The organism is Pedobacter psychrophilus, from assembly GCF_001652725.1.
GTDB classification, from domain to species: Bacteria; Bacteroidota; Bacteroidia; order Sphingobacteriales; family Sphingobacteriaceae; genus Pseudopedobacter; species Pseudopedobacter psychrophilus.
Genome location: NZ_LWHJ01000027.1, coordinates 115,343 through 230,685, shown reverse-complemented (window position 1 = coordinate 230,685; position 115,343 = coordinate 115,343). Strand labels below are relative to the sequence as shown.

Annotated in this window: 109 protein-coding genes, 1 tRNA gene, 2 other RNA genes, 2 pseudogenes and 1 riboswitch (2 of these 115 running past the window's edge); of the genes and pseudogenes, 63 read left to right on the top strand and 51 right to left on the bottom strand. The window is 31.1% G+C overall.

Annotated elements, in window-relative coordinates:
* Positions 1–2,897 carry the 3' portion of an exodeoxyribonuclease V subunit gamma gene (recC, locus tag A5893_RS09525; protein WP_068822334.1) on the top strand. The gene continues 313 nt to the left of window position 1, outside the view, so 2,897 of the gene's 3,210 nt are visible here — the last part of the coding sequence; its start codon lies off the left edge, out of view; the stop codon is at positions 2,895–2,897.
* Positions 2,890–6,291 carry an exodeoxyribonuclease V subunit beta gene (gene recB / locus A5893_RS09520; protein ID WP_068822333.1) on the top strand — a complete coding sequence of 1,134 codons (3,402 nt, stop codon included), beginning with the start codon at positions 2,890–2,892 and terminating at the stop codon, positions 6,289–6,291. Before recC ends, recB begins: the two co-directional genes overlap by 8 nt.
* Before the next feature lie 57 nt (positions 6,292–6,348).
* Here recB and A5893_RS17695 read toward each other — a convergent pair whose 3' ends face one another.
* The 6 genes from A5893_RS17695 to A5893_RS09495 form a co-directional block, all read right to left on the bottom strand.
* Positions 6,349–6,498, bottom strand: coding sequence for a lmo0937 family membrane protein (locus A5893_RS17695; RefSeq protein ID WP_157687534.1), 150 nt, complete (start codon positions 6,496–6,498; stop codon positions 6,349–6,351).
* A gap of 177 nt (positions 6,499–6,675) precedes the next feature.
* Positions 6,676–6,897, bottom strand: coding sequence for a DUF2795 domain-containing protein (locus A5893_RS09515; RefSeq protein WP_017258669.1), 222 nt, complete (start codon positions 6,895–6,897; stop codon positions 6,676–6,678).
* Positions 6,898–6,973: 76 nt separating this feature from the next.
* Positions 6,974–7,522 carry a cob(I)yrinic acid a,c-diamide adenosyltransferase gene (locus A5893_RS09510; protein ID WP_068822332.1) on the bottom strand — a complete coding sequence of 183 codons (549 nt, stop codon included), beginning with the start codon at positions 7,520–7,522 and terminating at the stop codon, positions 6,974–6,976.
* 113 nt (positions 7,523–7,635) lie between these two features.
* Positions 7,636–8,358 (bottom strand): ABC transporter ATP-binding protein, encoded by a 723-nt coding sequence (locus A5893_RS09505; RefSeq protein ID WP_068822331.1) that lies wholly within the window; start codon positions 8,356–8,358, stop codon positions 7,636–7,638.
* Between the two features lie 314 nt (positions 8,359–8,672).
* Positions 8,673–8,963: an Asp-tRNA(Asn)/Glu-tRNA(Gln) amidotransferase subunit GatC gene (gatC, locus tag A5893_RS09500; protein WP_068822330.1), complete on the bottom strand. Its 291-nt coding sequence runs from the start codon at positions 8,961–8,963 to the stop codon at positions 8,673–8,675.
* A gap of 112 nt (positions 8,964–9,075) precedes the next feature.
* A complete protein-coding gene (locus A5893_RS09495) occupies positions 9,076–9,813 on the bottom strand; it encodes a lysophospholipid acyltransferase family protein (RefSeq protein ID WP_068822329.1) in 738 nt (245 codons plus the stop codon).
* A 41-nt stretch (positions 9,814–9,854) separates the two neighbouring features.
* Between A5893_RS09495 and trpS the strand changes: the two genes are divergently transcribed.
* The 6 genes from trpS (at position 9,855) to A5893_RS09465 (ending at position 14,277) form a co-directional block, all read left to right on the top strand.
* Positions 9,855–10,850, top strand: coding sequence for a tryptophan--tRNA ligase (gene trpS, locus A5893_RS09490; RefSeq protein WP_068822328.1), 996 nt, complete (start codon positions 9,855–9,857; stop codon positions 10,848–10,850).
* A 79-nt stretch (positions 10,851–10,929) separates the two neighbouring features.
* Positions 10,930–11,544, top strand: coding sequence for a deoxynucleoside kinase (locus A5893_RS09485; RefSeq protein WP_068822327.1), 615 nt, complete (start codon positions 10,930–10,932; stop codon positions 11,542–11,544).
* A 9-nt stretch (positions 11,545–11,553) separates the two neighbouring features.
* Positions 11,554–12,294 (top strand): 3-deoxy-manno-octulosonate cytidylyltransferase, encoded by a 741-nt coding sequence (kdsB, locus tag A5893_RS09480; RefSeq protein ID WP_068822326.1) that lies wholly within the window; start codon positions 11,554–11,556, stop codon positions 12,292–12,294.
* A 233-nt stretch (positions 12,295–12,527) separates the two neighbouring features.
* A complete protein-coding gene (locus tag A5893_RS09475; protein ID WP_068822325.1) occupies positions 12,528–13,439 on the top strand; it encodes a DnaJ C-terminal domain-containing protein in 912 nt (303 codons plus the stop codon).
* On the top strand, positions 13,436–13,732 hold the full coding sequence (locus A5893_RS09470; RefSeq protein ID WP_082911388.1) for a chaperone modulator CbpM: 297 nt from the start codon (positions 13,436–13,438) through the stop codon (positions 13,730–13,732). Before A5893_RS09475 ends, A5893_RS09470 begins: the two co-directional genes overlap by 4 nt.
* A gap of 74 nt (positions 13,733–13,806) precedes the next feature.
* Positions 13,807–14,277 (top strand): SRPBCC family protein, encoded by a 471-nt coding sequence (locus A5893_RS09465; protein WP_068822323.1) that lies wholly within the window; start codon positions 13,807–13,809, stop codon positions 14,275–14,277.
* A 129-nt stretch (positions 14,278–14,406) separates the two neighbouring features.
* On the opposite strand, the gene A5893_RS09460 is transcribed toward A5893_RS09465, so the two are convergent.
* On the bottom strand, positions 14,407–16,185 hold the full coding sequence (locus A5893_RS09460; protein ID WP_068822322.1) for a hypothetical protein: 1,779 nt from the start codon (positions 16,183–16,185) through the stop codon (positions 14,407–14,409).
* Between the two features lie 363 nt (positions 16,186–16,548).
* Positions 16,549–17,505: a TIGR01212 family radical SAM protein gene (locus tag A5893_RS09455; RefSeq protein WP_068822321.1), complete on the bottom strand. Its 957-nt coding sequence runs from the start codon at positions 17,503–17,505 to the stop codon at positions 16,549–16,551.
* Positions 17,506–17,563: 58 nt separating this feature from the next.
* Here A5893_RS09455 and corA point away from each other — a divergent pair, with 58 nt between their 5' ends.
* Positions 17,564–18,517 carry a magnesium/cobalt transporter CorA gene (gene corA / locus A5893_RS09450; RefSeq protein WP_068822320.1) on the top strand — a complete coding sequence of 318 codons (954 nt, stop codon included), beginning with the start codon at positions 17,564–17,566 and terminating at the stop codon, positions 18,515–18,517.
* Here the strand turns inward: corA and A5893_RS09445 are convergent, their stop codons facing one another.
* A complete protein-coding gene (locus A5893_RS09445) occupies positions 18,518–19,051 on the bottom strand; it encodes a hypothetical protein (RefSeq protein WP_068822319.1) in 534 nt (177 codons plus the stop codon).
* Positions 19,052–19,146: 95 nt separating this feature from the next.
* The gene (locus tag A5893_RS09440; RefSeq protein WP_157687533.1) at positions 19,147–20,136 is read right to left on the bottom strand and encodes an endonuclease/exonuclease/phosphatase family protein; all 990 of its coding nucleotides are present in this window, start codon (positions 20,134–20,136) and stop codon (positions 19,147–19,149) included.
* Positions 20,137–20,316: 180 nt separating this feature from the next.
* Here A5893_RS09440 and A5893_RS09435 point away from each other — a divergent pair, with 180 nt between their 5' ends.
* From A5893_RS09435 to A5893_RS09385, 11 genes are all read left to right on the top strand, one after another.
* Complete coding sequence (locus A5893_RS09435) at positions 20,317–22,053, top strand: phospho-sugar mutase (RefSeq protein ID WP_068822317.1); 1,737 nt, start codon at positions 20,317–20,319, stop codon at positions 22,051–22,053.
* 125 nt (positions 22,054–22,178) lie between these two features.
* Positions 22,179–22,421, top strand: a complete 243-nt coding sequence (locus tag A5893_RS09430) for a hypothetical protein (RefSeq protein ID WP_068822316.1) — start codon at positions 22,179–22,181, stop codon at positions 22,419–22,421.
* Positions 22,411–22,713 (top strand): type II toxin-antitoxin system RelE/ParE family toxin, encoded by a 303-nt coding sequence (locus A5893_RS09425; protein ID WP_068822315.1) that lies wholly within the window; start codon positions 22,411–22,413, stop codon positions 22,711–22,713. Before A5893_RS09430 ends, A5893_RS09425 begins: the two co-directional genes overlap by 11 nt.
* A gap of 1 nt (position 22,714) precedes the next feature.
* Complete coding sequence (locus A5893_RS09420; RefSeq protein WP_068822314.1) at positions 22,715–23,173, top strand: DinB family protein; 459 nt, start codon at positions 22,715–22,717, stop codon at positions 23,171–23,173.
* 46 nt (positions 23,174–23,219) lie between these two features.
* Positions 23,220–23,597 carry a hypothetical protein gene (locus A5893_RS09415; protein WP_082911387.1) on the top strand — a complete coding sequence of 126 codons (378 nt, stop codon included), beginning with the start codon at positions 23,220–23,222 and terminating at the stop codon, positions 23,595–23,597.
* A 63-nt stretch (positions 23,598–23,660) separates the two neighbouring features.
* Positions 23,661–24,419: an MbnP family protein gene (locus A5893_RS09410; protein WP_068822313.1), complete on the top strand. Its 759-nt coding sequence runs from the start codon at positions 23,661–23,663 to the stop codon at positions 24,417–24,419.
* A 231-nt stretch (positions 24,420–24,650) separates the two neighbouring features.
* Positions 24,651–25,664: a cytochrome-c peroxidase gene (locus tag A5893_RS09405; RefSeq protein ID WP_068822312.1), complete on the top strand. Its 1,014-nt coding sequence runs from the start codon at positions 24,651–24,653 to the stop codon at positions 25,662–25,664.
* A 19-nt stretch (positions 25,665–25,683) separates the two neighbouring features.
* Positions 25,684–26,631 (top strand): hypothetical protein, encoded by a 948-nt coding sequence (locus tag A5893_RS09400; protein WP_157687532.1) that lies wholly within the window; start codon positions 25,684–25,686, stop codon positions 26,629–26,631.
* On the top strand, positions 26,618–27,073 hold the full coding sequence (locus A5893_RS09395; RefSeq protein ID WP_068822310.1) for a hypothetical protein: 456 nt from the start codon (positions 26,618–26,620) through the stop codon (positions 27,071–27,073). The genes A5893_RS09400 and A5893_RS09395 overlap by 14 nt, the downstream gene beginning before the upstream one ends.
* 2 nt (positions 27,074–27,075) lie before the next feature.
* Positions 27,076–27,723 carry an SCO family protein gene (locus A5893_RS09390; RefSeq protein ID WP_068822309.1) on the top strand — a complete coding sequence of 216 codons (648 nt, stop codon included), beginning with the start codon at positions 27,076–27,078 and terminating at the stop codon, positions 27,721–27,723.
* Between the two features lies 1 nt (position 27,724).
* Positions 27,725–28,174 carry a c-type cytochrome gene (locus A5893_RS09385; RefSeq protein ID WP_068822308.1) on the top strand — a complete coding sequence of 150 codons (450 nt, stop codon included), beginning with the start codon at positions 27,725–27,727 and terminating at the stop codon, positions 28,172–28,174.
* Positions 28,175–28,214: 40 nt separating this feature from the next.
* Here the strand turns inward: A5893_RS09385 and A5893_RS09380 are convergent, their stop codons facing one another.
* From A5893_RS09380 to mqnE, 3 genes are read right to left on the bottom strand one after another with little or no spacing between them, the layout of a single operon-like run.
* Complete coding sequence (locus A5893_RS09380) at positions 28,215–28,955, bottom strand: menaquinone biosynthetic enzyme MqnA/MqnD family protein (protein WP_068822307.1); 741 nt, start codon at positions 28,953–28,955, stop codon at positions 28,215–28,217.
* Positions 28,952–29,578: a histidine phosphatase family protein gene (locus tag A5893_RS09375; protein WP_082911385.1), complete on the bottom strand. Its 627-nt coding sequence runs from the start codon at positions 29,576–29,578 to the stop codon at positions 28,952–28,954. Before A5893_RS09375 ends, A5893_RS09380 begins: the two co-directional genes overlap by 4 nt.
* 4 nt (positions 29,579–29,582) lie before the next feature.
* A complete protein-coding gene (mqnE, locus tag A5893_RS09370) occupies positions 29,583–30,776 on the bottom strand; it encodes an aminofutalosine synthase MqnE (RefSeq protein ID WP_068822306.1) in 1,194 nt (397 codons plus the stop codon).
* A 110-nt stretch (positions 30,777–30,886) separates the two neighbouring features.
* Between mqnE and A5893_RS09365 the strand changes: the two genes are divergently transcribed.
* The 3 genes from A5893_RS09365 (at position 30,887) to A5893_RS09355 (ending at position 34,614) form a co-directional block, all read left to right on the top strand.
* The gene (locus tag A5893_RS09365; RefSeq protein WP_068822305.1) at positions 30,887–31,999 is read left to right on the top strand and encodes a trans-sulfuration enzyme family protein; all 1,113 of its coding nucleotides are present in this window, start codon (positions 30,887–30,889) and stop codon (positions 31,997–31,999) included.
* A 23-nt stretch (positions 32,000–32,022) separates the two neighbouring features.
* Entirely contained in the window at positions 32,023–32,883 is an 861-nt protein-coding gene (locus A5893_RS09360) for a hypothetical protein (protein ID WP_068822304.1), read from the top strand.
* A 146-nt stretch (positions 32,884–33,029) separates the two neighbouring features.
* Positions 33,030–33,132: riboswitch (SAM riboswitch) on the top strand.
* Positions 33,133–33,420: 288 nt separating this feature from the next.
* A complete protein-coding gene (locus A5893_RS09355) occupies positions 33,421–34,614 on the top strand; it encodes a homoserine dehydrogenase (RefSeq protein WP_068822303.1) in 1,194 nt (397 codons plus the stop codon).
* A gap of 119 nt (positions 34,615–34,733) precedes the next feature.
* On the opposite strand, the gene A5893_RS09350 is transcribed toward A5893_RS09355, so the two are convergent.
* The 3 genes from A5893_RS09350 to A5893_RS09340 are packed head-to-tail and all read right to left on the bottom strand — an operon-like array spanning position 34,734 to position 40,474.
* Positions 34,734–37,907: an efflux RND transporter permease subunit gene (locus tag A5893_RS09350; RefSeq protein ID WP_068822302.1), complete on the bottom strand. Its 3,174-nt coding sequence runs from the start codon at positions 37,905–37,907 to the stop codon at positions 34,734–34,736.
* Between the two features lie 60 nt (positions 37,908–37,967).
* Entirely contained in the window at positions 37,968–39,113 is a 1,146-nt protein-coding gene (locus A5893_RS09345; protein WP_068822301.1) for an efflux RND transporter periplasmic adaptor subunit, read from the bottom strand.
* Between the two features lie 20 nt (positions 39,114–39,133).
* Complete coding sequence (locus A5893_RS09340; protein ID WP_068822300.1) at positions 39,134–40,474, bottom strand: TolC family protein; 1,341 nt, start codon at positions 40,472–40,474, stop codon at positions 39,134–39,136.
* 283 nt (positions 40,475–40,757) lie between these two features.
* On the opposite strand from A5893_RS09340, the gene A5893_RS09335 reads away from it, so the two are divergent.
* Both A5893_RS09335 and A5893_RS09330 read left to right on the top strand, forming a co-directional pair.
* Positions 40,758–41,462, top strand: coding sequence for a 3'-5' exonuclease (locus A5893_RS09335; protein WP_068822299.1), 705 nt, complete (start codon positions 40,758–40,760; stop codon positions 41,460–41,462).
* Positions 41,462–43,186, top strand: a complete 1,725-nt coding sequence (locus A5893_RS09330; RefSeq protein WP_068822298.1) for an ABC transporter ATP-binding protein — start codon at positions 41,462–41,464, stop codon at positions 43,184–43,186. Before A5893_RS09335 ends, A5893_RS09330 begins: the two co-directional genes overlap by 1 nt.
* A gap of 141 nt (positions 43,187–43,327) precedes the next feature.
* Here the strand turns inward: A5893_RS09330 and A5893_RS09325 are convergent, their stop codons facing one another.
* The 6 genes from A5893_RS09325 to A5893_RS09300 all read right to left on the bottom strand — a co-directional run bounded on the left by A5893_RS09325 (position 43,328) and on the right by A5893_RS09300 (position 48,401).
* Positions 43,328–44,917 carry a S41 family peptidase gene (locus A5893_RS09325; RefSeq protein WP_068822297.1) on the bottom strand — a complete coding sequence of 530 codons (1,590 nt, stop codon included), beginning with the start codon at positions 44,915–44,917 and terminating at the stop codon, positions 43,328–43,330.
* A 64-nt stretch (positions 44,918–44,981) separates the two neighbouring features.
* Complete coding sequence (locus A5893_RS09320; RefSeq protein WP_068822296.1) at positions 44,982–45,587, bottom strand: HAD hydrolase-like protein; 606 nt, start codon at positions 45,585–45,587, stop codon at positions 44,982–44,984.
* Entirely contained in the window at positions 45,581–46,288 is a 708-nt protein-coding gene (locus A5893_RS09315; protein ID WP_068822295.1) for a hypothetical protein, read from the bottom strand. Before A5893_RS09315 ends, A5893_RS09320 begins: the two co-directional genes overlap by 7 nt.
* Positions 46,289–46,290: 2 nt before the next feature.
* Positions 46,291–46,941: an ABC transporter ATP-binding protein gene (locus tag A5893_RS09310; protein WP_068822294.1), complete on the bottom strand. Its 651-nt coding sequence runs from the start codon at positions 46,939–46,941 to the stop codon at positions 46,291–46,293.
* Positions 46,942–46,967: 26 nt separating this feature from the next.
* Entirely contained in the window at positions 46,968–47,633 is a 666-nt protein-coding gene (gene rpiA / locus A5893_RS09305; RefSeq protein ID WP_068822293.1) for a ribose-5-phosphate isomerase RpiA, read from the bottom strand.
* Between the two features lie 75 nt (positions 47,634–47,708).
* Positions 47,709–48,401: an SIR2 family NAD-dependent protein deacylase gene (locus A5893_RS09300; protein WP_068822292.1), complete on the bottom strand. Its 693-nt coding sequence runs from the start codon at positions 48,399–48,401 to the stop codon at positions 47,709–47,711.
* 232 nt (positions 48,402–48,633) lie between these two features.
* Between A5893_RS09300 and A5893_RS09295 the strand changes: the two genes are divergently transcribed.
* Positions 48,634–49,683, top strand: coding sequence for an NAD(P)-dependent alcohol dehydrogenase (locus A5893_RS09295; RefSeq protein ID WP_068822291.1), 1,050 nt, complete (start codon positions 48,634–48,636; stop codon positions 49,681–49,683).
* A 67-nt stretch (positions 49,684–49,750) separates the two neighbouring features.
* On the opposite strand, the gene A5893_RS09290 is transcribed toward A5893_RS09295, so the two are convergent.
* Complete coding sequence (locus tag A5893_RS09290) at positions 49,751–50,845, bottom strand: S1C family serine protease (RefSeq protein ID WP_068822290.1); 1,095 nt, start codon at positions 50,843–50,845, stop codon at positions 49,751–49,753.
* Positions 50,842–51,417 carry an RNA polymerase sigma factor gene (locus A5893_RS09285; protein WP_068822289.1) on the bottom strand — a complete coding sequence of 192 codons (576 nt, stop codon included), beginning with the start codon at positions 51,415–51,417 and terminating at the stop codon, positions 50,842–50,844. Before A5893_RS09285 ends, A5893_RS09290 begins: the two co-directional genes overlap by 4 nt.
* A 207-nt stretch (positions 51,418–51,624) precedes the next feature.
* Between A5893_RS09285 and A5893_RS09280 the strand changes: the two genes are divergently transcribed.
* Both A5893_RS09280 and smc read left to right on the top strand, forming a co-directional pair.
* A complete protein-coding gene (locus tag A5893_RS09280) occupies positions 51,625–51,819 on the top strand; it encodes a hypothetical protein (protein WP_068822288.1) in 195 nt (64 codons plus the stop codon).
* A gap of 169 nt (positions 51,820–51,988) precedes the next feature.
* Complete coding sequence (smc, locus tag A5893_RS09275; protein ID WP_068822287.1) at positions 51,989–55,522, top strand: chromosome segregation protein SMC; 3,534 nt, start codon at positions 51,989–51,991, stop codon at positions 55,520–55,522.
* 96 nt (positions 55,523–55,618) lie between these two features.
* On the opposite strand, the gene fbaA is transcribed toward smc, so the two are convergent.
* Positions 55,619–56,698, bottom strand: a complete 1,080-nt coding sequence (fbaA, locus tag A5893_RS09270; RefSeq protein ID WP_068822286.1) for a class II fructose-bisphosphate aldolase — start codon at positions 56,696–56,698, stop codon at positions 55,619–55,621.
* Positions 56,699–56,837: 139 nt separating this feature from the next.
* On the opposite strand from fbaA, the gene accD reads away from it, so the two are divergent.
* The 12 genes and pseudogenes from accD (at position 56,838) to hisIE (ending at position 66,296) form a co-directional block, all read left to right on the top strand.
* A complete protein-coding gene (gene accD / locus A5893_RS09265) occupies positions 56,838–57,683 on the top strand; it encodes an acetyl-CoA carboxylase, carboxyltransferase subunit beta (RefSeq protein WP_068822285.1) in 846 nt (281 codons plus the stop codon).
* Positions 57,684–58,026: 343 nt separating this feature from the next.
* Positions 58,027–58,878, top strand: a complete 852-nt coding sequence (hisG, locus tag A5893_RS09260; protein ID WP_068822284.1) for an ATP phosphoribosyltransferase — start codon at positions 58,027–58,029, stop codon at positions 58,876–58,878.
* Between the two features lie 86 nt (positions 58,879–58,964).
* The gene (hisD, locus tag A5893_RS09255) at positions 58,965–60,260 is read left to right on the top strand and encodes a histidinol dehydrogenase (protein WP_068822283.1); all 1,296 of its coding nucleotides are present in this window, start codon (positions 58,965–58,967) and stop codon (positions 60,258–60,260) included.
* Positions 60,261–60,340: 80 nt separating this feature from the next.
* Positions 60,341–61,393: a histidinol-phosphate transaminase gene (hisC, locus tag A5893_RS09250; RefSeq protein WP_068822282.1), complete on the top strand. Its 1,053-nt coding sequence runs from the start codon at positions 60,341–60,343 to the stop codon at positions 61,391–61,393.
* On the top strand, positions 61,386–62,522 hold the full coding sequence (gene hisB / locus A5893_RS09245) for a bifunctional histidinol-phosphatase/imidazoleglycerol-phosphate dehydratase HisB (protein ID WP_068822281.1): 1,137 nt from the start codon (positions 61,386–61,388) through the stop codon (positions 62,520–62,522). The genes hisC and hisB overlap by 8 nt, the downstream gene beginning before the upstream one ends.
* An 82-nt stretch (positions 62,523–62,604) precedes the next feature.
* Positions 62,605–63,201 carry an imidazole glycerol phosphate synthase subunit HisH gene (hisH, locus tag A5893_RS09240; RefSeq protein WP_068822280.1) on the top strand — a complete coding sequence of 199 codons (597 nt, stop codon included), beginning with the start codon at positions 62,605–62,607 and terminating at the stop codon, positions 63,199–63,201.
* 1 nt (position 63,202) lies between these two features.
* Complete coding sequence (locus A5893_RS09235) at positions 63,203–63,952, top strand: 1-(5-phosphoribosyl)-5-[(5-phosphoribosylamino)methylideneamino]imidazole-4-carboxamide isomerase (RefSeq protein ID WP_068822279.1); 750 nt, start codon at positions 63,203–63,205, stop codon at positions 63,950–63,952.
* 61 nt (positions 63,953–64,013) lie between these two features.
* Positions 64,014–64,361 (top strand): annotated as a pseudogene (locus A5893_RS18070) (endonuclease domain-containing protein); the annotation flags it as partial.
* 9 nt (positions 64,362–64,370) lie between these two features.
* Positions 64,371–65,153, top strand: a complete 783-nt coding sequence (gene hisF, locus A5893_RS09230; protein WP_068822550.1) for an imidazole glycerol phosphate synthase subunit HisF — start codon at positions 64,371–64,373, stop codon at positions 65,151–65,153.
* 15 nt (positions 65,154–65,168) lie between these two features.
* A complete protein-coding gene (locus A5893_RS09225; protein WP_068822278.1) occupies positions 65,169–65,414 on the top strand; it encodes a hypothetical protein in 246 nt (81 codons plus the stop codon).
* A complete protein-coding gene (locus tag A5893_RS09220) occupies positions 65,407–65,712 on the top strand; it encodes a type II toxin-antitoxin system RelE/ParE family toxin (RefSeq protein WP_068822277.1) in 306 nt (101 codons plus the stop codon). The genes A5893_RS09225 and A5893_RS09220 overlap by 8 nt, the downstream gene beginning before the upstream one ends.
* On the top strand, positions 65,709–66,296 hold the full coding sequence (gene hisIE, locus A5893_RS09215; RefSeq protein ID WP_068822276.1) for a bifunctional phosphoribosyl-AMP cyclohydrolase/phosphoribosyl-ATP diphosphatase HisIE: 588 nt from the start codon (positions 65,709–65,711) through the stop codon (positions 66,294–66,296). The genes A5893_RS09220 and hisIE overlap by 4 nt, the downstream gene beginning before the upstream one ends.
* A 166-nt stretch (positions 66,297–66,462) precedes the next feature.
* On the opposite strand, the gene A5893_RS09210 is transcribed toward hisIE, so the two are convergent.
* From A5893_RS09210 to A5893_RS09200, 3 genes are all read right to left on the bottom strand, one after another.
* Positions 66,463–67,470: an NAD(P)H-dependent glycerol-3-phosphate dehydrogenase gene (locus A5893_RS09210; RefSeq protein WP_068822275.1), complete on the bottom strand. Its 1,008-nt coding sequence runs from the start codon at positions 67,468–67,470 to the stop codon at positions 66,463–66,465.
* 111 nt (positions 67,471–67,581) lie between these two features.
* Positions 67,582–68,931 (bottom strand): efflux RND transporter periplasmic adaptor subunit, encoded by a 1,350-nt coding sequence (locus A5893_RS09205; RefSeq protein WP_068822274.1) that lies wholly within the window; start codon positions 68,929–68,931, stop codon positions 67,582–67,584.
* A gap of 30 nt (positions 68,932–68,961) precedes the next feature.
* Positions 68,962–70,299 (bottom strand): TolC family protein, encoded by a 1,338-nt coding sequence (locus tag A5893_RS09200; RefSeq protein WP_068822273.1) that lies wholly within the window; start codon positions 70,297–70,299, stop codon positions 68,962–68,964.
* A 56-nt stretch (positions 70,300–70,355) separates the two neighbouring features.
* Here A5893_RS09200 and A5893_RS09195 point away from each other — a divergent pair, with 56 nt between their 5' ends.
* The gene (locus A5893_RS09195) at positions 70,356–71,030 is read left to right on the top strand and encodes a polysaccharide deacetylase family protein (protein ID WP_068822272.1); all 675 of its coding nucleotides are present in this window, start codon (positions 70,356–70,358) and stop codon (positions 71,028–71,030) included.
* A 90-nt stretch (positions 71,031–71,120) separates the two neighbouring features.
* On the opposite strand, the gene A5893_RS09190 is transcribed toward A5893_RS09195, so the two are convergent.
* From A5893_RS09190 to A5893_RS09170, 5 genes are all read right to left on the bottom strand, one after another.
* A complete protein-coding gene (locus tag A5893_RS09190) occupies positions 71,121–71,342 on the bottom strand; it encodes a hypothetical protein (protein ID WP_068822271.1) in 222 nt (73 codons plus the stop codon).
* 151 nt (positions 71,343–71,493) lie between these two features.
* Positions 71,494–72,153, bottom strand: a complete 660-nt coding sequence (gene fsa / locus A5893_RS09185) for a fructose-6-phosphate aldolase (RefSeq protein WP_068822270.1) — start codon at positions 72,151–72,153, stop codon at positions 71,494–71,496.
* A gap of 234 nt (positions 72,154–72,387) precedes the next feature.
* Positions 72,388–72,481, bottom strand: an RNA gene (ffs, locus tag A5893_RS09180) — signal recognition particle sRNA small type.
* Positions 72,482–72,565: 84 nt separating this feature from the next.
* Complete coding sequence (locus A5893_RS09175; RefSeq protein WP_068822269.1) at positions 72,566–73,798, bottom strand: DEAD/DEAH box helicase; 1,233 nt, start codon at positions 73,796–73,798, stop codon at positions 72,566–72,568.
* Between the two features lie 117 nt (positions 73,799–73,915).
* Positions 73,916–74,107, bottom strand: coding sequence for a hypothetical protein (locus A5893_RS09170; RefSeq protein WP_068822268.1), 192 nt, complete (start codon positions 74,105–74,107; stop codon positions 73,916–73,918).
* Positions 74,108–74,220: 113 nt separating this feature from the next.
* Between A5893_RS09170 and A5893_RS09165 the strand changes: the two genes are divergently transcribed.
* The 5 genes from A5893_RS09165 (at position 74,221) to A5893_RS09145 (ending at position 78,025) form a co-directional block, all read left to right on the top strand.
* Complete coding sequence (locus tag A5893_RS09165) at positions 74,221–75,123, top strand: ABC transporter ATP-binding protein (RefSeq protein WP_068822267.1); 903 nt, start codon at positions 74,221–74,223, stop codon at positions 75,121–75,123.
* Positions 75,124–75,130: 7 nt separating this feature from the next.
* Positions 75,131–76,450 (top strand): ABC transporter permease, encoded by a 1,320-nt coding sequence (locus A5893_RS09160; RefSeq protein WP_068822266.1) that lies wholly within the window; start codon positions 75,131–75,133, stop codon positions 76,448–76,450.
* Between the two features lie 67 nt (positions 76,451–76,517).
* Positions 76,518–76,772, top strand: a complete 255-nt coding sequence (locus A5893_RS09155) for a type II toxin-antitoxin system ParD family antitoxin (protein WP_068822549.1) — start codon at positions 76,518–76,520, stop codon at positions 76,770–76,772.
* Positions 76,762–77,061 (top strand): type II toxin-antitoxin system RelE/ParE family toxin, encoded by a 300-nt coding sequence (locus A5893_RS09150; protein WP_068822265.1) that lies wholly within the window; start codon positions 76,762–76,764, stop codon positions 77,059–77,061. Before A5893_RS09155 ends, A5893_RS09150 begins: the two co-directional genes overlap by 11 nt.
* A gap of 37 nt (positions 77,062–77,098) precedes the next feature.
* Positions 77,099–78,025, top strand: a complete 927-nt coding sequence (locus A5893_RS09145; RefSeq protein ID WP_068822264.1) for a Ppx/GppA phosphatase family protein — start codon at positions 77,099–77,101, stop codon at positions 78,023–78,025.
* 63 nt (positions 78,026–78,088) lie between these two features.
* Here the strand turns inward: A5893_RS09145 and A5893_RS09140 are convergent, their stop codons facing one another.
* The 3 genes from A5893_RS09140 to A5893_RS09130 form a co-directional block, all read right to left on the bottom strand.
* The gene (locus A5893_RS09140) at positions 78,089–78,259 is read right to left on the bottom strand and encodes a spore protein (protein WP_068822263.1); all 171 of its coding nucleotides are present in this window, start codon (positions 78,257–78,259) and stop codon (positions 78,089–78,091) included.
* 30 nt (positions 78,260–78,289) lie between these two features.
* Positions 78,290–78,360: transfer RNA gene (locus A5893_RS09135), tRNA-Cys, on the bottom strand.
* A gap of 50 nt (positions 78,361–78,410) precedes the next feature.
* Positions 78,411–79,157, bottom strand: a complete 747-nt coding sequence (locus A5893_RS09130; protein WP_068822262.1) for a TrmH family RNA methyltransferase — start codon at positions 79,155–79,157, stop codon at positions 78,411–78,413.
* Here A5893_RS09130 and tamL point away from each other — a divergent pair.
* From tamL to A5893_RS09100, 6 genes and pseudogenes are all read left to right on the top strand, one after another.
* On the top strand, positions 79,148–81,484 hold the full coding sequence (tamL, locus tag A5893_RS09125; RefSeq protein ID WP_068822261.1) for a translocation and assembly module lipoprotein TamL: 2,337 nt from the start codon (positions 79,148–79,150) through the stop codon (positions 81,482–81,484). The genes A5893_RS09130 and tamL overlap by 10 nt on opposite strands.
* A 187-nt stretch (positions 81,485–81,671) precedes the next feature.
* Positions 81,672–82,588 (top strand): annotated as a pseudogene (locus A5893_RS18300) (sterol desaturase family protein).
* A gap of 107 nt (positions 82,589–82,695) precedes the next feature.
* The gene (locus A5893_RS09115) at positions 82,696–83,121 is read left to right on the top strand and encodes a YMGG-like glycine zipper-containing protein (RefSeq protein ID WP_068822260.1); all 426 of its coding nucleotides are present in this window, start codon (positions 82,696–82,698) and stop codon (positions 83,119–83,121) included.
* A 136-nt stretch (positions 83,122–83,257) separates the two neighbouring features.
* A complete protein-coding gene (locus tag A5893_RS09110; RefSeq protein WP_068822259.1) occupies positions 83,258–84,223 on the top strand; it encodes a M23 family metallopeptidase in 966 nt (321 codons plus the stop codon).
* A 6-nt stretch (positions 84,224–84,229) separates the two neighbouring features.
* Positions 84,230–84,565: a MerR family transcriptional regulator gene (locus A5893_RS09105; RefSeq protein ID WP_068822258.1), complete on the top strand. Its 336-nt coding sequence runs from the start codon at positions 84,230–84,232 to the stop codon at positions 84,563–84,565.
* A 15-nt stretch (positions 84,566–84,580) separates the two neighbouring features.
* Positions 84,581–85,495 carry a diacylglycerol/lipid kinase family protein gene (locus tag A5893_RS09100; protein ID WP_068822257.1) on the top strand — a complete coding sequence of 305 codons (915 nt, stop codon included), beginning with the start codon at positions 84,581–84,583 and terminating at the stop codon, positions 85,493–85,495.
* Here A5893_RS09100 and A5893_RS09095 read toward each other — a convergent pair.
* Positions 85,469–86,515 carry a metallophosphoesterase gene (locus A5893_RS09095; RefSeq protein WP_232456835.1) on the bottom strand — a complete coding sequence of 349 codons (1,047 nt, stop codon included), beginning with the start codon at positions 86,513–86,515 and terminating at the stop codon, positions 85,469–85,471. The genes A5893_RS09100 and A5893_RS09095 overlap by 27 nt on opposite strands.
* A 78-nt stretch (positions 86,516–86,593) precedes the next feature.
* On the opposite strand from A5893_RS09095, the gene A5893_RS09090 reads away from it, so the two are divergent.
* From A5893_RS09090 to A5893_RS09065, 6 genes are all read left to right on the top strand, one after another.
* Complete coding sequence (locus A5893_RS09090; RefSeq protein ID WP_068822256.1) at positions 86,594–87,394, top strand: PorV/PorQ family protein; 801 nt, start codon at positions 86,594–86,596, stop codon at positions 87,392–87,394.
* A complete protein-coding gene (locus tag A5893_RS09085; RefSeq protein WP_068822255.1) occupies positions 87,384–89,441 on the top strand; it encodes a helix-hairpin-helix domain-containing protein in 2,058 nt (685 codons plus the stop codon). Before A5893_RS09090 ends, A5893_RS09085 begins: the two co-directional genes overlap by 11 nt.
* A gap of 1 nt (position 89,442) precedes the next feature.
* Positions 89,443–91,509, top strand: coding sequence for a ComEC/Rec2 family competence protein (locus A5893_RS09080; protein ID WP_068822254.1), 2,067 nt, complete (start codon positions 89,443–89,445; stop codon positions 91,507–91,509).
* A 4-nt stretch (positions 91,510–91,513) separates the two neighbouring features.
* A complete protein-coding gene (locus A5893_RS09075; RefSeq protein ID WP_068822253.1) occupies positions 91,514–92,284 on the top strand; it encodes an enoyl-CoA hydratase/isomerase family protein in 771 nt (256 codons plus the stop codon).
* A gap of 66 nt (positions 92,285–92,350) precedes the next feature.
* Positions 92,351–93,031 carry a DUF4412 domain-containing protein gene (locus A5893_RS09070; RefSeq protein ID WP_068822252.1) on the top strand — a complete coding sequence of 227 codons (681 nt, stop codon included), beginning with the start codon at positions 92,351–92,353 and terminating at the stop codon, positions 93,029–93,031.
* A 59-nt stretch (positions 93,032–93,090) separates the two neighbouring features.
* Positions 93,091–94,959, top strand: a complete 1,869-nt coding sequence (locus A5893_RS09065; protein WP_068822251.1) for an LTA synthase family protein — start codon at positions 93,091–93,093, stop codon at positions 94,957–94,959.
* 7 nt (positions 94,960–94,966) lie between these two features.
* Here A5893_RS09065 and A5893_RS09060 read toward each other — a convergent pair whose 3' ends face one another.
* The 6 genes from A5893_RS09060 to A5893_RS09035 all read right to left on the bottom strand — a co-directional run bounded on the left by A5893_RS09060 (position 94,967) and on the right by A5893_RS09035 (position 101,922).
* The gene (locus tag A5893_RS09060; RefSeq protein WP_068822250.1) at positions 94,967–95,581 is read right to left on the bottom strand and encodes a hypothetical protein; all 615 of its coding nucleotides are present in this window, start codon (positions 95,579–95,581) and stop codon (positions 94,967–94,969) included.
* A gap of 6 nt (positions 95,582–95,587) precedes the next feature.
* Entirely contained in the window at positions 95,588–97,903 is a 2,316-nt protein-coding gene (locus tag A5893_RS09055) for a family 20 glycosylhydrolase (RefSeq protein ID WP_068822249.1), read from the bottom strand.
* A 237-nt stretch (positions 97,904–98,140) separates the two neighbouring features.
* Entirely contained in the window at positions 98,141–98,740 is a 600-nt protein-coding gene (locus A5893_RS09050; RefSeq protein ID WP_068822248.1) for a hypothetical protein, read from the bottom strand.
* A gap of 119 nt (positions 98,741–98,859) precedes the next feature.
* Positions 98,860–99,256, bottom strand: a transfer-messenger RNA (tmRNA) gene (gene ssrA, locus A5893_RS09045).
* Between the two features lie 86 nt (positions 99,257–99,342).
* Positions 99,343–100,545: a pyridoxal phosphate-dependent aminotransferase gene (locus A5893_RS09040; RefSeq protein WP_068822247.1), complete on the bottom strand. Its 1,203-nt coding sequence runs from the start codon at positions 100,543–100,545 to the stop codon at positions 99,343–99,345.
* Positions 100,546–100,743: 198 nt separating this feature from the next.
* The gene (locus A5893_RS09035; protein WP_068822246.1) at positions 100,744–101,922 is read right to left on the bottom strand and encodes an AIR synthase related protein; all 1,179 of its coding nucleotides are present in this window, start codon (positions 101,920–101,922) and stop codon (positions 100,744–100,746) included.
* Positions 101,923–102,216: 294 nt separating this feature from the next.
* Here A5893_RS09035 and A5893_RS09030 point away from each other — a divergent pair, with 294 nt between their 5' ends.
* The gene (locus tag A5893_RS09030; protein ID WP_068822245.1) at positions 102,217–102,894 is read left to right on the top strand and encodes a pseudouridine synthase; all 678 of its coding nucleotides are present in this window, start codon (positions 102,217–102,219) and stop codon (positions 102,892–102,894) included.
* A gap of 279 nt (positions 102,895–103,173) precedes the next feature.
* Here the strand turns inward: A5893_RS09030 and A5893_RS09025 are convergent, their stop codons facing one another.
* The 4 genes from A5893_RS09025 to A5893_RS09010 all read right to left on the bottom strand — a co-directional run bounded on the left by A5893_RS09025 (position 103,174) and on the right by A5893_RS09010 (position 107,515).
* The gene (locus tag A5893_RS09025; RefSeq protein WP_068822244.1) at positions 103,174–104,460 is read right to left on the bottom strand and encodes a citrate synthase; all 1,287 of its coding nucleotides are present in this window, start codon (positions 104,458–104,460) and stop codon (positions 103,174–103,176) included.
* Between the two features lie 154 nt (positions 104,461–104,614).
* Complete coding sequence (locus A5893_RS09020) at positions 104,615–105,406, bottom strand: polysaccharide deacetylase family protein (RefSeq protein WP_068822243.1); 792 nt, start codon at positions 105,404–105,406, stop codon at positions 104,615–104,617.
* A gap of 1 nt (position 105,407) precedes the next feature.
* Positions 105,408–106,334, bottom strand: coding sequence for a glycosyltransferase family 2 protein (locus A5893_RS09015; RefSeq protein WP_068822242.1), 927 nt, complete (start codon positions 106,332–106,334; stop codon positions 105,408–105,410).
* Complete coding sequence (locus A5893_RS09010) at positions 106,331–107,515, bottom strand: glycosyltransferase family 87 protein (RefSeq protein ID WP_068822241.1); 1,185 nt, start codon at positions 107,513–107,515, stop codon at positions 106,331–106,333. Before A5893_RS09010 ends, A5893_RS09015 begins: the two co-directional genes overlap by 4 nt.
* Before the next feature lie 207 nt (positions 107,516–107,722).
* Here A5893_RS09010 and A5893_RS09005 point away from each other — a divergent pair, with 207 nt between their 5' ends.
* Positions 107,723–109,201, top strand: a complete 1,479-nt coding sequence (locus A5893_RS09005) for a sensor histidine kinase (RefSeq protein ID WP_068822240.1) — start codon at positions 107,723–107,725, stop codon at positions 109,199–109,201.
* 3 nt (positions 109,202–109,204) lie between these two features.
* Here the strand turns inward: A5893_RS09005 and A5893_RS09000 are convergent, their stop codons facing one another.
* Positions 109,205–110,080, bottom strand: a complete 876-nt coding sequence (locus A5893_RS09000; RefSeq protein ID WP_068822239.1) for an AraC family transcriptional regulator — start codon at positions 110,078–110,080, stop codon at positions 109,205–109,207.
* 141 nt (positions 110,081–110,221) lie between these two features.
* Here A5893_RS09000 and galK point away from each other — a divergent pair, with 141 nt between their 5' ends.
* On the top strand, positions 110,222–111,379 hold the full coding sequence (gene galK, locus A5893_RS08995) for a galactokinase (RefSeq protein ID WP_068822238.1): 1,158 nt from the start codon (positions 110,222–110,224) through the stop codon (positions 111,377–111,379).
* 2 nt (positions 111,380–111,381) lie between these two features.
* The gene (locus tag A5893_RS08990) at positions 111,382–112,425 is read left to right on the top strand and encodes a UDP-glucose--hexose-1-phosphate uridylyltransferase (protein ID WP_068822237.1); all 1,044 of its coding nucleotides are present in this window, start codon (positions 111,382–111,384) and stop codon (positions 112,423–112,425) included.
* Between the two features lie 46 nt (positions 112,426–112,471).
* On the opposite strand, the gene A5893_RS08985 is transcribed toward A5893_RS08990, so the two are convergent.
* From A5893_RS08985 to A5893_RS08975, 3 genes are read right to left on the bottom strand one after another with little or no spacing between them, the layout of a single operon-like run.
* Positions 112,472–112,930, bottom strand: a complete 459-nt coding sequence (locus A5893_RS08985; protein WP_068822236.1) for a DinB family protein — start codon at positions 112,928–112,930, stop codon at positions 112,472–112,474.
* A 1-nt stretch (position 112,931) separates the two neighbouring features.
* Entirely contained in the window at positions 112,932–113,309 is a 378-nt protein-coding gene (locus tag A5893_RS08980; RefSeq protein ID WP_068822235.1) for a diacylglycerol kinase family protein, read from the bottom strand.
* A gap of 17 nt (positions 113,310–113,326) precedes the next feature.
* Positions 113,327–114,895, bottom strand: a complete 1,569-nt coding sequence (locus A5893_RS08975) for a Rieske 2Fe-2S domain-containing protein (protein ID WP_068822234.1) — start codon at positions 114,893–114,895, stop codon at positions 113,327–113,329.
* A gap of 88 nt (positions 114,896–114,983) precedes the next feature.
* On the opposite strand from A5893_RS08975, the gene A5893_RS08970 reads away from it, so the two are divergent.
* Positions 114,984–115,343: the start of an alpha/beta fold hydrolase gene (locus A5893_RS08970; RefSeq protein ID WP_068822233.1), read on the top strand. It continues 405 nt past the right edge of the window; the window shows 360 of its 765 coding nt (coding positions 1–360); it begins with the start codon at positions 114,984–114,986; the stop codon falls past the right edge of the window.

Here is a 115,343-nt window from a genome sequence, read left to right as displayed (position 1 = left end):
AATTTAAAAATATCTCTCAATATTATGATGAAGAGAATTTAGATAAAGATTTAAAAAGGCTTGCCCTAGCGCAAAAAATAGCCGATTTATTTGACCAATATCAGATTTACCGACCAGAAATGATAAAGCTTTGGAATCAATCTACTGTTGCAGATATTGGTTTTGATGAATGGCAAAAATATATTTGGATAAAAGCCAAAGAACTCGCTGAAAAGAAATTCCCTGATAAAACCTACATGAGCGATTATATTTTAGAAGCGCTAAAAACGCCTCAAAATGTAAATCGTTTAACCCAAAAAATGCCTGATATTTATTTATTCGGACTTTCAGTTTTAACGGATTTTCATATCCAACTTTTTCATGTACTTGGACAGCATATTAACTTTTTTTATTATTTGCTAAATCCCGCTCCAGAGCAATATTGGATAGAGGATATCAGTAAAAAAAGGGCGATTCGTTTGCAGGATAAATATCAGGATGAAGATTATTATCAAAGCGAAGGAAACACTTTATTAACCAATTGGGGAAAGGTTATACAAAGTACTTTTTTCTTATTATTTAAAAATGAGGAAATGTTAAATGCTTATGAAGTAATTGAAAATCAAATATTTGAAAACAAATCTTTACTGCATATCATTCAAAATGAGATCTATGAAAATTTAGATGATCAGGATAGAAAACCATTAAATGAAGCATTAATTAATGATGGTTCTATCAGCATTAACTCTTGTTTTACGCCAGCCAGAGAGGTGGAAGCACTTTATAATTATTTGGTTTCTTTGGTTGATAAAGGAGATAAAAAGCTTTCGCCGAGGGATATTGTGGTGATGGTGAGTGATATTGATACTTATGCGTCTTACATCAAAGCGGTTTTTAAAAATGCGCCTTATAAATTTAATTTTAGCATAGCCGATGAAAGTTTTACATCAAATGATACCATCGTTGCTGCTCTAATTGGTTTGATGGAATTGAATAGCCACAATTTAACTGCAGAAAATGTTCTGCAATTGTTAGATTTTGGATACATCCGTAAAAGGTTTGGAATTACTGATTTAACGCTGATCAGAAAAATAGTAAATCAAGCTAATATCCGTTTTGGGATTGAAGGAAGTTTAGAAGATGAGAGTGTTTATGTAAGCTGGAAATATGGTTTAGAACGTATCATTTTTGGGATTTGCATCAGCGGAAGCGAAGAATATGAAACCGAAAACCATACTCTTTTTCCTTTAGATATGGTGGAAGGCTCAGCCGCAGAAGAAATCATTCGTTTTGTACATTTTGCGGAGGTTTTGATTGCTTCCATCCAACAAAGAGAAAGAAACAGAAATCTAACGGATTGGGTAAAATATGTAGAAAATATCTTGACTAACCTCATTTTTGATACCGTTGATAATGTGGATGAAGATTATAACCTGCTTATTAAACAATTAGAAAAGTATAATTCTTTAAATGAGCTGTTAATCGAGCCGCTAAGTTTTCAGTTATTTAACTATAACTTATTGCAATCGCTTTCAGCAAGTACAAAAACTGGGTCTTTTGCGGGTGGCGGAATCACTTTTTGTTCTTTAATCCCAATGCGAAGTATCCCGTTTAAAGTGGTGGCTTTGTTGGGTTTAAATTACGATAAATTCCCCCGTAAAGAGCATCCTGTAGATTTTGATCTCATAAAACAGCATCCAAAATTGGGGGATAGAAATGTAAAAGACAATGATAAACACTTGTTTTTAGAGACCATTTTATCGGCACAAGAAAAACTTTACCTCAGTTATATTGGTCAAAATGATAAAGACAATACCAGCATTCCACCTTCTGCTTTAATTGATGAATTGTTAGATTATCTTCAAAATAAATACGAGAATGATGATTTAGCCAGCCAGATGATTATTAAGCATCCTTTACACAATTTTAGCGATAAAAATAATGAACTAAACAGGTTAAATTATCTAATTCATGTGCCGTTAAAAGATTATGATTTCTTCCAAAAACAAGCAAAAACTAAGGACTTAGAACTGACAGAAATAAACATAAATTCATTTATTAATTTCTTTAAAAACCCATTTAAAGCTTATTATCAAAAGGTTTTAAATATTTATTATGAGGATGAAGATTTACTTTTAGGAGATACCGAGGCTTTTGAATTAGACAGTTTGCAGCAATGGAATTTAAAGCAAAATTTATTACTGGCTAAAGCCGATGATTTGCCAATTTTAAAAAACAGACTTTTAAAAACCGGAGGTTTGCCATTGAAAAATATGGCGGATTTAGTAATCAAAGATTTAGATGAGAAGGTGAGAATTGTTAGAGAATTATTAAACCAAACTATAAATAACGAAGATGAAAAATCTTTGCCTATAAATGTAGAATTAAGGAACGGAAGCATTTTATCCGGCAATATTTCTGGAGTTTATGGCGATAAATTGATATTCATTTCCTGGTCTAAAAAAGAAAATAAAGGTTTACTAGAAGCTTACATTATTTATTTAGCTGCCCAAGCTTCTGGCTTGAATCTCAGCCTCTATTTTATTAGTGCAAATAACGAGAAAGCTTATAAAAGTCAGCAACTTAACTCGGCGGAAGCCAAAGAAAAATTAAATGAAATGTTTAAGCTTTATCATCGAGGTTTAAATGATATTTTATGCTTTTACCCAAGTTTTGAGGTTAAAATAAAAGACATTCCATACAATTATAATTATCAAAAATTTAAGAAAGCGGTTAATGATAAATTGAATAGCTATTTATTTCCATCAACGGATAAATACATCATGAATAAATATAACGATGGTTATTTTGATAGCTTTCCTTATGATGAAACGAATGAAATTTATCAAGAATTTGTGAAGAATAACGAGATTTTACTTTCTCCCATAGTTTCACTTTTACCCGATTATTATGCCTGAGAACTTATTTACAAGACAATTTAAAGATTTTGATGCAAGTAAAGTTGCATTAAAAGGAAGCAATTTAATTGAAGCAAGTGCAGGAACCGGTAAAACTTATTCGATTGCTATTTTAGTTTTAAGGATGGTTATTGAACAAAAAATACCTATCCAAAATATTTTGATGGTTACTTTTACTAAAGCTGCCGTTGCCGAATTAGAAGAACGTGTTAGGAAATTTATGAGATTGGCAAATAAGGTTGCCAAAGGCGAGGAAATCTCTGATAAAACCATTACCGAAATAGTTAAAAAAGCTGATTCAAGTGAAGTTTTAAAATCTTTGGAAAGAGCTATTCTTTTTTTAGATGAAACCTCAATTTTAACTATTCACAGCTTTTGTCAGCAAACATTAAATCAATTTGCTTTTGAAACCCAACAACTTTTTGGTGTCGATTTATTGCCTGATGCGCAAAACATAATGACAGATGAAGTCAATAAATTTTGGAGGAAATATATCACTAATATTCCTTTAGATTTACTTGCTTTACTGATTCAAAATGGCTTTTCAAGAGCTAAGATTTCAAGCATTGTAAAAGAACATTTATCGGGTAAAAAATATCTCTTTTTTGATGAAGGCAAATCTAATTCCTGTTTAAGTGAAGATCAGTATCAATCTTATTTAGAACTCATTAACCAAACACAATTGAATTATCAATTCACTTATGATGAATTAATAATTTATGTTTCAAATCATGTTGATGAATTAAAAGAAGCGTCAGAAAAAAACAGTTATGCAAGAAAAGGTTTGCTCCCATTTTTAAATAATACTGAAAACTTTATTCAACAAATAACTGCCAAAAAATCTGCCGCTTACGTTCAAAAAGTTTATCCAGAAATTTTAGAAAAAATTGAGGAATTAGTTTCGTTTGAGGAACAACAAAAAGAGATCATTTCAAATTTAATCAACGATTTATATTGTCATTCAATCCAGGAAATTGGCAACGGTATCAATTTTTATAAAACCAGGTACAATCAAATCAATTACGATGACTTAATTACAAAACTGCATAAAGCTTTACATAAAGAAAATAGCGAAAAGCTGATAAAACGTTTGCAAGAGAAATATCAAGCCGTATTTATTGATGAATTTCAGGACACAGACAAACTACAATATGAAATTTTTGACAAGGCTTTCGCCGATAATTGTACACTTTTTTACATAGGCGATCCCAAACAATCTATCTATGCCTGGCGTAAAGCCGATATTTTCACTTATTTCAAGGCTAAAAACTCCGTTAATGAACTTTACGGAATGAATCAAAACTATCGCTCTTCAGAAAGTTTTATCAACGCCATGAATGTGTTTTTTAAACCAACTGAAGATTTTGACACTTTTCATTTTAAAGGAGAACCTAACTCAATAGATTATCTTCCAGTAAATTCTCCTTCAAATAATAGCAAAGGGAATCTGCTATTTCATGATGAAGTTGCAGTACCAATCAGTATTACCCAAGCTAGTAATGGAGATGACCTAAACATGCTAGTGGTTGCACAAATTATTGATTTACTTAACAAAGATTCTAAATATCTGATTGATGTAAATGGTAAATCTGAAAAAGTTAAGCCTCAGGATATTGGCATATTGATTCGTACCAAAAAGCAAGGTCAAAAAATTAAACAGGCATTGTCAAAATATGGAATTCCTTCCATTACTATTGATGATGCTCGGGTTTTACAATCGGAGGAAGCAAATTATGTGCTTTACTTGATGCAGGCATTTTTAAACATTAGCATTTCGGCAATTAATAAAGCATTATTATCTCCATTTACAGGTTTTAAAGAAGAACAAATCCTTCATTTTAATGATGAGTTGATTGTAGAGCAGTTTAAAAAATATAAAGAAACTTGGGATAAAAACGGAATTTATACAGCTATAAACGAATGGATTACAGACTTTAACATCATCAATAATTTAAAAAATAATACCGATGGAGAGCGTATAATTACCAATCTGTACCAACTGATAGAGTTGCTCCATAAAAATCAGAGCAGAAAAAACCTTAATCATTTAGAGCTGATAAGTTGGTTAAAAAGAGGCATTGAAGGAATGGAAACCGAGGGCGATGAATATCAACAACGAATAGAAAGTGATGAAGACGCAATAAAAATAATCACTATACATTCTAGTAAAGGATTAGAATATAAAATCGTTTTTGCACCATATTTAGATTTAGTTGATGACGGAAAACACATTGAAAACTCGAGTTTTAGAGATGCAATAACTGGCAATTATCTTTCTGCAGAGAAAGCGCAGTTAAACGAAGAGCAATTATTAGAATGGAAAAAACAAAATGAGCAAGAAAACCGAAGATTAATTTATGTAGCTATTACAAGAGCTGTTTATAAATGTTTTATTTATAAAAACGATGCAAGTTTCTATAACCACTCTTCTCTTTCCACTTTTTTAAATGCTATTAAACTTAATCCAAATGAATTAATTGAAATCGGTAACAATATAAAATTGGATGAAGAATATAAATATTCCTCAAATAACAAGTCTAAAAAACATACACAAATTCCTGAGGTAAACTTTAGCTTAAGCGAAGAAAATTGGCGAAGAATGAGCTATACTATGCTTCGAGCTGAACATCCCTCACAAATAAAACCAAAAACTCAGGAAGCTGAAAATGATTATGATAACTTTATTTTCTCAACTTTAAGAAAAGGAGCTAAAACTGGAAACATGCTCCATTATATTTTGGAGAATATTTCCTTTAACGATGAAAGCCGATGGAGCATAGAAATTAAAAACGCCATTGATAGATTTTTACCAAATCAACATGAGGTTTATGGACCTATGCTTTATCAAATGCTTCAAAATATTTTAAATGCACCAATCTCAATTGATGGAAAAACATTTTCTTTATCAAACGTAAATCCTTATAAATGCATTAACGAATTTGAGTTCGATTTTAATGTCCAAAATTTTCAACCGCAAAATTTATCGGCTTTAGCCATAGAAAACCAAGAAATTGATGTTAGGATTTATAGCGAATTGGAAGGAATGATGAATGGTAAAATTGATTTATTTTTTGAACACGAGAATAAATTTTATGTTTTAGATTGGAAATCTAATTATTTGGGAGATAGTTTAGAAGATTACACCTCAGAAAAATTAAATGAGGCCATGAACCAAAATAATTATCATCTTCAATATTTAATTTATACCATGGCTGCTAAAAAATATATTAAAAGCAGACAGTCCAATTTTTATTATGATAAAGATTTTGGTGGCGTAATCTATTTATTTTTAAGAGGAATGAGATCAAACGCTGAAACAGGGATTTTTACACACAAACCAGAATGGAAAACGATTGCTAAAATGGGATTGCTGTTGGAAGGTGAATTTGCATAAAACAAAAAATCCCATGATTGTTATAAACCATGGGATCTAATAGATATTAAAAAGAGCTTACGCCCCTCTTATCACTCTTAACAATACTGCTATAATAGCAATTACTAAAAGGATGTGGATCAAACCTCCACCGAATGGTGATACGAATGCGCCAAAAATCCAGACTATAATTAAGATTACTGCAATTAGATAAAGTAAATTTCCCATGATGTTTGTATTTTTTAAGATTTAACAATTATTTGATATTGCTTAATCTAAAACTACACCAAAAATAATTTTTATTTAAAAAACATCCTTAAACTATGATTTAAGCAACCTTTTGTTTTTTTATATTGTATATTAAATTAGACAAAAAAAAGACCCGATATAAATTCGGGTCTTTTTTTAATATTCATCTTCATTAAAGAAGAAGTCATCCTTAGTAGGATAATCTGGCCAAATCTCCTCTATATTTTCATATGGCTCGCCATCATCTTCTAACGCTTGTAAGTTTTCTATAACTTCAACAGGAGCGCCAGAGCGAATTCCGTAATCAATCAATTCATCTTTGGTAGCTGGCCAAGGAGCATCTTCTAAATGAGATGCCAATTCTAACGTCCAATACATAATCTTAGAACTTTAATTTTTATATTTTGCAAAAGTATATTAATATTTAAACTTTACTAATAAAGTTTTCAACAATTTAAACCCTTGGAATCCATTTATTTTCCTCGTTTTTATTAATTAGAATTACTTTCCTGCTTAAGGTAAAAAGATAATCAGAAAGTCGGTTTAAATAAATAACTACATTTTCATCCATCGGACTTTCTTCCATTAAATGTACTGTATTTCGTTCTGCTCTTCTACAAACACACCTTGCAATATGGCAAAACGAAGCAATTTGGTTTCCACCTGGCAATACAAAATGCTTAAGAGGAGGCAAAAACTCATTCATTTTATCCATCTCTTTCTCTAAAAGCATAACATCCTCATCATGTAAATCGGGTATTTTAATTCTAGAATTTTCTTTATCTGTTGCCAAAACAGAACCTATGGTAAACAAACGATCCTGAATTTCCTTTAAGATTAATTTGTCACTATCCGGAATCTCCTGATCTTTAATTAATCCAATGTAAGAATTCAATTCATCTACAGTTCCATAAGCCTCAATTCTTAATGCATATTTAGGAACTCTTGTCCCTCCAATTAAAGAAGTCTGACCTTTATCTCCAGTTTTGGTATATATTTTCATCTATAATTTAATGTAAGCAATCAAGAAAAAATCTGTGAAATCCTTTAATCTGTGAAATCACAAAAAACCAATCTGTGAAATCACGAAAAACCAATCTATGAAATCAAATAAATTTACATGGCAGCCAACTTAGAAGAAACCGTTTTAATATCTTTATTCAGGTAATCTTCTTCAATCAATCCATCACGCATTCTCACAATTCTATGGGCATGTTGAGCAATGTCCTCTTCATGGGTAACAATAATAATCGTATTTCCTTTAGAATGTATTTCTTCAATTAACCCCATAATTTCAATGGAAGTTTTTGTATCCAAGTTTCCTGTAGGCTCATCGGCTAAAATAATAGATGGGTTATTGATTAAAGCTCTTGCAACTGCAACTCTTTGTCGTTGTCCACCAGAAAGTTCGTTTGGTTTGTGGTGAACCCTATTACCAAGACCTACATTTTCTAAAGCCTGAATAGATCTTATATCTCTATCCTTTTTCTTTATTCCTGCATAAATCAACGGTAAAGCCACATTATCTTGTGCAGATGATCTTGGCAATAAGTTAAAGGTTTGAAATACGAATCCAATTTCTTTGTTTCTCACTGTTGCCAATTCACTATCCGTCATTTGACTAACATTTATTCCGTTTAATATATATTCTCCTTTTGTTGGCGTATCCAAACAACCTAAAAGGTTCATTAAAGTAGATTTACCAGAACCAGAAGGTCCCATTAATGCAACAAATTCTCCTTTATTTATAGTTAGCGAAACAGATTTTAAGGCATGAATGGTTTCTGCACCTATCACATATTTTCTTCCTAAATCATTAATGGTAATTAGTGGTTGCATCTTTTTTTTATTTGTAAGACAATAGTTGGAGTGTTTTGTTACAATATTTTATGTTTCTGTCAGAAATTGTCTGTATCATTTGAGAAACATAATTTTAGTTTTTAGAATAAATTTAAATATTTTTTGAAAAGCGATATTTATTTGGGCGTTTTTACACGCTATACACTATATCTTTTTTTGCATTTGCGTAATGGAAAGAAGCAAAAAAAGGATGCCGTTTCTATCGTTAACGCAAAAAAATCAAAAAAAAAATTTGAATTTATTTTACAAAATTTTTTGAATTTTTACTTTGAACTTTTTACTTTTCTTAAAGCTTATTTCTGTATCACCTTAGAAACCTTAAAATATTCTTCAGATTTTAAAGGCGCATTTGATAAAGCTTCTTCTCTAGTCATTTCTTGTATAACTTCATCTTTACGTAAAACATTTACTGCATCGTTCATGTAAATTAAAGGTTCAACTCCTTCAGTATCTAATTCATTCAACTTTGCCATAAATGTTAAAATCTCACTTAATTCTGCAATAGAACGTTCTTTTTCTGTTTCTGTTAATTCTAAACGAGCCAAATGGGCAATCTTATCAACCGTTTCTTTATCAATATGCATTTTTAAAGTTTAAAGTATTAAGTAAAAAGTTTAAAGCTTTACTGTTTTAAAAGGATAAACAATTTAAAATCGTAAAAAAAACCGACAAAGTAACCAAAATCTAACTAGTTAATTATATAAAATAATAATCAATTTTAGAATTTATTATATCGTAAACCAATTTTTTCAAAACCTCATCATCTTTTACATCCATTCCAGTAGTTTCTATTGGCTTATGAATACAAATATGCGAAACTCCTGGTTTGCATCCATATTTAATTCCATCATCCCACCATAATCTCCAATTATTTTTAATAGTTACTGGTATAATTGGAATTTGATGTTCAATTGCTAATCTAAAAGGACCATTTTTAAACTCGTGTAAAATAGGCGGATACTCTACTCCTATCTTTCCTTCAGGGAAGATAACCGGCGACATTCCCAGTTTAATTCTTTCAGAAGTTTTTTTGAATGCCCTAAAAGCAGAAATATTACTATCTCTATTTAATGGAATATCAATCGTTTTAAAAAACAGTTTAGTTGCAGCATTATTCAATAATTCTTCCTTTCCTAAAAAAAAGAAATTATTTTTTAGGGCAATGCTCATGCTGTAAACATCCAAATTTGAAGAATGATTAGGACAAAATATATAAGTCTTATTCCAATCAATTGGCTCTTCATATTCTATTTTGTAAAAGAAACCACTTAAAGTAGAAGGAAATAAAGTATATATTTTCCTTATTTTATTAAGAATTGGATATCTGCTTGGTTTTCTAGAAAAATAATATACAAAAGGATAGGTTAAAACATAAATCAGTCCCACCATTGCAAAATGCCAATATCTTAAACCTTGCCTTAAAATTGCTTTCATCTTCAATCAAAAATAGAAATTTTCTGTACTTTCGCCACATTATGGAAACTGTTGTTAGCGGAATTAGGAGTACCGGAAAATTACACTTAGGAAATTACTATGGGGCAGTAAGCAATTTTGTAAAAATGCAAAATGAATACAACTGCTTTTTTTTTATAGCAGATTATCATTCATTAACTACGCATCCAACTCCTCAAGATTTACATGGAAACATCAAACAGGTTTTAGTAGAGTATTTGGCAGCGGGTTTAGACCCAGAAAAAACCACATTATACATTCAATCTGATGTACCAGAAATTGCAGAACTTTATTTATATATGAATATGAATGCCTACGTTGGCGAATTAGAACGTAGCGCATCTTTTAAAGATAAAATCAGGTCGAACCCTGATAATGTGAATGCAGGTTTATTAACTTACCCAGTATTAATGGCTGCGGATATTTTAATCCATCAAGCTACAAAAGTGCCCGTTGGGAAAGATCAAGAGCAACACTTAGAGATGAGCCGTACATTTGGCAATCGTTTTAATCATCTATATAAAACCGATTATTTTAAAGAACCTTTTGCGTTTAATTATGCTAACGAATTGATTAAAATTCCTGGTTTGGATGGTAAAGGTAAAATGGGAAAATCTGAAGGTGAGATGAACGCCGTTTACCTATCCGATTCGCCTGAAATCATCAGAAAAAAAGTAATGAGAGCAGTTACTGATGCTGGACCCACTAAAGACAATCAAACCAAACCTCAAGAAATTCAAAATCTATTTGATTTGATGAAAGTTGTTTCTTCTACAGATACATTAATACATTTTGATGAGCTTTACAATAAATGCCAAATTAGATATGGCGATTTTAAGAAAGCTTTGGCAGAGGATATGATTATTGCCACACAACCTATTAGAGAAAAGATAGAGGATATATCAAAGGATAGTAAATTGTTAAGACAGGTAGCAAAACACGGCGCAATAAAAGCGAGGGAGAGCGCATCAAAAACAATTAAAGAAGTTAGAGAAATAATTGGCTTTAAATCTTTTTAATAATTAGATTTAAAAAATCACAAAGTTTTTATTTTACCCTTAAAAACTTTATACTCATTACTTATTACTTTTAAAGATTATGCATATAGCAATTGTAGGAAATATAGGAGCCGGAAAAACAACACTTACCGAATTATTAGCTAAGAATTATGGATGGGAAGCCATGTATGAATCTGTTGACCAAAATCCTTATTTAGAAGATTTTTACAGCGATATGAAAAGATGGAGCTTTAATCTCCAAATTTATTTTTTAAACAGTCGCTTTCAGCAAATAAGAGAAATACAAAGCGGTGAAAAAGACATTATCCAAGATCGTACAATTTATGAAGATGCACATATTTTTGCAGAAAATCTTCATGAAATGGGATTGATGACCACCCGTGACCACGATAACTACAGAGCAATTTTTGAAAATATCACTTCTTATATCAATCCACCACACTTACTGATTTATTTAAAGGCATCCGTTCCTACTTTGGTAGAGAATATCCAACGCAGAGGTAGAGAATATGAAGCCGGAATCAGGATTGATTACCTCCAAAAATTAAACGAAAAATATACCAAATGGATTAAAGGATATAAGGAAGGAAAGCTGCTAATTTTAGATAAGGACAAATTAGATTTCGCCAATAATCCTGAAGATTTAGGTTTTGTTATCGATAGTATCGAAAGAGAAATAAACGGATTGTTTTAAAATAAAAGAATGAAAATACTGGGAATTATCCCTGCAAGATATGATTCTACCCGCTTTCCTGGCAAACCCTTAATTGATCTTGCTGGAAAAAGCATGGTACAAAGGGTTTACGAGCAAGCAAAAAAAGCTTCTTCTTTAGCAGATGTTGTAGTAGCTACAGATGATGAACGAATTTATAATGCCGTAAAAGCATTTAAGGGAAATGTAATCATGACTTCCCCAAACCACAGAAGTGGCACCGACCGTTGCGCTGAGGTTTGTAAAAAAATGATTGGTTTTGATGCCATTATTAATATACAAGGCGATGAACCTCTAATTGATCCGAAGCAAATTAACCTTTTGGCCAATTGTTTTAACGATATTTCTACCGAGTTGGCAACTTTGGTAAAGAAAATCGAATCTAATAAAGAACTATTTAATCAGAATACCCCAAAAGTAATTATCAATAAAAATTCTGAAGCTATTTATTTTAGTCGTCAGGTAATTCCTTTTATCAAAAACGTAGCAGCAGAAGAATTTTTAAATACTCATGTTTTTTATAAGCATATTGGTATTTATGGCTATAGAACCACCACTTTAGGTATTGTCTCAAAATTAAAATTAGGAAATCTAGAACTTTCTGAGCAGTTAGAACAATTGCGTTGGATTGAAAATGGTTATAAAATTAAAGTTGCAATTACTAAAAACGAAAGCTTAGCTATTGATGTTCCTGAAGATGTAGCGAAGGTTTTAGAAAGTTTGAGAAAGTAATTTTTTTGATTTAAGGATGGAAGTTTCATCCTTTTTTAGTTTGGGCAAAAGTGATTCCAAAAAAAGATATATCCGTCAACGGTCGGATTTTTAAAATGAATTATTATTATTTTGATTTTAACTAACTAACAAGCTATTTTTTTTATCAACTAATTAATAATCATACAACTTATTGGTATAATAATGGCTTGATTATAAGATCGAACCATTTCAAATTAACTCTTCACAAATAAATGGAATTCATAGACTATTATAAAATTTTAGGAATCGATAAATCAGCTACCGAAGCAGATATTAAAAAGGCTTATCGTAAAATGGCTCGCAAGTTTCATCCAGATGTAAACCCAAATGATAAGCAAGCTGAAGTTAAGTTTAAAGAGGTTAACGAGGCTAATGAAGTTTTAAGCAATCCAGAAAATCGAAAGAAATATGATAAGTACGGTAAAGATTGGAAACATGCAGATCAATATGATCAACAAAGTAGACAACAAAACTACGGTGGAAGTAGAAACCAACAACAGAATCCGTTTGGGCAAAGCTATCAAGGTGGCGGAAATGAAGATTCAGATTTTTCTGATTTCTTCGGTTCTATGTTTGGTGGCGGTGGTAGAAGAGGTAATCAATCGAAATTTAGAGGTCAGGATTTTAACGCAGAATTAAAATTAAACCTTTCTGAAGTTTACAAAACCGACAAACGTACCTTAACTGTAAATAGAAAAAACATCAGGCTTACGATACCAGCTGGAGTTACAGATGGTCAAGAAATAAAAATAAAAGGTTACGGTGCTGATGGCGTGAATGGTGGCCCCAAAGGTGATTTAAACATCAAGTTTAATATTACAAATGATACTTTGTTTGTAAGAGACGGTAAAAACCTTTACAAAACAATAGATATTGATTTATATACCGCATTATTAGGTGGCGATATAACAATTGACACTATGAGTGGACAAGTTAAATTGAAGGTTGCGCCAGAAACACAAAACGGAGTAAAAGTCAAATTAAAAGGAAAAGGATTTCCAGTCTATAAAAAAGATGATGAGTTTGGCGATTTATATCTTACCTATCAAATCGTATTACCAAAAGATTTAACTGATCAAGAAAAAGATTTATTTGTACAACTTTCTAAACTTAGAACATCATGACAAAAGAAAACTTTATCCCAGTAGCTACTTTGTGCACCTATTATAAAGTAGAAATGTCTTTGATTCAAGATTTAGATGATAATGGATTGATAAAAATTATCCAAATTGAAGAGGCTCCATTTATACATGAAGACTTGATTTCACCTTTAGAAAAAATGCTTCGTTTACATCAGGATTTAAACATTAACGCCGCTGGCATTGATACTATTTTTCATCTTCTAAACAGATTTGAAGATATGCAGAAGGAAATGAAAACTTTGAAAAGTAGATTAAGAATTTATGAGCATGAATAAAAAAAGCATTTTTACAAACGTCAATGAATTGAATGATGTTTTAAACAATAGTATCTTTCTAATGTTAAGTGAATATGAAAACCTACACTTTACACTACACCCAAAAAATTCCTATCTCTTTAGAAAAAGCCTGGGATTTTTTCTCTTCACCATTAAATTTATCTAAGATTACCCCAAAAAGTATGTCGTTTGTGGTGACTTCAGATTATACAGCACAAACAAAAATGTATGAAGGAATGATCATTACCTATAAAGTTTCACCTTTATTAGGGATTAAGATGGATTGGATGACCGAGATAACTACCGTTAAGGACAGAAAATATTTTATTGATGAACAGCGTTTTGGTCCTTTTAAATTTTGGCACCACGAACACCATTTTGAAGAAATTGATGGAGGTGTTTTAATGACTGATAAATTAACATATGGAATTCCGTTTGGGATTATTGGCCAATTAGCAAATTCAATTATCGTTGCAAAACAAACCCAGGAAATTTTTGATTACAGGGTAAAAGCTGTGGATGAAATGTTTGGCGTTTATAAATAAGTCAGATTATTAGTTCGATAGTCTTAATTTATATTATAGTTCATTAGTGATTTACCAATGAACTTTTTCTACTATAGATTGATTAGATTCTCCTTAAATAATTCTGACTAAAAAAAATTTAACCATAAATTACTTACCAATATTCCAAATTTTATCGTATCCCAATGCTATCTCTTTAGAACGAAGATTTTTAATTCCTTCTATTAAACCTGCTATCATTTCATCTGTAGAACAAGCTTGTGCCAAAGCATTTGGGTTTGTCTTAACCAAATCACCATTAAAAGAATTGCCAGTTGTTTTAACAATATAACCGCCAGCATAAGTTCCTTGCTTATTATTATTGGTTTCATCTCTCCCTATAATATTTATTGAAAGTGATGGAATCAAAATTACCTTTCCCTCACTATTACCAGCAACTTGAAAACTAAGATGCATATTTACTAATCCATCCACATCGGTTTCTTTCATTAAATTTCCCATAATATTGTCTGTAGTGTAGTTTTCACTAATACTTCCTACAATTTCACCTATAGATTTAGGAGTGGTACGTTGAGTACCTTTGTAATTTGTATTTATAAAGCTAGATGTATTACTAGAAGCTGCTGGAAATAAAGTAGCATAATTTGGATTACTAGTCATTTTTTCGACTGGCACAAAATCTATCTTATATTCTGCTTTCATGAATTTAACTAATCCATTATAAACCCTATCCATCACCGTTTGCCATTGAGTATTTGTTAGCTGTGGGAATTGATAGGTTGTTGTTGTGGTTGTTATTGTTCTGGTTTTAACGTATCCATATCTTGCATTAGATTCATAGCCTTCTTTCTCAGATGTTGAAACGTCTTTCTTGTAAGTACTGCCTTGTAAGGTAAACGATGTTAATCCAAATTTTGACCCACTTGAAAAAGGAATGCCGTTATTTGCATTTGGCTTATAAAAACTATAACCAATTCCGTTTGTGAATTTTTCACTTACTTTAATTGATGCATATACGCTCTCTTCTTGTTTACCTTTAACAACGACAGGTATAGATGCATAAGACACCGCTGTGATTTCTGCAGTTTTTAATTTTCCTAATTTTTGAGAAGAATCTAATTTATCTCTTTCTGTTTTGAACTCTCGTTCAATAATCAAAAAATTTTCACCTTTATTAAAATTACCTACACCTTTTACACTTCCAGAAATTTCTGGATTACTTAATGACTCTTTTGGAATAGTGACTGTAACTTCTCCATCTTTACCAGCATCAAAACTAGCAAAGTGGTTTAATGCTCTAGCTCCTACTACATCTGTTATTAATGAAACTCTGATTTTGGAGCCCGCGGAACCTGGCGGATTTTTGTAGGTTAACTTTATATCTTCTGCTAAATCTAAAATCGGTAATGATTTATCTCCATTAACAGAAACGATCTCTACATGATTTATTGGTTTTAAAGCAAAGTTTGCTTCATCACCAGAAACAGTTTTAATATTTATAGTTTTTGGTGTAGTAAAAGCATATGGAAAAGAAGTAAGATAAGAGCCTAAGCCTACGTACTTCATCTCTTTACCATCACAAGTTACAGTACCATCAATTTCTAATAATCCTAATCCCTCAGCTTTAAAAAAAGTTACAGAAACCATATAATCTCCTTCTATTGTTCCATCTGGATAATATTTTGATTCTGATGTTTTAATTTCTGGCGGATATATTCCAGAAACGATATTAAATTTTGCAATTGCAACATTTAATTCTTTGGCCTTACCCGTCATTAAATTGCCTGCTAAATTTCCTAGTTTTTCGCCAATTCTTAATTCGGGCATTTTAAGTTTAAACTTTTTCTTTTCTTTATCAGGTTCCTTTTCTTGTGCAAAAGCAAAACCTAAATGAAATACAGCGATTAAAATAAATGCAATTTTTTTCATGATTTGTATAGTTTGTGGTAAACTGCTATACAAATTTGCGATTAATACATTTTTTTTATGTAAGTGTTTTTACTGATTTTTAATCGTGGTGGAATATTTTTTTTGATGTATAGGAATAGAAAAATTTAGTTTAACACAAAATGATAAATTCAATTCTCAAAAAATCCAGTTCTAAATTAATTTACGCTACTTCAATGGCAGAACTATCAATTTGCGCATTTTCAATAATATGCTTTACGTTATGTTGACGTTAAGAGATACTTCACAATTAGGTGGCAATAGCTTAATCCAGACTTTGCTTGTGCGACCTCTCGTTCCTCGAGGTGATGAAATGCCGTAATTTAATGAAATTGCCTTTTGAAACTAATGAACTAATAAACTTTTATATAAACTCCCTTGCACAATACCTTTTCTTTCAATTTCATTATCTATAAAAGTTTGTATTTCAGATTTTCTTAAACCCCATTTTGGTGCGATTAGCATTTCTAAATCAGAAATTCCAAAAAGACGTTGAATAACTACATCAGGCCGAACTAAAGGTAAAAGCTCGCAAAGAAAATCGGCGTATTCTTGTAAAGAGAACAATTTGAAAGGTTCTTTTTTATATTTAACGCCCATTATAGAACCTTCTACAATGTGTAAATGATGAAATTTTACAAAGCTGATTTGAGGAAAACGGTTAATTTCATCGGCGTAAGCCAACATCATTTCTTTTGTTTCTCCGGGCAAACCAAAAATTGTATGTACACAAATATCTAGTTTAGAATTTGTTAACAAACCCATTACATCAACAAATTCATCATGAGAACAACCTCTATTGATTTGAGAAAGCGTTTGGTTATAAATAGATTCCATGCCCATTTCTAAATCTACATCTACCCTATCCGTATAACTTTCTAATAAAGCTATTTTTTCTGCATCAATACAATCTGGTCTGGTGCCCACAGATAAGCCAACAACATTAGTCATATCAACACTTAAAGCTTCATCATACATCATTTTTAAATAATGAGCTGGCGCATAAGTATTGGTATTTGGTTGAAAATAGATAATGAATTTTTCTGCTTTGTAATGTTTCCAAGCCCTTTCCATCCCAAATTCTATTTGTTCTTTCATAGAATTCATGGTGCGTGAAGTTGGTGTAAAAGAATCTACATTACAATATGTGCAGCCGCCATAGCCTTTAGAGCCATCACGATTTGGGCAAGTAAAGCCGCCATCTACAATAACTTTGTATACTCTTTTAACTTTATACTTGTTTTTTAAGTAGGCACTATAATAATTATAATTCTTTTCGCCGAAGGCTAATGCTTTTTCCAATGTCAAATGATATTTTTGCAAAGATACGAATTGATAATCAATCTAAAATTGAGGTGAGATGCTGAGAATTTATTACAAGAAAAATACCCGATTAGCCAAAGAATCTGATGTAGAGATTTTGAAAGAAATACCTATTGAGGACATGGTTTGGATTGATTTACAAAATCCTACCGTTGAGGAAAAATCAACTATAGAAAGTTATTTTGATATAAAATATTCATCTGAAGAAGAATCGCAAGAGATTGAAAGTTCATCACGCTTTAGCGAAATGGATAATGAGATCATCATTAATTCTAACTTTTTATCCGTTAAAGAAAATACATTTGACTATTATCCTGTTTCTATCATTTTAGAAAAAGGAATTATGTTCTCATACCGGGACGCTGACTTAAAAACTTTTGAAGAAGCTGTTAAAAAAATAAAAGCCAATCCAACTTTATACATAAATGGATATCAAATACTATCTACCATTTTAGAAACCTGTATTGATCAGGATGCAGATTTAATTGAAAACATTGCTAAAGAAATTGCAGAGTTAAATAAGAGTTTAAGAACAACAAAGGAGCGAGTAGATGAAGATGATTTATTAAAGATTTCTTCTCTTCAAAATGACAACATGATGTTACGTGAAAACATCATTGATAAACAAAGGTTATTATCTTCTTTAATAAAATCATCGGTTTTTCCTCCTAAATATATGAGTGTTTTAAAAATCATGATAAAAGATATCAGCTCACTTTTAGAACATAATAAATTTGCTTTTGAAAGGCTAGAGTATTTGCAGGATACTTTTTTAGGTTTAATAAATATAGATCAAAATAGGATTATAAAAATTTTTACAGTAGCTACCGTGGCTTTTATGCCTCCAACATTAATTGCAAGTATTTACGGGATGAATTTTAGAGAAATGCCAGAGTTAGAATGGAGATATGGTTATTTAATTGCGATTTTATTGATGATTTTATCTTCTTTAGGAACCCTGGTTTATTTTAAGAAGAAAAATTGGCTATAGCTAAAATATATTTTTTACCCCATCAAAAACCGACTCGAAAAACGTGGGGATTGACAAACCTTTACTGTAATAAAAATATCCTAGAATTAACAAGATGAAAATTACAAAACCTATTAGTTTTCTAAACATATAACCTATCAAGACCAAACCTAAAGGCACTGCAAGCAATAAATACCAACTAATTTTAATTGGATTTAAATCATTGTTTTTTTTGTAAATGAAGTATAGGTTGGAATGGCTGCCGCTATCGTTTAAATGTTTAAAAAATACAAAAGCCGATTTTTCAATTTGCAGCGGACAAACTGCGACTCCATCGTGAAAGTTTAATTCTTGTTTAAAACCATTAACAGAAAAATTAAAAACTCCATTAATTCTCTCCAGTGGGATTTCTAAAGAATCAGTAGCTATTATGGCTAACTTTTCATTTTTTAAGAGATTTTCCTTTACAATAAAATAATCGATATTCTGGTTTTGAGCATTAGCTAAACTCAAAATGCCAATTAGAAAGAAAATGATTAAAAATGATCTTTTCATTAAAATGAGTTTAATGTTTACAAGATGAGAAAATATATGCTCAGTCTTATATTATAAATTTTTAGGATAAAGGATTTTAAGTTATTCTGGAAGTTTTATACTTCCTGGTTTGCTTTCTCTACAGCTTCCTTTACATTTTCAGTATCAATTTCTCTTTTCTGTTGTGTTTTTAAACTTGGCATGTAAACTAAATGAGTAAAAATTGGATAATGATCAGAACCATTAAATTTCAGTCTTTTCATTTTGATAAACCCAAAATGAGGCGAACAAAAAATATAATCTAACGGAAACTTAATAAACCAATGATGAGCAGAAAAAGTGCTATAAAATCCCCTTCCCTTTCTCACATCCAATAAACCACTGGTTTTTGTAAATAATGATGTGGTATCACTCCAGGCAACATCATTTAAATCGCCCATTACAATATTTGCTAATCCATTATCTTTTACATCTAAAGCTACTTTTGCTAATTCTTTATCTTTAGCAGTAGAATACAAATTTTCGCCTGGTACTGGCGGTTCAGGATGCAATCCCCAAAGTTTAATTTCGTAATTATCAACTAAAAAAAGTTTGCAGCTTATAGAAGGAATTTCATCTTTAACTAAATAATGGATTTGCTCTTCTTTAATCTTTAACTTACTATAAAATAGCATTCCATAAGTATTTTCTTTAGGTACTTCAATAAAAAACGGATAATCTTTTTTTAGATATTCCATTTGTAACTTCCATTTTTGGTCTGTTTCTAAAAGTAGAATTACATCTGGATTATATTGTTTCAATTGAACTTTTAATCTCTCATACTGAGTATTATGTTGCAGTACATTTGCATTTACAAACTTTATTTCTCTATCTGGATTTATAGATTTTATACTTTTTACTTCCTTTTTAAAAAAGATAGTGTAGGGAATTATTTTTATACATAAATATATTAAACATATGATATTAAGAATTAAAGCAGTATAATCTATTTCATGAAAATAAAAGTAACTGATAACCCAAAGAAATATGATGATTATAGAAACTATAAAATTTTGGAAACGGGAGTATTCTAGTGAACGAAAAATCCAAAAATCACTTTTCACCATCGGCAAAAATACAAATAGGACACTTAGGTAGGATAAAAACTGTAGCACAAAAAACATAAATATTTAATTATTGCATCAAAAGTAATATTATATCTAATTTAAAAAATAAATCAATTATGCTTTTTATTTCTGTAGTTATGTATAAGTACTAACTTTGAATTAAACAATTATCCTAAAAATATGCAAGAATTAGATCAATCCATCCAAGATAAAATAAATAGCTGGTTAACTGGAAATTATGATAACGCTACTAAAGCCGAAATCCAAAAACTAGTTGATGATAAAAATTTAACAGAATTAACCGATGCTTTTTATAAAGATTTAGAGTTTGGAACTGGTGGTTTAAGAGGGATTATGGGCGCAGGTTCTAACCGTGTTAACAAATATACAATTGGTGCCGCAACACAAGGTCTTGCGAATTTTTTGCTGAAAAAATATCCCAACGAAAAAATAAAAGTTGCTATCGCACACGATAGCAGAAATAATTCTGATGTATTAGGAAAAGTTACAGCCGATGTTTTTTCTGCTAATGATATTCATGTTTATTTTTTCAAAGAGTTACGCCCTACTCCTGAACTTTCATTTGCAGTGCGTGAATTGAGTTGTAAAAGTGGAGTGATGCTAACAGCTTCTCATAATCCAAAAGAATACAACGGTTACAAAGCTTATGGAGCGGATGGTGGACAATTTGTTGCTCCTGATGATAAGGACGTAATGGATGAAGTCAGTAAAATTTCTTCAGTTGACGATATTAAATTTGAAGGGAAACCAGAAAACATTTCATACCTGGGCGAAGAAATTGATAATGATTATTTACAAAAAATCACCTCACTTTCGGTTTCACCGGAAGCCATAAAACGTCAAAAAGATTTAAAGATAGTTTACTCACCAATTCACGGGACAGGAATTACATTAGTGCCAAAAGCGCTAAAAATGTTTGGTTTTGAGAACGTGATTTTGGTAGATGAACAAACTACACCGGATGGAAATTTCCCAACCGTTGTTTATCCAAATCCAGAAGAAAAAGAAGCTTTAACGCTTGCGCTGAAAAAAGCAAAAGAAACCGATGCAGATTTAGTTTTGGCTACAGACCCTGATGCCGACCGAGTAGGAATAGCAGTTAAAAACCACAAAGGCGAGTTTGAATTACTTAATGGAAACCAAACAGGTTCTTTGCTTATCAACTATATGTTAGAAGCTTGGGAAAAGGAAGGTAAACTTACTGGTAAAGAATATGTTATAAAGACCATTGTTACTACTTATTTAATTGATAAAATAGCTAAAAGTAAAAATGTAAAATGTTATAATACTCTTACTGGCTTCAAATTTATTGGACAAGTAATGGAAGAAAAGCTGGGAAAAGAAACTTTTATTGCAGGCGGAGAAGAAAGTTATGGATATTTAGTTGGTGAGTTTGTACGTGATAAAGATGCGGTAGTTTCGGCAGCCTTTATTGCAGAAATGACTGCTTTTTATAAAGATAAAGGATCAAGTCTTTACGATGCCATGATTGATATGTATGTGAAATATGGTTTCTATAAAGAAAAATTGGTTTCAATCACTAAAAAGGGAAAAGCTGGTGCAGAAGAAATTGTAGCAATGATGGATAGGTTTAGAGAAAATCCTCCAAAAAGCCTTGGAGGTTTTAAAGTTGTGACTTTAAAAGATTATACTTTGCAAAAAGAAACAGATTTAGATTCTAAATCTACAACGACTTTAGATTTTCCAAAATCAGATGTTTTGCAGTTTATAACTGAGGATGGTTGTATCGTATCTGCTCGTCCAAGTGGTACAGAGCCAAAAATCAAGTTTTATTGCAGTGTAAATGCACCTTTAGCTAATAAAGAAGAATTTGATAAAGTAAATGCAGAGTTAGAAAGCAAGGTAGATGAAATAATGAAGGATTTGGATGTTTAGTGTTTAAAATTTTAACTATTCAGGAGTTAAGAAGAGATTAGGTCGAAACTTAAATCTTCTTAATTCCTTATTATTTTTCAATCAAATATCAATTATCTTCTTAAAATATTTATTTAAATTTGATCATGACAACCTTAACAGTAGAAATTGATAAAGAAAAAGACCTTCCGGCTTTAAAGGCTCTATTTAAAAGATTAGGTTTGAACTTTAAAGTTTTGGATAACGAATGGGGTAATTTAAATGATAAAGAAATTGAAGGTATAAAATCAGGTATTTTAGATATAGAAGAAGGAAGAATTCTTACTTATGAAGATGTCATGAAAGGAATTAATTTAAAACTTGACAACTTTAAAAATAATGGCAGATAAAAAATCTGTTGTTTGGTCTTCAAGAGCAAATTTAGAATATACTAACTTAATTGACTATTTGTTAAATAATTGGGGTCTAATTCTTACTAAAGAAGTTATATCCAAGATAAATGATTCAATTGATAGAATTACAACATCTTCAGAACAATTTCCTATCGTCTCTCAAACAAAACCAATTCGAAAATGTGTAATATCTAAACAAACTTCCATTTTCTTTATCTCTAGTTTAGAGAAAATTTTTATTATTTCTTTGTTCGATAATCGTCAAAATCCAGATAAAATATTTACGTAGAATGAAATCTCACTTTATCGACTTATTTAATTACGATTATTGGGCAAATTGCCTCATTCAACAAAGTATTGACGAAAAACCAATCCTTAATCCTAAAATCGAAAATCTTTTTTCTCATTTATTAAGTGCACAAAAAATCTGGTTAAACCGATGCATTAATAAGTTTGAAAAAATTGAATTATGGGAAACTAAAAGTCAATTGAAAGATATGATGGACAAAAACCATCAAGATTGGATAAAATTTTTGAACGAAATAAAAGAAGAGGATTTGGAAAAGTTAATTCATTACCAAAATACAAAGGGGAAAACATTCCAACTAGCATTAAATAATATTTTAACCCATTTAATAAATCACAATACTTATCATAGAGGACAAATTGTACAGTTACTTAAAAGTGACAGAGAGAATTTACCAGCAACAGATTATTTTCTTTGGGTCATAAAAAACGCTGATAATTAACCAATAAAATTGTGAGTATAAACATTAGCACTTACATTTGCAGCAAATGATAAAAAAGGTTTCCTGCATTTTACTCATTCTTCTTATCAGTCTATCTAGTTTTACTAGGCTGTTTTACTTTGCAGGTTACGAGCTAAATAAAGATTACATTGCTAAAAATCTGTGTATCAATAAGGATAAGCCCGAAATGCAATGTAACGGGAAATGTTTTTTGACTCGTAAAATTGCCGAAGCCGAAAAACAACAACAATCTCAAGAACGTAAAACCCAAAAAGACCTTACCCAGCAAATCATGCTGATTACTACTTTCCACATTAAGTTCTTTAATTTAAACTCGGTTACAGAAAACAGCGTTTATCAAAATAACTATTCTTATATAAAAAGCTCCTCTTTTTATCATCCTCCCCCTACGTTTGATTCTTAATTATTTAACAGCTATAATTTTAGCTGAATTCTTAAAGTTTTAAAATCAAATCATAAAAATAAAATGAAAAAATTATTATTGATGGTGGCTATTGCTGCCGTTGCATTTATGTCTTGTAAAAAAGAAGACGCTGGAGAAATTACGGGTTCAGGAACTTTAAATTTCGAATTTGAAAACGTTGTTGGTAACCAACCTTTAGTTTTAACCACACAGAATTATACCAACACAAAAGGAGAATCATATAAAGTTGATATGTTTAAATATTACGTATCCAACATTCAGCTATTAAAAGCAGATGGAAGCATATACAATGTTCCGGAAAGCTATTTTCTAATAGACCAATCAGATGCTAGCACTCTTAAACCAAGCCTTAGCAACCTGCCAGCTGGTGATTATACAAAAATAAGCTATACTATTGGGGTAGATTCCGCAAGAAATTTTGCGGGTGCACAAACAGGCGTCTTAGCACCAGAAAAAGCAATGTTTTGGTCTTGGAATTCGGGGTATGTATTTGTAAAAATGGAAGGTACTTCCCCAACATCTACAGCAGCAAATCATAATCTTATTTTCCACATTGGCGGTGCTTCGGCAACAGTTAATGCCATCAGAAAAGTATCTTTTAATATTGATCCAAATATTTTGAGGATTAGAACAGATAAATCACCAATTATTCATTTCAAAGCAGATGTTGCTGCTATGTTCAATGGTAAACAAAATATTTCTTTTGCAACCTACAATTCTATGCATGGCGGTTTACCTGCCTTAATTATTGCCGATAATTATGCACAAGGGATGTTTAGTTTAGATCATATTCATAATTAATTTTATTTGGGCGTTCGGGCGGGCTTTTTATTTCAATCTTTTTGTAAAAACAAAAAGCCTGCCTGCCGCAGGCAGGGATTTCCATTTCAATCCCTAACGCAAAAAAAAAATTCATTTCCACGACAGGAGACATCTCACTAATAAGGTTGACATTCTAACTGAAAACCTATTTGTGAGATGCTTTCTTCGCTAGCTAGCGAATCAACATGACGGAAACTTAAAAATATCCAAATGAAAAAAATAACCACATTTCTAATTGTAGGTTGTATCATTTTCTTGATTTCTTGTGCAAAGGATAAGGATTTAAATAAATTTTTATCGATAGAAATTCCTGCTGGATTTCCGCAACCTGTTTATCAATTTACAAATAATCAACCTACACAAAAAGGTTTTGATTTGGGCAGAATGCTTTTCTATGATCAAGGACTATCTAAAGATGGTACAGTTTCTTGTGGCGATTGTCACCAACAATTTGCAGGTTTTGGAAACTTAGATCATGCTACTAGCCATGGAGTTGATAATTGCTTTGGCAAAAGAAATGCACCTGTTTTATTTAATTTAACATTTAAAGACAATTTCTTTTTAGATGGTGGAGTGACCAATTTAGAGCTGGCTCCTTTAAACGCAATGACAGATCCTTGCGAAATGGCCAACGATTTGAATAAAATTTTAGTTTATCTTAAATCAAAACCAGAATATCAACAGGCATTTCAAAAAGCATTTGATAGCGACGAGATTACTTCTCAAAAAATGTTTAGGGCCTTGGCGCAATTTCAAGGCATGATGATTTCTGCTGATAGCAAATATGACCAAGTAAAAGCTAAAACAGCTCAATTTACAGATCAAGAGCTAAGGGGTTATCAATTATTTTCCGCAAAATGTGCGAGTTGTCATAAAGAACCTTTGTTTTCTGATAACAGTTTTAGAAATAATGGTTTAGACATCACATCTTTAGATTTAGGTAGATCAACGATCACAAGTTTAGCATCAGATGATGGTAAATTCAAAGTTCCGACGCTTAGAAATGTAGAGGTCAGTCGCCCTTATATGCATGATGGTCGTTTTAAAACTTTAGAACAAGTTTTGGATCACTATCAAAATAATATTAAACCTAACAAAAATTTAGATCCACTTTTAAAACAAGATTTAGCTTTAACAGATACCTATAAGGCGGATATCATTGCATTTTTAAAAACTTTGACGGATCTTACATTTCTTAAAAATCCAAAATACAGTGAAGAATAAAATATTAATCATTTTTTTAATGCTCTGCGGTAGTTCCACATTTGCCTGCGATATTTGTGGTTGTTTTATGGGAATTACTCCTTATGATAATGTGAGCAGTTTAGGTGTTTTTTATAGATATCGCTCATACAACGGGTATTTTGGTCAAGATCAACAGTTTTTTCCAGATGAAAGTTCGTTTTTCCCTCAAGCCAATCAAACAAATAATCCACTCGGAAATCATAATGGGTTGCTTGGCGATTATGAAATTTATAGAACAACCGAGATACGTGGTCGCTATTTTATACAAAAACGTTTAGAAATAAATGCGATAATTCCCTATCTCAATAATAGTGAAAAATACAATAATCAAACTTCTACTATTTCTGGTTTAGGCGATATAACTTTATATGCAGGTTATCATTTACTTAGAAAACTGGATCAAAAAACCATCAATCAGAGATTAATAACCGGTGCAGGAATCAAAATACCAACTGCAAATAATCTTGTTAAAAGTGATCAGGGTTTAACTTATTCTAATCCTTTTCAGCCCGGCACAGGAAGTATAGATGGTTTTGTTTACGCTAATTATATTATTGGGATAAAAAATTGGGGGGCAAGTATCAACAGCACTTATAAATTTAATGGTAGAAATTCTGATCAAGAATCAATCGCAAATAGCACCACCTCTTTTCTTAGCGTTTTTAGAAAGATTGACATCGATAAAAACATAAAAATCATCCCCTCTGTGCAAACTAGTTATGAATTTACCAAAGGAGAAAAATATCAAGGTAAACTAACAGGAGAACATGAGACAAATAATTTAATGGCTGGCGCAGGATTAGATATATTTGTAAAAAATATCGGCATCAATACCAGTTTTCAAACAAATGCTTGGTCAGCTCAAACAGATCATCCCCGCAGCAGCGGACGTTTAACTTTAGGAATTACTTACAATTTAAAACAACTTTATTATGCCATTAATTAATATAAAAAATAGCATTACCATCATTTTAGGAATTACCATTATTGGTTTTTCAAGCTGCAAGGATCAAAAAGCAGAGCAGAAAAAATTACAAACCGAAGTAATGGCTGTACATGATTCTTTAATGATGGATATGGGTAAATTAACCGATAAAAGAATGATGCTTACTAAATTATCATCAAATTTAGATAGTTTAAAAAAAGCAAATAACTCTTTAGATACAGCCCAATTAAAAGCAGAAATCGCTGATCAAAAATTAGCGCTTACTAATGCTGATGATGCCATGATGAAATGGATGAATGGTTTTAACCCAGATTATACTGGCAAATCTTCCAAAGAAATTGCTCAATATTTAGAAAGTCAAAAAATAAAAATAGATTCTGTTAAAACAATGTTTAACAAATCTCTTTCTAACAGTAACAGTTTAATTTCTAAATTGAAATAATTATGAAAATTCCCTCATTATTAGTTTTATTTACTGGTTCACTATTTTTATTTGCCTGTAATTCAGCTCCAAAACAATTGCCCATATTAGGTAGCAGAGAACCAGTGGAAAAAATTGTTAATGGCAAAACTGTTATAGATACTGTTTATCAGACTATTCCCGCTTTTAGTTTTATGAATCAGGATAGTGCAATCATTAATAATGATTCTTTAAAAAATAGCATTTACGTTGCTGATTTCTTTTTTACCTCCTGCCCATCTATTTGCCCTATCATGAGCAAAAATTTACTAACCGTTTATGAGAAATTTAAAGACAATCAAGAAGTAAGATTTCTTTCGCATACAATAGACCCAAAACATGATACCATTCCTGTTTTGAAAAAATACGCCGACAAACTAGGAGTTAAAGGTACACAATGGAGCTTTTTATTAGGAAGTAAAGATTCTGTTTATTTGTTAGCTAAAGATGGTTATATGTCTTATTCAAAACAAAATGATAGCATCCCAGGCGGGTACGAACATTCTGGATATTTTTTGTTAGTTGATAAAGATAAACGCATTAGAGGTGCTTACGACGGAACGGATAAAAATCAGGTGGCACAAATGAGTAAAGATATGGATATTCTATTAACCGAATATCATAAAAAATAGCATGAGAAAAATCATCATTTTAATTTCGTTTTTAGCCATCACTTTTACTGTATTTTTTAGTGCTTGTGTAAACGAGGATAGTATAAAATATCAACGTTATTATTCTGATGGTTTACAAATGTATAAAGACCATTGCCAAAGTTGCCACATGGACGATGGCAATGGTTTAGCTAGTTTAATCCCTCCCTTAAGCGATACTACTTATTTAAAAACTAACCGTAAAATGTTGGCTTGTTATATTGTTTATGGGCTTTCTAATACGATAACCATCAATGGGAAACAATATGATGGTAAAATGCCTGCCGAAAAACATTTAGCATCCATTGATTTAGCTAAGATACTTACCTACATCACCAATTCTTTTGGAAACAAACAAGGAATTTTTGATGTGAAAGAGATTGAAAAAAACCTGATTGATTGCAGTAGAGATACAGTTAAGGTTGTTATATAAATAATTTTAAGGTAATTTATAAGAACTATAAAAATAGCTATTATGCTAATTCTCTCATGTATTTATGAAAAAGTGCCAACGCCTCTTTTTTATTATCTGTTAAACGATAATCTATTTTATGCATTAGGTAATCAACCAAATCAAAATCTTTTCGCATTTCCATATTTTCGAAAATCTTTAATCGGCTATCTAATCCTAACTTTAAAGCTGCATTTAATTTATCTATAAAAGAATCTTCTAGTTTTTTATTGCTTACCCAAGCTGCAAAAACAAATTCTAATCCTGTAAAACTTTTCCATTCTGCAGCTAAATCATAAACAAAAGAATGTTGGTTAATTTTCCCAAAAGTACGATCACCAATTTGAACAAAAGCGGTTTTTGGATGTGAAGATCTTCCGTATTCTTTAGCTTTGGATACCAATTCTGGTTTTACTTTCCAATAGTTTTTTAATAAAACCAAAGCTAAATTATTTGAAGACCTAGATTGAGGATCTAATTGCAAATATTGAACATCTTCAATAGGGCAATTACTAAAAATAAAAACAGAGTTAACAGCTCCATTTGCTCCAATGCAATAATCAGAAATAATATGGTGTTCTGGTAAATCTAAAATTGCAGCTACGGGAATTAAACCAATATCAACTTTGTTTTCAATCAGTTTTTCGGCACATAAACTGGGTACATCTAAACTTAAATCAATTTCTTTTTTTATAGGATGATGTTGTAAACCGTAAATAAAAGGAATGGTATTGGTGTAGCTTACCGCTGATATTTTAATCATAAATTTTTTAGGTGCGCTAAACTATTAAATGTTTGGATATGAAAGTCTTGACCATCATAATCTAAAACATAAAGTGAAGTGTTTTGATGTGGATAATTATCCATTTTATCTAAAGATTGATTCATTAATTGACAAAGTAAGAGCCTCATTGCTCTTCCATGCATACAAATCAAAATAACCTTCTCATCCTTATGGCTCATGATTTCTTCCATGGCCTTAGTCTGACGAGTAAAAACTTCATTAGGACTTTCCCCACCTTCTGTCTTCACATCATAATTACCTTGAGCCCAATTTTGAATCAATTTTTTAAAATCTTCGCGAAGTTCTGGCGTACTTTTTTGCCCTTCATATTTACCCCAGGCTAACTCATCTAAACCAGAAAACCGCTCAACAGGCAAACCTTTTTCGATGAATTTTGAAACAGTTTGTCCGGTACGCACAAGTTTAGAAACGTAAAGCTTATCAAAAGGAACATCTTTATACATTTCATAAAAAGCTTCTCCTTGTGCGATTCCTGTAGCATTTAATTGTGAATTAACTCCCCTACCTTGTACAATCCCATTTTTGTTAAAATCAGTTTCGCCATGGCGAATAATATAAAGTGTCTTTTTTATTTGGCTCATTAAATTAATTTAAAACGGGTAAAGCATAATATTTAGGTTTTACCTCATCTTCAAAAACTACATTTTCATAATCGGTCACTACATTATAAAGAGTATCTCTTTCAATTGGTTTTTTACCGACTTCCTTAATCAATTTTACAAGATCTTTTGTACTCATCGCAGGGTGTTTTTCCTCGGCACCAGCCATGGAGTAAATTTTTGTGGTATCATCTAAAGTACCATCAATGTCATCTACACCAAAATTTAAAGAAAGTTGTGCTGTACTTCTACTTATCATAGCCCAATAAGCTTTGATATGATCAAAATTATCAAGGTAAATTCTAGAGATGGCATAATTACGCAGATCTTCTACTACCGTAGATTCTGGCACATTAGACATTTGATTATCTTGATTCCTGAATTTTAATGGGATAAAAGTTTGAAAACCGCCAGTTTTATCTTGCAAATCTCTAAGTCTTTCCAAATGGTCAACACGATGCCAAAATTGCTCAATATGTCCGTAAAGCATAGTTGCATTAGAACGCATTCCTAATTTATGCCATTCTTCATGTATTTGCAACCACTGATCAGCGTTGCACTTATCTTTTGCTATTTGCTCCCTGATTTCTGGATGAAAGATTTCTGCACCACCACCTGGCATTGATTCTAATCCAGATTCTTTCATCAACTTCATTCCAGTTGCGTAATCTACTTTAGCTTTTTTAAATATATAGTGATATTCTACTGGTGTCAAAGCTTTTACATGTAAATCAGGACGGTGTTTTTTAATTTCAGAAAACAATTTCTGATAAAAAGCCATATCATATTGAGGCAAAACCCCACCAACAATATGTGCTTCGGTAACTGGCTCATTATCATATTTTTTTACGATATTGAGCATATCTTCCATTGTATATTCCCAACCTTCAGAACGCTCTTTAATCAAAACAGAATAAGAGCAAAATTTACAATCGTAAACACAAAGATTTGTAGGTTCTATATGGAAATTTCTATTGAAATATGTATTATTTCCATGCCGCTTTTCGCGGATATAATTTGCAAGAACTCCTACAAATGGTAAATCGCATTTTTCAAAAAGATAAACCCCTTCATCAAAAGAAATCCTTTGATTATCCTTAACTTTTTGGGCAATTATTCGATGGTTTTCTAGGAGATTTTTATCTTGAAGAATTGTTTCTAACTGATGTTCTGAATTCATATTCTTGAATATTGTGCAAAATAATAAAAATAGCTTTTTATTACGTGATATGAATGTAAAACAAGATTGCTTTTATTAAGTTTGAATCATTATTAATAATAATTTCAAATATGAATATCGAAACTAAAGCTATCCACGCTGGTAATAAAATAGATTCAGATACTAAAGCTGCCATACAACCAATTACTTTATCCTCTACTTTTGAAAGAGGTGAAAATGGTGATTATCCAGGTGGTTATATATATTCTCGTTCAGATAATCCTAACCGTAAATCTTTAGAAAATGTAGTTACTGCTTTAGAAAATGGAGCTGATGCTTGTGCTTTTGCAACAGGTAATGCAGCTGGAATGTCAGTTTTCCAAGCTTTAGAACCTGGAAGCCATATTATTGGTCCGGATGATATGTATCACGGTTTAAGAAATCAATTGAAATTGATGTTTAAAGGAATTTTAACTTTTGATTTTATTGATTTAACCGATATTGAACTAATTTTTAATACTATAAAAAGAGAAACTAAATTAATTTGGGCGGAAACGCCTTCAAATCCTCTTTTAAAACTTTGTGATATTGAAGCAATTGCACACATCGCAAAAGAACATCAATTAATTTTTGCAGTTGATAATACATTTGCCTCGCCAATGTGTCAGCAACCTATAAGTTTAGGAGCTGATATTGTGATGCACTCCACAACAAAATACCTAAATGGTCATTCTGATGTTACGGGTGGAATTTTAGTAACTAAAGAAAAAGATTCATTTTGGGAAAAGATAAAAATTGTACAAGGTTATGGAGGTGCTGTTCCCTCTCCTTTTGATTGTTATTTAGTGACTAGAGGAATCAAAACTTTGCCTTATCGTATGCGTGGTCATGTTGCAAATGCTCAGGCTTTAGCCGATTTTTTAGAAGCGCATGAATCCGTAGAAGCTGTTTTTTATCCAGGATTAAAATCACATCCACAACATGATTTAGCAAGTAAACAAATGCTTTCTTATGGAGGAATGTTATCTTTTTTGGTAAAAGGTGGTGAAGATAAAGCAAAAGAAATAGTTAATAATCTTAAAATTTTTACCCAAGCAACCAGTTTAGGTGGAGTCGAAAGTTTAATAGAACATCGTTATTCCGTTGAAGGACCAGATACCAAAACACCCAAGAATTTATTAAGAGTTTCGGTTGGTTTAGAGCATATTGATGATTTGATTAGTGATTTGGAAAGTGTTTTGTAGTTAACATTTATAAATTTTATAAGATGATAAAAAAGATTTTAAAAGATAAATTTTTAATTCTAAAAATTAGAAACAGATTTAATCCAAATGTTCAGATAAGTCAACGTCAGTTATTTCATTATTATCAAGATAAGGTTAAACAGAAAGATGTTCCATCAATAATTGATACAGGTTTTAGAGTATTTTCGCATCAAGAAGAAGATGGTAAATTACTTTTTATATTTTCCACTATTGGCATGGGAAATAAAACTTTTATAGAAATTGGTTCTGATGATGGTGTAAACAGCAATGCAGCAAATCTTATTTTTAATTTTGGTTGGCATGGATTATTTATAGATGGTAATAAAAATAGCATTAAAAGAGGAATTAATTTCTTTAAAAAATATCCAACTCCATTTGCTCATCCTCCAAAATTTGTGCTTTCAAAAGTTACAGCAGAAAATATCAATGAAACTATAGAAAATGCAGGCTTTAAAAAAGATATTGATTTTTTGTCGATAGATATTGATGGTAACGATTACTGGATTTGGAATGCTTTATCTATTATAAATCCAAAAGTGGTAATTATAGAGACACATATAGAATTTGGTTATAATGATATTATAGTTCCTTATGACGCTAATTATTCATATCCAGGAAAACATCCTGTCTATCATGGTGCATCACCAACAGCAATGCAAAAATTAGGCAAAAAGAAAGGTTATCGTTTAGTAGGAGGTAATGAATTGGGTTATAATTTCATATTTATAAGGAATGGAATAGCTGATGATTTAATACCCGAAGTTTCTGTAAAATCATTAATATCTCACCCATCTGCAATAGAAAGTTTTAAGAAATTTGAATCTATTAGAGATTGGGCATACATAAAGCCTATTGATGAGTAACAGGAACGTACTTCATTTTCTAAATAATTATAAATTTAAAAAATAAAACAAAATATAATTTGGAAATCAACTGATTTCTACCTTATATTTGAAATATCATTTGGTTGAGATACCAAAAATCAATTCCTCAATTAAAAACAGGTCTTGATTTATACAGAAGTGGCGAGAGATTAGGCTCACAGATCCACTGGCAACCCTTAGCATAAAAGAGAAGGTGCCAATTCCTAGCCCATTTGGGAGCTATAAATTTAAAAGACATGGAAACAAACAATTCAACAGTAAACCTTTTATCAATCTCAAAAGAGATTAATTTGGTATTTGCATCATTTAGTTCTACTATTTGTATGTGTTACTTCATGAGTTAAACTGTAAATTAATTGTATCGCTTTCGAAAAGCATCCTTCCAATTAATTATAAAAATCAAATCAAACATCATAAAAAATTAAAATATTAAAATGTTAATAAAGCAATTAAATTAGAAATTTTAGCATTTGATACTCTAATCAATATAAAAAGTAGAAATAAAAATAACACGAAATGAGTAAAAAATTAAATATAGGTCTGTTTGGATTTGGAGTTGTAGGGCAAGGTTTATACGATATTTCTTTGAGTAGAAACTTAAACCTGGAATTCAAGAAAATCGCCATAAAAGATCCAGCTAAAAAAAGGACTTTACCAGACAATCTTTTCACTACAGATAAGTGGGAGATTTTAAAAGACCCTGAAATCAATACCATTATTGAATTGATTAATGATGCTGATGCCGCATACGAGATTGTTTCTTATGCTTTGCAAAATGGTAAAAATGTGGTTTCGGCAAATAAAAAAATGATTGCCGAGCATTTAGATGAGTTGGTTGCTTTCCAAAAAGAACACGGAACTTCTTTATTATATGAAGGTGCGGTTTGTGGAAGTATTCCAATTATCAGAAATTTAGAGGAATATTACGATAATGAATTGCTTTATGCGGTTAGTGGGATTTTTAACGGTTCTTCTAACTTTATTCTCTCTAAGGTATTTAATGAGAATCAATCCTATAATGATGCTTTAAAAGAGGCACAGGATTTAGGCTTTGCAGAAACCGACCCAACTTTAGATGTTGGTGGTTATGATGCTAAATATAAGGTTGCCATTGCTGCAGCTCATGCTTATGGATTATTTATTGATCCAGCTAAAATCATGAATATTGGTATTCAAAATTTACAGCTGAGTGATTTGCAATATGCTAGGGAAAAAGGTCAGAAGATAAAGCTTGTTCCTGTGGCGAAAAAACAAAATGATAGCGAAGTAAGCATTTATGTTTTACCAAAATTAGTTAAAAAAGAAGATTTTCTTTTCAACGTAGAAAACGAATATAATGGCGTTAGCGTTCAAGCTGCCTTTGCCGATCAGCAATTCTTTTTTGGGAAGGGTGCAGGCGGACATCCAACAGGTGCAGCTGTCTTTTCTGATGTTTCTGCCTTGCGATATGATTACAGATACGAGTATAAAAAAACGTTAATAGAGAAAAAAGTTCAGTTTAATAATGAGGAAATTCTACAAGTTTATTTAAGGTTTAACGAAGAAGGTTTCGTAAATAAATTGCCTTTTATAGACATTATTGAAAGCTTTTCATCAAAAGATTATCATTATGTAATTGGTGATATTAAACTAGCTGATATTGCAGCAGCAAAAGATTTAATTTTAAATGATGGCGCTTTTATAGCGGATACAGGAAACTATAAAGCCTAAAGATTTTTTTTGATTAATTTTTGTTTAAGACGCCGATAAGAAATTATCGGCTTTTTGTTTGATAGAAAAAGCCCTTTAAACATTTATTTAAAGGGCTTTATAATAATTTAATAACCTAGTTAAGAAAACAACCTATCTCTTTTTTCTGCATCAGTTTCTAATTTTTTAAGCTTTTTACCGTAAGCTATTTTGGTAATCAAAACAAACAAAACTGGCACTACAAATATCGCTAAAGAGGTTGCTGCTAACATCCCACCAAAAACCGTAAATCCAATAGTTCTTCTTGATTCTGCTGCGGCACCACTCGCAAAAACTAAAGGTAATACTCCTAAAATAAATGCTAAAGAAGTCATGATGATTGGTCTTAATCTTAAATCTACTGCTTGAAGTGTTGCTGTTAAAATATTTACTCCTTTATCAACGCGTTCTTTGGCAAATTCTACAATTAAAATCGCATTCTTTGCAGCCAAACCTATTAAGGTGATTAAACCAATTTGAGCATAAATGTTATTGCTAATACTTGGGATAAAAGTTAATATCAAGATCGAACCAAAAGCACCAATTGGTACGGCAAATAATACCGAAAATGGGATGGACCAGCTTTCATAAAGCGCTGCTAAAAACAAGAATACAAACACTAAAGATAAACCGAAAATCAAAGTAGAACTACTTCCGGCCGAAACTTCTTCTCGGCTTAAGCCAGAAAATTCATAACCATAACCTTCTGGCAATTCTGTTGCTGCTACTTCTTGTAAAGCTTTAATAGCATCACCACTACTAACACCTGCAGCAGGTGATCCGTTAATTTCAATAGAACGATAGATATTATAATGAGAAATTAAAGATGGACTTTCAATCACATTTGTTGTAACTAAAGAACCAATTGGTATCATCTCACCTCTGCTATTTCTTACATAATATTTCATTAATTCATCAATTGAAGAACGATAAGTGCTATCAGCCTGAGCTACAACCCTAAAGTTTCTGCCATATAAATTAAAATCATTCACATAAGAACTTCCTAGCAAAGTTGATAAAGTGCTATAAACATCATTTAAAGGAACTCCTAATTTTTTAACCTTTTCCTTATCAACATTAATTTGATAACTAGGCGTATTGGTGCTAAAAAACGTATAGGCTTTTCCTATTTCTGGTCTTTTGTTTACGGCTGCTAAAAACTTTTTGGCTACTGCATCAAATTTTTTGATATCATCTGCACTGGTAGTTTGCTGCAACTCGAAAGTAAAACCTGCAGTTGCACCTAAACCCGGAATAGCTGGTGGCCCAATTGCTAAAACTCTCGCTTCCTTAATATCCGCAGTTTTCTTCTGAATTTCTGCCATAATATTTGTCAGCTGTAATTCCTTGCTTGTTCTATCTTCCCAAGGGTCTAATAAAACGAAGATTGTACCGGCGTTAGATTTATTAGAGAAACTGATGATGTTTAATCCAGCCAAACCACCAACTGTTTTAACTCCAGGTATTTGCTTTAATCTCTTTTGGATTTCTACCAACATGCTTTTACTTCTGGTAGTTGATGCAGCTTCCTGCATCTCATAAGTAACATATAATCTACCTTCATCTTCTTGCGGTACAAAGCCAGATGGTTTATTTTTGAATAAGAAAAACAGGGCAACAAATAAACAGACCATCATGATCAATACTTTTGGGGTAGCTCTAATCCATGATGCAACTCCTTTTGTATATGATCTATTAAATCTATCAAAGCCTTTATTAAACCAGATAAAAAATTTATCTAACCAATTTTTTTCATCATCCTTACCTTTAGATGGCTTTAGCATAATTACGCATAAAGCGGGAGTTAGAGATAAAGCTACAAAGGCAGAAATAATTACAGAAACTGCAATGGTGATTGCAAACTGTTGGTATAAACGACCAACGATTCCGGGTAAAAATCCCACAGGAACAAAAACCGCAGCTAAAATTAATGCAATGGCTATAACTGGTCCTGATATATCTTTCATCGCCCGTTGAGTTGCTTCTTTAGGAGATAATTTATTATGATCAATATAATGCTGAACCGCCTCTACCACAACAATTGCATCATCAACCACAATACCTATTGCTAATACAAAGGCAAATAAAGTAAGTGTATTGATGGTAAAACCGAATGGAATAAAAAAGATAAATGTTCCGATTAACGATACTGGAATAGCTAAAACAGGAATTAATGTTGCTCTCCAGTTTTGCAAAAACAAGAAAACCACAATAACCACTAAAACCAATGCTTCTAACAAAGTGTGAACAACTTCGTTCATAGAAACTTTTACAACGGAAACCGTTTCTAATGGCATTACATAATCAATATCTTTTGGAAAAGATTTTTTTAACTTCAATAAAGCTTCATTTAATCCTTTATAAGTATCAAGTGCATTTGCCCCCGGTGCTTGATAAATTAAAACAAATGCTGCTGGCTTACCGTTAACAAAAGCATTAGACCCGTAATCAAATTTACCCAACTCTACTCTTGCAACATCCTTTAAGTAAACCACGGTCCCATCAGAAGGAACTGTTCTTACAATGATGTTTTCAAACTGCTCGGGTTTGTTTAACCTACTATTTGTTAAAACGCTATATTCAAAAGTTTGGGTGTTAGGTTGTGGGTTTCCCCCGATGGTTCCTGCTGCGACTTGTAAATTTTGCTCTCTTAAAGAATTTAAAATATCGGTTGTGGTTAAATTTAAGTTGGCCAATTTCTCTGGATTTAGCCAAACCCTCATGCTAAATTCATCTGCCCTAGAAACAATATCTCCAACTCCTTTTACTCTTTGGAGCGCATCCTTAACATATAAATTGGCATAATTACCAACAAATGTAGCATCATGAGTGCCTTTTGGCGAGTAAAATGCCAATGCAACCATGATACTCGGATTTTTTTTGGCAACTGTTAATCCTAAATTTTTTACAGCATCTGGTAATCTTGGTTCTGCAACTCTAACTCTATTTTGTATTTCAACTGCTGCGTTATTAATATCTGTACCTAATTCAAAATTTACATTAATAGAACTTTGACCGCTTGAGGTAGAATTACTCGACATATAAGTCATTCCTGGAGTACCATTTACCTGAGTTTCAATTGCTGTAGTAGTGGTTTGTTCAACAGTTTGAGCATCGGCACCAGTAAAATTTCCTGTAATGGAAACGGAAGGAGGCGTTATATCAGGATATTGCGCAATGGGCAAATTGAGCATAGAAATTAACCCAACCAATACAATCACAACAGAAATAACTATTGCAGTTACCGGTCTTTTTATAAATACATCTGATATCATTTATCTATTTTAATTATTCGCCAATGCGATATTATAATGAAATACTTAGCTGATAATAAATTACTTACCTGCTGGTTTTTGATTTGGATCTTGAGGTTTTGGAGCTTCGGTAGTAATAACTGAACCTTCTCTTAAATTTTGAACGCCCTCCACTACAATTTTATCATCCTCTTTTAAACCGTCTTTTACAATTACATTTTTATCAATGGTTTTCCCTAAAAGCACTTTGCGTTGAGAAACTTTGCTACTATCGCCAGGAACGTAAACAAAAAACTCTCCCAATTGCTCTGTTACGGCTTTGTAAGGAACTAAAATAGATTTTGAACCTCCGTTATTTTTAACCCTAACAGTACCATTCATCCCAGCAATTAGCATATTTTTATTGTTTTGAAAAATAAGTCTAGCTTTTATAGTTCCTGTTTGAGGATTAACAGCTCTATCTAACAAAGAAAGTTTACCGGGACTTGGATAAACATCTTCACCAAATGCCAGTGTGAAAGTAGAGTCGCTTAGATTCTGTTTGTCGTTTAACAACTTGTTAAAACGATAAATTTCTTTTTGATCAATATTAAAATCAACCGCTAATTCTCCAACTGTGGAAATGGTATTTAAAATGGTTTGTCCTGTTGCAACTGCAGTACCAACTTTAACTTGAGAAATACCAATAATCCCATCAAAAGGAGCATAAACCTTAGTATACTTCACATTGGTTTGCACCGCATTAATGTTTGCCTTACCTGCAGAAACTTGTTCTTTAGCAACTTGCAAAGCCGCATCTGCATTATCAACCAATTGTTTTGCTATTGCATCTTTCTTATCTAACTCATGGTAGCGGTCGGCATCTTTTTGTGCCTTATTTAAATTGGCTTTTTGTACTTGCAAACCAGCTACTGCTTGTTGATAATTTGCTTGGTATAGCTGATTATCAATACTGTATAATAACTGACCTTTAGAAACCTTATCGCCATCTTTAAAATAAACCCCAGTGATATTTCCACTTACTTGCGGACGTAATTCTATTTGATTTAAAGCTACAACAGTTCCAGGATATTCATCAAAATAGGCTGCATTTATAAACTTAACGCTTTCTACAGTTACTTGCGTAGCTGGTACTGGGGCTGCGGATTTATCATTTTTGTTTCCACAGGAAAACAAAAAAAACAAAAGTGTTGAAGCTAAAAGAGTTATTGATTTTTTGGATAACATATACGTTATTGATTAATATTTTAATATTTAATTTGTCCTAATGCTTTTTCAACATCAACCTTGCTGATTAATAGTTGATAAACCGCATTAAAATAGTTGATTTGTGAAGTGCGTAAATCTGTTTCAGAAACAATTACTTCTAAATAAGTTTTAATGCCAGATCTATATTGTAAATTAACTACATCATAAACCTCTTTTGCTAAACTCATGTTCTCTTTAAGAGCCAAATAATTAGCAAAATTACTTTGGTAGGTTGATAAAGCTTGTTGATATTCTGAATTTACATCATTTTTAAAAACTTCTAAATCAAGTTCATTACGTCTTAACCAATATTGGGCAATGTTAATGTTTTCTCTCCTTTTACCTCCTTGAAAAATTGGCAAACCTAAAGTGATACCAGCGTAAGAATTGGGAAAGTTACGATTGTATAAATCGCCGAAATTATTGTTTTGATAATTAAAATTGTACGCCCCGTTTGCTGCTATTGAAGGTAAGAAACTCCATTTGTTATAACTTAAATTAGCATTAAGTAGTCTTTTTTGAGTTTGTAATTGTGCAAATTCTATTCTATTATTAACGTTTAAATTTTGCGTGGTATCAATAAAAACCTCATTTTCTAATTGCAAACTATCGTAAACAACATTTAATTTTTCCTTTTCAGGATAGTTCATCAAAGATTTTAAAAATTCTATTCTCGCCTTCAATAAAACTTCATTGCTTTTTTGATTTGCTTTGGTATTGTTTAAGGTAATTGTTGCTCTTTTATAATCGATTTTATCTGTGATGCCAGCTTCGTACTGATTAAATGCATCACTTAAACTCCTTTCTAACCTGATGATATTTGAATTGGAAATCTTAATTTGTTGTAAGGTTGACAAAACATTATAAAATGCTTTTGAAACATTAACAACTAAATTTATTTTGTTATTTACCGTGTTTTGTTTTGATTGTAAAAGAACATCTCCTTTTGTATTTAAAGCTAACAAAGCATCTCTATTAAAGATGTTTTGCGAAGCTGTAAATTGTGCGCTAGAAGTGTTATCAACTCCTAATTGTACAGGATTACCACCAATTATTGAAGTTTGAACTAAAAAATTATGCTGTAAATTATAATTAAAATTTATTTGAGGATACCAATCTGCCAATTTTGTCTTGATTGTAGATTCTGTAATTTTTTCATCTAAATATGCTTGTTGAATTGTAGGCTGACTATTTAACGCATATTGAATCGCATCATTTAATGTTACTTTTTGCAATAAACTATCTTTAACAATAGTTTGTGACCAACTAAAAAATGGAATTATTAAGCCAAGAATAATAAAAGACAACTTTATCGTTAGCTTGCCTATGTAATTGTTCATATATCTAAAAAACTTAATTTCTTTAATAAAAATTGCACCAAATTTGGTGAGATTGCAAACATAAATCTTTTAAATTTTAATACTTTTAAAAAAACTGCCATAGTTTTGTTATAAAATTAATAAATAACCAATTTCATTAGTTGCATTATAAGTTCAACATAATTAAATATGGATTGTTATCTTAATTAAACACTGTAACATTATTTTTATATTTCTTTAGGGTTCTTTCATGGTTACGTCATCAAATACAGGTGATTATAAAATTTTTATTTAATTTAACATTATGTTATCTCAATTAGACTTACAGAGTGTTTTAGTTTTAGACATTGAAACTGTTCCTCAATACAGATATTTTGATGAGCTTCCCTCCCATCTTCAGAAACTTTGGGATTTAAAAACTACTTATCAACGCAAAAATCAAGAAACGGCTGAAGAGTTTTATGGAAGAGCAGGCATTTGGGCAGAATTTGGAAAAATAATCTGTATTTCTGTAGGTATTTTTGTGAATGATAAAAAGCTACGGATTAAATCATTTTATAGCCATAATGAGACTGATCTATTAATAGAATTTAATCAACTGTTAAGCACCCAACCATCAAACTTGATTATGTGCGCACATAACGGAAAAGAATTTGATTTTCCTTATTTATGCCGAAGAATGTTGATTAGCGGTTTAGAGATTCCGGCTCAATTAAATATTGTAGGTAAAAAGCCTTGGGAGATTAATCATTTAGATACAATGGAACTGTGGAAGTTTGGCGATTATAAAAACTATACATCATTAAATTTACTAGCTGCAATTTTTAATATTCCAACACCAAAAGATGATATTGATGGAAGTATGGTTGGTGAGGTTTATTGGATTGAAAATGACTTAGAGCGCATAAAAACTTACTGCCAGAAAGATGTAATTACAACCGCTCGGCTAATTCAGCGTTTTAAAGGTTTGCCATTTACCACCGATGATGATGTTACCTTTGTAGATTAATGGCTCAATTAACAATCAACAATTTAGAAATTTCTTTTAAATCAGAAGAAAGCCAATTTAAAGCTATAGATCATATCTCATTGCAACTTAATAAAGGTGAGATTATAGGTTTGGTTGGCGAATCAGGTTCTGGGAAATCTGTAACTTCTTTAGCCATTATGAGGTTACTGGAAGCCAACGCTAAAATTACTGGCGAAATATTATTTGATGATAAAAATCTATTAGAGATTCCTGAAAAGGAAATGCAGCAATATAGAGGAAACAAAATTGCCATGATTTTCCAGGAACCCATGACCTCATTAAATCCTTTAATGAAATGTGGAAAGCAAATAACAGAAAGCATCATCCTCCATTTAAAAATAAATAAAAAACAAGCAAAAGAAAAAACTATCCAGCTTTTTGAGGAGGTAAAATTACCAGAGCCGCAAGAAGTTTTCGATGAATATCCCCATCAAATTTCAGGCGGGCAAAAACAAAGGGTAATGATTGCCATGGCTTTGGCTTGTAATCCTCAAATTTTAATCGCCGATGAGCCAACCACAGCTTTAGATGTAACTGTTCAAAAAAACATTATAGAATTATTAAAACGCATCAGGTTAGAAAGAAATATGAGTATGATTTTTATCTCTCATGATTTAGGCGTAATAGGTGAAATTGCAGATAAAATTTTAGTGATGAACAAAGGACAAATTGTGGAGCAAGGAACTGCAAAAGATATTTTCCTTAATCCACAACATCCTTATACTAAAGGTTTACTGGCTTGCAGACCAAATCCAAGGTTGCAGCTTAAAAAATTACCAACCATTTCAGATTTTACATCAGAGAAAAATGGCCAGTTTACTACTAATGCAATAACAATTGAAGACTTACAACAACAATTAAAAGTTGATGATGGTGAAATTTCTCAAAAAAGAAAACTGCTTTATCTGCAACCAAGAATATTAAAAGTTGAAAATTTGAACACATGGTTTCCAAAAAATCAATCATTTTTTGGCAAAGCCGATAATTTTACAAAAGCCGTAAATGATGTAAGTTTTGAAGTTTTTACCGGAGAAACTTTTGGTTTAGTTGGAGAAAGTGGATGCGGAAAAACTACTTTAAGCAGAACGATTTTAAAATTGATTGAGCCTACAAGTGGAAAAATCATATTCAATGAAGTTGATATTTCTAATTTGAATGAAAAAGAAATGCGTCCGTTAAGAAAGGATATTCAAATTATTTTTCAGGATCCATATTCTTCGCTTAATCCAGTAAAAACAATTGGAGAAGCTTTAATTGAGCCTTTAGTAGTTCACAAAATCTTAACTAATTATCAAGAGAGGAAAGACTACATTATTAATTTGATGGAAAAAGTTGGATTAACAGCCCAGCAATTTAACCGTTATCCTCATGAGTTTTCTGGCGGGCAACGACAAAGAATTGTAATTGCAAGAGCATTGGCATTAAAACCTAAACTAATTATTTGCGATGAATGTGTTTCTGCATTAGATGTTTCTGTTCAAGCTCAAGTCATCAATCTTTTAAAAGATTTACAACAAGAATTTAAGCTAACCTATATTTTCATTTCTCATGATATGGCAGTTGTAAAGCATGTTTCTGATAGAATGATGGTAATGAATAATGGACAAATTGAAGAAATTGGTTATCCAGAAGATATTTATCATCATCCTAAAAAAGCTTACACTCAAAAACTGATAAATGCTATCCCAAAAGGGATTTATTAGCAATACCTTTAATTGAAATGAACCCTTATTTGCGCTAACGATTGAAACGGCATCCTTTTATTGCTATAGCCATTTAGCAAATAGCAATAAAAGATATAGTGAAAAGCGTGTAAAAGCGCCCTAATAACAATAATGTTTACACTATTTTTTATGCAAATCATCAATCATTCCTGTAAATGAATTAGGTTGACCGATGCTTTTTATCATTAATTGACTTGCTTGAGTCTTCACAGAATTTACAGTAATGGTATTATTAGCAGAGTTTGTAAAAACACCTGTATTTATATAAGCCAAAGCTGATGCTAAATTTAATTCGCTAACGTCACCAAAATCTTTTGAAACATCATCTGTTTTTGGGGAATCAGGTGTGAAGCCAGCAAAATAATTGCCTTGTCCAGCAGAGTTTGTGCTGAAAAAAGAAGACATATAAACATCAAATTTTGCTATTCTTATTGGGAAAAAACCAACCGGTTTTCCATAAGAGGTAGCTCCAACTGTCTTCACATCTAGGTAAGGTTTTAAACTATTGATCACTAACTCACTTGCAGAAGCTGTGCTGCCAGTTGTGATAAATATTACCTTACTTACATTATTTAATGATCCGGATTTTTCAATCTTAACGGTATTTCCAGCTAAGGAATAGTCATCTTGAAATTGCGTACCTGATGTAATATTACCGGCCTGATCTCTGTTAGGTTGATTTTTAAGAATTGTAGCTTTACCTTGTTGCATAGTAGTGTTGTAGGTTAATGAAAACATTGTTTTTCCATTTATACTATTTGGTGCAATAAGATTAATCATTTGTTGTGCTGTACTGACAAAACCGCCCCCGTTATATCTTAAATCTATTATCAAATTTTCTATGCCTTGAGCTGCAAATTTTGAAAACGCAGTGTTTAAAACAGCTTGAGAATTATCAGAACTAGAAAATCTGGCGTAAGATAAATATCCAACTTTTTTAGTGCCAACGGTTAAAATAGTGTCCTTGTAAATTGGGCTACTGGTGTATTTAGTTTTGTTTACAGTTACGTCAAAAGAGGTTCCATCTGCTCTTTTACCACCAACCGCAATAGTTTGTGCATTATCATCAAAAATACTATTGTTAATAAAATCAACCTCATTGTCAAAATCAGTCCCAAAGGTTCTGCCATTAATTTTATTGATGTAAGATCCTCTTCCGATTCTAAAGCTTGCCAAAGATGAACTTGGAGAAACATATCTTAGATAAACTTTATAATCATTTCTAGAATTTCCAACAGCAGCTAAACCTCCAAAACCGAAATCTTCACCTTTTCCATCTAATCCCACTGACCCTTTTAAATCATTTAAAAAAGTTATTTTACCACTTGCCACTAAATCCTCTATATAAGAATATTTTGGTTTCTTAATCTGTACACCATTTGCATCAGCTATATATTCATAAGGTTTTCCAGTAGTAGGATTAATTTTTAACTGAGTAATAGCATAAAGCTCATCGTTCAAATTTCCCAAAATACTACTTTTTAAAGAATAGCTTCTAGGATTAAAAACGTCATAGCTAGGCAAAGCATCATTCCACAAATAAACTTGTTGTGCATACAAAAAAAGTGAATCTTTAGAAAGCTCATCTCTGGTACCCGATGCTGTAGGTTGAGAGTTTGTATCCGGATTTATAACCTTATCCTTTTTACAAGAAGTGCCTAAAAGAATAAAAGAGAATAATACAAAGGATAATTTAACTATTTTATTCATAGGTTCAATTTTTTTTAGTTAAGAACGAATAAATATAAAAAAAAGTTTTGCTGAAAATTGCACCTTAAATGAATTTCATAAAATCAATTTTAGCAACTTTTGCTAGCTGCTCATCTTCTATATGATTAGAAATAATCATTATCTCATCCTTCTTTAAATTATTTTCTTCAATTAAATATTCTAAAGAGCTTATAAATGGTTTAGGTTCAAATTCATCAGCAAAATAAACTTTTAGGTATTTATCTAAACCATGCCATTCTGTTTGGGTAATTTTATTTAACTGTTGCTGTGGGTTTCCGCTGGTTAACAAATAAATATGTTTTCTGTTGATGGTAAGTTCCTGCAATAATTCTAATGCTTCTTTATACAATAAAAGTTTAAGCGTAAGTTTTGCATTGGTAAATAATAAACTGAGGTTTTCTTTATATTTTGATGCTAAGCCAAAAACTTTAGCTGTTTCATCAAACATCATATATTGCCCATGAACTTCATAACGTTTTGCCATAAAGGCTAACATTTCTTGAGCTGGTGGAAAGGTCTCTAAATACTCTATGAAATTTGCGAATAGATAATAAACCTGTAAATCATAATCTTTTTGAGGAATTAAAACATCATCTAATTCAAATATGAAAACATTTTTATGGCTAGGGATATCCTGATATTTTAACATGATAGTGCAGCGTTTCTTATCCTGAGAATATTCTCACTATCATAATCTACCACAAAAAATCCTACATAATTTTGATTGAATATTATACTTATAATCTTTGCTTGTAAATTGCTGTTGAAATTTTCAAAAAATTTAACTTCTTGGTTTTCGTTAATTAAAATGAATGATTTTTTTATTTCTGAATTGAAAGTATATAATTGAATTATTTCAAAATTAGTATTGTTAAAAAGTTTCCCCATCTGTATAAAAGATATAGATTTTATCTGAATCCAGATATTTGAAAAATCTTTAACATTATCATCAATTGAAATCAAATTCCCTTTTCCTGTTGAGTCTCCCAAAGCAATTTTCTGATTTGGATAATCTAATGAGAGTATTTTAGTAGATAATGAAGCATAACTTTCTGCTTTTGCAGATGGATTATTAAAAATTAAATCATCATTTGATGTCATGATTTTTATATCAAATTCATCAAATAATATTTTCGATTTTCTTAAAGGTGCTAAATCTTCGTGTCTTGTAGGATAAATATGAGTTATAGAATGATCTAAACTAAATTTTAAGATTTCATGTGCTAAAGAAACGCTATCAACTTTCGGAAAATCTATAGATAAATCTCCAAAAACAATTTCAAAATCTTTTAATAAATAGGCTAATTTTCCGCTTGCCTCAGATTGATGGCTTGTAATAAGAATTTTCAATTTTAAAATACTAGTCCGTCTTTCATGGTGATTTTTCTATCGGCCATATTGGCTAAATCTTCATTATGGGTAACAATAATGAAGGTATAGTTAAACTTATCCCTTAAATCAAAAAACAACTGATGTAATTCTTTAGCATGTTGCGAATCTAAATTTCCTGAAGGTTCATCAGCCAAAATTAATGCGGGTTTATTAATCAAAGCCCTAGCAACTGCAACTCTTTGTTGCTCTCCACCAGATAAAGCTGAAGGTTTATGATGCGCTCTATCGCTTAAACCTAAAATTTCCAATAATTCTATAGCTTTCTTTTCAGTCTCAACCTTAGACTTTTTCGCAATATATGCTGGAATGCAAATGTTTTCTAATGCGGTAAACTCGGGCAATAGATGATGAAATTGGAAAATAAAACCAATATTCACATTTCTAAAATTGCTTAAATTTTTAGAGCTTAACGAAGAAATATCAATATCGTTAATAATAATTTCTCCTTTGTCTTGCTTATCTAAAGTACCAATAATATGAAGCAATGTACTTTTACCAGCACCTGATGCTCCAACAATACTTACAATTTCTCCTTTATTAATCGATAAATCAACACCTTTTAATATCTGTAAATCCCCGTAGTTCTTGGTAATATTTATTGCTTTTAGCATATTCAAAATTAAGAAAAGGAATTTGATTAATCTATTTCGATAATCCCACCTTCGCCATCATCACTAATAATTACATCAGCCATTCCAACAAATAAACCATTTTCAACAACTCCGGGAATTGAATTTATCATAGCTGTCAACTCTTTAGGGTTTTTTATCTCTTTAAATTTACAATCGGCAATATAATTCTGATTATCAGTTATAAAAAGTTCGGCATCTTTTTGTCTGAACTTTGGTTCGCAACCTAAAGCTTTAAGCTGATTAATAGTTATCTCTTTGGCAAAAGGAGTAACTTCTACTGGTACTGCAAAGTCCCCTAAAATATCACATCCTTTATCTTTATCAGCAATTATGACATAAAATTCAGTAATTGAGGCAATTATTTTTTCTCTTAGAAGCGCACCACCGCCACCTTTAATCAAATTTTTATGTGTATCATATTCATCTGCACCATCAATGGTAACATCAATTTTTTTCACATCGGCAATATTTAGTAATGGAATGTTTAAGCTAAGTGCCAAATCTTCAGTTGCTTTTGAGGTTGGTACACCAGTAATTCTGAAACCATTTTTAACCATTTCACCAATTTTCATGATAGCAAAGTAGGCTGTTGAGCCAGTTCCTAAGCCTACAATCATATTCTCTTTTATATATTCTGTAGCTTTTTCTCCTACTAATTGTTTTGGATTCATGTTTTACTGATTGATGCTCAAAAATGATATTTATTATCGATTATAAAAAGATTATGTTTCTTAAAAATCTACTTTTCAAAAGTTCTGTAGTAACTTTTCTACCAAAATTGGAACAGCCTTACTCGCTTTCTCCTGAATCTTTATAACTTTATTAGGTAAATTAACCTCAGGAATTTTAGGATCAACAACATAAATAGGAATTTTAGGATTTACATATTGCAATAATCCCGCAGCAGGATAAACTGCTAAAGAACTTCCAATTAAAATCACGATATCTGCCTTTGGCATTTCATGTATTGCTTTGGTAATCATTGGCACATCTTCTCCAAACCAAACCACATGCGGACGTAATTGAGAACCTAACTCACAAAAATCGCCCATCTTAATTTCATGGTTTTCCATTTTGTAAAGCAATGCTGCATTTTTTGAGGAGCGTGAATAAACAATTTCTCCATGTAAATGAATAATTGCTTTTGATCCTGCCTTCTCATGTAAGTCATCTATATTTTGAGTAATGATTAAAGTATCGTATTTATCTTCCAATTTTGCCAATGCTAAATGAGCGGCATTTGGCTTTGCTATCATAACAGTTTTTCTGCGCTCATTGTAAAATTGTTGAACCAATTCTGGATTTTTTCTCCAAGCTTCTGAAGTTGCAACATCTTCAATATTATATCCTTCCCACAATCCATCAGCATCTCTAAATGTATTTAAACCGCTTTCTGCTGAAATTCCAGCTCCTGTTAAAATAATAATTCTCTTTTTCATCATACGGTTTCAAGTTAATAATTATTGATGGGATGAGGTGAAATCATCTGAAAATCGAATTATTTAATTACCGAATTTTTACATATAATTAAATCACATCAGCATTTGCAGGCAAGCTTTTTGCATTTTCTATCTTAGGATATTAAGAACAATTCAAATTTATCATACACGATATTTAACAAAACTATTATATCCTTATCATGTTAATCATATCGTAAACAAAAATTAAATTATGACTCAAGTAAAAGCTTATGCTGCAGAAAAAGCAGACAAACCAGTAGGTCCTTTTAAAATAGATAGACGTGATGTTGGCGAAAACGATGTTGAAATAGAAATTCTATTTTGTGGAGTTTGTCACTCAGATATTCACACTGCAAGAAACGAATGGGGTGGCACAATGTACCCTGTTGTACCAGGACATGAAATTGTAGGTAAAGTATCAAAGATTGGTGATAAGGTTAAAAATCATAAAGTAGGTGATACTGTTGGTGTAGGTTGTTTTGTTGATTCATGCGGGCATTGCGATAATTGCGAAGATGATTTAGAACAATATTGTGAGAACGGTAATTCTCAAACTTATAATTCAAAACTTCAAGACAAGAAGACAATTACTTATGGAGGCTATTCTACCCATATTGTTGTTACAGAAAAGTTTGTCTTAAAAGTTTCTGATAAATTAGATTTAGCGGGAGTTGCACCACTTTTATGTGCAGGTATCACAACTTATTCTCCATTGAAACACTGGAACTGCAAAAAAGGAGATAAAGTTGCAGTTGTTGGTTTAGGAGGATTAGGGCATATGGCGGTAAAATTAGCATCTTCTATGGGTGCAGAAGTAACTATGCTAAGTCGGTCTCCAGAAAAAGAAAAAGACGCAGAAGAATTAGGTGCTCATCATTTTATGTTAACTACTGAAAAAGAAAACATGGAAAAAATGGCTAATTCATTTGATTTAATCATCAATACAGTTTCTGCAAAACATGATTATAATGAATATTTAGCTCTATTGAGAACCAATGGAACTATGGTTTTATTAGGAGTTCCACCAGAAGCCTTACCAGTTGCGGCTCCAAATCTGATCTTTGGAAGAAGAAGTTTAGTAGGTTCTTTAGTTGGAGGAATTAAAGAAACACAAGAAATGCTGGATTACTGTGCTGAACACAATATAGTTTCTGATATAGAAATGATAAATATTGATAAAATCAATGAAGCTTATGAGCGTACTTTAAAAGGTGATGTTCATTATCGTTTTGTAATTGATATGGCATCATTAAAAAATTAAAATTATTAATAAAACAAAAAAGGGAATCGTCTTTATTGACGATTCCCTTTTTTATGAGTTTAATTTTTTAATTATACACCTTAACAATAAAGATGTAATCTTGCATCTTTCTTATTTGAGCTGTTCTGTTTAAGCCAGCTAAAGTATTTTTCTTGTTGATATTTATTTTTTGTTTTAAGGAATCTTGAGGAATATTATCTATAGATTTTAAAACAAAATCTGATTTTACTGCAAATGCAGCACCATCTGCAAGTGTTTGTTTACCACTAACAATACCAATTACATTACCTCTATTATCCATTAATGGCCCTCCAGAATTACCTGGATTTACAGGAATAGAAACTTGATAAGCTGTAGAATCTCCACCAAAACCTGTCGAAGAACTCAAATATCCTTTTCCATAAACTATATCGTCTTTTGGATAACCGATAGTATAAACATCCTCCCCTAATTCTGCATTAGATTTTTTGAACGTATAAGGTAAAGGAGAAAGGTTTTTAAATAATGGATCGATTATTTGTAAAACGGCAATATCATAAGTTGGGTCTATATAAATCGTTTCAGCTTTAAAAGATTCACCTTTACCATTTTGCACATATATAGAATCTGCATCTTTTACAACATGATAATTAGTTACTAAATATCCATTTGATGATAAAGCAAATCCGGTTCCTCCAAACTGACTAATATCCTGAGGCTGATTTGTTGCATTATTTATATTTCTGATTAGTGCCTTTTGAGAACGTTTAATAGTTTCCATATCGCGTTTCAATTCACTATAATTAGAAACGTGGTTTTCACCATCAAACTGACCTGTAAAAAATAAAGTTGATAGAGTAACCAAAACTGCAATACTTGCAGCAACGGCTAAACTTCTCTTAGATTTTTTCCAAAGAGAAACTACTTTAGATGGCTTTTCCTGATATTCAGCTCTAATTGCATCTAAATCAATATCATCATGAATAGTATCCATTGCTGCTTTAAGTTCTTTTTTATCTCCGTAAGATTTTAAAGATTGTAAAAAATTTAAATGCTCAGAAACTTTTTGATCAAATGAAGAATTTTGCTTTCTCTCATTTTCAAAGGCAGATGACTGTTGTGCATCCATCTCCTGAAAAAGGTACGCTTCAATTTCTTTAATTAATTCAATCTCGCTTTTCATATCTTCTCTTTACTAAAAAACAATTTCTTTAACCTTTGCAGGCATTTGTATTTTTGGGTTTTGGCATTATCAGCATTTGTATATCCAAATTTTTCACTGATGTCTTGCATAGACTTATTATGGATATAAAAATCCTCGATAATCGTTTTGCAAGGCTCGCCTAATTGCAATAAGGCTTTATCCATCATTAAAAATTGTTGATCCTTTTCTTCATGATTGGCCAAATCTGGCTCAACTGCGAAATGATCCTCATAATCATTAATGTTTGCATTAAACCTACTTTTATGGTTTAATTTTTTTAGCCATAATCTTCTGCAAACAGAATACAAAAAGGTTTTTAATTTACTTGTTAATTCAAAATCCCCGCTCTTAATTTTATCATGCAGTATAATTATACCTTCTTGATAAATATCTTTTGCATCATCCTCATTTCCGTTATTATTAATGATTAATTGATAAATCATCGGAAAATAAGCCTTATAAAGATATAGAAGCGTTGAAGAAGAATTATTAAGAATTCCTAAAATAATCTCGTTATCTGTTGGCTTAGAATAATTTATCTTACTGCTCACTGTTTAATACTATTTCTGCTAAATTGTAACCCTTAATCCATAAAAAAAAATTAATTATTATTTATTTGGATAATCATCTTAAAAAAGCGTTTTGAGAGTAAATTAATAAAATTTAAAAAAATATTTTTTTTTGGGGTTACGTGGGTTACCTTTTTTAATTTCTGGTATAAACAGCAAATTAATCACAAAATTAAAAAAGAAATTAATATGAAAAACTCATTCAAAATCGGATTTTTTGCTTTAGCATTATCTTTATCAGTTGTTGCTTGTAACTCTAACAAAGCTTCAGACGAAACTGCAGATTCAGCTTCTATGGATTCTATCACTGTTGACACTATGGCTGTTGATACAGTTGCTGGTGATTCTTCAATGGTTATGGTTGATACTACAAAAGCTAATTAATCTTAAATTTAAAGATTTAAAAAACCGCTTTTTTTAAGCGGTTTTTTTTATGCCATAAATTTTCATAATCCTGATAATTTCTTGATTAAATATAAAATAAAGACTCTATAGTTTGTGGTTTAAACCTATAAAATTTTCATTATTTTGAGCTTTCCATTTTATATTTAAAATGCAATTAGAAAAACTTGAAATAAAAGGTTTTAAAAGTTTTGGAGATAAAATTACCATCCATTTTAATGAGGGTGTAACTGCTATTGTTGGTCCAAATGGTTGCGGAAAATCTAATGTTGTTGATGCTATTAGATGGGTTTTAGGAGAGCAAAGCACAAGAATGCTGCGTTCAGAAAAAATGGAAAATATCATTTTTAATGGTACAAAAACTCGTAAGCAAGCAAATCTTGCAGAAGTTTCCCTAACATTTGATAACACAAAAAATATCCTTCCTACTGCATTTTCTCAGGTAACCATTACCAGAAAATTATATCGCACCGGAGAATCAGAATATAGATTAAATGATGTTCAATGTAGGTTAAAAGACATTACAGATTTATTTCTAGATACTGGCATTGGTGCCGATTCATATTCTATTATAGAATTAAAAATGATTGATGAAATCATTTCAAATAAAGAAGGCTCTAGAAGAAATTTATTTGAAGAAGCATCTGGAATATCTAAATATAAATTAAGAAAAAAACAAACATTTGGCCGTTTAAAAGATACAGAAGCAGATTTAAGCAGAGTAGAAGATTTATTATTCGAAATTGATAAAAATCTTAAAACTTTAGAAAATCAGGCAAAAAAAGCGGAACGCTTTTATAAGCTAAAAGAAAAATATAAGATTTTAAGTTTGGTTTTGGCATCTTTTAAAATAGTTGATTTTAGAAAATCTTTGGATGATTTAGACAAACAGGAAGAAAACCAAATACAAGGAAAACACGATCTTTCAGTTAAAATTAATGGCTTAGATGCCTTAATTCAAAAACACAAATTCAATAATCTATCAAGAGAAAAAAACCTGTCAATACAGCAAAAAGCTACAAATGATTTCATTTCTAAAATACGAGCTTATGAAAGTGAAAAGAAAATCAAGAATGAGCAGCTTAAATTCCTTCAAGAAAAAGAAAAAAGATTATTAGAAGAAGTTGATAAAGATAAAAATCAACAAATCCATATCAATTATAATATTAAAAGATTAAACGAAGAACATTTAAAAGAGGAGCAAACCCTAAATCATTTCACTATTTCTTTAAATGAGCTAAGGGAAGAAGTAGAAGAATTAAGATTACAACAGCAATCGGGTAAGGTAAAAGTAGATTTAATACAAAAGGAAAACATCGAATTACAGAACAAACTTTATAAAAACGAAAAAGAATCTGATATATTAAATATCCAACAAGAAGCATTATTACAAGAAAGTAAAAGAAATATTGAAGATTCTAATAATAGGGAAAACGAACTTTCTGAATTTAATAAAGCAATATCAATATTAGAATTAAATAGCTCTGAAAAACAAAGCATTTTAGAAAGTCTTGAAAAACAAGAGGAAAACTTAAAGCATCAAATAGAGGCATTAGAAAAAAATATCTTAAGTGATAAAGAAACGCTAAATCAAAATAGCAGAAAACTAGATGCCAAACAAAACGAATATAATTTGACCAAAAGTATGGTTGATAATTTGGAAGGTTTTCCCGAGTCTATCCGTTTTTTAAAGAAAAATGCTCAATGGAATAAAAATGCTCCGCTCCTTTCAGATATTCTTTTTTGTCAAGAAGAGTATAGAGTAGCAATTGAAAGTTTTTTAGAGAATTTAATGAATTACTATGTGGTGCAAAATTTTGAAGAAGCTATTTTAGCCATCAATCTTTTGAGCAATGCAGCAAGAGGAAAAGCGAATTTTTTTATTTTAGATAGCTTAAAAAAACAGAACAATTTATCTGTAGATATTCCAAAAAACGCTATAAGTGCATTAAATGTAGTCGAGGTAGATAAAAAATATGAAAACCTTTATCAATATTTATTGCAAAACGTTTATTTAGTTGATGATGATGCTTACAGGAATTTAGAAAAAGATTATAATAATGAAATAATCTTGATTGGAAAATCTGGAAAATTCTTTAAAAGTCATCATATTCTATCTGGAGGTTCTGTTGGTTTATTTGAAGGGAAAAGAATTGGAAGAGCTAAAAATTTGGACAGTCTTTTAAAAGAAATCAAATCATTAAATACTACTTCAGAAAAGTTAAAAGAAAAAATTAATGATGAATCCATCAGACTAAACAGTTTAAAATCTGCTTCAAAAATCTCTGAAATACAAAATATTAAAAAGGAATTTAATCTATTACAAAACGAGTTAATATCGGTTAAAACCAAACAAGAACAATACCTTTCTTTTTTACAGAATACTCAAAACCGTAAAAAAGATATTGAGGATAAATTGCTTGGAATTAGCCAGTCTATATTAAAAATCAATCCTCAAATACAAGAACTAAAAACTCAAAAACAGGCTTTAGAAATTCATTATCAAATTGAGAAAATGGCTTTCGCCGAGTTGAGCGAATTTTTGACAGTTAAATCATCGGCGTTTAACGCAGAAAATTTAAAATTTCATCAGCAAAAAAACAAGCTTAGTAGTATTGACAAAGATTTAGAATACAGACAAATTCAATTAGAAACTTTAGAAATTCGTTTGAATAAAAACCAATCAGATTTAGACATTACAAAAGGCAATATTTTAGAAACCGTACAACATACAGATTATGATGATACTGATTTAATTGAAATGTATCAGCAAAAAGAGGAAATGGAAAAAGCGGTTGAAGCTGCAGAAAAAGATTATTATGATAGCAAATTAAAAATTAACGAATTAGAAATAGAATTAAGCAATCTACGTAAAAACAAAGACGTTACTGAACACTTAGCTTCTGAATTAAAAGACAAAAAAACAAATTTAAAAATTGAGTTAAATGGTTTAAAAGAGCGTTTAGCGGTTGAATTTAACATCCAAATAGAAGATATTTTAGATGATGAACCTCCAGAAGATGAAGATGAAACAAGCGTAAAAGAGAATGTAGAAAAGTTTAAGAAACAATTAGATGATTTTGGTGCCATAAACCCTATGGCTATGGAAGCTTATCAAGAAATGGAACAACGCTTCGCTTTTATTAATTCACAAAAGAAAGATCTTTTAGATGCAAAAACATCTTTGTTAGAAACTATTAAAGAGATTGATGATACCGCTAAAGAGAAATTTATGAAAGCTTTTGTTACGGTGAGAGAGAATTTTATGAAAGTTTTTAGATCATTATTTAATGAAGAGGATAGCTGCGATTTAGTTTTAATAAATCCTAGCGCTCCATTAGAATCTGACATTGATATTATTGCAAGACCGAAAGGAAAAAAACCGTTGTCAATTAACCAATTATCCGGAGGTGAAAAAACATTGACCGCAACTGCTTTATTATTTTCTCTCTATTTATTAAAACCCGCTCCATTTTGTATTTTTGATGAGGTTGATGCTCCTTTAGATGATACAAATATTGATAAATTCAATAACATCATCCGTAAATTTTCAAATCAATCTCAATTTATAGTAGTTTCTCATAATAAGAAAACAATTTCTAGTACAGATATCATTTATGGAGTAACCATGGTAGAGCAAGGCGTTTCTAGAGTGGTAGCTGTAGATATGCGAGAAGTTGCATAATTTATGCTGTATGCAAAAAGCTTAAATCGAAATGCAAAAAACAAAAAAAGAGATTGCTTTTTACAATCTCTTTTTTTGTTTTAATTTATTAATAATCTATAATTTACTATTTACATCTAAACAATTTAAATCTTCAAAAGCGCTGGTCAATCTTTTAACAAATTGATCCTCTCCTTTTCTTAACCAAACTCTTGGGTCGTAATATTTTTTATTTGGAGAATCATCTCCATCTGGGCTACCAATCTGTGATTGTAAATAACCTTCTTTAGCTTTATAATAATTTAAAATACCTTCCCAAAATGCCCATTGCATATCTGTATCAATATTCATTTTTATTGCTCCGTAAGAAATTGCTTCTCTAATTTCTTCTTGTGAAGAACCAGAACCACCATGAAAAACAAAATTAATTGGTTTTTCAGCATCTAATTTAAATTTCTCTTTCACATATTTTTGAGAATTATTTAAAATTACAGGTTGTAGTTTTACATTACCTGGTTTATAAACCCCATGTACGTTTCCAAATGCTGCAGCAATCGTAAATTTATCACTAATCTTACTTAATTCTTCATAAGCGTAAGATACTTCTTCTGGTTGTGTGTAAAGTTTAGAAGAATCAACATCAGAATTATCGACACCATCTTCCTCTCCACCTGTAACTCCTAATTCAATTTCTAAAGTCATCCCCATTTTGCTCATGCGTTCTAAATAGCTTTTGCAAATTTCGATGTTCTCTTCAATTGGTTCTTCAGAAAGATCAATCATATGAGAAGAATATAATGGCTTTCCATGCTGAGCAAAATGTTTCTCACTAGCATCCAATAATCCATCTAACCATGGCAACAATTTTTTAGCACAATGGTCAGTATGTAAAATAACAGCAACTCCGTAATGTTCTGCTACTAAATGAACGTGTTGAGCTGCGGAAATACCCCCTAAAATACAAGCTTGTAATTTGTCGTTTTGCAATGATTTACCAGCATAAAACTGTGCCCCACCATTGGATAATTGAACAATAACTGGAGAATTTACAGCTTTTGCCGTTTCCATTACTGCATTTATAGAATCTGTACCTATTATATTAACTGCAGGTAAAGCAAATTGATGCTTTTTTGCCACTTCAAAAAGTTCTTGAACTTGGTCTCCAGTAACTACTCCTTTAAAATCTTTTAAGCTCATTTTTATAATTATTTCTTGGCATCGAAGTTAAAAAAAAATATTAAATGTTAGTTTTTTGATGGTAAAAACATGAATACATGAAATAACTAAATAAGCATTCTGCATTTTTTTTGTTTCTTTGCATACACTATTTTAAAATATGGCTTGGTTTAAAAGAAACACTAAAGGTATCTCTACGCTTACCGAAGAAAAAAAAGAAGCTCCGGATGGTGTTTGGAACAAATGCCCAAATTGTAAAAAAGCACTTCACTATAAAGAACAGGTAGAAAATAAATACGTTTGCCAATATTGCAATTATCACTTAAGAATAGGATCTAAAGAATATTTTGAGGTTTTATTTGATGAAAATAGCTTTGTAGAACTTTTTGGAAACCTAACTTCTGGTGACCCATTACATTTCATTGATAGTAAACCTTACCCAGAAAGATTAGTAGAGAGCATTAAAAAAACAGGATTAAAAGATGCAATAAGATCAGCAATAGGTAAGATTGATAATCAGGATGTAGTAATAGCCTGTATGGATTTTAGCTTTATTGGTGGCTCTATGGGTTCTGTAGTTGGTGAGAAAATTGCCCGTTCTATAGATTATAGCATGAAAAATAAAATCCCTTTCTTAATGATTTCCAAATCTGGTGGTGCAAGGATGATGGAAGCAGCATTTTCATTGATGCAAATGGCCAAAACATCTGCTAAACTAGCTTTGTTAGCACAGGCAAAAATCCCATATATATCTCTACTTACTGATCCAACAACTGGAGGTGTAACTGCTTCTTATGCCATGCTTGGCGATATTAACATTGCCGAACCAGGTGCTTTAATAGGTTTCGCAGGACCAAGAGTTATTAAAGAAACCATAAAAAAAGATTTACCAAAGGGTTTTCAAACCTCAGAATTTGTTTTGGAACATGGTTTTCTGGATTTTATAGTAGATAGAAGAGAAATGAAAACTAAACTTGCGTCTTTTTTAAAAATGATGAATAATTAAATTCTAAATCAAAAAATAAAAATAAAAGGAGTGGACATTGACCACTCCTTTTTTAATTTAACACTAACCAAAACAATTAATACATCAAAATTAATTTCATTTAACAAGTTTACAATACCCAAAAAATGGTATTTTATTCATTTAAAACTTGCATATCATCTTTTGCTTGTTATATTTGCGCATCACAATTTCTATCCAAGAAATTAATAAAGACATGAAAATAAAATTGATCACATTACATCATCTACATCATCACCATTACGGTGTTGCTATATAGTTTGTTTTGTACGTCAAAACTTTTCAATTCTCAATTGTTGTCTTTTATTTATAATCTCAAAAAATCTTGAAAACTTTAAAAATTGCTATACAGAAATCTGGTAGGTTGAATGAAAAATCAGTTGAACTGTTAAAAAATTGTGGCCTTAGTTTCGAAAATTATAAGAGTTCTTTAATATCTACCGTATCAAATTTTCCTTTAGAAATTCTTTTTTTAAGGGATGATGATATTCCAGAATACGTACAAGATGGCATAGCCGATATTGGTTTGGTTGGTGAAAATGTAATTGCCGAAACAAATGTTGAAGTAACTTATTTACAACGACTTGGATTTGGAAAATGTACTTTAAAAATTGCAGTTCCTAAAGACAGTAATTATAAAAATATTGCTGATTTAGACGGAAAGGCAATTGCCACCTCCTACCCTGTCATTCTTCAAAATTTTTTAGACAAAGAAAACATCAAGGCTGATGTAAAAACCATCTCTGGTTCTGTAGAAATTGCTCCGGGCTTGGGTTTAGCTGATGCGATTTTTGATATAGTTTCTACAGGTGGAACTTTACGTAGCAATGGATTAATGCCATTTGCAGATGTAATGAAATCTGAGGCAATTTTAATTGGAAGAAAAGGCGAAGAAAACAATCCATTAATACTAGAATTGTTGCAACGCATACAATCTGTAATGCGAGCTAAAGAAACCAAGTATGTGGTATTAAACGTGGCAAAAGTCAATTTAGATAAAATTTTAGCTTTACTTCCGGGCGTTAAAAGTCCATCTGTTTTGCCTTTGGCAGAAGATGGATGGGTAGCGGTTCATACTGTAATTCCAGAACGTGATTTTTGGAGCCATATTAATGAATTAAAAGCTGCTGGCGCTCAAGGAATTGTAGTAATGCCTATTGAGAAGATTATTTTGTAGTTGGTTAGATGGTTGGTTTGTTAGGTGGTTAGAAATATCGCCACAGTCTAACAAACTAACTAACTAATTTCTAACAAACTAGAAAGATGAAGATATATAACTATCAAAATTTAAGCAAAGCTGATATTCAAAAGCTGATTTCGCGTAATGTGGATTCGGGAAATGAAATTAGAGAAAAAGTGCAACAAATTATTGCCGAGGTAAAAACCAATGGCGATGCTGCATTAAAAAACTTTGCTTTACAATTCGACAAAGTTGAATTGCCTTCTTTATTTATCGAGAAAAATAAAATTGATCAATTGGCAAATGGCATTTCTGAAGAGGTAAAACAAGCCATAAATGTGGCTTATAGCAACATCAAAAAATTTCACGAATCACAAATCTCTAAAGAACAAAAATTAGAAACTACAACTGGGGTAACTTGTTGGAGAGAATCACGAGCCATTGAACGTGTAGGTTTATATATTCCAGGTGGAACGGCTGTACTTCCTAGTACATTTTTAATGTTAGGTATTCCTGCAAAAATTGCCGGATGTAAAGAAATTGTTGTTTGCTCCCCTCCCCAAAAAAGTGGAGAAGTTAATGGATATTTAGCATATGTAGCTCAATTATTAGAAATCGATAAAATATATTTAGTAGGCGGAGCTCAAGCTGTTGCTGCAATGGCTTATGGAACTGAAAGCATTCCTAAAGTAGATAAAATTTTCGGTCCTGGGAATCAGTATGTTACCATGGCAAAAACGTTGGTGCAATCTACAACTAATACCGCAATTGATATGCCTGCTGGTCCATCAGAAGTTTTAGTAATTGCAGATGAAACCGCAAATCCAGTTTTTGTAGCTGCCGATTTATTGGCACAATGTGAACATGGCGTAGATAGCCAAGCTGTTTTGGTATCTACTTCAAAAAAAATCATCGACCAAACATTAACTGAGTTAGATAAACAGCTTGAAATATTGCCTCGAAAAGAAATCGCTGCTAAAGCAATAGAAAACTCTTATTCTGTTTTGGTAAAAGACCTAGAAGAAGCAATGATTTTTAGTAATGAAAATGCTCCCGAACACTTAATATTAGCAACTGATAGCTGGAAAACTATAACAGATAAAATTATAAATGCGGGTTCTGTATTTGCAGGCAATTTAACTCCTGAAAGTGCTGGGGATTATGCAAGTGGTACAAACCATACTTTACCAACAAGTGCTTATGCCCGTTCTTATTCTGGAGTTTCCTTAGATTCTTTCATTAAAAAAATTACTTTTCAGCATATTAATGAAATGGGGATAAAAAACTTAGGTCCAACAATTGAGACTTTGGCTGAAATAGAAGGATTACAAGCTCATAAAAATGCGGTGAGTTTGAGACTTGCTGAGATAAAAGAATAAAAAGCAAAGATTGAAGATTTAGAAAGAGCGATTTAGACTAATAAACTATTTCAACTAATGAACTTAATGAACTCAAAATCATGTTTGAATTAAATACCATTATTCGACCAAATATAAAATCCCTTAAACCTTATTCATCCGCAAGGGACGAATTTAAGGGCGAAGCTTCTGTATATTTAGATGCCAACGAAAATGCGTTTGGTTCTCCATTATCTACAAATTACCATCGCTATCCTGATCCTATGGCTTATGCTGTTAAGATGCGATTAAGTGAAATAAAAGGAGTTCCTGCTAGAAATATTTTTTTAGGAAATGGAAGTGATGAGGCGATTGATATTTTATTTAGAAGTTTTTGCAATCCAGGCGTTGACAATGTGATCATTGTACCGCCAACATATGGCATGTACGAAGTTTCTGCAAATATCAATGATGTGGAAATTAAGCGAATAAATCTTACCGAAGAATATCAGTTAAATTTAGAAGGCATAGCCGAAGCAATAGATAAAAACACTAAACTAATTTTTATTTGCTCACCAAATAACCCAACTGGAAATTCTATTAATCGGGAGGATATTGAAACTTTACTGGCAAACTTTAACGGAATTGTTGTGGTTGACGAAGCTTATATCAACTTCTCTCGACAAAAAACTTTTATCCAGGAATTAACTGAGTATGCTAATTTGGTGGTTTTACAAACATTGTCAAAAGCTTGGGGATTAGCCGCTTTAAGAGTTGGGATGGCTTTTGCAAGTGAAGAAATTATCGAGGTTTTTAATCGTGTTAAACCTCCTTATAACATTAATGAGGCTTCTCAGCAATTGGCTTTGGAGGCATTGCAAAATGTAGAGAAAATTAACAACTGGATTAAAGAAATTTTGAAGGAAAGAGATACTTTAGTTTTAGCATTAAAAAGTTTTGATTTTGTAATTGATATTTACCCATCAGATGCTAATTTTATTTTAGTTAAAACTGCTGATGCAGATGGCATTTACAAATATTTAACAGAGCAGGGAATTATAGTTAGAAATAGAAACAAAATAAAGCTTTGCGAAGGATGTTTAAGGATTACTGTGGGCACATTTGAGGAGAATCAAGCCTTAATCAACAGTCTTAAAAAATTGAAAAATGATTAAATTATTATTTATAGATAGAGATGGCACTTTAATTCTTGAGCCAGAAGATGAACAAATTGATTCTTTTCAAAAATTGGTTTTCTATCCAGGTGCCATCACTAATTTGTCTAAAATAGCTAAAGAAGCTGATTTTGAATTGGTAATGGTAACTAATCAAGATGGATTGGGAACATCATCGCACCCAGAAGAAAATTTTTGGCCAGTTCAAAATTTCATCATACAAACTTTAGAAAATGAAGGCATTCGCTTTAACGAAATAATTATTGATAAAACTTTTGCAAAAGATAATGTTCCTACTCGTAAGCCTGGAACTGCTTTATTAACTCATTATTTTGATAAAGAAAAATATGATCTAGCAAATTCTTTTGTGATTGGTGATCGATTAAACGATGTTGTTTTAGCTAAAAACTTGGGAGCAAAAGCAATTTGGTTAAATAACAATCCAGATTTAGGTGCTGCAGAAATTCAAAACAAAATAGATAATGTTGATGAAGTTTTAGCTATTCAAACTTCCGACTGGGATGAAATTTATCGTTTTTTAAAAGTTAGAGACCGTAAAATTGAGCATATCAGAAAAACTAACGAAACCGACATCCTCATCAAAATAAACCTTGACGGAAAAGGAAATTCTAATATTAAAACTGGATTAAATTTTTTCGATCACATGTTGGATCAAATTGCCCGTCATGGTGGTATTGATTTGACGGTGCATACTAAAGGTGATTTACATATCGATGAACATCATACAATTGAAGATACAGGAATTGCTTTAGGAGAAGCTTTTGCTTTGGCTTTAGCCGATAAAAAAGGGATCGAAAGATATGGTTTTTGTTTACCAATGGACGATTGCCTAGCACAAATTGCTATAGATTTTGGTGGTAGAAACTGGATTGTTTGGGATGCAGAATTTAAACGAGAAAAAGTTGGCGATATGCCAACAGAAATGTTTTATCATTTCTTTAAATCATTTTCAGATGCTTCAAAATCTAACTTAAATATTAAGGTAGAAGGCGATAACGAGCATCATAAAATAGAAGCAATTTTTAAAGCATTTGCAAAGGCAATTAAAATGGCAGTAAAACGAGATATAAATAATATGCGTTTACCAAGTACAAAAGGGCTGTTGTAAAACATTTTAAAGAACAAAGAACAAAGAGCAAAGAATAAAGACTTCCTATAATCCTTATTCTTTGTTCTTTTATCTAAAAAAAATGACAGGAATAGTTAATTACGGAGCTGGGAATATTTTCTCTTTAACTGCTGCATTAGAGCGATTGAATTTAGAATATGGAATGATTAATTCTGAATCTGATTTCGATTTGTATGAGCGGATTATTATTCCTGGTGTTGGACATGCTGGTGCTGCAATGAAGAAACTGATAGATACTGGGTTAGTTCCTAAAATAAAAAGCCTTACTAAACCTGTTTTAGGTATTTGTGTTGGAATGCAATTGATAACTGATTTTTCTGAAGAAGGAAATTCTGAAATGTTAGGTATTATTCCTGTTAAAACCTTAAAATTTAAAGAAGACATTTCAAAAAAAGTTCCTCATATGGGTTGGAACCAAATATTTGTTCAAAATGAAAATCTTCTGTTTGCAGGTATTGCAGATGAAACGTATTTTTATTTTGTTCACTCCTATTATATAGAATTTAATTCTAAATTTACCATTTCGTACTGTAATTACGGAACAAAATTTTCTGCCAGTATAAAAAAAAATAACTTTTATGGAGTACAGTTTCACCCAGAAAAATCTGGTGAAGCTGGTGAAAAACTACTTCAAAATTTTGCACACTTAAAAATTTAAAATGTACATAATTCCTGCCGTTGATGTTTTAAACCAAAAAATTGTCCGTTTAGTAGAAGGCGATTATAACCAAGTTACACAATATGAAGTTTCTTTAGAAGAGCAAATAGAAACTTATCAATCTAACGGGACAGAATTTGTTCATATTATAGATTTAAATGGTGCCAAAGGCGATTTTAGCAATCAAAAATATCTATTTGATATCATCAAAAAAACCGATATGAAAGTTCAATACGGTGGCGGTGTTAGAAGTATTGATAAAGTTAAGGAATTAATTGACGCTGGGATTCACCGAGTTATTGTTGGTACACAAGCTATTACAAATCCAACTTTCTTAGAAGAATTAGGAAATGAAATGTGTAATAAAACCAAATGTAGTGATCAGGTGGTTGTGGCTGTTGATGTTTTGGATGAAGTAATCAAATATTCTGGCTGGATGGAAAGTTCTCCAATCAAGTTGATGGATTATATTGATAAGTGCTTAAATCTTGGCTTTTATAGGTTTTTATGTACAGATATTAATAAGGATGGAAAATTAGGCGGAGCTGGAGTTGATTTATATAAAAAACTTTTATCTCATTCTCCATTTATCAAATTAATAGCTTCAGGTGGTATTAGTTCTATGAATGATATTGAAGAGTTAAATGAGTTTAAAATAGAATCTTGTGTGGTTGGAAAAGCAATTTATGAGAACAGGATTTCCATTGAAGAAATTAAAAACTGGAATTTAATGCAATTATCTTCCATATAAAATTAAAACCCCTAACCCCTTAAGGGAAATTAGATTGGCGACTATTAAGATTTTATAATCTATGAAAAAGGAAAATATGTTTTGTGGTGCCAATAGAATTATATTCCAAAATGCTAAAGAATTAAGAGGTAGAGAAACCGAAGCGGAAAAAATTTTATGGGGATATTTAAGCGGAAACCAGTTAGGTTGTAAATTTAGAAGACAACATCCTTTATTAAATTATATTGCTGATTTTTATTGTCATCAACATAAATTAATTATCGAATTAGATGGAAGTATTCATAACCTTCCTGAAATTTTAGAAAATGATAATGTAAGACAAATTGAATTAGAAAATTTAGGATTAAAAGTAATTAGGTTTACTAATAATGAGGTTTTTAAAAACATTGAGAAAGTATTGAAAGCAATAAAAGAAGCCATGCAATCCCCCTTTAGGGGGTTGGGGGGTTTAGCTAAACGTATAATTCCATGTTTAGACGTAAAAGACGGACGTACAGTTAAAGGAGTCAATTTTGTGGATTTACGTGATGCTGGTGATCCTGTTGAATTGGCTTGGCAATATTCGCAGCAAGGTGCGGATGAGTTGGTTTTTTTGGATATAACAGCTACTCATGAAAAAAGAAAAACCACAATTGAAATGGTAAAATCTGTTGCAAGACAAATCAATATTCCTTTCACAATAGGTGGTGGTATTTCAGAATTAAAAGATGCAGAAGCCTTATTAAATGCTGGAGCAGATAAAATTTCAATTAATTCTGCTGCTGTAAGAAGACCACAATTAATCAATGAATTGGCAGATGCTTTTGGAGTTCAGTTTGTGGTTTTAGCAGTTGATACAAAGAATTTGCCTAATGGCGATTTTGTCCACTTAAACGGTGGCAGAATTGCTACCGAATTGCAAACACAACATTGGATTAAGGAAGCAGAAGAACGTGGTACAGGAGAAATATTATTAACATCAATGGATAAAGATGGTACTAAATCTGGTTTTGATAATATCCTTTTAAAGCAAATAAATGAAATGGTTTCCGTTCCTGTTATTGCATCTGGAGGAGCTGGCTCTAGTCAGGATTTTATTGATGTTTTCCAAAAAACCAATATAGATGCAGCTTTAGCAGCTTCGGTTTTCCATTATGGCGAGATTTTGATACCTGAATTGAAAGCGTTATTGAAGAACAATCAAATTGAAATAAGGATTTAATTTTTATCTTTAAACATGGAAACATTCACTGTAGAACTTATAAACCCAAAAGCGAAGAAGTTGTTACAAGATTTAGCGGATATGGATATAATCATCTTAAAAGAAAATCCAAATAAAGAAGTAGATGAAGAAGGATGGAATTTATTAAGCAAAGAACAGCAGATAGGAATTTTTGAAGCTTTAGAATCAATAAAACAAGGCAAAGGAATTCCTCATCATGATGTAATGTCAATGGTTAAGAATAAATTAAATAATGTATAATGAAATAATTTGGTCTCCAGAATCAAAAGAAGATTTATCAAATTTATTAGATTATCTTATTTCAGAATGGAATTTAAATATCGCCGAAGATTTTGTTCAAGATTTAAATTATCATATCAATAAAATCCAAAACAATCCTAAATTATATCCAATCATTTATAAGAATAATGGAATTAGACAATGTGTTATTACAAAGCATAATAGTTTACTATATAATATGATGGATAAAGATATTTTCATTTTAAGAGTTTTTGATACTCGCCAAAACCCAAACAAATTAAAATTTCCAAAACAGTGAATATAGATTTTACAAAAAGCAACGGATTAGTGCCTGTGATTATTCAGGATGAACAAACTTTAGAAGTTTTGATGTTAGGCTACATGAATGAAGAAGCTTATCAAAAAACCGAAGAAGAAAAGAAAGTAACTTTTTTCTCTCGTACTAAAAATCGCTTATGGACAAAAGGAGAAGAAAGTGGTAATTTCTTAAATGTAATATCAATCGCTTTAGACTGTGATAATGATACTATATTAATTAAAGTAAATCCGGTTGGACCAACTTGCCATAAAGGCACAAGAAGTTGTTTTGATACTGGTTACAATCATAATTTTATCTTCCAGCTTGAAAACATCATTAAAGACAGATATGAAAATCCTACCGCTAAATCTTATGTAAATAGTTTAAGAGAAAAAGGATTAAATAAAATTGCTCAGAAAGTTGGTGAAGAAGGAGTAGAAACTGTTATTGCTGCTTTGGCGGAAACTGAAATAGATTTAATTAATGAATCTTCTGATTTAGTTTTTCATCTATTGGTTTTATTAAAAGAAAAAAACTTGACCTTAGCTGATATTGCTAAGAATTTAGAATCAAGACATCAGTAAATAAATAAGTAGATTATAATTTACCGAAATCTGTTGTTGAATAGAAGCGTTAACAATAAAAGCGGCATCCTTTTTTTGCGTTTTCAGCAAAAAAAAGATATAGCTGATAGCGTGTTAAAACGCCCAAATTATTTAAACACAGATTTATAAAAAACAGCTTATTAAATTAAGAAAGTAAATCAGCAAGTAACTTCATTTCTATATTGGGAGCATGTTTTTCATATAATATGGCATAAACAGCTCTGGCAATTGGCATATTCACTTTATGTATTTTATTGATTTGATGAATACAGTTCACAGCATAATACCCTTCTGCAACCATATTCATTTCTAATTGAGCTGATTTTACGGTATAACCTTTTCCAATCATATTTCCAAAAGTTCGATTACGACTAAATTGCGAATAGGAAGTCACCAATAAATCGCCTAGATAGGCTGATTCTTTTATATCACGAGTAATTGGATGAATGGCATCAACAAACCTGCTCATTTCTCTTATGGCATTAGAAATCAATACCGCCTGGAAATTATCTCCAAAGCCAACCCCATGACAAATGCCGCTAGCAACTGCATAAATATTTTTTAATACTGCACCATACTCTGTTCCATAAATATCATCACTGCTATTTGTTTTAATGTAACGGGTATTGATCATTTTTGCAAACCTACAAGCTAGGTTCAAGTCTTGTGAAGCAATGGTTAGGTAACTTAATTTTTCTAATGCAACTTCTTCGGCATGACAAGGCCCACTAATAACAATAATATCATTTAAAGGGATTTGATATTGTTGATGCATAAATTCGCCGATAATTTGATTCTCATCCGGAACAATACCCTTAATAGCAGATATGATTTTCTTACCCTTTAAATCATCTGCGGTAATTTCTTTTAATGATTGTTTCAAAAATGCAGCTGGTACATTCAATAAAACCATTTCAGCTGAAGCGATGGCTTTTTTAATATCAGTAAAAATATTTTCTGGCTTAACTTTAATCTCTACAGAAGATAAATAATTAGGATTATGATGGTATTTACAAATATGTTTAACGGCAGTTTCATCTCTCATCCACCAAAAAATTTCTTTCTCCGTTATATTATCCGATAACATTTTCACTATTGCAGTAGCCCAACTTCCCCCTCCAATAACTGCTATTTTATTTAAGCTATCCTTCATATTAAAATGATTGTACTATAAATTGGTGTTTTTAATTAGACTCTTGTAAATAAAAAAAGTCCCAATCTGAAAAATCAGATTGGGACAAAATAATCAATTTAAAATGATTTATTACTTCTTCTCTGGAGTAAATAATTTAGATTTATCAACCACTTCTACATCCATTTTATCCTTTAAAGTTTTAGAAATAGCAGCGTATGGTGCACTAACAACTTGTTGTCCAGGTTTTAATCCTGATAAAATAATTATATTCTGATCATCTTGAATGCCAGTTTTTACTTCAACTTGTTTCACTTTCCCAGCTTCCACAACAAACACATATTCTTTTGCTTTAGGCTTATTTTTGTCTTTTTTCTTATCGTCGTCAGCATTTTTTGGTGCATCAACCTTATTGTCCGCTTTTTTATCTTTATCGTCTTCTCTTATTGTTACAGATTGTATTGGAACTATCAAACCATTGGTTCGTTCTGTTTGAATATCTACCGTGGCAGACAATCCAGGGCGGAAAGGAGAATCAGAATTGCCTTTGTTTTTTAAATTATCGTACGAATCTTGCAAAATTCTAACTTTTACAGCGAAGTTGGTAACCTGATCTGCAGTAGTACCTACCACATTTGCAGAACTAGCAATCTCTGTTACTACACCTTTGAATTTTTTATCCATAAAAGCATCAACTTCAATAATTGCGGTATCTCCTAAACTTAAACGGTTAATATCGTTTTCATTTACATCAACATTTACTTCCATGCTACTTAGATTTGCAATGGTCATAATCTCGGTACCGCTCATTTGCGCAGTTCCAACCACTCGCTCTCCTTGCTCTACAGAAAGTTTTGACACGATACCATCAACAGGAGAGTAAATGCTTGTTCTAGCTAAGTTATCACTAGCTTCTTTAACTCCAGCACCAGATTGTTGCAAACCAAATTTTGCGCCTATTAAGCTTTGTTTTGCACTTTCAAGATTAGATTTTGAGGTTAAATATTCTGCTTGGGCCGCATCAAATTCTGAAGCAGAAATCACTTTATCCTTGTAAAGTGTCTGATTTCTTTTAAACCTTGCCTCAATGTTTTTTAAATTAGCTTCCGCAGTTACAATTTGTTGTTGAGCACTTGCAACTGTTGCTTTTTGTGCATTATAAGATGCAACCGTTCTATCATATCCTGATGCTAAAATATCTGGTTTAATACGGCAAAGTAACTGACCTTTCTTTACTGCATCACCTTCCTTTACGGTTAATTCTACAATTTCCCCAGAAACTTCTGGACTTAATTTAACTTCTACTTCCGGCTGTATCTTGCCACTAGCAGAAACGGTTTCCACAATGTCTTTTTGTTCAGATTTGGAGATAGCAACTTGCACTGCTTTGCTTTTTCCTATCCAGCCCATTTTATTGGCAATAATTGCTACCAACACTAAAACCCCAACTCCTATAAGTACATTTCTAAGCGTCTTGTTCATTTTATTATGATTATTTAATTTTGTTTAAATTTAAAGAGTTAATGGATTTCCTAAATAAAAGTCGATTACTTTTTGCCTAAAAATAACGTTGTATTTGGCTTGGATAAAATCAAATTCAGCCTTATTATAATTTGTTTGAGATGTATTTAATTCAATCACATTCACCAAACCTACTTCATAGCGTTGTTTGATAACATTAAACGCTTCTTTAGAAGATTCAAAAGCACTTTTAGTGGCATCATAACTTTTTATTGCAGATTTTAAATCTAATACTGCTTGACTAATAATTTTGTTTAAATTGTTTTTAGCCAATTGCTCTGATGCTTTTGCATTTTCATATCTGATTTTTGCAATGTTGTATGAAGACCTATTTCTGTAATTGTTGAAAATTGGAATGTTTAGATTAAATCCTAAAAATTGACCAAAATTTCTATTAGAGAATTGATCATAGAATGGTACTGCAACAGAACTAGAATAACCTGTAGATAAACCTCCACCAAAACTTAATGATGGATAAAGATTTCCTTTAGCTATTTTAATTCCATATTTAAAAGCTTCACTATTATATTCTGCAACCTTAATATCTGGATAATTACCAACTGCTTTTGTATAAACATCAAATCCAGTATAATCATTCTTTATATTTTCTGGGTCGTCAATTACCGGAACCTGAACGCTAATGTTTTGTTCAGGATTCATCTCCATCAATTGTTTAAGGTTTAAAAGAGATAATTCAAAGGCATTTTGCGCATTGGTTATACTTAATTCATTGTTAGCGACCTGAGCTTTTGACTGTGATAAATCTGCTTGGGTATTATTTCCAACATCAAAATTCCTTTGAGCCACATTTAATTGTTGGCTTGACAATTCGAATTGTTGTTGGCTAGCTTTTACTAGATCCTGATTATTTAAAATTTGTAAATAAGTATTTACAACTGAAAGAGATAAATCATTTTTTATTTTTTCTATGTTACTTTTATCCGACATTAAAAAAGATTTATTCTGCTTAATCTGATTCATTAATGTTCCACCGCCAAATAATAGAATAGAAGTATTTAAACCTCCCTGTAATTGATCAATAGTTGAATTAATCAATCTTAAAGATTGAGGATCTGAATAAAATCCAAATTGCCTTCTCGCAGAGAACGAAGAGGATACACTTGGGTATAATTCAAATTTAGATTGTTTTAAATTCTCATCAGTAATTGCAGCTTGGTATTGTGCTTGCCTAATTTGTAGATTATTTGCTAAGGTTTTTTCAACTGCTTGTTGCAAAGTAATTACCTCTGCCGTTTGGGCATTAGCGTTGTTACAAACGATTACTCCAAGTAAACAAAAGAATAATATTTTCAATTTCGAGTATTTCATTTTTTTTGATAATTCTTTCAGATTATAAATTTATATATACTTTAGTTCTTTCGGTTATGTATCTCGTAAAAACTCCTTTTCTTTTAAAAAAAATTTATCCTAAATCTCTTATTTGGAACAAAAGTCGAGATAAAAAAACCATTTTTCTCACTTTTGACGACGGACCTATACCAATTGTTACACCTTGGGTTTTAAAAACTTTAAAAAACTTTAATGCCAAAGCTACATTTTTTTGCATTGGAGATAATATTAGCAAACATCCTGAAATTTTTTCTCAGCTTAAAGCTGATGGACATGCCATTGGAAACCACACTTACAGTCATTTAAAAGGATGGGATTGCGAAGATGATGTTTATATTTCAAACTTTTTGAAGTGCCAGGAAATAACACAAACTAACTTGTTTAGACCTCCTTATGGAAGGATTAAGTTTTCTCAGATTAAATCGATTCAGAAACAAGAAAAAAGAGCCAAGAGCCAAGATAATTTGCAGAATACTCAATACTCAATTCTAAATAATCAATATACTATTATCATGTGGGATGTTTTAAGTGGCGATTTTGATCTGAAAATTTCACCAGAAAAATGCTTAAAAAATGTGATTAGGCATACCGAAAATGGTTCTATTGTAGTATTTCATGATAGTTTAAAAGCTTGGGAAAGATTAAAATATGTTTTACCTAGGGCTTTGGAATACTGGAAAAAGGAAGGGTATGAATTTGAAATATTGTAATATCAAAAAAAATTCAAATATTGTTTTTTTTCTAATACTTTTAAAATAAAAGAGGTTTTGGAAAAACCTCTTTTATTTAATATTTAGTTACTATGGTCTGTAAATAGCTCCAGTAGCAAAATCTACGGCTAAACCCGGAAGAAATAATAATATATCAGCAATTAAAGCACCTGTTCTGATTTCTCTTGAAGGCTGTCCTGCAGCTGGTTTTGTTCTTTGAGCATCAGTTACCTTACCACCAAATACAGTGGCACAGCTAGACATTGATAATAATAAAACTGCTAATGATAAGATTGATAATTGTTTTTTCATTTTGAATTAATGTTTGTGGTTAAATAATTTATATTAAAAGTTTAGCTAAAACTATTGTTGAAACAATAATAATAATTTAAAATCTAATATAATTATAAAAGTAAAAAAGCCTCCAAATTGGAGGCTTTCAAATAATTTATAAATTTAAAAACTATTGACCAGCAGCTTTTTTATGATCAGCTAAAAACTGAGCTAAACCGCTATCAGTTAAAGGATGTTTCAACAAACCTAATATTGAACTCAGGGGACCAGTCATAACATCAGCACCAATTTTAGCACACTCTACAATATGAACTGTATTTCTAATAGAAGCTGCTAAAATCTCAGTCTCATAACCGTAATTATCAAAAATTAAACGGATATCCTCAATTAAACCAAAACTATCTGCGCCTATATCATCTAAACGACCTAAAAATGGAGAAACATAATTTGCTCCAGCTTTTGCAGCTAATAATGCCTGACCTGCAGAAAAAATCAAAGTGCAATTGGTTCTTATTCCTTTATCACTAAAATATTTTAGAGCCTTAACACCATCCTTAGTCATAGGTATTTTAACCACTATCTTATCATCCAATGCTGCAAGTGCTTCACCTTCTTTAATCATCCCTTCAAAATCAATAGAGATCACTTCTGCACTCACATTATCATCTACAATTGCGCAAATATCCTTGTAATGTTGCATTACATTTTTATCTCCACTAATTGCTTCTTTAGCCATTAAACTTGGGTTGGTAGTTACACCATCTAATACACCTAAATCTTGAGCTTCTCTAATTTGATCAAGGTTTGCGGTATCGATAAAAAATTTCATAATTCTTTTAATTAATGTGATAATTAGTTGATTTGATTATTTGTCAATTATTTGCTAGGTTATAGAACTAGCAATTATTTTGATTCATTTAATATTTAACACTCAATAAGTTTACCATTCTTTTCCAAAGATAAATGAATATTTACAAAATGACAGGAATTGAACAGTCTTTTTATGAATGTTGTGTGAAGCAAAAAGAAAATTTGATTTTTTAAAAGAGAATAAAAAAGTGGGTTAGCCCCTCCTATCGCACCGCTACAACCTCTTACCCTTGCTGCGTTCCCACCCTGGGGGAGTTCAGAAGGAGCTGGTCGTAGAAGACTAACCCGCTGCAAAGGTATCATTTTTTAACATTTTCTTAAACATGATTTTAAACTAGATGCTAAAACCCTGATTTTCATTTAAAAATATTTTATTTCTTCTTTTTCTTTCTTGTTAAAGCATCAATTTCTGCATCTTTTATTAACGATTTCCAATCATTTAAGTTAGCATCAGAAATAGCTAAAGTTTCTTCATATTCCGTTTTTTTGAGCGCCATTGTTTTAATAGGTTGCGTTAAGTAACTTTCAATTTCCTCTAAAATTGGTTTCTCTTCTTCGCTGCAAAAAGAAACAGCATTTCCCCTATTATTTCCCCTTCCGGTTCTCCCAATTCTATGAACATAATTTTCTGCAACATCAGGTAAATCATAATTAATTACATATTGTACACCTTTAACATCCAAACCTCTAGCGCTAATATCCGTTGCGATTAAAACTTTAACTTTTCCTTCCCTAAAATCTTCCAAAACAGAAAAACGAGCTTCTTGTTCTTTATCGCCATGCAAAGTTGCGGTAACAATATCAACACGTTCCATAGCTTTAAAAACCCTTTCTGCCCTTACTTTTGTACGCACAAAAACCAATATTTTTTTATCTGGATGTTCTTTTATAATGCGCTCTAAAAAGAAACGTTTATCATCCATCGCAACATAAACCACTCCATGATCTACATTTTTAGAAACCGGATCCTTAGGTGAAATCTGGATTCTTACAGGCTTGCTTACTAATGCATAAGCTAAATCCTTAATGTTCTCATCAATAGTTGCAGAGAAAAAAAGCGTTTGACGTCGTCTTGGTAAGAACTGTATTAAATGCTGAATATCTTGATAAAAACCTTTATTTAACATATGATCTGCCTCATCTAAAACTAAAAAATCTATCTTTTTCAAATTTAAATGACCTTTATGTACCAAATCCTGAATTCTTCCAGGAGTAGCAATTAACACATCTACACCTTTTCTTAATTTTTCTACCTGAGGTTCAATATCTACACCACCAATTATAGAAATCGTTTCTATGTCTGTATATTTCCCTAATTCATTAAAAACTTGTTCAATTTGTAAAGCAAGTTCTCTGGTTGGCACCATTACAACAGCTTTTACATTTTGATCTGGATTACGACGAATATCAGACTGCAACATACTAATCAAAGGAATGGCGAAAGCAGCAGTTTTACCTGTTCCTGTTTGTGCAATTGCCAAAATATCCTGACCAGATAATATTTGAGGAATAGATTTAAATTGTATATCAGTTGGCTTTTTATAATCCAACTCTTCTAAAGCCTTTTTTAATTGAGGAACAATATGATACTTGCTAAACTTCATTGGGCGGTAAAGATAAGCATAAGAAAATATAAGGTTTTGTTTTTTTGAAGCAGAAAGGTTAATCGGTTTTAACGAAGCTGGTTCCCGCTATACACTCATACGCACACAAGGCATTAATCACAAGCCTGTATCCGCTGCTATCGGGGCTAAAAACTTTGGTTTTTCTGTAATTAATTCTTGAATTTCATTTTCCATTTTAAAAGGTGCGTTAACGATTGAAGCGACATCCTTTTTGTCCTCCGGCTGGCGGACAAAAAGATATAGCGAAAAGCGTGTCAAAACGCCCAAATAAATAATTTCAAAAATCAATCATAATAAATTTGATATAAAATTTAAAAATCACATCAATTAATACATAAAAAAAAGTATTGTTGTAATATTTATCCGCAAATTGTATCTAATTACAAATCAAAACCATATTTATGTTAAAAGTTAGCCATATAGTTAAAGAATATGCCAAACATCGGGCTTTAGACGATGTAAGTTTAGAGGTAGAAACAGGGACAATCTTTGGATTACTGGGACCAAATGGAGCTGGAAAAACTTCTTTAATAAGAATCATTAACCAAATAACTGGACCAGATGAAGGAGAAGTTTTTTTTCATGGAGAAAAATTGAACCAGAATCACATTAATAAAATAGGTTATCTGCCAGAAGAACGTGGACTTTACAAAAAAATGGAGATTGGCGAACAAATGCTCTATTTAGCCCAATTAAAAGGTTTAAGCCGAACAGAAGCAGCCAAAAGAATAAAATTTTGGTTCGAAAAAATGGGAATGCAGGATTGGTGGAAGAAAAAAGTAGAAGACCTTTCTAAAGGAATGCAGCAAAAAGTACAGTTTGTGGCCACCGTTTTACATGAACCGGAGTTGATTATTTTAGATGAACCTTTTTCGGGATTTGATCCTGTAAATGCAGAAATTATTAAGGATGAGATTCTAGAACTTAATAAAAAAGGATCTACAATCATATTTTCTACGCATAGAATGGAATCTGTAGAATTATTATGTAACCACATTGCTTTGCTTAATAAATCTCATAAAATATTGGATGGCAGCGTAAAATCAATTAAAAATGCTTATCGCAATAATACTTTTTATTTGGAAACAACTAAATCATTTGACATCGCTAATCTTAAAACTTTTGAATTGCTAAACTCAGAAAAATCTGATGAAGGAGAAAAGATAAAAATTAAATTAAAAGATGGTTTTAGCACTAATGATGTACTTTCTGAATTGATTCCGTTAACAGGAATTAATTATTTAGAGGAAGTAATACCCACCATCAACGATATATTTATTGAAAAAGTTAAACAGTTAAACTAAAAAAACCATGAATAAAGTTTTCCTTATTATACAAAGAGAATATTTGAGTCGTGTTAAAAAAAAATCTTTTTTAATCATGACTTTTTTAGTGCCATCATTATTTTTAGCCATGATATTTTTAGTAGGCTATTTATCAAAAAAAGGAGATGACAGTAAAAAAGAATTTAAAGTATTGGATCAGTCTGGCATTTTTCAAAATCAGCTTATCAATTCATCAACATTAAATTTCACCTATTTAGATGGCGATTATGCAAAAGCAAAAAAGGATATAAGAAAAGATGAAAATGCATATTTGTTGTATATCCCGTCAGATTATTCAAAAACGGGTAACACCGAAATAATTTCAGAAAAAAAGCCTGGATTTGCCGTTGTAGATGATATTGAAACCCAGATGGAAACCATTTTACGAAATAAAAAATTGATAGCTGCGGGAATTGATACTGCGGTTTTAAACAGTTCTAAAGCTAAAGTTTCTATAAATGCTAAGCAACTAACAGATGAAGGAGAAAAAGATGCAAGTATAGGAGCGACTTTTATTGTAGGTTTTGTAAGTGCATTTTTAATTTATCTTTCCTTATTTATTTATGGCGCACAAGTAATGCGTGGCGTAATAGAAGAAAAAACCAATAGAATTATTGAAGTTATTGTTTCTTCTGTAAAGCCTTTCCAACTCATGCTAGGTAAAATTTTGGGAATTGGTGCAGTAGGTTTAACTCAATTTTTATTGTGGATTATTTTAAGTACCAGTTTGTCTACTTTAGCGGCAGGTTATTTTTCTAAAGATGATGATGGAAAAGCGAAGATTGAACAAGTAAGTAAAGGTACACAAGGTCAAGAAATGACAAAAGTTGCATCCTCTAATAATAAAATACAAGATTTATTAAAAGCAGCAGATACTATAAACTTTCCTTATATCATCTCCACATTTTTCTTTTACTTTTTAGGAGGTTACCTTTTATACAGTGCATTATTTGCGGCGGTTGGTTCGGCAGTTGATAATGAGACAGAAACCCAGCAATTTATGCTGCCCATAACGCTTCCGCTGATTTTTACTTTTATTTTAGGAATGAATGTTATCGTCAATAATCCTGATAGCACATTATCATTTTGGTTATCAATTATTCCTTTCACCTCCCCTATTGCGATGATGATTCGTATACCTTTTGGTGTACCTGGATGGCAGATTGCATTATCAATGGCGCTATTAATTATCGGATTCATTTTTACTACCTGGGTAGCTTCAAGAATTTACAGAGTTGGAATTTTAATGTACGGTAAAAAAGTAACCTATAAAGAATTGGCTAAATGGTTTAGTTATAAAGAGTAGGAATAATTTTAAAAAACCTTTTAATAAAAGATACCAAGAATTGGTATCTTTATTAAAATTTAAACAAATGGCTAAGAATACATCCATACTTTTAGGTGATTATTTTGATAAATTTATCACGAAACAAGTTGAGACAGGACGTTTTAATTCTGCGAGCGAAGTTGTAAGAACTGCTTTGAGAGTTTTCGAATCTCAAGAAATTAAAAAGTCAGAATTGATTAAAGAATTAGAAATCGGAGAAAAATCTGGTTTTATAGAAGATTTTGATAAAAATCAATTCATAAAAAATCTTCATAAAAATCATTTAAGCAATGACCTATAAGTTAAGTCGGAAAGCTTCAAATGATATTGAAAACATCTGGATTTACACTTTAAAAGAATGGTCAATTAAACAAGCTGATAGGTATATTAAATTGATTTTTGAAGAAATTGAATATTTAGCTAAAAATCCAAATTCAGGAAAAGACTATGGATATGTTAGAGAAAACTACAGATTTTCTAAAGTGAAATCTCACATCATTTTTTATAGACATTCTACAATTGATAGTAAAATAGAAATTATTAGAATCTTACATCAAGAAATGGACATCGAAAATAGACTAGAAGATTAGAAAAAACAACAATCTAAAATTTACTAGATTTTTTATTATGCCTTCAAAAACTAAAGCCGTTATAGACATCGGAACCAACACTTTCCATTTATTGATTGCAGAAGTTGATGATTTAAACAATATAAAAGTCATCCATAAAAATACAATTCCTGTAAAGTTGGGCGAAGGTGGTGTAAATAAAGGATACATTGCAGAAGCTGCTTACCAAAGAGGAATTGATGCTTTAATTTTATTTAGAAAAGAATTAGATGAATTTAATATAGAAGACGTTTTTGCAACAGCAACAGCTGCTGTGAGGGATGCAAATAATGGTCAACAATTTATTGATGAGGCTTATCAAAAAGCCAATATCAAAATTACCTTAATTGATGGTTTAAAAGAGGCGACATATATTTATAATGGAGCAAAAGGAGCAGGCGTTTTAAATAGTGAAACTGCTTTAATTATGGATATTGGTGGTGGAAGTGTAGAATTTATTATCTGCAATCATCAAGAAATTTTCTTTAAAAACAGTTATCAGTTAGGTGCAGCCAGATTACTGGCAGATTTTTATCAAAACGATAATGCCATTTCTAAAGAAACCTTAACCAATCTCGAAAATCATTTTAAAAATAAAACTCCGGATTTATTTAAGGCTATTGAAAAATATCAACCTAAAGAATTGATTGGCACCGCTGGTTCTTTTGACTCTTTTGCAACTATGATGGCTATAAAAAAAAATGAAAGCTTTAATGCTTCAACCCAACGTGATTATCATTTTGATTTTAATCAATTTATGAATTTAATAACACAAGTTATTAAAAGTACTCATCAAGAACGGGTGGAAATGAATGGATTGATTCCTTTACGGATAGATATGATTTTAATGGCTGCTATCTTAACCAATTATACCATTGTCAATGGAAAAATAGAAAAAGTGACAACCTGCACTTATTCTTTAAAGGAAGGCTTGATTTTATCTTAAAAACTTATAAAATAAAAATCCTGTTTACCGGCCGATAAACAGGATCAATAAGATGTAGAAAAATTATTTACCTAATGAAGCCAAAACTTCATTGTTTTTTCTTACTTGGTTATTTTTAGGTTCTACAGAACGGCTACCATTTTCAACATTTGTAGCATTCTTAAGAAATTGTACTTCCAAGCGAGAAACTGTTTTATTTCTTCTGTCTTTTCTTTTTAAACGAGTTACTGCCATGACTTTTTATTTTTATTAAATTTTTAAACGAGGTCGAGAGCGGATTCGAACCGCTGTAGAAGGTTTTGCAGACCTCTGCCTAGCCACTCGGCCACTCGACCATTTTCCTTTTAAGGATTGCAAAAATAGTAAAATTTTAATAGAAGGCAACTTATTTAAACATATTTCTACGTATTTCGGCACAACAAATTGCTGCAGAAATACTCACATTTAAGGATTCTGTTGCTTCACCACCTGGAATCGTTATCGCTTTGCTAATAAATGGTTTAAGTTCTTCTGATATTCCATTTCCCTCATTCCCAAAAATCAAATATCCTTTTTGTAAAAAATTAGTTTTAAAAATATTAGCACCATCTAATAAAGCTCCATAAACAGGTAAAGTATTTTTACTCAATAAAATACCTAAATCATTATAAACAACTCTAATCCTTGCCAAAGAACCCATGCTGGCTTGTACTACTTTTGGGTTGTAAACGTCAACCGTATCTATGGAGCAAATTATATTTTTAAATCCAAACCAATCAGCAGTTCTAATAATAGTTCCCATATTTCCGGGGTCTTGTATTCCATCCAAAACAATTACTAAATCGTTAACCTTTTCAACATCAAAATCTATACTTTTAGGAATTTCAAAAACGGCTAAAACACCTTGAGGATTTTGCAAAACACTTATTTTTTGCAATTCATTTATACTAACTTCAAAAACTTTCTGTTTATGAGATAATTTAGGCAATTTTGGGACAAATTCTGGAACTATATAAATAGAATACAACACAAAACTAGAATTTAAGAATTCTGTTACTGCTTTAATTCCTTCAACAAAAAAGAGATTGTTTTCTTTACGAAACTTTTTTTGATGAAGTGATTTTACTAAACTTATTTGAGACTTTGAAAGCATATATATCCTATCCTTTTGCAATAATACTACTTTTTACTTTTATAGCTATAGGCTGTAAGTCTACAAAAAGGTTAGATAAAACCCAATCATTAGTTACCCGTTTAGAGGTTAATGGTGTAAATAATCAATTTGCAGAACAAGCAAAAGATTTTGTTGCATTAGAAGTAAGACCAAACTCTAGGTTTAACTTATGGTTTTATAATACGTTTAATAAAAAAGGAAACAAAAAACTGGGTGAAGCCCCGCATATATTAGATAGTACCTTAGTTGAGGCCTCAAGATTACAAATTGAAAAATTCTTAACTATAAAAGGTTATTTAAATGCTAAAGTGACAGATAGCATTCATATAAAAAATAAAAAAGCCTCTGTAATCTATAATGCTATTTTAGGTACTGAGTTTAAGTTTAGAAATGTTTCTTTTGAAATTCCTGATAGTGCTGTCAAAAATTTATACCTCGCCAACAGACAAAGTTTTACTAAAATAGATTCTGGAAAACGTTATGATACAGATAGTTTGGCTTATGAAAGGGAACAAATTTATCAATTAATGAAGAAAAACGGTTATTACGATTATGTACGCCAGTATATGAGACCAACTGTTGACACCAATTTTAATAAAGGTGTTGCTGATGTTAAAATTGCCATTTTAAATCCTCCAGATCAGCCAAAACATTACACATATACCTTAAAAGACACTTATATTAGGATACAACCAAGTAGTGGAATTATTACAAAAGGAATGACCAGAGATTCTGTAGTCTTAGATTCTCAATATCACTTTTTTGATTATTCTAAATTTTTTAAACCTAAAAAACTGAAAACTTACATTTTCCTTAAAAAGGGAGATTTGTATAATATAGATAACTCAGAACTTACCACTCAGCGTTTTTTTGACATGAATGCCTTTAGAGGTATAAGTGTTGATTATAGAAAAGTTGGAGATAGTACGGATAGAACTTTAGCAGGTTTAATTGATATTGTTCCACTAAAGAAAAAATCTAATCGTCTTGAAGGGGAATATACTTTTAACTCAAGTATTACAGGAATAAACTTAGGCGTTACTTACCAAAATAGAAATATTTTTGGCGGTGCCGAGTTGTTTGAAATTAAATTAAGGGGTGGTTTACAATTTGATAAAAAATTGTCTGGAAATTTATCAGATCGCTTATTGAGCAGAGATTATCAAGTTGGAGTTAGTTTAAGTTTTCCAAGGTTAATTACTCCATTTAATTTTCCAGATCTTGGAGAAAACGGTATTCCGCGTACTAGAATTGGGACAAGCTATCAAATATATAAACTTCAAGACAATTACCTGAGGAGAAGCTTGGGAGCCAATTTAACCTATGATTGGGTAGAAACTAAAAACAAATTACATTCTTTTACTCCAATAAATATCCAGTATTCTTTAGCTGATATTAACCCTATTTTGGTGCAGAATTTAATAGATCAAGGAAATGCCTTTTTCTTATTTACTTTACGCTCTCAAATTATATCAAGCAGTTTATATAGTTACACTTTAAATCTCTCTAAACTAACAACTTATAGTAATTTTACTTTCTTTTCAGGTAATGCTGAGATTGGGGGAAATTCTGCCGCTTTAGTAAGTCAATTAAGTAAAAAAACAAATAGTGATGGGCAAAATACACTCTTTGGAGTGCCATATTATCAATTTGCAAAATTAGAGCCGGATGTTAGGTTTTATAAATCTTTAGGAGGAGAGAAACAATTAATTTTAAGGTTAAATCCAGGTATTGGCTATTCTTATGGAAATGTACTTTCATTACCCTTCGAAAAGCAATTTTTTGCAGGCGGATCAACTGGAGTTAGAGCGTGGCAAGCTAGAACTTTAGGTCCAGGAAACTATAACCGATCAAGTTTAGCTAGCGATTCTGTAAGAAGAAATTTAAGGAATTTGGATCAATTAGGAGATATCAAATTTGAGGGTAACTTGGAATATCGTTTTAAGCTATTAGATAATTTTATTGGTGCTAAAGTTAAAGGAGCAACATTTATAGATTTTGGAAATATTTACCAACTTAGAGATAACGGTTTAGCTGGTGGCCAAATAAAATTAAATAAACTATTTGATCAAACCGCTATAGGCGCTGGTTTTGGTTTAAGGTTTGATGTATCTTTCTTTGTTTTTAGATTAGACGCTGGTTTTAAGTTTAAAGATCCACAGTTTAGCGGATCAGATCAATATGTTTATAAATATTGGTTTAATAAAAGTGAGAAAAAAGCTTTTAGAAATAATTATGCAATAACAAACGGACCCGATAGATATTCACTTTCACAGATCCAGTTTGGTATAGGCTTACCTTTTTAAGATTATAACATATAAACGTTAATAGAATCTATTTATTTAACATTCTAATGGATATATTTTAATTCGGATTTTCATGCAACTCACTTTTATACTGATAGTTGCTAAAAAATGATAATTAAAACTAACTATTTTTTGGTATTTCTCAATTTAAGTTCCCAAATGGCTATATTATTGCTATTTTACTGTCATGATAAAGCTATTATTCCTTTTTGGAGCTGACAAGATCTCTTACGACCAAATTACACATTTAGAAAAATCTGCTCCTAACCTTATTATTTATGCTATTCCAATAATGGGTATTCTTACTCTTTTAGAGATTTATTTCTCTCATAAAAAAGAGAAAAACAACTATCCATTAAAAGAAACATTAGGCTCTACATTTGTTGGTTTAGGAAATGTGGCTTTAGGATTATTAGTTAAAATAGGGTTATTATATGCAGCAATTTGGATTTATAATTTGGTGCCTTGGCGAATGGAACTTAATTGGTGGATGTTAATTCCGTGTTATTTATTGTTTGATTTATGCAGTTACTGGTCACATAGAATTTCTCATGAGAACCGTTTTTTTTGGGCAACACATATCGTTCATCATCGGCCGAAAACTATAATCTTTCAGTATCTTTTAGATTGAGTTGGGTTCAAAATATTAAAACAATATTTTTTTTACCAGTATTCTTCCTAGGGTTCCATCCCGTAGTAATATTTGTAGTTAGCCAAGCAAGCGTTTTATTTCAGTTTTGGGTTCATACTGAATACATCAAAAAATTACCTTATGTTTTTGAATATCTTTTAGCTACACCATCTAACCATAGAGTACATCATGGTACTCAAGAAAAATATTTAGATAAAAATTATGCTGCAACTTTTATTTTTTGGGATAGGATGTTTGGCACTTATCAAAAAGAAGAAGAAAGGCCAGATTATGGATTAACAAATAAAATTGGTGATCGGTTTAACCCAATATTTTTAAATTTTCATGAATATCACGATATGATTAAAGATGTTAAGAATGCTGGGAGTTTAAAAAAGAAACTATTCTTTATTTTTGGTAGCCCTTTAAAAATTTATCAAGAAAAAAATAAGAGTGAATTAAAAACTGTATAAAATTACATACAAATTAAATCTCTGACTTTCGTAATAACTGCTGTATTAACCCCACAGGGCTTTGGCATTATAATTTCATATGAGTCATTAAATCAAAAACGAATATTATGAAAAAGTTAATGAGCATAATTTTAGTAGCTGCATCACTTGCGGCTTGTAATAATAAATATAAAGCTAGTTCTGATGATAGAGCTGACTCCATTAAAATGATGAAGGATAGCCTAAGTTTAGATAGCTTTAAAAGAGCTGAAGCTGAAAAAGTTAAGGCAAAAGAAGAAGTTGAAACAAAAACAGTGGTAGTAAACCATTATGATACTCCTGGACAAACCTCAACAACGACAACAACAACCCAAAAAAAGGGATGGAGTTCTGCAGCTAAAGGTGCAGTAATTGGCGGTGCAGCTGGTGCTGTTGGAGGTGCTTTAATTGACAAAAAATCTGGAAGAGGCGCAATCATTGGTGGCGCAACTGGTGCTGGTGCTGGTTATTTAATTGGCAGAGATAAAGATAAAAAAACAGGGAGAGCTGATTAATACTTAGCTAAATAAATATTTTAAGGTCATTAGGTAAATCTAATGACCTTTTTTATGCACATTTAGCTTGTTTTTACGTTTGTTTATTTATTTTACATTTGTAGCTATTATCAATGGCTTAAAATTCCTTTAAACAATGGCAAAAACTAAATATTATTTTAACTCACAAACGCTAAAATACGAGAAAGTTAAGATTAATTTAGGAAATAAATTTTTAAAAGTATTAGGTTTTGTTTCTACTGCTTTAGTTTTCTCATTTATAATAATCGCTTTTGCATATACTTTTTTAGACTCACCAAAAGAAAAGCAATTAAAGAGAGAGATTAGTGAGTTAAGTTTCCAATATGATATTTTGAATAAACGAATGAAGCAGGTAAATGGTGTAATGAAAGATTTACAGCAAAGGGATGATAATATTTACAGGGTAATTTTTGAAGCAGAACCCATTCCATTAGAAGTTAGAAATGCTGGTTTTGGAGGAATTAACAGATATAAAAATTTAGAAAATTATGATTATTCTGATTTAATGATAGAAACTACCAAAAAATTAGATATCATTTCTAAACAATTATATGTGCAGTCTAAATCTTATGATGAATTAGCAAAGGCTGTTAATTCTAAAAGTAAAATGATGGCTTCTATTCCTGCAATTGAGCCTATTGATAGTAGAAAATTAAGTTCAATTTCTGGTTTTGGATATCGAATGCACCCTATCTATAAAATTAGGAAAATGCATGATGGGATGGATTTTGCATCTCCAATTGGTACACCAATATATGCAACAGGAGATGGGATTATAGTAGCAGTAGGCCAAGAGCGAGGTTATGGGAATAGGGTAATGATTAACCATGGTTATGGTTATGTAACCAAATATGCTCACATGAGTAAATTTAAAGTGCGCACCGGACAAAGAATTAAACGGGGAGATGTGATTGGTTACGTTGGTAATACTGGAGCTTCTACTGGTCCACATTGCCACTATGAAGTTTATAAAAGTGGTAAACCTATAAATCCAATTAACTTCTTTTTCAATGACCTATCTCCGGCAGAGTACATGGTTATGTTAGAAGTGGCATCACAAGAAAATCAATCATTAGACTAAATTTTAATGGCATACAAAGAAAAAGAAATCAATAAGTTATACTACCCTATTGGCGAAGTAGCTGAGATGTTTCAAGAAAATACCTCTTTGATCCGATTTTACGAAAAAGAGTTTGATATTTTACAACCTAAAAAAAATGCAAAAGGCAATAGGTTGTTTAGACCAGAAGATATAGAAAATCTTAAAATTATTTTTAATTTGATTAAGGATAAAGGCTATACTTTACAAGGAGCAAAAGATTTTTTAAAGAAAAACAAGAACGAAGCCTTAGAGCAGCAAAAAGTGATTGTATCACTAGAAAAGATAAAATCTTTTATGCTGGAACTTAGAGAACAATTATAAATTATTTTATTGTTGATGGAGAATAGAGCGCTGAAAGTATTATTTGTAATTAACCACAAAGCAGGCAATCAGAAAAAAATAGATATTAAAGATATCATCACAAAACATGCTCAATTAAATGGTTACCAATTTGACCATTGTTTGATGGATGATGGTAATCCAAAACAAAAAATAGCTCAAGAAATAGACAGATACAATCCCAATATTGTTGCGGCCTTGGGTGGCGATGGGACCGTTAATTTAGTTTCGTCGATTATTTATAAAACAGCTATAAAACTATTAATAGTACCGTTTGGATCCGCAAACGGAATGGCCAAAGAATTACAAATACTAGAAGACTTACATTCTTGTTTAGATTTAATTGTGGAGGGCAAAACCGTAAATATTGATTTGCTGGAGGTTAATAATCAGATAAGTATGCACCTTGCCGATGTTGGCATTAATGCGAGGATTGTTAAACGCTTTCAGATGGATAGCAAAAGAGGATTGTTAACTTATGCAAAGCATCTTTTTTTTGAAGCATTTGTGTTAAAAAGCTATCATTTTAATATAGAATTTGATGGAAAAACAAAGAAATATAAAGCTGTTTCTCTAACTTTTGCGAACGCTACAAAATATGGTACTGGAGCGGTAATTAACCCAACAGGCAAATTAAATGATGGTTTTTTTGAAATTTGTATCGTTAAGCCATTTCCAAAATGGCATATTTTTCAAATTTCCTATCAAATGTTTACTAATACACTAAGATATTCTGAATATTTTGAAGTAATAAAATGTAAGAAGGCGATAGTAAAATGTTCAAGAAAAACCACTTTACAAATAGATGGTGAAATAATGGGCAAAACAAAGATTATTAATCTTGAGATTTTACCTCAAACTTTAAAGGTTATAATTAATAAAAATTTAGAACATCCAACCCTCGTAAATTAATTCACCAGCAACATTATTTTCATCTACAATTAAAACTTCTGCCTTAACTTTTAAATCGTCATAAAATTTAAGTTTAAAAAATCCTTTAGCAGAAATCCCAAATCTTGAGTGCTTACTATCAACTACATACGTTGCCTTAGAAGCTGCACCACTTACTATAAAATTATTTTGATATTTCTCTATAAACTGTAAATTATGCTCATGCCCTGCTGCATATATTAAACCTGGATATTTCTTAAAAATTACTTTTAGTTTTTTTCTTAAAACCTTAAACCTTGGATGAGACAAATCTTCTCTTGCTCCAAAAAATTTTCGATATAAAGGAAGTAAAGAACCCACCAAAGGCAATGGCAAAAAAGCTTTTTTCTTATAAAGTGTAAATGGAAACAAGTGATGTTTGAGGGAATACTTTCCTCCATGTAAAGAGTTACTGTAAATTGGATAATGTCCAATAACTAAAATCCGTTTATTTTTATTTCTTTCTAAAATTTCTTCCAGATGAGTAAAAAAATCATTCTCATTTTCTATATCACAACCTTCATGCTTACCAATTGGTCTAAATCCTTTTTGAACCCACCATTGCGTGTTAATTGCAACTATTACTAATTGGTCATTAATAATTACTTCTTTTGGGCCAGGGCAGCCATTTGCAGGAAGGTAAGTTTCATTATTATTGAAAAGTTTGTTGATGTAATGTTCTTGCCTTAAAACATATTCAATACCGTCTTCTTTACCTTTATTCCAGTCATGATTCCCTGAAATAAAAATCACTTTTCCATTATAGTCAGCTAAAGCTTTATGATGATTTATAATTACCGTTTCTGCATCTTCCCTAAGAACGTCATCTTCTGCGGGCAAACCTTTAGGATAAACATTATCGCCTAAAAAAATAACCGCACTATCTTTACTTGATGGTAAATGTGCTTTCATTAATTCTAATAGTTCATCAGGTTGTTTTCTTTTTACATTACCTGAATCCCCAATCAGTAATATCTCATAAATTAGTTGATGCTTATCCACATTTTAATTTACAAAAAAAATTAATATTTAAATAAATAATATGTTACTTATTTGTATTTTCATTGCAAATATTTGTACATGAGGAAATTATACTTACTAATATGGATTTTATTATTTACCTCATTTTTAAAAGCTCAAGATAATAACGGTCCAAGAATTACCGCTCTAGGTAATGCTGGTGTTGCTTTACAAGATGTTTGGTCGGTTAAAAATAATCAAGCTGGTATTGCTGGCTTATTGAAACCAATTGTAGCTGCAGGTTATGAAAATAGATTTGGTGTTAAAGAATTAAGCACACAAGCTGCAGTTTTTTCTATACCAATTAAAGATTATGCAATTGGTGCAGCTTTTAATTCTTATGGGGTAAGTGATTATCGAGAAATTAAAACAGGTCTCACTCTGGCAAAATCATTTGGGCCAAAGTTATTTTTGGCAGTAGGTTTAAATTACCATCAATTAAAAATATCAAATTATGGTAACTCAAATGCCTTTTCTATTGATGTTGGGTTGCAATACAATGCATTTCCTAAATTATGGTTAGGTAGCCATATCTCTAATCCAAATCAGGCCAGATATGGAGAAAATACAGACCAAATTATTCCTACACATATCCAATTTGGAGCAAATTATATTTTTTCAGAACAATTATTAATTACTACTGAATTAGAAAAAATATTAGATGCACAGGCTGATTTTAAAGCTGGTATAGAATATAAATTGATAAAATTTGTGGCATTGCGTGGTGGGATTTCTGTAAATCCTTTTAAGCAATTTGCTGGTTTTGGGCTTAATTATCAAAGAGTTAATATAGATTTTGCAGTGGCTTCTCATCCTGTTTTAGGTTATTCACCTCAAGTAGCTTTAGGATATGAGTTTTAAGACAAAACTTCTTTTATTATTTTTTTTCTTGTTATGTAGCAAAATAAGTTTTGCCCAGCAAACTGATGATCCAGTTATTGAATATATTATAGAGTCTGTTGCCGCAAATCAAACCGAAGATTATGATTATTCCGAATTGATTGATAGACTAAATTTTTACAAGCGTAATAAAATCAATCTTAATAAAACTTCTAAAGAGCAATTACAAGAACTGATTTTTTTAAATCCTTTACAAATTGATGCTTTATTTGAGCATATATCATTAAATGGTAGTTTAGTGAATACTTTAGAACTACAAAGCATTAGTGGTTATGATTTAGAAACCATTAAAAACCTGCTCTATTTCGCCGATATTAACACACCTACTGGCTTTGAAAATTTCTCTTTTAATAAACTTTTTAAAGATGGTAAAAATGATCTATTAATAAGATATAGCCGATATTTAGAACAACAACGGGGGTTTTCTTCTGCCTCAAATACCTCTAGCAGATATTTAGGAACCCCAGAAAGAGTATTTACTCGCTATAGATTTTCATACAGTAATAATATTCAGTTCTCTTTAAATTTAGAGAAAGATGCGGGAGAAAAATATTGGAATAGCAATAACGGACAAACCGGACCCGATTTTTCGTCTGCAAGCTTGTACATAAAAGATTTAAGAAAAATAAAAAAACTAGTTATTGGAGATTATTCTTTACAATTTGGACAAGGATTAGCTTTATGGAGTGGTTTAAGCTTTGGTAAAGGAGCTGATATATTTTCTGTTGTTAAACCCAACATTGGGCTTAAACCTTATACATCAATCAATGAATTTTCTTATTTCAGAGGCATTGCAACCCAGGTAAATTTTGGAAAGCTAGATTTTACACCGTTTTTTTCATACAATAAAATAGATGCCGGTTTAGCTTTAAATCCACTAACCAATTTAGAAGAAATTTCTACTTTACAACAAAGTGGACTTCACCGTACATTAAGCGAACTTAAAAATAGAAGAAGAATTTCTCAGATGGTTTTTGGTGGAAATTTACAATATAATTATCGAAAACTTTCAGTTGGCCTAACAGGATACCATAGCAATTACAGCCAAGATTTTGCCCCAGGTAAATCATTATATAATCAATTTGATTTTACCGGGAGCTCCCTTAATAACGTAGGTTTAAACTATAGCTATACGCTTAATAACACTTACTTTTTTGGAGAATTTGCACACAGTTTGAATTCTGGTGTAGCCTATATCAATGGATTAATAACTAGTTTATCTCCAATTGTTTCTGCGGTTTTATTTCATAGAAATTATCAAAAAGATTACTATTCATTTTACAATCAAGGAATTGGAGAAGGGAGTACAGCTGTTAATGAAAAAGGCTTTTTTGCAGGTTTGCAATTAAAACCAGATCGAAAATTTGAACTTGATTTTTATACTGATCTATTTAAATTCCCTTACTTAAAATTTAGGGTTGATGCACCTTCTACAGGTTATGATATTTTTAGCCAATTAAGTTATACACCCAATAAAACTACCCGTTTAACTTTAAGGTATCAATTCCAAAATAAACAGCAAAATGATGATATCCCAACTTTTGTGAATACGCTGTCTTTCGTTAAAAAATCTAATTATAGGGCTGATTTATTGTATCAAATTAACAAAAGTTTTGCTTTAAGAAATAGAATAGAAATGGTTCAATATCAAGAAGAAAACAAAACAAATCGTTATGGTTTTTTAGCTTATCAGGATATAATTTACAGCCCTTTAAGTTCCAGATGGTCTGGCAATACAAGATTAGCTTTATTTGATACTGATGGATTTGATACTCGGATTTATGCTTATGAAAATGACGTTTTATACGGATTTTCCATTCCGGGTTTTCAAAACAAAGGAATAAGATATTATTTAAATGCCCGATATAACCTGAAAAGAGGTATTGATATTTGGTTGAGATATAGTTTAACCCAATACAATAATCAGCAAACTGTAGGATCGGGATTAGATGAAATAGATGGAAATTTGAGATCGGAAGCTAAATTGCAAGTAAGATTTCAGTTTTAATATGATTGCCTATTATAAAACTGAAGTTCCCTTTATTCGTTTAATAATATTTTTTATAATTGGAATAATAACCGCTATTTCTTTTAATATTTCTCCAAATAATCTATTTATTTTTTTCTGGACGATTCTTTCTTTGGTGTTCGTTGCTTTAAATTTATGGTTAAAGAAACAGATAATTTATCTTCACTCCTACTATTTTGGTATTTGTATTTATGTAATAATGATCCTCTCAGGAATTATTATTTGTAATCAACATAAAGAAATTTTTAAAACCAATCATTTCTCAAAAACACCTTCTAAACAATTAATAGTTTACCTACTAGAGGAGCCAAAAATTAAAGGAGATATCGCTCGCTTTAATGTGGAGGTTACAAATAATCTTCAAAAAAATAATCTTGTTAAAACACAAGGTAAATTATTGTTGGCAATGAGGTTTGACACAACCAAAAGCCTTAATCTACATTATGGAGATTTATTATTAATCAAATCAAAATTTAAGGAAACAGAACCAGCATATAACCCGTCAGAATTTAATTATAAAGGATTCTTAAGCACTCAACAAATTTATTATCAAAGTTTTATAAATCAAAAAGAGACAAAGAAAATAGACGAGCATGTGGCAAATCCTATAAAAGAATTTGCATTAAAATTTAGGGAGCGCCAAATTGAAAAATTTAATACTTATCTGAAGGATAGTTCTGTAAAAGCAGTGGCATCTACTTTAATTTTAGGTTACAGAGCTGATTTAAGTAAGGAAATTTTACAAACTTATACAAAAACCGGAACCATGCATGTGCTTTCAGTTTCTGGGATGCATGTTGGAATTGTAGTTTATTTATTAGCATTTATGTTAATGTTTCTAAACAAATCTAAAAAAGGCAGAATTTTACAAGCCATAATCATGATTTCTTTAGTGTGGTTTTATGCCTTAATTACAGGGTTGGCTCCTTCAATAGAAAGGGCAGCAATAATGACCACATTCATTATGTTAGGAAAAGCTCGATCTTTAAAAACAAACACATTTAACATCATTGCCATAACAGCTTTTGCTATCTTAATTTTCGACCCTTTCGCAATTATAAATGTCGGCTTTCAACTTTCTTTTATTGCAGTTGCAGGTATAATTTATTTACAACCTTTAGTTTATAATTTATATAATACAAATAATAAAATTTTAGACTGGATTTGGAAACTTACGGCAGTTTCTTTAGCCGCTCAGATTGCAACTGCACCATTAAGTCTATATTATTTCCATCAATTTCCAGTCTATTTTATACTTAGTAATCTGTTTATATTTCTACCATCCATACTAATAATGTATTTCGGTTTATTCTTTTTATTACTTTATTTCATCCCGTCAATTGCATTTTTATTGGCTTGGTGTTTAGAATTTAGTATCAAATTCACCAATGATGGTTTAAAATTAATAGAACATATTCCTCATGCAAATGTTACTCAAATTTGGTGGGGTAGTATAGAAATTATATTATTCTACATATTCATTCTTTTGGCATCCGAATCAATTCAAAACAAAAACCTGAGAAAATATGCAAGCCTTTTTTTATTGTTTTTAATACTATCCACCAATTTTAGAGCTTTTCAGCACATCAAACAAAAACAAGCATTATTTTTTAGTTTAAGAAAGAATACTGCCATTGCATTTATTAAAGGAAATAATGCTGTGTTAATTTCAGATTTAAATCCCAATGAGTTCACTTTTCTATTTTCGGTTAAACCTTATTTAGATAGTTGCCAAATTGATAATATACAATGGATAAATCCTCATCTTACTGAAAATGAAAAATTGTTTAGCTTTGAGGGTAAGAAGTTAAAAATCATCAATCATAAAAACATTAATTTTGCTAATTCTAAGCAAGATTGGCTTTTATTAAGCAGCAATAAAAAACAAGATTTGCAATCGATAAAAAACCAAAATTCTTTTCATAAACTATTTATTGATGGTAGAAATAAGGATTTTATTATCGAGGATTTTAAAAATCAAGCTCAAAAACTGAATTTAAAACCAAGTGTTTTAAAAAGAAGTTTTGCAATAGAAATTAAATTATAAATAGATGTTTGTAAATTATCAAATAATAAATAGGGTAGCTTTTATAGAAATAAATCGTCCGGATAAAAGAAATGCACTTAATGCAGAACTTGTTTTACAGCTTACTCAATGTTTTAAAAAAGCAGAAAAAGATGAAAATGTTAAAGTAATTGTATTAAAAGCAGTTGGGGAAGTTTTTAGTGCGGGTGCAGATTTAGATTATCTCAAAAAATTACAATCTAATTCTTTTGAGGAAAACCTTAAGGATTCTAATCAGTTAAAAGATCTATTCCAGTTAATTTACGAACAACCGAAAATAGTAATTGCACAAGTGCAGGGACATGCAATTGCTGGTGGTTGCGGATTAGCTTCGGTTTGTGATTTTGTATTTAGCGTACCAGAAGCCAAATTTGGTTACACCGAGGTTAAGATTGGCTTTATTCCCGCTATTGTAGCAGTTTTTCTGTTAAGAAAAATTGGGGAAGGCTTAACTAAAGAACTGGTTTTTAGTGGCGATTTAATAGATGCGGAAAGAGCTAAAAGCATCAATCTTATTAATTTTATTGTTGATGGTGAGTTGATTGAAGAAGAGGTAACAAAATATGCCGAAAAATTATGCAATACAACATCATCGCAATCTATTGCGTTAACAAAACAATTATTAAATAAAATACAAGATAAACCATTGGAAGAAGCATTAGATTTTGCTGCAGAAATGAATGCTCATGCAAGATCTACAGTTGATTGTAAAAGAGGAATTCAGGCGTTTTTAGATAAAAATAAAATTGTTTGGTAATTCAAATTTTACTGTAACTTTATTTGTAAAATCACATCTAATTATTAAAATAAAAAATCAAGAACCATGTTAAAAAACACTAAAATAGGTCTAATAGCATTTATTTGTTTTGGGGCTACATTTGCGGCACAGGCCCAAAAAGTAATAAAAGAAGGTACGGCAATTTATACAGTAGAATATGATTTGCCTGTCGGTCAAGAATCTATGGCCGCTATGCTTCCAAAAGAATTTAAGGTTCAGTTTAAAGGAGATAACAGCAAGTTTAAAATGGATATGGGCATGTATGCTACGGAAGTTATTTATAATAGTACAACTAAAGAAAGCTTGAGCTTAACAGATGTACCAATGCAGAACAAAAAAATTGCTGTTAAAATGAATCAAGAGCAAACTGACAAAATGCAAGAAATGCAAGCAGGCGAAAAAGATGTTGAAGTAACCACTACTACGGAAACTAAAAAAGTTGCTGGTTATAACTGTACCAAATACATTTTAAAGGACAAAATTTCTGGTGAGAGTGTAGATGTTTGGGCAACTACAGATATTACAATCCCAGCAAATTCTTTAACCTCTAGCATTAAAAATGTTAAGGGAGTGCCTATAGAATTTTCTTCTAATGCTAGAGGAATGAAATCTAAAATGACACTTAAAAGTATAACAGAAGAGTCAGTTACAGACATTAAAATGGATATACCAACAGGCTATGAAACCATGACATTTGAAGATGTGCTAAGCCAAATGGGCGGTTAAAATAAAGTAAAATTATTGTTAAGGCTTTTAAGCATAAATGCAAAAATCTAAATTGCGTTATGTTTAAAAGCCTTTCTTTTTTTTTAAAATATTTTTTAGGCTGGTGTCTCTTTTTTTTATTAAGCCGAATAATCTTTGAAATAGCTTTTTATCATAAACTTGCAGATTTAGATTTTCTAGAAATCTTCTTTTCCTTTGTTTATGGTCTTCACATGGATGCTTCAATGGCAGGTTATTTATGTGTACTTCCTTTTTTATTTTATGGCATCATCTTTCTATCAAACTTAAAAATATCAATCAAACCCATAAAAATTTACACCTACTTTTTTTTGGTGATTGCATCTATAAATTGCATTGTAAATATTAACATTTACAGAGAGTGGGGAACAAATCTAAATTATAGAGCCTTAGAATTTCTTATTAAGTCTCCTTCAGAAGCTTTTGCATCTAGCGCCTCCTCACCTATTTTTTTAAATATTTTTGGTTTAATTGTACTGATATTTATTGGATTTGCATTATTCTCCAACCTTGTTTTTAAAACAGATTATTTTGATCAAAAACGAATTACCTTATTATTTAAAATCCCTGTTTATCTATTTACTTTGGCCCTCACATTTTTAGCAATAAGGGGTGGGATTGGCGTTGCGCCGATGAATACAAGTAAGGCCTATTATAGCAAACATCAAATTTTAAATTTTGCAGCTATTAATACAAATTGGTTTTTGATTTCGAGTATTATTTCAAACTTAAACAATGTTAAAAATCCATATATCTATTTCTCAGAAAGTGATTTACAAATAAATGTTGAAAGTTTATTAGCAAAAAAAGATACACTTACCTCAAAGATATTTTCCGTTAAAAAACCAAACATCGTATTAATTGTGATGGAAAGTTTTACTGCGGATGTAGTAAAAGAACTTGGTGGTGAAGAAGGCGTAACACCTAAATTTAGTGAGTTAATTAAAGAAGGATTATTATTCAATCATATCTATGCTACTTCAGATAGAACGGATAAAGGAATTGTTGCCGTTATCAGTGCCTTTCCGGCACAAGGGATTAAATCTATAATCAAAGAAAATGATAAGCAACTAAATTTACCTTCTGTAGCTAAAGTTTTGAAATCAGATGGCTATCAAACTTCTTTTTTTTATGGCGGAGACACCGATTTTTCTAACTTTAAGTCTTACATTTTAAGCCATCAATATCAAACCCTGTTTGAAAAGAAAGACTTTAAAAACGCTGAGATTAAATCTAACTGGGGAGCCTATGATGATGTGACTTTTAGTAAGCAAATCTCGTTTTTAAACAAAATCAAACAGCCATTTTTTTCTACACTTTTAACACTTACCAATCATGAACCTTTTCAACTCCCTGTAAAAGGTAAATTTGGAGATAACAGTCTGCCAAATAAATTTAGAAGCACCAGTTATTTTGTTGATGAAGCACTTTATCAATACGTTCAAAATGCAAAAAAACAAGCATGGTATGCCAATACAATTTTTATAATTACTGCAGATCACGGTCATCGATTACCAAAAGAAATCAGGGAAACCTATCAGCCTGAAAAATATCACATTCCACTTTTGATATTTGGAGGTGCATTAACTAATAAATATAAGGGGCAAATTATAAATAAGTTTGGAGGTCAAACTGATATAGCTTCAACTTTATTAAACCAATTAAATATTCCTGATACTGCTTTTAAGTACAGTATAGATCTTTTAAATCCTAATTTAAAAGGGTTTGGATTTTATAACTGGGATAATGGTTTTGGATACATTGATGAAAATGGGGCATTAAGTTATGATCCAGTAAGTAATCATGTAATTTTTAAAAATCAAAATTTAACGGATCAACAAGAAAAAAATCATATTAAAAAAGCCAAGACTTTAATGCAAAGTGTTTTTAAAGATTACCTAGAATATTGATAAATCTTTATTGCTCTACTTCGTTCAAATCGAGTCTGTTTCCTTTTATAAAATATTGAATTACTTTTTTATCGATGGCTTTTTTACCTTCTTTATCATTGTTATCAAATAGATCAAACTCTCTAAATAATTTTCCCTCTTTTACATAAAACTTATCTTTTCCATGATATTGATCTTTGGTTTTGGTACTTAAATTAGGGAAATCAATTTCATTTGCATTTTTACCAGTAAACTCATAACAAATTACTTTTGCAGACTGAAATTTATCATTTGCGGTGTAGTAAATCAAAACTTCGGGATTACCATCATCATCCATATCAGTATTAAAAACCTCCTTAAACTTACCATTAATGTTATTTGTAGATGCTAAAGAAAAATCATTTTCAATGGAATCCGAGCGCAAAACCAGTAAAGAAGAGGTAGAATCTGCTCCTCTTCCCCAGGTGTAAATATCAAAAATCAACTCTGGTCCAACTTCAATTTTTTCATGATGTTTAAAAGGTGCTGGTAAAGCAGCAATCTTTTTTGGAACTTCTTTTACCTTTTTATCCTCATCGCCTCCGCAAGAAGATAAAACAATTAATATCAAACTTAAACCAAATAAACTTTTTAATAATCTCATTTATAATTAATTATATAACATTACAGACGGAATCTCAATCTTTTTACCATCAGTCCCTTTTACAGAAACCTGTAAGGTAGAACCAGGACCATCATCAAAATATAAGACTTTTATTTTATGTAAACCAGATTGTAAAGCCACACCAGCAGAACGCTCAAACCTAGCATGTTTACCATCGTTATCAATTATCAGTTCATCATCAATATATAAACGGCTGCCATCATCGCTGTAAAGCGAAAATTCAAAATTAGCGTTCTCATTTACATTGATAAAACCCGTAAAAACAATTCCGTATTCTCTTGCTTTGCCGCTCACTTTAGTAAAAGAAATCTGACTAGTTAAACCTTTTTTTGTAGCTAAATTGGTATCAATTTCTAAAGTGTTTTTGAACTTACCGGGTAAATAATAATATTTTAACGCTCCTTGGTTTTTATTATTTCCGCTATCATCTGCTTTAAGCGTATCTCTATTAAATAATAAAGTAGTTGTAACCACGCTTTTTTTACCCAATGGAGTAATTACTCTAGCTTTTACAGGACGCATCTCTCCTTTAGGCACATTTACTTTAAAAGGCTGCGTATATAAAGTAGTGGTTTCGTTAGGCTCATATCCATCAATGGTATAATACACTTTTGCACCATTTACAGAAGGCTTAAAATCAAAATTATAGCTATCGTTTATAACATTTATAGAAGTATCTTTTGCACCAATTACCTCTGGAACTCTATAAAATGTACTGGTTTTATCTAACAGTGCCAAATGTTGGGGAATGCGAATTTCATTAAAATTCTTAAAATCCTTTCTATTTAAGTTAGTCCAAGCAATTTCAGATACAGCCATTATTCTTGGAAAGAGCATATATTCTACTTTGGTTGTGTTGGGTAAATATTCTGCCCACATATTTGCTTGCACCCCTAAAATGTTTTTCAGCTGTAAAGCCGATAAAACCTCTGGTGTTGGGTCATAATTGTAAATTTTAGAAATGCGGCCGTCGCCACCAATACCAACCGGTTCCTGATCAGACCGACCTTGGGTATGATCTAAATAAAGCCCTGCCGTACTGGGCGTCATAATTACCTGATGATTTTGTTTTGCAGCAGTTATTCCTCCATTCACTCCTCTCCAGCTCATCACAGTTGCATTTGGAGCTAAACCTCCATCTAAAATCTCGTCCCAACCAATAATTGATCTTCCTTTTTTATTAACAAACTTTTCTATCCTTTGAATAAAATAAGATTGCAAACCATCCTCGTTTTTTAAATGCTCCTTTTTAATTCTTTGTTGGCAATACGGACATGTTTTCCAAACTGTTTTTGGGGCTTCATCGCCGCCGATGTGGATATACTTAGACGGGAATAATTCCATCACTTCAGTTAAAACATCTTCCATAAAATCGAAAGTATGATCTTTTCCTGCACAAAAAATATCAGGAAAAACACCCCATTTATCCGCAACTTTATATGGACCAGGATTGTCTCCACAACCTAATTCCGGATAAGAAGCCAATACAGCCAAAGCATGTCCCGGCATTTCGATTTCAGGGATTACAGTAATAAATTTTGAATCGGCGTAAGCCACAACTTCTTTAATTTCTTCTTGAGTGTAAAACCCACCATATTTATTTCCATCAAACCATTGCGGCATACGATCATGATAATTACCAATAATAGTTTGATCACGATAAGCACCAATCGAAGTTAAATTAGGATATTTTTTGATTTCAATTCGCCAACCCTGATCGTCGGTTAAATGCCAATGAAATGTATTGAGCTTATAAGCAGCCATGAAATCGATATACTTTTTGATAAAATCTATCGGGAAAAAGTATCTACAAACATCTAAATGCAAACCACGGTATTCATATCTAGGTTCGTCATTTATAGCACATTGTGGTATTTGATGTGTTTCTAAATTATTGAGATAAAGCTGGGTAAGCGTTTGCATGGAATAAAAAACACCTTTTACACTTCCTTTTAATTGAATGTTTTTGTTATCGATATATAAAGTATAAGTTTCTGTATTAACATTTTGGCTTTTCGCCGAGTTAAAAGAAATCATACTTTCTGGAGCTTGAATAAAGTTTTTTGCCATCACCAAATCAAATCCTTCTTTATCTTTCACCAAAGTTTTAAAAAGCTCTGCTATTTTCCGATCTGCATCAGTTTCATATTGTAATGCCGTTTTTTCTGTGATTTGAAAATAGCCAGATTTTATGATAATACTTTGAGGTGCAGGTATAATTCCCAAATTTGGATCGGTTTGGGCAAATGTCAAAGTAGTGAAGAGTATTAAAATAACGCAAAATAGGTGCTTCAAATTCATGTTGTTAATGGAGTACTGAGCTATGTAAGAATAATGGAAAAATAAGAAAATATTTTTGGAAATAGGTTTTGAAGAAATTTGATTTTATAAGATTCATTTTATCTTGTTGATTATCAAATCCAGTAATAATATTAGAAGATATATAACAAAAATTGAATGGGTAGTTTAAAATCAATAACAAGCTAAAGATTTTATTGACATGCAAAGAAGTTTATATTGTTCTATACTTTTTATAAACTACCGTAAGGGCAAATAGGTGGGTTTCAATTCCTCATCCTTTTGATGAATGATTACTGCGCTACATTTGTGCTGACTGTCTATTTCAAAAGCAATTCCATCCTTACTGTCCCAAACTTGTGGTAAACGTGATGTATCTTTATTAAACTTGATTTGGCTCAGTGTAAAAGCTTCTTTAAGCTTATCTAAAATTGAACCAATGCCAACTCCATTGGCAGTTTTGAAATTGGGAGCAGTTACTCTAATTTGTTTGACTCTTGATTTTGGCATATCTCCAGTATCTCTTGAGGCATAAATAGCAGTCGAATATTTTGTTCTGTCATTTCCTTCGTACCAAAAAGCCACCATCTTTTGCATAGCTGCATCACTAGAGTCTGGCCTTCCCATTTCTTGGAATAGCAATTCGGTATCTTCTCCTAGTTTAATTTTACCTGCCGCTTCGCCCGGTTGCAACATAAAATCAGGTTTCAACATTAGGGAATCATTATGGGTATTTGAGAGAGTGTCTGTTTTGCTTTGCACCTTACTTCCACCATTATTGCAAGCCGTAAAGTACAAAATCAAAAAAAGCAAAGTGTTTATACTACTTAGTTTCAACATATTTTAAATGATTAAATTGTTTTGAAATGGGTACGCAATGGTTGATTTTTTCTACATCCTATTACTCTTCCCCATATGAATAAAAACCTTATAAATCAATGATTTATAAGGTTTTGTTAATGTGGACCCGGAGGGATTCGAACCCTCGTCCAAACATGGGACCAGTTGCGCTTTCTACATGCTTATTTTATGGTTGGTTTTCGTGAGCAACTTGACCATAAAAAATCTGGTTACTCCTTATTTTCTTAAATTTTCGTGAAGACTCCGAAACTTAGTCTTCCTTATTCTAGCATTTCTGTGCTTCCTGATCGATTGCCGCCAGACTTGGCCTTCGGGAAACATCTCGCTCGTACTTCTAAAGTACGACTAAGCAAATCTTAACTCGTTAAGATTAAGCAGCAAGAGCGTAGTTATTTTCGCCTGTTGTGTTTTGAGAATCAATATTTAAGCGCTGAATCCTCATTGCGCTGCATGCTTACACACTTATCATCCATCCTGTCTATTCCGGTCGAGCCCGTTTTATTAGAGTCCAAAGTTAAGAGTTTAAAGTTAAGAGTCTAAACATTTTACCTTTTTACTTTTTAATTTCTACTTTTTACTTTTTATTTCCTACCTCTCCCTGGATAAATTTTTAAAGCTTCTTCCAAACAAATCATCGCTTTATTCAAATCTTCTCGGTTCAAAACATAAGCCATTCTTACTTCGTTTTTTCCTGCACCTTCTGTTGCGTAAAAACCAGTTGCGGGCGCCATCATTACCGTTTGGTTTTCGAAAGAAAACTCTTCTAACATCCATTGGCAAAACCTATCCGAATCATCAATTGGCAAACTCGCTACAACATAAAATGCACCGCCTGGATTTGGGCAAAACACACCTTGCATTTTATTTAAAGCTTTTACCAACGTATTTCTGCGTTCGGTATACATCGAATTTACTTCTTTAAAATAACTATCTGGTGTATCAATTGCAGCGGTTCCGGCAATTTGTTCGACCATGCCAGGGCTTAGTCTAGCTTGTGCAAACTTTAAAGCTGTAGCCATTACTTCCTTATTCTTTGTAATTAAACAACCTAATCTTGCTCCACAAGCACTATAACGTTTAGAAACCGTATCCATCACAATCACATTTTCGGCTAATCCAGTTAAGTGCATCGGCGAAATAAATGCTTTGCCATCATAACAAAACTCGCGATAAGCCTCATCAGAAAAAATATACAAATCGTATTTTAATGCCAACTCTTTTAGAGCCTGCATCTCGTCTCTACTATATAAATATCCTGTTGGGTTATTTGGGTTACAAATACAAATTGCTTTGGTTTTTTCGTTAATTAACTTTTCGAATTCGACAATTGGCGGCAAAGCAAAACCATTATCAATAACGGATAAAATCGGCTTTACCGTTACATCGCATTCGCAAGCAAAACCATTGTAATTTGCATAAAAAGGTTCAGGAATAATTACCTCATCACCTGGATTTAAGCAACTCATCATGGCGAAAATAATCGCTTCAGAACCCCCAGCTGTAACAATGATATCTTCAGGAGTGATATTGTAATTTAACTTATTATAATATTCAGCTAGTTTTGTTCGGTAAGTTAAAGTTCCTTCAGAAGCAGTGTAAGACCAAACCTTAAAATCAATATTTTTAACAGCATCCAGCATAATTTCTGGCGTCTCAATATCCGGCTGACCTATATTTAAATGATAAACTGTTTTTCCTTGTAGTTTTGCTTTCTCGGCATAGGGCGTAAGCTTCCTAATTGGCGAAGCAGGCATTACTTTTCCTTTTTCTGAAATTTTCGGCATGGTACAAAAGTAATAATCTCTTTTAATTTAAGAGACAAGTATAACCGCAACAACTTAATATTAAGGTAAAATTTTTTGAGATTTATTTGGGCGTTCGGGCGGGCTTTACACTGTAGTTTTTTGTCAGCCAGCTGGCGGACAAAAAAGCTGCCGTTTCAATCCCTAACGCAAAACTTATAAAATGGAAAGTAATATATTTTAATGATAAACAAACTCTCCTTTTTCAGAAGTTATAGTAACCTGCTTTTTATCGGCTGCTTCTACCCTACCTACAATTTGAGCGTCAATTCCAAAAGATTTTGAAATAGATATGATTTCATTGGCGTAGGCTTCTTCCAAATAAATTTCCATTCGGTGGCCCATATTAAAAACTTTGTACATTTCTTTCCAATCTGTACCAGATTGTTCTTGAATCAGTTTAAAAAGAGGAGGAATTGGGAATAAATTATTTTTTATAATGTGAAGGTTTTCTATAAAATGAAGCACTTTAGTTTGTGCGCCACCGCTACAATGCACCATCCCATGTATTTGAGGACGGAATTTATCTAGAATTTTTTTGATTACTGGGGCGTAAGTCCTGGTTGGGGATAAAACTAATTTACCAGCTGTAACTGATAAATTTTCGTGAATCTTGATTTCATCAGTTAAACTTTTATGACCAGAAAAAACCAAATCAAAAGGAACAGCTGGGTCAAAACTTTCAGGAAATTTACTAGCTATATCTTTATTAAATACATCATGACGGGCAGAAGTTAATCCGTTAGAACCCATTCCTCCGTTATATTCCTTTTCATAAGTCGCTTTGCCAGAAGATGATAAACCAACAATTACATCTCCAGCTTTTATGGTATGATTAGAAATAATATCTTCTCTTTTCATTCTACAAGTCACCGTGGAATCTACGATAATCGTTCTAACTAAATCTCCAACATCTGCAGTTTCGCCACCTGTAGAGAAAATGTTGATTCCCAATTCACGTAAATCGGAAAGAATTTCCTCTGTTCCGTTAATAATTTCTGCAATTACCTCTCCCGGAATCAAGTTTTTATTTCTTCCTATAGTTGATGACAATAAAATATGGTCTGTTGCTCCAACACAAAGTAAATCATCTAAATTCATGATGATGGCATCTTGTGCAATGCCTTTCCAAACTGAAATATCGCCTGTTTCTTTCCAATAAATATAAGCTAAAGAAGATTTTGTGCCAGCGCCATCGGCATGCATAATATTGCAATATGCATCATCACCACCTAAAATATCTGGAATTATCTTACAAAATGCCTGAGGGAAAATGCCTTTATCAATATTTTTAATGGCATTGTGTACATCTTCTTTTCCGGCAGAAACGCCACGTTGATTATAACGATTATCGCTCATATTGATGGCAAAGATATTAAAAACCACCAATTATGATAAAGCAATTTGGGTTTTAAACATTAAAACTTAATCTTAGAAAACATGGTTTTATTGGTTGAGCTTATAATTTTAACAATTTAAATTTCCCATGATATATGAGCGTTAACGATAGAAACGGCATCCTTTTTTTGCTTCTTGCCATGATGCAAATAGCAAAAAAAGATATAGTGAATAGCGTGTTAAAACGCCCAAACTAATTTCCAAATAATTAAAAAACAATAATTTATTATCTCTAATTATCTATCATTGCAAATGATGTTAGAAATCATTTTTCAAGACGAACATTTGGTTGCAATTAATAAACCGCATGGCTTGTTGGTGCATCAATCGCCAATTGCAAGAGATGCGGAAGAATTTGCACTTCAATTATTAAGAGACCAAATTGGGCAAAATGTTTGGCCAGCACATCGGTTAGACAGAAAAACTGGAGGCTTGTTATTATTTGCTTTAAATAAAGAAGTGAATGCCTTATTGCAAGGTTTATTTAGGGATAACAAGATTAAGAAAAGATATTTGGCAATTGTAAGGGGTTTTACTCCAGATGAAATGGAAATAGATTATCCGTTAAAGAAAGAAAACGGTGTATTGCAAGAGGCTTTTACCAGATTTAAAACCTTAAAAAAAGGAGAAATTGATGTAGCTTTTGGAAATCATGCTTCGTCTAGGTATTCTTTAGTTGAGGCCGCCCCAGAAACTGGCAGAATGCATCAATTGAGAAAACATTTTGCGCATATTAATCATCCTATAATTGGTGATAGACCTCACGGTTGCAACAAACAGAATAAATTATTTAAGGAAACATGGGAAATGGACACCATGTTGCTTCACGCTTCTGAGTTGGAATTTGAGCATCCGGTAACTCATCAAAAATTTCATTTTACAGCTCCTCTTCAATCAGAATTTTTAAGAATGAAGACAATGTTGAATTTATGATATTGATTGTGGTTAAATATTTGATGTATAATCGTATCTAAATCAGGAAGCATGAATGAGCAAGACAAAAAATCTATAGCTGAGGCTAAAAAAAGATTAGAAAAACAAGTTGAAGAAAGTAAAAAAGAAAACTTAGGATTAGATGCGGATGGTTCTCTCTAAATATAAACAAACCTAAAACTACTATTGATATATTGACAGGAGATGTTGAAGGTTATTCTCCACTTTCAGAGAAATAAGGACATAAAAAAAGCCCTTATTCAAGAGCTTTTATATTAATTATCTTTTTTCAATTGGAACAAAATCTCTATCATTTTCACCAACATATACTTGTCTTGGACGACCGATTGGCTCTTTGTTCTCTCTCATTTCTTTCCATTGTGCAATCCATCCTGGTAAACGGCCTAAAGCAAATAATACTGTAAACATTTCTGTTGGGAAACCTAAAGCCCGGTAAATAATTCCTGAATAAAAATCTACGTTAGGATATAGTTTTCTCTCTACAAAATATGGATCACTTAATGCAACTTCCTCTAATTTTTTGGCAATATCTAAAACTGGATCATTAATACCCAATTTCTCCAAAATATCATCACATGCTTTTTTAATAATTTTTGCTCTTGGATCAAAGTTTTTATAAACACGATGTCCGAAACCCATTAAACGGAAGGAATCATTTTTATCTTTTGCCTTATTTACCCACTTATCTACATCGCCACCATCGTTTTTGATTTTCTCTAACATTTCGATAACGGCTTGGTTTGCACCACCATGTAACGGACCCCAAAGTGCAGAAATCCCTGCAGAAATTGATGCGTAAAGATTACAATCTGAAGAACCGACAATCCTTACAGTTGATGTAGAGCAGTTTTGCTCATGATCTGCATGTAAAATCAGCAATTTGTTCATTGCATCAATTACAACCTCATCAATTTCTACTTCTTCGGTACGTTGACCAAAAGTCATGTGAAGAAAATTGGTTACATAATCGTATTTATTTTTAGGATAAATTACCGGATGCCCTAGAGATTTCTTGTAGATCCAAGAAACTATAGTAGCCATTTTTCCAAGTAGTTTGATAATTGTTAAATCAAATTCTTCTTTTGTTTGATTAGGATCTAAAGATTCTGGATAAAAGGAAGAAAGTGAGCAAACTAATGAAGAAAGTTGCCCCATTGGATGTGATTTTGATGGAAAACCATCAAAAAATTTCTTCATATCCTCATGAACAAGCGTATGTCTGCTAATTTGATGTTGGAAATCTTCAATTTGTTTTTGGGTAGGTAAATTACCGTAAATTAAAAGATAAGCAACTTCTAGAAAAGTAGATTTTTCTGCCAATTGCTCAATAGAATATCCCCTATATTTTAAAATTCCTTTTTCGCCATCTAAAAAAGTAATAGAACTTTTTGTTGCTCCCGTATTTTTAAAGCCACTATCTAATGTAATAAAACCAGTTTGATCTCTCAGTTTTGCAATATCAATTGCCTTTTCATTCTCAGTTCCCTCTACAATTGGTAAAGTGTAAACATTTCCTTCTAATTTTAGTTCCGCAGTTTCTGACATATAGTATCTTGGCTTTTGTTACAAATCTAGTTAAAGCTAATAAATTGCGTTAAATATAAGCGTTAAATAACAATTATAAGGGTTTTTTTAACTAATTTGAATGATGTGCTTAAAATATTAAAATTAAATTACAGTCGCATTATTTTAATGGGTTTTAAGCTTTTTTATTTTTAAAGATTGGAAGGATATAATTACTAATGGTAGAAAACTGATAACCTTTTTTAGAAAACCTATTTAACATATCTTCCATCTTTAATACCATTTTATTTCCACTATTTTTTGATACATATGTTGGGAAACCAAATCTTTTTTTATCCTTTAAGTTGTAAAATTCCCAAGGATGAAAATAAATATTTAGATATCCTTCGCTTTTAATTGCCTTTTTTGAAAGCCAAAAATATAACCAGTTTGGTAAATTATGAAAGGATAGCCAAAATAAAGGAAACCTAAAGAAAGTACTTACTGAAGCTGGCAATTTTATAATTCCATTTTTATAATGAAATTTTCTTGGTTCCTTTAAATTATTATATCTACCCGGCAAGTAAGTTGGATTAATAGAGCTATCATATAAATAACCTGCTTCCCTTAATTTATTATCATTTACAGGTTGCATTCTTGGCATCCTAAAACCTGTAATCGGTAAACCGGATAGCTCTTGCAACTGAACCAATGAGTCTAAATAATCAACATCTTTGAAGGAAGAATGATTTACAGTATGGGATGCTAATTCATGACCTTCATTCACAATTCTATCAATAATTTCAGGAGCATTTTTAGCAAAAGTAACGGTACTAAAAAAAGTCGCTTTGACGCTGTATTTTTTTAATAAGTCTAAAATTATTGTTGTTCCCTCAGTAGATATAGAAATTTGGTCGGCAAATGATATTGATTTACCATATTCAAATGGCATATCAAATTCTTCAATATCAAAACTTAGTAAAATCAATTTATTTAATATTTGTAGATCTAATGATATAATTAGGTCTGTTTTTAGCCTGCATAAACATTTTACCTAAATAAATGCCTAAAAATCCAAGAATAATCAATTGTAATCCTCCAAAAAATACAACTGTCATGATTAACGAAGCCCACCCTGAAACTTCTGTTCCCTCATAGAATGCAAATAAAATATATGGAATATATAATAAAGACAGAAAAGAAAAAAAGAAACCTAAATATACAGCTGTGTATAAAGGCTTTATACTTAATGAAGTAACTCCATGTAAAGCTAACCTTCTCATTTTAGCTAAGCTATATTTACTTGAGCCTTTAAACCTTTCTGCAGGAATATAATCAATTGCAAATTGCTTAAAACCAACTAGTTTTACTAAGCCCCTAACAAAAGGATCCATTTCTTTAAATTGATTCAAATTTTTAACAACAATTTTATCTAAAAGCCTAAAATCTGCAGTTCCCGATTCAATTTCCACATCAGAAAGTGAGTTTAATAACTTATAAAAAAGCTCGGAGAATTTTCTTTTTTTAAAGGGTAATGATGGATCTGGCAATCGTCTGGTATATACTACTTCATATCCTTCTTCCCATTTTTGCAGCATTTGGGTTAACATTTCTGGAGGATGCTGCAAATCTGCATCCATCGAGATTACACAATCTCCATTGGCATTATTTAAACCAGCCATTAATGCTGCTTGATGCCCGAAATTTCTGGAAAATTCTATGAAATATAGATGATGTTTATTCGCAATTTCATTTTTTAAATTGTTGATGGTATTATCGCTGCTTCCATCATCAACTATAATGATTTCAAAATTATAACCTAAACATTCAAAAACCTTTTCAATCCTATCAATTATTGTTATAAGGTTTTCTTCTTCATTAAATGCAGGTATTACAATCGAAACTAGTTTTTTCATTCGATATTAATCTTATAATTTTTAAAATCTGCTGTAAGCATTTGATAAATGATAACCATCCAAACCATTACACAAGGCAAAGCCTTTAAGGAATAATGTTGAACATAATTTACCCTTATGTATTTTGGGAATATATCTGAAGGAGATAAACTAGTTAAGATAAAAGCAAAAATATATAAAACGACTATCCAATTCAATTTAGGACTATCTTGTAATACAAACCATATTGAAACACCTGTAAAAGCAATAATATATGTTGGAGATTCTGAACCTGTGCTAAAAATCACTACAAAAATTAATGATGATGCCAAAAGCATAAATCTAAAAGCAAGATTTTTATATTGATTTATTCTTAAATAAGGAGATAAAAACAATATTAAGCCTCCAATTACAAATGGCAGATTGGGTATGTTTGGGTTCTGCAACAATCTTCTAATTATACCCATCAAAGAAATATCTTGTCCGGATGTTAATGATACATTTAAATCATTTTTATGAACTAATGATGAATACCAATCTATATAAGCTTGTTTAGTAAAATCAATAGATGATAGAAAAGTAGGAAGGAAAATCAATATCACTAAAGAAATAATCCCGTAAAGGATAAAAGACATTTTTCGTTTTGTAAAGAAAAAGAATGCTAAGCCTAAGATGCCATAAACTTTTATTAAAGTCCCTAAGGCAATGGCTATCGCTGATTTACCAACTTGGTTTTTTAACAAATAAGAAAACGAAAATAATATTAAACCTGTTAAACCAACATTAAACTGAAAACTTAACATAGCTCCTAAAGCTTCATGAGCACAAAGTAAGCCTAAAACAGAACGTTTAATTAAAGTTAAAGGTAAGCTGTAAATCCCAAAAATTAATAATAACGCGTTAGCAATATTCCATAAAGTGGTTCCTAAAAAGTCTGGTAACAATGCAAATGGAGCAATTACTAATCCAAAAACAGGCCCATAATGATTAGAGTCGTCATACTGTTGTGGATAATTTTCGTAAAGTGGTTGCTGATTTATAGTGTGGTAATAGGTGTATTTAAAAATTTTATAGTTATTAAAACTTCCTTTGTAATACTGTTTAAACCCTGTGATAATAGCAATCAAAATATATAGGCCAACTACAAATTTCCTGGAAACAATAGCAGGTAAAATTTTATCATTAAAGTACTTTAATTTCAATTTTAGGATATAGTAGGTCTTTAAAGTTTACAAAGAAAGGAATAAATATGGTAATAAAAATATTACAATATAATTTTTTAAAAAATTTAAATTTTTAATCAATTAAGCTACTTCAGCCTTTTTAAATGGGTTTTGAACAAAAAAAAAGGCTTAAAAATCCAAAATTATATTGTTATCGTAAACTATTGAAACTTTAAATGTTGTAACATGAAATTTTTGAGATTAAAGATTATTATTTCTGTATACGTATGCCTTATTGTATTGGCGATTTATAATACTTTTCATGTTTATTCTACCAATAAAAAAAATGCAAAACAAAATGTTTTTGCCAAATTAAGTACAGCTGCAAATATTTTAGCAAGCCAAATTGATGGTGATGAACATGAAAAAGTTACATCTAAGTTTAAAACAAAAGACCAAATAAAAACATCTGTAGAAGACTCTTTGTATAATAAAATTCATTTACAATTAAAAGATGTTCAACATTCTAGCTATATAAATACACCCATTTATACACTAATAAAATCAAAAAATAATCAGTTTTTATTTGCAATAACATCAAGTAATAGTCCCTATTATTTTCATACTTACCATACTCCTCCAAAAGAGTTATTACAAGGTTTTGATAAAGGAGGTAATTTAGATGAGTATAAAGATGAAAATGGGGTTTGGCTATCAGCATTTGCTCCTATAAAAAATAAATCAGGTAAAGTGGTAGCTGTGGTTCAGATTGATAAAAACTTTAAGGAATTCTTAGAAGATATTAATAATCAATTTTTTAATAATATAATATTCATAATACTTGTCTATTCTGTAATAGGTTTCTTTTTATACATTTTCTTAAAAGATGTGCTGCATAAAGAAGAAAAACACAACAAAATTCAAAAGAGTTATAAAGATGAATTAGAAAAAGAAGTAAAACAAAGAACATTAGATCTTAATAAAACCAACTTAGAATTAACAAATCTAAATAACGAATTAGAATCTTTCTTTTACAGTACATCTCATGATATTAGAGGTCCATTATGCAGAATTTTAGGACTTATTTCTTTAGCAAAATTTGAAGATGATAAGCAAGAAATTGTGAATATGATTGAAACTGAATCTCAGAAAATGGATAACATGCTTAAAAAAATGGTTTTGGTAAATGATATCAGAACAAAAACTTTAGAGATTGAAGAAATTCTGATTTATGATAAAATAACGCAAATCTTAAATCAAGTAAAATCGAAATATAAATACGATAAAGCTGATATCAAAATTAAGTTAGATACTCAATCTTTAAAAAGGTTTTATAGTGATTCTAAAATTTTTGAGTCTATTTTAACCAATATTTTCGATAATGCTTTTAAATTTAGTGATGGCTCATCCCCAAAAATTATAATTAATTCTTTTGTTGATAAGGATGGTATTTTTTGCTTAAGTGTTGAAAATAATGGTAAAACCTTCTCGGAAATTGAATTAAAAAACGCATTTGAATTGTTTAAAAAAGCGCACAAAAAAGGAGATACTGACACCATTAGATTAGGACTTTACACCATTAAAAACTGTTTAGATAAATTAAACGGTGTGGTTGATATTTCCTACACTAAAAATTTAACTATGGTTAAGATTCTAATTCCTGATTATTATTTTAATAAGAATTTATTAAATGTACTCCCAAATACAATTCAATCAATAAAATAGAAATTATTGGTTTCTATACTTAAAGGGCGTAATTCCCATTATTTTAGAAAACAATTTTGTAAAATATTGAACATCTGGCACACCTACCTTAAAAGCTATTTCTTTCACTAAAAGATTTGTAAATGTTAAATACTCGCAGGCCTTTTGGATTTTTAAAGTGTTATAATAACTGATTGGAGAAACTCCCGTAGATTTTTTAAATATCAAAGAAAAATGAGATACAGACATACTTAAATGACTTGCTAATTGAGAAAGTTGAAGATTTTTTTCACAATGGTCTCTCATAAATAAAATACTACTATTAATAACGCCTTGTAATTTATCTTCCTTTTTTTTCTCCGTATCAGTAACTAAAACCAAAGATGAAATTAAATTTAACAGACACATATTAATATATGTCAAATTACTGTTTCCATAACCTCTTTCTAGATATTGGTAAATTCTGTTAAATAACTTTATTCTTTCTTCGTTATATGGTAAATAGCCTTTATTTGTATGATTAGTTTTGATGTATAAATCGGCAATTTCTTCTAAAGATTCACCTTTAAAAAAAAACCAAAAAATACTCCAGGGTTTTACTTTATCTGCATAGTATGAAAATGAAGTGCGAGAGGGAATTAAAAAGAAATCTCCAGGAGATAAATGATGCGTTTTATAATTTGCCGAAGCAACGCCATAGCCTTTAATGCAATAGATTAAAATATAATTTTCACTTCCTTCAAAATCTTCTATAAATTGAAATTTAGCTTCTGGAAAAAAACCCGACTTTGTGAAATATCCGATTTTGGCAGACTGATGTTTATCTAGATAAATTGATATATCATCTTTGCTTAAATCAATAATTCTTTGCCCAGCAAATCCTTGTTTCTTTTTTGCCATTAAATATTAATTTATTAAAATTAAAAAATAACAAGAATAAAATACAACATTTTAAGATTATTATACAATTCTAGGCTAGAACTAACTTTTAACTTGCAGCTCGATAACCGAAAATCTAAAACATAACACATTATTAAGTAAATGAGAGACCCACAGAACCTGGTGAATGAAATTTTTAAAAAAACCTTTAATGAAGATCCTTTAATTGTCAGATCTCCAGGTAGAGTAAATCTAATTGGAGAACATACCGATTATAATATGGGCTATGTATTACCTGCTGCAATTAATAAAGCTGCATATATAGCTATAACAAAAAGAGAAGATGATACCATTTTTATCGTTGCCGCAGATTTAGATGAATCTTACACCACAACAGTATCAAGCTGTGCTTATTCTGATAAAGGTTGGCCAAACTATGTAATTTGTATTGTTGAGCAGTTATTAAAGATTGATAAAAAAGTTGGTGGTTTTAACGCTGTTATTTCTGGAGATGTGCCACTTGGTGCTGGAATGTCTTCTTCTGCAGCTTTAGAGTGCGCAACTGCATTTGCATTAAATCACATTTATGATTTGAATTTAGAGAAAATGCAAATTGTTAAACTAGCTCAAAAAGCCGAAAATGAATTTGTAGGTGTTAAATGCGGAATTATGGACCAATTTGCCAGCGTATTTGGTAAAAAAGGACATGTGGTAAAGTTAGATTGTCGCTCTTTAGAATATGAATATGTTCCTTTCGAATTAGAAGGAATAAAAATCGTTTTATTTGATTCGATGGTAAAACACTCCCTGGCTTCATCAGAATATAACGTGAGAACAAGCCAATGTGGCGAAGGCGTTTCAATCATCCAACAAAAATATCCTGAAGTAACAACTTTAAGAGATGCTACAATAGAAATGGTTGAAGAATGCCTAAAAAATGAAAGCAAAGATATTTACGATAGATGCAAATATGTTGTAGAAGAAAACAATCGGCTTTTAGCTGCCTGTAATGATTTACAAGCTGGCAAAATAGAAGATTTTGGACAAAAGATGTATGAGACACATACTGGCTTAAGTGAATTGTATGAGGTAAGTTGCCCCGAACTGGATTTTATTGTTAGCTGTGCAAAAAAAGAACAAGGAATTTTAGGTGCAAGAATGATGGGTGGTGGTTTTGGTGGTTGCGTTATTTCATTGGTTAAAGAAGATGAATTAGAAGGAATTGTGAAAAGAATTAAAGAGGCTTATTATCATAAAATGAATATCGGTATGAGTGTTTATATTACTCAAATTGAAGATGGAACTCATATTGTAAATTAGACATGGAATTTAGTTTTGAAGAACATCCGCATAAGCGATTAAACATATTAACCGGTGACTGGATTTTAGTTTCTCCGCATCGTACTAAAAGACCATGGCAAGGCAAGGTAGAAGCTGCTGCCATTACAGAGAGACCAAGTTACGACCCCCAATGTTACCTATGCCCTGGAAATGTAAGATCTGATGGATCAACAAATCCTAATTATAAAGCTCCTTTTGCTTTTACTAATGATTTTTCATCATTGTTAACAGATACACCAGATGGCGGGTTAAATGTTAAAGGTTTATTACAAGCCAAGAGTGAGAAGGGGATTTGCAGGGTAGTTTGTTTTTCTCCACGTCATGATTTGACTTTACCACAAATGGATATAGAAAACATTGTGGAGCTAATTGAATTATGGAAAAAAGAATTTCAAGAATTATCAAAAAATGAATGGATAAAATACATTCAGATTTTCGAAAATAAAGGTGATATTATGGGATGCAGCAATCCTCATCCTCATGGCCAAATTTGGTCGCAAAGCAGTATACCTGTAGAACCAGAAAAAGAAACCATACAGTTTAAAAAATACTTCGAGCAAAATAGCAGAAGCATATTAGCCGATTATTTAATTGAAGAAGAAAAATCTAAAGAAAGATTGGTTTGCGAGAACGAACACTTTATTGCTTTAGTTCCTTTTTGGGCAGTTTGGCCTTATGAATGTATCATTATCAGTAAAAGACAAGTTCAATATACGCATCAATTTAATACAGAAGAAACCCTTGCTTTGGCAGAGGTATTAAAAACATTAACCATTAAGTATGATAATCTTTTCGAAACTTCATTTCCTTATTCTTCTGGCATACACCAAGCACCGGTAAATGACGGAGAACACCCAGAATGGCATTGGCACATGCACTTTTATCCACCTCTTTTACGTTCTGCCACGGTTAAAAAGTTTATGGTTGGTTATGAGATGATGGCAAACCCTCAAAGAGATATTACTGCAGAACAAGCCGCAAAGAAATTGAGAGAATTGCCTGATGTTCATTATTTGGCTAAGTAATTATAAAATGTTTATAGCCTGAGAGTTAAGCCGAGGGCTATATTCATTAAACCACTAATTTTTTCATTGCCATGATAACGCCTATGTGAGTTCCATCATGCCATATTAAGAATTTGAGGTTATCTTCAATAGTAACAAGTTCAATTCCTGATTTAGTTGTCCAGGATTTGCTCTGATGAAACAAACCATCAATATAATCTTGCTCTAAATCATCTATATTTTTAATCAATAGATTTTTAATTTCTTCTATTTGATGACTGTTAACAAATGGTTGTGGTAAAGTCCCGTTTCTATAGTTGTTAAAAATATTTTCATCAACCTTAATAGGCAATCCTAACCTATAGTAACAAACTGCTTGTGGTGTTGATATTAAATGGGCTAAATTCCAAATGATATTATTGTTGAAGCCTTTTGGTATTTCATTTAATTGGTCTGTGGTTAAATCTTTTATATAATCTAAAGCGAAAATTCTGGTTTTTCTAAAAATTTCAAACTGTTTGGTCATTTTATAAAATTTGGAAAAGTTTTGGGATAAAAATAATTAAACCAATTACAACAGAAATTATTGCACTAGTAAAAACAGCTGCTGCAGCTAAATCTTTAATTATTTTTATTTTGATATTTTTTTCTGGTGATACAAAGTCAGCTAATTTTTCAATTGTTGTATTTAATATTTCTGTAATGATAACCAATGCAATCGCAAATAAAACTACAATCCATTCTAAGTAATTTATCCTAAACACAAATCCTAAAATGATAACTAAAACAGTAAAAAATAGGTGTATTCTTGAGTTGTGCTCTTCCTTAAATAAATAATGATAACCATCGAAAGCATATTTAAAACTTTTAAATCTTTCTAATAAAGAGAATTTTTGAGGTTTCATAAAGTTTAAAATATCGATTATTCATTTTCCAATGGTATTGCATTAATAGACGCCGAATTACCTTCACAAGAACCATCCTTTAATAAATCAAAAGACCATCTGTGACGTGGACATACTAAAAACCGATCTCCTTCACTCCAAGCATGTTTTAAATCAGCTCCTTGATGAGGACAATATCTATCTATACTATATTTACAACCGGCAACTTCAATTATAATTCTCTCGGTTCTATTCTCAATTTCTAAAATTTTATCACAGAAAAAGTTTAAATCTTCTTTCTCTAAAATCATAAAACCTTGCATCAGGGATTGATAAACATCTGGTTCTCTGTTTAGCTTAACTCTAAAAGTTAATGCAAAATCTTCCCATGTTAGAAATCCTTTTAAAACTCTATTTATATCATAAGAATAAGCATTTAATAAATAAAAGTTCTCTTCATTTATTTCATCAACATAATCTATTTTATTTGCAGCAAAATCTATCTTTATGTAACAATTTAATTTATCTAAAAATCCAAGATATAATGATCTACTGAGCCCACTTTTACTTTTAAAACTTTTCAACTTTAATTCTAATTCACTTTTTAAATCTTCCAGCATTAATTCAAATTCTATGGCTTTTAGAGGTTTTTTAATTTCATTAAAAAAATGCTCATATTCTTTTGCATAGCTTATAATATATTCTTGAAAATTTTTTTCATTAACTCTATGATTATCAGAGAGAATGAATATTTCATCTTTTGTAAGACACAAAACATCTCCTGGAGCAATTTCGGGAATTAGAATTTCTTTGTTTTTTAAATGATTTTTTAAAAACTCAACTACTTCTTCACTTCTAGGAAAAATATTATTTTTTTCAAAATTAAGATGAATGATATCTGGGTCTAAAAAACAAGCTGGTCCTGCTGAGGGAATATAAACTTTTGGGTTGATCATTTCAATAGCAATTTTTGTTGCTTGAAACTTACTCATCTTCTTTTTTAATGATATTTTCTCATATTCTTCTTTGCTATAATTATAACATGTAGGGTGCCAGGTAGCACCACTAAATTGTACAGCAAAATAATCTATCTGAATTTCAGAATCTTTAATATGTTTTAATCTGTCATGTATTTTGCAATCATTAAGATTCAAAAATTTTTCATTCTTACTTTCAAACAAGATAGCCGAATCCCTATTTATTTCACTATCCTCAATATAGATCTTTATAGATTCATTGTTATTCAAAAAAATTGTCGAATCATCATTGCATAAAAATATTTTTTTATTACTGAAAGATTTTATTTTATCAATTAATACTGTTCTTCTAAATTTAGGGAGAACATATTCAAAATCACAATCTTCCAAAGTTCGTAGAAATTTTTCATCAAAATGATCTTTGTGTTCATGACTGATATAAATTATTGCTCTTTTATGTAAATTTTTTAAAAGCCGTTCTTTTACCACATTAGCCAAATGATGATTTTTAGGGAATTGAAACCATCCACCATCGAAAGCACCAGAGCTAGAAAGCCAAGGATCCATAATTAAGATTGTTTCATCGGTTTCAACAAAAAAACCTGCATGACCCAAAAAAGTAATTTCCATTTATTTTATAAGTAAATATTCGTTACCAAAATACCATAAATTAAATATTATAATCATCAATTGGTTTGATTTTCGCTAAATAAATTTCATGGAGAAGTTAAACCACACCAATGGAAATTATATAGAAAATAAAACTGCTAAAATATATTTTGAAGAAACTGGAAATCCAGATAAAACCCCACTCCTATTAAGTCACGGTGCTTTTGGAAATTTAGAAGATTTTAATTTAATCGTTTCTAAACTAGAAACGGATTTTAGGATAATTGCTATTGATAGTCGTGGACATGGAAAATCTACTTTGGGTAATGAGGAATTAAGTTATGAGTTATTGCAAAGCGATGTAGAGTCGGTTTTAAATCACCTACAATTATCTAGTATTGATATGATTGGAATTAGCGATGGTGGAATAGTTGGGTATCGATTAGCTTGTTACAGCAAAATTAAAATC

Bases quoted from the DNA above. Each gene is read 5' to 3' on its own strand.
- recB (WP_068822333.1), top strand. From the start codon at position 2,890: ATGCCTGAGAACTTATTTACAAGACAATTTAAAGATTTTGATGCAAGT.
- A5893_RS17695 (WP_157687534.1), bottom strand. From the start codon at position 6,498: ATGGGAAATTTACTTTATCTAATTGCAGTAATCTTAATTATAGTCTGG.
- A5893_RS09515 (WP_017258669.1), bottom strand. From the start codon at position 6,897: ATGTATTGGACGTTAGAATTGGCATCTCATTTAGAAGATGCTCCTTGG.
- A5893_RS09510 (WP_068822332.1), bottom strand. From the start codon at position 7,522: ATGAAAATATATACCAAAACTGGAGATAAAGGTCAGACTTCTTTAATT.
- A5893_RS09505 (WP_068822331.1), bottom strand. From the start codon at position 8,358: ATGCAACCACTAATTACCATTAATGATTTAGGAAGAAAATATGTGATA.
- gatC (WP_068822330.1), bottom strand. From the start codon at position 8,963: ATGCATATTGATAAAGAAACGGTTGATAAGATTGCCCATTTGGCTCGT.
- A5893_RS09495 (WP_068822329.1), bottom strand. From the start codon at position 9,813: ATGAAAGCAATTTTAAGGCAAGGTTTAAGATATTGGCATTTTGCAATG.
- trpS (WP_068822328.1), top strand. From the start codon at position 9,855: ATGGAAACTGTTGTTAGCGGAATTAGGAGTACCGGAAAATTACACTTA.
- A5893_RS09485 (WP_068822327.1), top strand. From the start codon at position 10,930: ATGCATATAGCAATTGTAGGAAATATAGGAGCCGGAAAAACAACACTT.
- kdsB (WP_068822326.1), top strand. From the start codon at position 11,554: ATGAAAATACTGGGAATTATCCCTGCAAGATATGATTCTACCCGCTTT.
- A5893_RS09475 (WP_068822325.1), top strand. From the start codon at position 12,528: ATGGAATTCATAGACTATTATAAAATTTTAGGAATCGATAAATCAGCT.
- A5893_RS09470 (WP_082911388.1), top strand. From the start codon at position 13,436: ATGACAAAAGAAAACTTTATCCCAGTAGCTACTTTGTGCACCTATTAT.
- A5893_RS09465 (WP_068822323.1), top strand. From the start codon at position 13,807: ATGAAAACCTACACTTTACACTACACCCAAAAAATTCCTATCTCTTTA.
- A5893_RS09460 (WP_068822322.1), bottom strand. From the start codon at position 16,185: ATGAAAAAAATTGCATTTATTTTAATCGCTGTATTTCATTTAGGTTTT.
- corA (WP_068822320.1), top strand. From the start codon at position 17,564: ATGCTGAGAATTTATTACAAGAAAAATACCCGATTAGCCAAAGAATCT.
- A5893_RS09445 (WP_068822319.1), bottom strand. From the start codon at position 19,051: ATGAAAAGATCATTTTTAATCATTTTCTTTCTAATTGGCATTTTGAGT.
- A5893_RS09440 (WP_157687533.1), bottom strand. From the start codon at position 20,136: ATGGTGAAAAGTGATTTTTGGATTTTTCGTTCACTAGAATACTCCCGT.
- A5893_RS09435 (WP_068822317.1), top strand. From the start codon at position 20,317: ATGCAAGAATTAGATCAATCCATCCAAGATAAAATAAATAGCTGGTTA.
- A5893_RS09430 (WP_068822316.1), top strand. From the start codon at position 22,179: ATGACAACCTTAACAGTAGAAATTGATAAAGAAAAAGACCTTCCGGCT.
- A5893_RS09425 (WP_068822315.1), top strand. From the start codon at position 22,411: ATGGCAGATAAAAAATCTGTTGTTTGGTCTTCAAGAGCAAATTTAGAA.
- A5893_RS09420 (WP_068822314.1), top strand. From the start codon at position 22,715: ATGAAATCTCACTTTATCGACTTATTTAATTACGATTATTGGGCAAAT.
- A5893_RS09415 (WP_082911387.1), top strand. From the start codon at position 23,220: ATGATAAAAAAGGTTTCCTGCATTTTACTCATTCTTCTTATCAGTCTA.
- A5893_RS09410 (WP_068822313.1), top strand. From the start codon at position 23,661: ATGAAAAAATTATTATTGATGGTGGCTATTGCTGCCGTTGCATTTATG.
- A5893_RS09405 (WP_068822312.1), top strand. From the start codon at position 24,651: ATGAAAAAAATAACCACATTTCTAATTGTAGGTTGTATCATTTTCTTG.
- A5893_RS09400 (WP_157687532.1), top strand. From the start codon at position 25,684: ATGCTCTGCGGTAGTTCCACATTTGCCTGCGATATTTGTGGTTGTTTT.
- A5893_RS09395 (WP_068822310.1), top strand. From the start codon at position 26,618: ATGCCATTAATTAATATAAAAAATAGCATTACCATCATTTTAGGAATT.
- A5893_RS09390 (WP_068822309.1), top strand. From the start codon at position 27,076: ATGAAAATTCCCTCATTATTAGTTTTATTTACTGGTTCACTATTTTTA.
- A5893_RS09385 (WP_068822308.1), top strand. From the start codon at position 27,725: ATGAGAAAAATCATCATTTTAATTTCGTTTTTAGCCATCACTTTTACT.
- A5893_RS09380 (WP_068822307.1), bottom strand. From the start codon at position 28,955: ATGATTAAAATATCAGCGGTAAGCTACACCAATACCATTCCTTTTATT.
- A5893_RS09375 (WP_082911385.1), bottom strand. From the start codon at position 29,578: ATGAGCCAAATAAAAAAGACACTTTATATTATTCGCCATGGCGAAACT.
- mqnE (WP_068822306.1), bottom strand. From the start codon at position 30,776: ATGAATTCAGAACATCAGTTAGAAACAATTCTTCAAGATAAAAATCTC.
- A5893_RS09365 (WP_068822305.1), top strand. From the start codon at position 30,887: ATGAATATCGAAACTAAAGCTATCCACGCTGGTAATAAAATAGATTCA.
- A5893_RS09360 (WP_068822304.1), top strand. From the start codon at position 32,023: ATGATAAAAAAGATTTTAAAAGATAAATTTTTAATTCTAAAAATTAGA.
- A5893_RS09355 (WP_068822303.1), top strand. From the start codon at position 33,421: ATGAGTAAAAAATTAAATATAGGTCTGTTTGGATTTGGAGTTGTAGGG.
- A5893_RS09350 (WP_068822302.1), bottom strand. From the start codon at position 37,907: ATGATATCAGATGTATTTATAAAAAGACCGGTAACTGCAATAGTTATT.
- A5893_RS09345 (WP_068822301.1), bottom strand. From the start codon at position 39,113: ATGTTATCCAAAAAATCAATAACTCTTTTAGCTTCAACACTTTTGTTT.
- A5893_RS09340 (WP_068822300.1), bottom strand. From the start codon at position 40,474: ATGAACAATTACATAGGCAAGCTAACGATAAAGTTGTCTTTTATTATT.
- A5893_RS09335 (WP_068822299.1), top strand. From the start codon at position 40,758: ATGTTATCTCAATTAGACTTACAGAGTGTTTTAGTTTTAGACATTGAA.
- A5893_RS09330 (WP_068822298.1), top strand. From the start codon at position 41,462: ATGGCTCAATTAACAATCAACAATTTAGAAATTTCTTTTAAATCAGAA.
- A5893_RS09325 (WP_068822297.1), bottom strand. From the start codon at position 44,917: ATGAATAAAATAGTTAAATTATCCTTTGTATTATTCTCTTTTATTCTT.
- A5893_RS09320 (WP_068822296.1), bottom strand. From the start codon at position 45,587: ATGTTAAAATATCAGGATATCCCTAGCCATAAAAATGTTTTCATATTT.
- A5893_RS09310 (WP_068822294.1), bottom strand. From the start codon at position 46,941: ATGCTAAAAGCAATAAATATTACCAAGAACTACGGGGATTTACAGATA.
- rpiA (WP_068822293.1), bottom strand. From the start codon at position 47,633: ATGAATCCAAAACAATTAGTAGGAGAAAAAGCTACAGAATATATAAAA.
- A5893_RS09300 (WP_068822292.1), bottom strand. From the start codon at position 48,401: ATGAAAAAGAGAATTATTATTTTAACAGGAGCTGGAATTTCAGCAGAA.
- A5893_RS09295 (WP_068822291.1), top strand. From the start codon at position 48,634: ATGACTCAAGTAAAAGCTTATGCTGCAGAAAAAGCAGACAAACCAGTA.
- A5893_RS09290 (WP_068822290.1), bottom strand. From the start codon at position 50,845: ATGAAAAGCGAGATTGAATTAATTAAAGAAATTGAAGCGTACCTTTTT.
- A5893_RS09280 (WP_068822288.1), top strand. From the start codon at position 51,625: ATGAAAAACTCATTCAAAATCGGATTTTTTGCTTTAGCATTATCTTTA.
- smc (WP_068822287.1), top strand. From the start codon at position 51,989: ATGCAATTAGAAAAACTTGAAATAAAAGGTTTTAAAAGTTTTGGAGAT.
- fbaA (WP_068822286.1), bottom strand. From the start codon at position 56,698: ATGAGCTTAAAAGATTTTAAAGGAGTAGTTACTGGAGACCAAGTTCAA.
- accD (WP_068822285.1), top strand. From the start codon at position 56,838: ATGGCTTGGTTTAAAAGAAACACTAAAGGTATCTCTACGCTTACCGAA.
- hisD (WP_068822283.1), top strand. From the start codon at position 58,965: ATGAAGATATATAACTATCAAAATTTAAGCAAAGCTGATATTCAAAAG.
- hisC (WP_068822282.1), top strand. From the start codon at position 60,341: ATGTTTGAATTAAATACCATTATTCGACCAAATATAAAATCCCTTAAA.
- hisB (WP_068822281.1), top strand. From the start codon at position 61,386: ATGATTAAATTATTATTTATAGATAGAGATGGCACTTTAATTCTTGAG.
- hisH (WP_068822280.1), top strand. From the start codon at position 62,605: ATGACAGGAATAGTTAATTACGGAGCTGGGAATATTTTCTCTTTAACT.
- A5893_RS09235 (WP_068822279.1), top strand. From the start codon at position 63,203: ATGTACATAATTCCTGCCGTTGATGTTTTAAACCAAAAAATTGTCCGT.
- hisF (WP_068822550.1), top strand. From the start codon at position 64,371: ATGCAATCCCCCTTTAGGGGGTTGGGGGGTTTAGCTAAACGTATAATT.
- A5893_RS09225 (WP_068822278.1), top strand. From the start codon at position 65,169: ATGGAAACATTCACTGTAGAACTTATAAACCCAAAAGCGAAGAAGTTG.
- A5893_RS09220 (WP_068822277.1), top strand. From the start codon at position 65,407: ATGTATAATGAAATAATTTGGTCTCCAGAATCAAAAGAAGATTTATCA.
- A5893_RS09210 (WP_068822275.1), bottom strand. From the start codon at position 67,470: ATGAAGGATAGCTTAAATAAAATAGCAGTTATTGGAGGGGGAAGTTGG.
- A5893_RS09205 (WP_068822274.1), bottom strand. From the start codon at position 68,931: ATGAACAAGACGCTTAGAAATGTACTTATAGGAGTTGGGGTTTTAGTG.
- A5893_RS09200 (WP_068822273.1), bottom strand. From the start codon at position 70,299: ATGAAATACTCGAAATTGAAAATATTATTCTTTTGTTTACTTGGAGTA.
- A5893_RS09195 (WP_068822272.1), top strand. From the start codon at position 70,356: ATGTATCTCGTAAAAACTCCTTTTCTTTTAAAAAAAATTTATCCTAAA.
- A5893_RS09190 (WP_068822271.1), bottom strand. From the start codon at position 71,342: ATGAAAAAACAATTATCAATCTTATCATTAGCAGTTTTATTATTATCA.
- fsa (WP_068822270.1), bottom strand. From the start codon at position 72,153: ATGAAATTTTTTATCGATACCGCAAACCTTGATCAAATTAGAGAAGCT.
- A5893_RS09175 (WP_068822269.1), bottom strand. From the start codon at position 73,798: ATGAAGTTTAGCAAGTATCATATTGTTCCTCAATTAAAAAAGGCTTTA.
- A5893_RS09165 (WP_068822267.1), top strand. From the start codon at position 74,221: ATGTTAAAAGTTAGCCATATAGTTAAAGAATATGCCAAACATCGGGCT.
- A5893_RS09160 (WP_068822266.1), top strand. From the start codon at position 75,131: ATGAATAAAGTTTTCCTTATTATACAAAGAGAATATTTGAGTCGTGTT.
- A5893_RS09155 (WP_068822549.1), top strand. From the start codon at position 76,518: ATGGCTAAGAATACATCCATACTTTTAGGTGATTATTTTGATAAATTT.
- A5893_RS09150 (WP_068822265.1), top strand. From the start codon at position 76,762: ATGACCTATAAGTTAAGTCGGAAAGCTTCAAATGATATTGAAAACATC.
- A5893_RS09145 (WP_068822264.1), top strand. From the start codon at position 77,099: ATGCCTTCAAAAACTAAAGCCGTTATAGACATCGGAACCAACACTTTC.
- A5893_RS09140 (WP_068822263.1), bottom strand. From the start codon at position 78,259: ATGGCAGTAACTCGTTTAAAAAGAAAAGACAGAAGAAATAAAACAGTT.
- A5893_RS09130 (WP_068822262.1), bottom strand. From the start codon at position 79,157: ATGCTTTCAAAGTCTCAAATAAGTTTAGTAAAATCACTTCATCAAAAA.
- A5893_RS09115 (WP_068822260.1), top strand. From the start codon at position 82,696: ATGAAAAAGTTAATGAGCATAATTTTAGTAGCTGCATCACTTGCGGCT.
- A5893_RS09110 (WP_068822259.1), top strand. From the start codon at position 83,258: ATGGCAAAAACTAAATATTATTTTAACTCACAAACGCTAAAATACGAG.
- A5893_RS09105 (WP_068822258.1), top strand. From the start codon at position 84,230: ATGGCATACAAAGAAAAAGAAATCAATAAGTTATACTACCCTATTGGC.
- A5893_RS09100 (WP_068822257.1), top strand. From the start codon at position 84,581: ATGGAGAATAGAGCGCTGAAAGTATTATTTGTAATTAACCACAAAGCA.
- A5893_RS09090 (WP_068822256.1), top strand. From the start codon at position 86,594: ATGAGGAAATTATACTTACTAATATGGATTTTATTATTTACCTCATTT.
- A5893_RS09085 (WP_068822255.1), top strand. From the start codon at position 87,384: ATGAGTTTTAAGACAAAACTTCTTTTATTATTTTTTTTCTTGTTATGT.
- A5893_RS09080 (WP_068822254.1), top strand. From the start codon at position 89,443: ATGATTGCCTATTATAAAACTGAAGTTCCCTTTATTCGTTTAATAATA.
- A5893_RS09075 (WP_068822253.1), top strand. From the start codon at position 91,514: ATGTTTGTAAATTATCAAATAATAAATAGGGTAGCTTTTATAGAAATA.
- A5893_RS09070 (WP_068822252.1), top strand. From the start codon at position 92,351: ATGTTAAAAAACACTAAAATAGGTCTAATAGCATTTATTTGTTTTGGG.
- A5893_RS09065 (WP_068822251.1), top strand. From the start codon at position 93,091: ATGTTTAAAAGCCTTTCTTTTTTTTTAAAATATTTTTTAGGCTGGTGT.
- A5893_RS09060 (WP_068822250.1), bottom strand. From the start codon at position 95,581: ATGAGATTATTAAAAAGTTTATTTGGTTTAAGTTTGATATTAATTGTT.
- A5893_RS09055 (WP_068822249.1), bottom strand. From the start codon at position 97,903: ATGAATTTGAAGCACCTATTTTGCGTTATTTTAATACTCTTCACTACT.
- A5893_RS09050 (WP_068822248.1), bottom strand. From the start codon at position 98,740: ATGTTGAAACTAAGTAGTATAAACACTTTGCTTTTTTTGATTTTGTAC.
- A5893_RS09040 (WP_068822247.1), bottom strand. From the start codon at position 100,545: ATGCCGAAAATTTCAGAAAAAGGAAAAGTAATGCCTGCTTCGCCAATT.
- A5893_RS09035 (WP_068822246.1), bottom strand. From the start codon at position 101,922: ATGAGCGATAATCGTTATAATCAACGTGGCGTTTCTGCCGGAAAAGAA.
- A5893_RS09030 (WP_068822245.1), top strand. From the start codon at position 102,217: ATGTTAGAAATCATTTTTCAAGACGAACATTTGGTTGCAATTAATAAA.
- A5893_RS09025 (WP_068822244.1), bottom strand. From the start codon at position 104,460: ATGTCAGAAACTGCGGAACTAAAATTAGAAGGAAATGTTTACACTTTA.
- A5893_RS09015 (WP_068822242.1), bottom strand. From the start codon at position 106,334: ATGAAAAAACTAGTTTCGATTGTAATACCTGCATTTAATGAAGAAGAA.
- A5893_RS09005 (WP_068822240.1), top strand. From the start codon at position 107,723: ATGAAATTTTTGAGATTAAAGATTATTATTTCTGTATACGTATGCCTT.
- A5893_RS09000 (WP_068822239.1), bottom strand. From the start codon at position 110,080: ATGGCAAAAAAGAAACAAGGATTTGCTGGGCAAAGAATTATTGATTTA.
- galK (WP_068822238.1), top strand. From the start codon at position 110,222: ATGAGAGACCCACAGAACCTGGTGAATGAAATTTTTAAAAAAACCTTT.
- A5893_RS08990 (WP_068822237.1), top strand. From the start codon at position 111,382: ATGGAATTTAGTTTTGAAGAACATCCGCATAAGCGATTAAACATATTA.
- A5893_RS08985 (WP_068822236.1), bottom strand. From the start codon at position 112,930: ATGACCAAACAGTTTGAAATTTTTAGAAAAACCAGAATTTTCGCTTTA.
- A5893_RS08980 (WP_068822235.1), bottom strand. From the start codon at position 113,309: ATGAAACCTCAAAAATTCTCTTTATTAGAAAGATTTAAAAGTTTTAAA.
- A5893_RS08975 (WP_068822234.1), bottom strand. From the start codon at position 114,895: ATGGAAATTACTTTTTTGGGTCATGCAGGTTTTTTTGTTGAAACCGAT.